The following is a 112,667-nucleotide window of genomic DNA, read 5'->3' as shown; positions in this document are numbered from 1 at the left end:
GTGCTTTGTCTTTATTTGCTTGGATTTTCCTTTATCAGCGGAGTTTTGATCAAAAAACTATTGTGAGTTCGTGTTTTTCAATGCAGATACACTCATTCCCCTCTCCCGCCCGCGGGAGAGGGTTGGGGTGAGGGTGGATTAAATCCTGAGTAGAATACGATTACCCTGGCCGTCCGCGACCACCTTCATAACGCAAAATCCCGTAAATCGCCGCGAAAAACATCAGAAATCCCCCCATCCAAAATGCCGATGAAACGGGGTGCAGGGCGTAGCTCGTCGCCTGATAGAACAGCGTGGCGGTCATATAAGCAATACCGGTGGTCCACAAAAGGAGAAACAAGGCCCATCGCAAGCCGACTTCCCGGTAAACGGATACGGTGGTAGCGATGCAGGGAAAATACAGCAGAACGAACAATAAATAGGCGAAGGCGCCGGACGGGCTCTCGAAACGGCTTTTCATCTCGGTCAGAAATTCGGCCTTATCCGACGTTTTTTTCTGTCCCTGATTCCAACCAACCAACTTGGCCAGATTGGCGGGAATAGTGGCAAACGCCTTGCGGATGCCGCTTTCAAGATCAAACTCGCCTCTTTGCATGAGAGGACGGCTCGCCTGGGTATAAATCGCTTCCAGCGTCCCGATGATGACGACCTTGTGCAGCACCCCGGTAAACAACGCCACCGTCGCCGGCCAATTCTCCTCCTTGATTCCCATCGGCGTGAAAGCGGGCGTCACCCATTGGCCCGCTTGGCTCAATACGGAACGATCCATATCCTCATTGGGGAAAGTGCCATCCACACCCCAGTTGTTCAATACATGGATCACCATCACCATCGGCACGATGAATTTACCCGCCTTGAAAATAAAAGCCTTGACCCGCTGCCAAGAGTTCAACCAAACATTCTTGAGGCGAGGGGCATGATAGGGGGGCAGTTCGAGGATATGGAAGGACGCTTTTTGCCTGAGCAGGGTGTGTTTCATCATCAGACCGGTCAAGACGGCAAAGGCCACGCCGATGAGATAAAGACCGAACACGATCACATGGGTGTTTTGCGGAAAGAACGCCTCGCCGAAAAGCACGTACACGGGCAGGCGAGCGCCGCAAGACATGAAAGGGATCATGAGGATGGTCATGATTCGATCCCGCGGCCGCTCCAGGGTTCGGCTCGCCATCACCGCCGGGACGTTGCAGCCGAATCCCACCAGCATCGGCATGAAGGACTTTCCCGGCAATCCCAAAAAGCTCATGAAGCGATCCATGACGAAAGCGGCCCGGGCCATGTAGCCGGAATCCTCCAGCAGAGAGAGAAAAATATACAGAAAACCGATAATGGGAATAAAAGCGATCACTTCTCGAATGCCGTTGCCGAGGCCGCCTGCAACCAAGGCCGTGACCAACTCGGGAAACCCGAGCTTGGCAAGCAGCGCGCCGAAACCGTCCACGAAAATCGCTTGGGCCAACAGATTGAAGAACGGCTTAAAGGCTCTTCCCAAATGAATGGTAAAGAAGAACATCAAATACATGACGCCGAAAAAGATCGGCAACCCAAGCAACCGGTTGAGGACGATGCGATCGAGGGATTCGGTAATGGAACCTTGGAGGGTAAATTTTTGTTGGAGTACCTCGTGGGTCAAGGCGTGAATGAAACGGTATCGACTTTCCGCGATTACCAGGTCGGCGTCCTCGCCGGTGAGTTCTTTGATCAGGCGATCTTGTTCCGCCACGAGGCTGCGGGTTTCCCGATCCACCAAAGCGGTTGACCAAGCGTCGCCCTCCAACAGCTTGAGGGCCAGCCAACGGGTGTTTTGCTTGGGCGCCACCTGCCCGATACGCGGCTGGAGGCGCTGGATGGATTGTTCGATGACTTCCGGATAACCAATCATGGAAACAGGAATCGATTTCTCGGAGGCCAGCCGGAAGATGCTCGATTTGACCGGCTCGAGGTCTCCCGAACGCGTGCCCACCACGGGGATGGCAGGGACGCCGAGTCGCTCGGCCAATTTGGCCGCATCCAATTCGAACCCCCGCTGCTCGACGACGTCCATCATGTTGAGAATCACCAGCAGCGGCACCTTCATCTCCAAAAGCTGCACGGTCAGGTAGAGATTCCGCTCCAGGTTGGCGGCATCCACCACATTGACGATGAGGTCGGGTTCGCGAGAAAGGATAAAATCCCGGGCAAGCCTTTCATCCAAGGAAAGCGACGCCTCCTGAACATCGAGCGAATAAAGACCGGGCAGGTCCACCACCTCGACCCGTTGGCCCTGGAAGAAAAAATGGCCGATTTTCTGTTCCACGGTCACCCCGGGCCAATTGCCGACTCGTTGTCTGGCGCCGGTCAATCCATTGAATACCGTGGTCTTACCGCTGTTGGGGTTGCCCACCACGCCGACGACGAAATCGACCGCTACCCCCGCCTCTTCGCTGATCGGAATTTCCTCGGTCGCCACCCGCTCCACATGCAAGTATTCAGTTTCTTCTCTACGCAGACTGAGATCATATCCCCGCACATGGATTTCGATCGGATCCCCCAATGGCGCGAACCGGATGACCCTGAACTCGGTGCCCGGCGTCAACCCCATCGCCAGGAGTTTCTGTCGGTAGGCCGGATTTCCCTGGCCAAACCCCATCACTCGGCCTTTTTCACCGACCGAAAGGTCGTGCAATCTCATGGTTGCCAATCAGTTTTGTCAGTGGTGTTCATGCGGCCACAATACCAAATACTCCCCGCAGCAGATAGCCGGTCAAAAAAGCCAAGGCGGCGGCGGCACTCCCGGTTAGCAAGGTGTTGATTCCCGAAATAAATATCGGTTTGGCAAACACCAGGCTTTTGAGCATTCCAATCAAACAAAACATCAGGGCGGCCAGAATCGAACTCGCGATGAACTGCCGTTGCATCTCCCATCCCGGCAGAAGAAAGGGGATCAACGGCACCGCTCCAACTATCAGGAAGGCGGCAAAGGTGGTGACCGCGGACCGCAATGGACTGGGCCCGCCTTTCCGAATGCCGTGTTCTTCCGCCAGCATGGTTTCAATCCAAAGACGCCGATCTTGGGTGATGGTCTCCACGATTTGCGCCAGGATTTCTCCCTCGAAGCCCTTTTGCCGGAAGATTTGCCGGATCTCCTCCCGCTCTCCTTCGGGAATTCTGTCAATATGCTCTTCCTCGGTTCGCTGAACGCTTTCTTCGAATTCGCTTTGGGCTTTGATGGATTCGTAATTGCTGACGGCCATGCTAAAGCCGTCGGCCAATAGATTGGCAAACCCCAGAACCAATGCGACCGTGGCGGAAAACCCGGCGCCGACCGCGCCCGAGACCACCGCGAAGGTCGTGACGCATCCATCGATACCGCCCAAAATGGCGTCGGATACATACTGCGGCCTGGGCGGCCCTTGCAGCCGTTGTTTGATCGCTTCGGGGTGGTGTTCTCGCAGAAGTTTTTCAGGATCGGTTTGCTTCATTCCAGTTCCAACTCCTTAAAACCAAGGCAGCACGCTGCCGTCATAGAACGCCGGCAACCGCAAGTCAACTTGGAAGGCCGCCCAAAACAGCTACGATTACACCACACTTGACCCTAACGCCAAGCTCGTCAACCATAGGTATCAATCCATTAACCCGGTGAATCGCCATGCTGACACGACGCCGCTTCCTGGGCTACAGCGCCGCGGGATTCCTTGCAGCTACCGCGGGCTGTCGACCGGCCAATCTCAAATGGTTTTCAGATCTGCAAGAGGAACCCGCAAATACCCGCCTTTCTTTGACGGATAAAACCCGGCTTGCGGAGCTGAAAAACCGTTTTTTGGGATATCCGGTCAATATGAACACCCCGCCCGAGGCATTTTTTGCCTGGAGACATCAACTATTCGAAGCGGGGATCGATCGCTTTGCCTACAACAACGTGGGAAATCCCTTCCAACCCAGCCCCATCCCCTACAACACCCACGATTTCGAACGCGAGACCATCCTCAGATTCGGAGAATTATTCGCCTTTTCTCCGGGTAACATCTGGGGCTTTCTCTCCCATAGCGGTACCGACAGCAATATGCACGGCATGTACATGGGAAGGACCCTGCTGAAAGGCCGCACCGGCGAAACGCCGAAAGCTTATTTCACCAAAGAATCCCATTATTCGATCCAGATTCTGGCCGACTTGCTGGGACTGGAAAGAATCATGGTAGACACCTTGCCCGACAGCGGCATGGACCCCGACGATCTCGGGCAAAAGCTGGCCGACAACCCGAATCATCCGGCGCTCGTGGTGGCGACGACCGGAACGACCTTCAAGGGCGGGATCGATTGGCTCGATCCGATTCAGAAAGCTCTTCAGGGATATCCCAGTTATCTGCATTTGGACGCGGCCCTGTTCGGCGGCTACTTGCCCCATACCACTTATGCCGGAGAGGTACTGCATGCCTCCGAAACCAATCCGACGATCGGCCGATATGATTCCATCGCGGTATCCTGCCATAAATTTTTCGGCTTTCCGTCGCCCGCCGGCTTATTCATCACCACGGAAAGCAATTTCAACGAGTTCAACGAGCTATACAGCCAAATTCATAGCCCCGAGTATATCGGTCACGTGCCGGGCACGATCACTTGCTCCCGAGATGGCGTAAAACCGGCGGAATTTTATTTCTTCTCCAGTCCCTCCGCATGGGCCAAACAGACCGAGGACGCCCAAGCCGTTTTGCAAAATGCGGATTATTTGATAGGAGAAATGCAAAGTCATTTCGCTGACTTGCTACCCCAACGCGCCAATGCGCTTTCCAATACCGTTTACTTCAAAAAACCCGACGACTGGATCGTCGAAAAATATTCCTTGGCCACCATGCAGTTGGAAATCGATGGCATGAAGGAACATTACGCCCATGTCGTGGTGATGCCCCACGCGGACCGCAAGGTACTCACCGAATTTTTAACCGACCTGGACCGGACCGGCTGAGCGATCGGCCACAAACCCGATGAGTCAACCGGCAAAAGGGTCAACGCTTTTCGGTGCGCAATTCGAACACCGAGACCGGTGGCGGCTATGCTTCCTCCAGCGGTTTCAGCTTGTGCACATTGTCTTCCCAATTTTGACCGTCGAACGGTTTGGCATGAATGGATTGGACCGTTGAACCGTCCAAACAGCGAGCATTCACGCTGATGCCTTCCGGGTGGGAGCGGGGAATATAGAACGATTTGACGCCGCACGTTTTGCAAAACAGATGCTTGGCTGTCTTCGTCCCGAAGGTATAGGTTTGCAGATTTTCCTCTCCCGACAACAATCTGAACCGGGACCGGGGGACGACCAAATGCAAATACCCCGATTTCGCACAAATCGAGCAATTGCACTCGGAAACCTCCAGGTTTTCCGGCGCTTCCACTTCATAGGTTACCGCGCCGCAATGGCAGCCGCCTCGGTGAATCATAACCCCCTCCAAATTTAAAAATACGTACCCACTCGACGCCGCCGTCAATCGCCATGGAAATCGAGATTTCAGGACAATTCGCTGCGAAAAGGCAATTTCCGCATCATTTCCCTGACGGGATGGCGGCGCCACTCGGGATGCTGCTTTTGCAATTCTTTGGCCATTTTCAGCGACTTGTGGCAGCGCGCGAACAGACGACGGATCAGCGCGCTTTTTGCCCTTCTTGACACCCGAGCAGTCGATACCTTACTCCCTTAGCCGACATTTTTTCCAATTCGAAAAGGATTAGGCATCATTCCGATTTTTAAGCAAGTTGGCGCCTTCGTCGCTGGTCACGGTTTCCTCCTCCTTCAAGACCCGTTCCGTGAGGTCGACCTCTTCCGCTTCGGCATGGGGAGAAGTTGCTGCGCGTAGATCGTGCAATACGTTTTCCTCGAGTTTTGGGGCCGATTCTCCGCCGACTGCCTTTCCGGCCCGAACCATTTGAACCGGGACTTTGCCCGCCACGGTCAGCGACATGCTAATCGGAGGCGGAGTGATGCCCGCCTTTTGCAGCATAGCCTTGACGCTTAACCGAACATCGCTTTGCAGCTTGAGACCATCCACCCCCGGTATCGGAATCCAGTAATAGACCCTCAAACGCACGCCGCCGCTTTCCAGCGCCTCGACCAGCGTCCGCGGTGCCGGTGTCGGCAGAACCTCCTTATGGGTGTGCAGGGCTTCGTTGATAACTCCCTGAGCGGTCGCGGTAGAGGTTTCATAGGGAATGACCACGTCGAACTGACAGCGTACCGTCGGAGAGGCGGTTTTATTCTCCAGAATTTCCTTATAGACAATGGAGTTGGGAATCCTGACATGATTTCCCTCCAGTGTCATCAGCACCGTGGCGCGGGTATTGAGCGTTTGCACCACACCGCTGTGGCCGGCGACTTCGATCATGTCTCCGATGCGATAAGGCCGACGTATTCCCAGCAGAACCGAAGAGATGAAGTTTTCGGTAATATCGCGAAAGGCGAAGCTGATCGCCAAACCCACGGCGCCCGCCAAACCGAGCAGGGAGAATACGGTCCTGGTCAAGTCGAGCACCTGCAGAGCCACCATCAATCCAAGCAAAATAATCACGGCTCCGATGATAGGCGCGGCTACCGAGCGCAACAGGGGATTGCCGATAAAGGGAAGCAGCAGAAGCTGGGCGTGGCGCATAAACAGCTTGGCCAAGCCAATGGCCACGACGAGTACCGCCAAAGCCAGCAGCGCCAAGAGCCAGCGATTGGAAACGCTGTGCCAAAAATCTGTCAGCACTTTGTTCAACAATCGCCACGCGGTCATCACCTGGGCGTCGGTCTTCATCTGATTGAGCACCAGGTTCACCCCTTGCACGCGGCGAACGAAGTCGGTGACGCGGGTACGGGTGTCGGCATTCTCAACGTGGCCGGTCAAGGTAACGATGCCGTTCTCGAGTTCAACGTTTACTTTTCGTACTCCCGGATACTTCGGCAGCAGTTTCTCCAATGTCTGCCTGACGGAGCTATCCGGTTTGCTGATATCGATAGGTCCCGTGCCGGTCGCCGCCGTGCCTTCCGGATTTTCCTCCGTGGGTGCGGCCACTTCGGTAGAACCGCCGCCGTTCTGCGCAGCATCTGAGGCAGCCGGCAGTTGTCCCGCCGCAGTTTGCCACCCCGGCATACTCCAGAGAATGACCGCCAAAATTGGGAATTTCATAACCGAATCGCCCCCGTCAGAAAAGAACCATGGCCTCGCCAGCGTGCTCGATCCAGCCGTGGATCAGCTTCTTGGTCGTGAAACCGCTGGCGCCGCAACCGTTGCAGTTTACGCGATTCCTCCGCAAGGCGGGGTCGGCAAATTATTCTTGATCCAGCAGCCGGCGGCTTTCCTCGAATCTCACAAGATCGGCATCCGAAACGGTCGGATATCCCAGCTCCATCCGATCGAGCGTACGCCTGATGATGCGCGCAACGGTGGCCCGCATGTAAGGCTTGTCGTCCGCGGGGATCGCGTACCAGGGGGCCCAGGGGCGTGAAGTGGCGTTCAGGGCTTGCTCGTAGGCGGCCATATATTGATCCCAATGTCGGCGTTCGGCGACGTCGCTGGGGGAGAACTTCCAGTTTTTCTCCGGACGGTCGAGACGCGCATAGAAGCGGCGCTTCTGCTCCTCCGGCGAGACGTTCAGCCAGAATTTGAGAATCACCACCCCGTTGCGCGCCAGATGCGCCTCGTGGCAACGGATGGATTCGTAGCGATCCTCCCAAATCGTGTCGCGATCGACGTCCGCGGGCAGTTTCTGCGCCTCGAGAATCCCGTCGTGCACCCGCACCACCAGTACCTCTTCGTAGTAACTGCGGTTGAAGATGCCGATGCGGCCACGCTCGGGCAACCTTTGGCTGGTGCGCCAGAGAAAATCGTGGTCGAGCTCTTCGTCGGAGGGTCGTTTGAATGAATACACCTGACAGCCCGCCGGATTGACCCGGCGCATGACGTGCCGGATGGTGCTGTCTTTGCCGGCGGCGTCCATGGCCTGGAAAACGATAAGCAGGGCGTGCTTGTCATTCGCATACAGAACCCGCTGCAGATCATACAGGCGCTTTGCCTCCTTTTTCAGACGCTTTTTGAGCCGAGCGCTGTCGAGTTTGTTATCTTCCGGTGGCGTCGTTTGCACATCGGCGATGCGAAATGTCCGGTCGAAGGGGACGCGGTGTTTTTTGGGCAGATCGGTAAACATGAGGTGAATTCCTGAAATGATGGGTCAAATTTGCATGCTTGGGAAGAAAAAATTCAATGCACTTTGTTTCATGCGGCGGTACTTCAGATTTTTATCGCCTGCTCGTCGACTGGAACTCTTTCCGCCGCTTTGGCTGATGGGCGTCAAGGTGCTCGAACTGGACGACGACTTCCGCCGCGCGCGTTTCCTGCTGCCGCTCAACTGGAAATCGAGAAACATGGGGAACCACATGTTCGGCGGCAATCAAGCCTCGCTGGCGGACCCCGTCGCCGCCATGGCCTGCGTGCACCTATTCCCTGAATATAGAGTATGGACTCGCCGATTGACAGTGGATTTCAAGCATCCGGGCGCGACCGATCTCGAATTGCGATTCGAGTTTCCGCCGGCGCTGGAAGCCAAGGTGCGTGACGAACTGGCAATGCGGGGACGCAGCAATCCGGAATTTGAATATGGCTATTATCTCGCCGACGGCACCCGGTGTACCTGGATCCGCTGCACGGTGGCGATTCGCGAAGAGGGATTCCGGAGGAAAACAGGCATTGCTCCCCGTATCGACGGTCCTCCGGAGAAATAATGGCCGCCCCGCTGCGCCCGGAATCCTTTGATAAGCTCGGCTGCAAAAGACTTAACGCGCTCACGCTTGTTTTGTTGGATCTTATTGCATATATTGTACGGAATTACCGTACAACTAATAGCAACGCCTATGGATATAGTAAGTGTCAATAAGTTCAGAGACAATCTGAAAAAGCTTGTTGAACAGGTGGTTAGCAAGCATGAACCGCTAAAGGTTACACGCCGGGGCGGTAATGATTTTGTCGTGGTGAGCGCCGATGACTGGGAGCGCGAACAAGAAACGCTATTTATATTGCAGAACAGTGACTTAATGCGGCAAATAGCGGATTCTTTGCATACGCACGAGAAGGGAACAGGATACAGACCTTCAGTCGAGGAAATGGATGAGATCACTGGTCTTTGACTGATGTTTAATATTTGTAGTCAAGGGAATCATCTTAGGCTCTAGCAATGTGCTCGATGCCGACCGTCTAGGATTTCCGGCCATTGGCCCCATGCAGGGGAGCCGACCTTCACGAAGGTTCCTGGAAGATACCCATGAAAGTGATCCATTTGAATACCCTCATCGGCACCGAAAGGGCTATCGCAAGGCCGGGCCGGGAAATCCGGCATCTCCTCTTAAACTAGGACGGCATGGGCTTTTCCATGCATGAGATTATCATCCAGGTCGGTGCTGGGCTGCATCTATGGTATAAGCATCGCTTAGAGGCGGTCTACTGCGTGTCCGGAAACGGCAGCATTGAGGACTTGGAAACCGGCGAGGTCCACCCGATCCGCGAAGGCGTCTTGTATGCGGTGAACCACCACGAGCGCCATATTCTACGCGGCGGAAGCCGAAACATGCGCCTGATCTGTGTTTTCACCCCCCCGCTCACCGGACGAGAGCCCCAAGAGGAAGGTTCCTACGAGGGTATGGCAGAAGATGCTTAACCTGCCACGCTCCGGCACAACCGGCATTCCGCCCCCGTTAAATGGAGGAGTCCGACATGACTGAAAAGAACCCCGACAAGGGTTACGTAGCCGTCCTCGGCTGGAGTCTCAACGCCATCGATGCCATCGACCGCTTCGACCGACGCTATGTCATCGTCGCCCCCAAATGGGCCGAGGAATACGCCAGGCAGCATGACATCCCCTTCATCACCTGGGATTTCGAACGCCTGAACGAGCGTTCCATGGAGATTGCCGAGCGCCTCAAGTCGGAAGGCGTGGACGTGGCCATCCCCCTCTTCGAAGAGACGGTGGAATGGGCGGGTGCCATCAACTCGGTTCTCCTCGAGAATCCGCGCCTCATCGCCCAGGCCATGCTATTCCGCGACAAGGCGCTGATGAAACGCCGCGCCCAGCTCGGCGGCATCCGCGTGGGCATCTTCGAAGAGGCCCGCGACAAAAGCGACGTGATCCGCTTTCTCAAGCGAGTCAATCAAGCCCTCTTGAAATTGGACGGCGACCCCAACGATCCCATCCATTTCAAGGCTTTCGACAAGGCCGGATGCCTGGGGCATCGAGTGATTCGCACCCCGGACGAAGTGGACAATATTCCCGAGGAGGAATTTCCCGCCCTCCTGGAAAGTCATCTGGACGGTTGGGAATTCGCCGTGGAAGCCTTCATCAAGCACCGCAAGATTCAATTTCTCAATATTTCCGAATATGTCACCCTGGGCTATTCGGTATTCGTTCCCGCCACCCCGGACCTGGAGAAATGGCGTCCCCGGGTCACCGAGGAGATCGAAAAACTCATCGAAACCTTCGACATCGATTTCGGTTTCATCCATCCGGAATACTTCGTCACCAATGACGGCAATATGTACTTCGGCGAAGTGGCCTACCGTCCGCCGGGGTTCCAAGCTTTCGAGCTGATTGAGCGCGCCTACGGCTTCAATGCCTACCAAGCCCTGGTCCTGATGTTCGATCCCAAAACCACCCAGGCGGAGATCGAGGCCTTCTTTCCGCGCCCCGTGGTGGACGCCAAGGGCCATGCCGGCTGCTTCGGCGTCTATCCGCGCCGGCGCGTGGTCAGCCAGTTGCGCATCCCCGAGGAGACGGAGAACGACCCCTATTTCGAATTCCATGAGCTCTCCTCGCCCATGGAAAATAAAGTACCCAAGCGCACCGCCTTCGGCACCCACTGGGGACTATTGCACTTCTTCGGCGAAAACCCCTATCGTATGCGGGACTTGCTCAAAGCTCAGGAAAAGCTGGACTTTTACATCTGACGAGGTAAGCCATGACCTCCCCCGAGGAACCGGCGTCCGTTGAAGCACAACGACGGCTGCTGGACGAAAAGTTGGAACACGCTTTGAGCAGCCTGGAGGCGGCCCGGCCCTTCGCCAAGCCCCGCCACCAGCACGCCGTGTTGGAACTAGCCGGACGCATGATGGGCCAACCCGGCGGATTGGAGCGGCTCTACCAACTGGCTCCCCGGATGGACATCGCCGGCCTATTCACAGGCACCGATTGGGACGATCCGAGCGCGCTGTTGCCGAGCCTGGTGCGCAACACGCTGGAGCATGGCGCCAAAGCCACGGTGGTGCTCGACTGCATGAGCCACCTGCGTCTGTTGGCGGTAGCCAACGGCGCCTGCACTCACCCGGGGATATCGGCGGAATCGGCTCGGCACTTCCTGATTCAGGTGCTGGCGCTCAATTTGAGTCGTCTGTTCGGAGTCCCCGAAGAAACCCTGCGGGTGCGCCTGGGGTCTCTGGGCGAGCCGGTGGAGGCGTTGTTCCGCTATTTGCTGGCCCAGATCGGCTTCGAGGACATTTTAGGCAATCTGATGGAGGAAATTTGGCGCATCCTGACCCAGCGCCCGATTCAGGTGGACCATGTCAAGGCCATGGTGACCCAAATCGCCGTCACCCTGAGCCAGGGAGTGGGCGACATCGGCGACGCCCGGCTGATCAGCGCCCTCTTCGGCCCCACCCAAGGCTGCCTGGACGACCCCGGCGTGGAAGCCTACCGAGCACGCCTGGAAACCATGGATTTCTCCACCCTTCAACAGGAGGCCTATGGCTTCGCCCGGGCCATGCACGATACCGGCCTGGTATCGGACTATCACGCCACGTTCCTGCGCTGGCTGCTGGCGAATGACCAGGCATCATTGATTGCGGGTGCCCTGGGCTTGAGCAGTACCGGCCTGGATGTCTTGCGCAGCTACCAGAACTTGGTCCACCGATTGATCGAAGAGGCGGTATACCCGCAGACCGCCCAGACCATTTACGGCCTGGCCATGCTGCTGGAGCGCGGCATCCTTTACGCCCCGCCTATCGCTCCGGGATTGTGGCGCCAGATCGGTCTGCGCCTGTCGGCTCGGAATGAAGCGAATCTCACCGCCGTCTTCGGCGATGCGTTGCCTTCCCGGGGACGCCTGTTAGCGGGCGTGATCTCGCTGTTGGGCCAGCCCCTGGGCATCGGTCAGGGCAACAACCCTACCTGCCAGTCGGCGCGGGCGCTCTCCATGTGGTCCTACAACGATCCCGACTATCTGTTGCACCTGATCGCCCAGGCCGCTCGTTTCGACAGCATCCTGATGCATTTCGAGGGCCGCCCCATCGCCTCCGCCGAACTGCCGGCGGGCCTGGCTCGAAACCTCCCCCTCGACACCGATCCGCTGTCCGTAGTGTTAGTGCCCCATCTGGATCGGATCTATAACGAAATGGGACGGCTGTGTAGGACGCGCGACCAGGATCCGCACCGCTGGATCAATCCCGAGTTCCATGGTTGGTGGGTCGGGCGTGAGTTTTTGATCGCCGTGGACGTGACCACCGGCACTCTGAAAAACTACGACGTCTACCTGGCGCACTTCTATCACAGCTATCATCCATTCTATAACGGCAATCAACCCGTCATTCATCCGCAACCGGCCGGCATCGCGGTCACTGACAGTGCCGCCAGGTTCGTCGGTTGGCACGCCATCACCCTGATCCGGGTGGCGCTGGACCAAGAAGGCGTGATGCGGGTGTATTTCTTCAATCCCAACAACGACAGTGGCCAGGACTGGGGCAACGGTGTGGTGGTGTCCACCCACGGCCATGGCGAGCGCTTCGGTGAAGCCTCTCTGCCGTTCGCCCAATTAGCCTCGCGCCTATACATCTTCCACGACGACCCCGTGGAGGAACCTAGAGGCTTACCGGTCCCCCCGGAAGAATTGGAGGCGGCCAAGGCCATGGCCCTGGCCAGCTGGGCGGCGGGCCGAGTGCCTCTGACAGCGCCGCCGAACCCACCCCCGGGGACGACCGATGGCGAGGCGATTCCATGACGATCGGCGACCGGGAAGTCCTCGTCTTCCATGACGACCGCATGCTCGGCCATTCTCCGGATATCCGAGAAACGTTCCTATCGAGCCGATTGGAGCGCAAGGTCCAACAAATGATCGCCGGGCTGAGCATTAAGTGGAGTTACCCGGAACATCCGGGACGGATCACCTCGATCATGGAACGACTGCAGCGCGACCCGATTCCCGGCGTGCGCTTCGAACAGGGAACTTCGGCGACGCTCGAACAGCTCGGCCGCGTCCATACCTCCTCCTATCTCAAATCGATCCGCAATTTGCGCGGCAAGAACGCCTGGCTGGACATAGACACCACCTCGGTCTCCCCTAACAGCGTGGAGGCGGCGGAAGTCGCGGCCGGCACCGCCATCGCCGCCGTGGAGGCCGTGGTCGAGGGCCGGACCTCCAGTGCCTTCGCCCTGGTCCGCCCTCCGGGTCATCACGCGGAGCCGGTACGAGCGCGCGGCTTCTGCCTGTTCAACAATGCGGCAGTCGCCGCCGCGCACGCTCAAGCCGAGCTCGGCATGGAGCGAATACTCATCGTGGACTGGGACACCCACCACGGCAACGGCACCCAGGAGATCTTCTGGGCCGACGAAAACGTGCTGTTTTTCGATACCCATCGCGCCGCCCCCTTCTACCCGGGCACGGGAGCGCTGGACGAGGTGGGCGGCGGACTGGGCGAAGGAAAGACGGTCAATGTGCCCCTGCCCCCGGGCACCGGGGACGTGGCTATGCTGCGGGCCTATTGGGACATCCTGGTGCCCGCAGCGGATTGGTTTCAGCCGAACTTGATCGTGGTCTCCGCCGGATTCGACGCCCATCGCCTGGACCTGTCCCTGAATCTCGGTTATGAAGGTTTCAGCGCCATGACCGGCGTGCTTCAGGAACTGGCCGACCGCCATTGCGACGGGCGTCTGGTATTCGTGCTGGAGGGCGGATACAATCTAGAATCGCTCTCCGGCGGCGTAAGCACGGTGCTCGAAGTGCTGACGGGCGGCCCGCCGGCCCAAGTCGAGGAGTGCGGCCTCCGGGAGGTTCGGGCCGCCGCGGAATATCACCGCAGCGCCTTTATCGAGCCCTAAACCCGGCTGGCATCCGCAACGCCGGATTACGGCAGTTCCCCCTCATCCAGCAATCGGCGACTCTCCCGGAATTGCTCAACGTAAGTAGATTATCTGGGGATACCCCAGGGCCTGTCCTCCATTATTATTAAGCCGGGCAATCCAGCACCTCATCGAGGAACCATTGGCGATGGAAATCCTGGCGGGCAAATTCGACCCGGGACAGGACATGCCTCATTACACCTCCTTTGCCCAACGCCGTCCATCAGCCGCTTTTTGGCATCGGCTGATGGACGGCGTTATGTGCTGCCTCCGATCCGTTCCGCGATATTCTCAAGCAATCGTTTCCCATGTATCACTGCCACAATCAGAATTCTCACGGATTCGACCCGATACACTAATCGATAGCTGTAAATGAATCGCTCTCGAATATGCTCATCCCCGATCTCTGGTACGATGCGGCCTATCAACGGAAACTCGCCGGTGCTCCGTGAAACCGACAATATTTCGGTGACAACCGCCCGAGCGTAATACTCAGAATCCCGTGCGATATATTCGGCGATGGCTTCGAGATCCTCGATCGCCTCCGGCGACCACTTTACTTCGAGGTCCATCTACCTAGTTTCCTTTCGACCTCGTCCTGGCTAAGCGTCCCTTCCTTTTCGGCGCGCTCGATTCCCTTGTGGATCTTCTCCACAACATATAAGTGATACTGGACATCCTCCAATGAACAATCGTCAGGGAGTTTATCCAGAAGCGCTTTTATCTCTTCTTTAGCAGTACTCATAATTGAATATTCGGAATATTCGGGGTCAGAGTGACATTTATGCTTCAATATTACGATTTCGTGGCCTTCCCGGCTTTCTTGGCGTGACGCGTTGCTTGGTTAATGCTTCTATTTGTGATGTGAACCGCTCGTTTCCCAGCGCCAGTCCTTTATTAATATTCTCCCTGATTTCCTTTAATAAGTCTGTTCCGACATGCGCTTTAAACAAAGCGCGGTAGTTGCTCAACCGCTCATCTTTCGTTTTCCCTAAAGCCAGATATTCTGGATGCGGCGTCTGTAATTCACTTTCCACGCCCAATGCATTGACCGCATAGCTCGACCAGCTATAGTCACCGGGATCATCAACCATACCCGCTCTGACCGGATTTAATTCGATATAGCGATAGAGTTCAAGCAGATACCGCTCACTTTGAGCCAAACAGGATTTGAAACGACCTTCCCACAACGTGCCACTGCGCTGGTAGGTATGATTATAGTAGCGAACATACAGGCGTCCGATGGATTGCATCATACGGCTGATGGCATTTTCTTTCCAAGGGGTACACAGCAGATGCACATGATTGGTCATCAAGACCCAGGCATGCACATCGACCTGATGCTTCAGGGACAACTCTTTGAGCCAGTTGAGATACGCTTTCATGTCTTCTTCACTGGCAAAGCAGACCTGCCGGTTATTTCCTCGCTGTAGGATATGTTGAGGCACGCCGACAGGGGCAACCCGGGTTAATCTTGCCATTGCGTCACCAAATTTACGTGTCAACAAGGCAATGATAACAGATAAATGTTACTCTGACCCCAAATATTACACAGCAGATGCACATGATTGGTCATCAAGACCCAGGCATGCACATCGACCTGATGCTTCAGGGACAACTCTTTGAGCCAGTTGAGATACGCTTTCATGTCTTCTTCACTGGCAAAGCAGACCTGCCGGTTATTTCCTCGCTGTAGGATATGTTGAGGCACGCCGACAGGGGCAACCCGGGTTAATCTTGCCATTGCGTCACCAAATTTACGTGTCAACAAGGCAATGATAACAGATAAATGTTACTCTGACCCCAAATATTAGAGCTTCCGCCTTTTCCTTATTGGCACTGCTCTTAGCGAGTGCTTTTGCCCACAAACCGTCTCTTCGTATACCTTGTTCCAATTCTCGAAGAGTTTCCGCGTAAAGCTCTTCCTCAAGCAATCTCGAGGATATTCGGCTCTTGTTAAATATCTCTGATAAAGACATCCTAAAACCCCATCTTATTGGTCTAAGAGTTCAATAGACAGAAATCTCCAATTAGGGCAATAGACAGATTCTGTCTATGTAACTATTAACACCTAGATTTTCCAGAATTCATTTTCTACATTACCCCACTTTAGCCTGTCAACTTGGACAGAAGACTGTGAAGCACAACCCCCCCGGGGTTCATTCCATCTCCATCCGGGGGGTATAGTGACCTTGCTTATCCCTTCACCTGCTACCTTTTCAGCATAGCATTCGCTGCCACCAGATGCAGCAGGGCTTCATCCATTCCCATCAAGGCGCATCCCTGCGCCCAGCCGTCATTCAAGCCCTACCGCGACCAAAGCCGCACGCCGGTTTCCTCCTCCAACTCCTGAACCCTCTCCATCGCGTATTGCGCACTTTTGGCGATTTCGCCCAGTTCGTGGGTCAGTTGCCAGAGCCGGTGGCGTTCGATCATGAGCCATTGGCTGTCCGGCATTTCCAGGCGGCGGATGAGCTTGGCGGCTTGGTCGTCGTCCAGATCCTTTTCTTCGAATATTTGGGGTCAGAGTAGAATTTATACTTTTGCGCTCCGGGAAAATCGTGTCCGACCCCGTTTCTTTGCTTTTCTCGCTTGATGCGTGGCGCGATGTGGCCGAGCCTGTTTTTATGGTTCAGTCTGCCAATTCAGTCAACTGGAAGCCCACCGTGAATGGGCGCCGTGGGGTTTGATGCTCATAACGCTACGGTAACCGGCGCGAGGTTACGAGCGTCCGGTTGACCGCTATGTTAGCTGTTGCCATTTCGTGCTCCCTGAACCGGGGAGCCGGGAAGCGGCCCTCTCCACTCGATGTATTCTCTACCTTTCGGAGTAATTTCAATGAGGTCGCCTCTCATCACAATCAGGTTATGCTCCTCAAGGACTTGAACTATTGTACGTCGCTGCTCCGCACTGGGTATCACTTGCTGCCACCAAGCATCATACATCGTAAACGTCGGTGGATCCGGCAAACCTGCCAGCCAATCCAGCACCCGCTGGGTATTCAACACTAGAAAGCGGTTTAAGAACCGGTATTCCCACAAATGCGCACGAGCCCTCTCGGATTGCATCGCTTGGCGAAGTCGATTTGCATCTTCTTCTGAAACATTAACTCCCTCGGGTAGGTCTGAGTCAGACGACTCACCAAGCACATCATCAGTAGGGGCTTCTCCATCCCCCGTACGCCTATCGCTAGGTGGTTGCGGCGCAGATAGCTCAGCAGCCCCCCATCTAATTGACGCGATCCGATCGATCAAGGCTGTAAGCGCGACTCGGAACATCACCAAGAAAGCGACAATGACACCACCAATAACTACTTGAGGGCTCAGTATGAGCTCAAGATACGAAAGGACTATTTCATGGCCCGTCAATTGCGTTCTCCTGTACAGCTAACGCTTAAAGCACCGGAAAACAAAAGTGTAGCGAAGCGGAGCTTTTGGTTTTCCGGTGCCTTTACTTGTTACGTTTCTTCTGCCTCAATGGGCAGTATTGTTGATAAAGGCTCATCGATGCTGATGCCATACTGAGCCGCCACTTGCGCTAAATGAACTCCAAAGACTCCGCGAAGCTCACCAATTGCACTATTAAAATGCCAATTAGCAAAATGACCTGGATGAGCACCAAACTCTATAACACGCTGATCTTTTTGTACGGTATCAAGAAACTTCCTGCATGATGCTCTCATGGCCTTAATGGTGCTTGCGAGATTTGATTCTGGACTTACGTTGTGCAGTTCACCAGTAAGGATATGCCTTATTTCAATTATTGAATCTACGCAGTGACTGGGAATCTCCACTGACTCTGGAGCGTAGAGAACTCTGCGGTCTTCTAATTCATTAATCAGTCGTTGAGCAACGTCTGATTCCGGCTTTGGCGGATTCCATGAAACACCAAATATTGGAGTGCTAAATCCTGTCAACAGTTTTGTGATTTCCTTGAAATTCACTTCGTACTCTCTCCCGAAACGTAACGGATCAGCTGTTGAGCCTCGAGCATCGCAGGCAAGAGCTTGTTATACAAGCTCTTGCTGAGAAGCGCAGTGGCTCGAACGGGTTGTTCGGGTTGTTGGACGAAGCCGCTTCGCGGAGAAAAGAGAACAGCGGCTTCGTCCATTGAAATCTAAAATGTAACCTCATGCCCTCGTGTGTACGAGGGGATATTCCAGCTAGAATCATGAGGTTACAACGCCATGAAAGCAGTTTTCCAGGAGCAGTTCAAGCGCAACTACGATACCCATCTCAAGCACCTCAAGCTCAAGGGGCTGCAGCCCAAGACCATCGAGGCCTATGCCCGCGCCATCCGCCGCATCGGCGCCTATTTCGATCATCGGATCGACGATCTCTCCGAAGCACAGTTGACCGACTATTTCACCGATCTGTTGGAATCCCATTCCTGGAGTGCCGTCAAGCTCGATCTGTATGGCCTCAAGTTTTATTACACCCATGTGCTGCGAAAACCCTGGGTGGCCATCGATCTGATCAAGCCGCCCAAGGCGAAGCGTTTGCCGGATATCGTCACCGTGGAAGAGGCCCAAAAACTGTTCTTGGGTACCCAGACCCTCAGTTACCGAGTGTTCTTTTTCACCCTCTACAGCCTCGGCCTGCGTCTCGGCGAAGGCCTGCGTCTTTCAGTGGGTGATATCGACGCCGAGCGGGCGCGCGTCCATATCCGCGATGCCAAGGGCAACCAGGATCGCTTGGTGCCCCTGCCTGCGGCGACACTGCGGCTGCTGCGCCGCTTCTGGCGCCACCACCGCAATCCCGTGCTGCTGTTTCCCAATCGCCAAGGCGGTCTGAAGGGGGCGCATCGGGCCACCACGCCTTTGAATCGTGGCGGTGTGCAGTTCACGCTGCGCAAGGTGGCGGCCGAGTGCGGGTTAAAAAAAAGATCACGCCCCACAGCCTTCGCCACAGCTATGCAACCCATCTGATCGAGGCCGGGGTCGATCTACTGGAGGTGCAGAAAATCCTCGGCCACCATTCGATCCTCACCACCGCCAAGTACACCCATCTCACCACCCAGACCGGGAAGCACGCTAGCACCCTCATCAACACCCTGATGAATGGCTTTTCCATCGACGGGAGGGCGGTCCAATGATCCGACTCTCCACGATCATCGAGATTTTCGAGTCCGAGTTCTTGGCACAATATCAGGATCGGCTGTTGCCAAGCCATCGCCATGCCCTGGCCGCCCTGAAGCGCTGCCGCACCGCGCTCAGCCCCAGGATGCAGGCGCAATGCGTCGAATGCGACCAGCAGCGCTTCGTGCCCCATTCCTGCGGCCATCGCTTGTGTCCCCATTGTCAGCATCACGAAAGCCAGCAGTGGCTCGAACGGCAGCTCGGCAAGCAGGTTCCGGGCGCCTATTGCCTGTTGACCTTCACTTTGCCTGCCGAATTTCGGGGGTTGGCCTTTGCCCATCAACGTACCCTCTATGCCTTGCTGATGCAGTGCAGCTGGGAGACGCTGCGCACGTTCAGTCTCAACGACAAGCAGCTTCAGGGCACCCCCGGTGCGGTGGCCGTGCTGCATACCCATTCCCGCCGCCTGGATTATCATCCCCATGTGCACTTGGTCATGCCCGCTGCGGCCATCGATGCCAAGCGGCGGCTGTGGCGCACCAAGACCGGGAAAAACCAGGGCAAGGGGGGCGCCTATCTCTTCAGCCACAAGGCGCTCGCCAAGGTGTTTCGGGCCAAGCTGCTCGCGGCCCTGGTCCAAGCCGGACTCACGCTGCCAAGGTGTCACCCCCAAAAGTGGGTGATCGACTGCAAGCATGTCGGCAGCGGCGAAAAGGCCCTGGTTTATCTCGGCCGTTATCTCTATCGCGGCGTGCTCCAGGAAAAGGATATCCTCGCCTGCGAAAAGGGCCAGGTGACCTTCCGCTACCGGAACGGCAAAACCCGGAAGCCGGAGATCCGGACCCTTTCCGGCGCTGATTTTCTCTGGCTGCTCCTTCGGCACGTTCTGCCGAAAGGCTTTCGGCGCGCCCGCAACTTCGGCTTCCTGCACCCCAATAGCAAGCGGCTGATCCGATTGCTGCACCTGCTCTTCAAGCTCAACCCAAGCCCTGCCTTGGCTATCGTCAGAAAACGACCACCGCTCCGGTGTCCCTCCTGCGGCGGCGAGATGAGGATCGTGCGAACGCGAATCCTCTCATTGCTTTCACCCCCGTATCCACCCGACGCGTCGACGGAGGCCTTGGTGATGTAAACCTACTCTCCCAGCACAGGCGTTCGGGCAATCTGCGAATTTCGGCAGAGGGGCGCGTTCGTCCCGAATCCAGGGCAAAACAGCGAAAAATCCCGGATTTCTGTGCTTTCGCCGCCGCACCAGCGGCGACCAATCCCCCAATTTGGGGCTTGCCCGTCGGGGTCAAGCCTTTACCCCCCCGGCGTCAGAAAAGATATTTTCATAAAGGGCAACTCATTCGGAACCGGGCTTGTCCAACAAACGGTTCAGATCGTGGTTCGCTTCGCTCTCACGACCTAACCTTGTTCGATAGGCAGAGCGCGAAGCGCGGCGGCTATCAAGCCGGGCGAGTGAAGCGCAGCGGAACTCAACAGCTGATCCGATAGGACAGACCGCGCAAGCGGTCTGTCCTATCGCCCGCTACACCGGGCAATTTGGAGCGCCAGCGGAAAATTGCTCCGCGTGATAGCGCTTGTTAGCTCTTTGGTTGGCATCCGTTAAATACCAAATTATAGGTGAAGTCCTGGGTTTCTTTGGTCATGTTGGCCCAAGATATATGTGATGACTGTAAATTAGCCAGCTCATTCTTATCCTCTTCGGAAAGGATACCATCCTGTTTTTGATACTTTTCAACAAAGAATCGGAGTAGCTTTTCATCTGCTTTTCTTGACTGATATAAGCTGAATACAGGAGCTGCTTCCAGAATAATGATTTGATGCTTTGCCAAAGAGCCAGCCACTATTTTTTCATATATCGTGCAGTTGCTCTCATTTAAGTAAACACTAACCGTAGTACTCGTAATTTGCTCTGCCGATTTTTTACAGCCAAACAGCAAAAAACAGAGGGCAATAATATAAAATTTATTCATAGTTTCCTTTGGGAGCTAACGCCAACCATGAGGGGCGCATTTGGAGTGGAGCGCAACGCGCGTAGCGGAAAGTGCGTCCCTTTCCATGGCTTTGTTAGGCATCGGCTGCACGCTCCTTTTGTTCCTCAATGACACTTGTTACGATCTCTTTGTGGGCGTCCTTTTTCAAATCGGACAAACGCGGAACTGCATGCTTATTCAAGAAATCCGATACATCGTAATCCGTAACGATCCATCCGAATTGGCTATTTCCTTCAGCGGCATCAAGAATTTCTTCAACTTCTTTTAACGAAAAATAGCTGTATGCGGATAAGCGTGCAATCAGTTCATGGGTTCTAGCGAAACTACCGGATAACTCGAGCTCATCGATAAGCTCTTGTTTATCTTTGTCATACGAAAATGCGATTCCATCAAAGTGCTCCTTCGTGAAAGCGGAAAGAGTTCTGTAAACGAAAACATCCCCCTTTTTCTTTCTCTTCCACTCCTTCGTGATAAACGCACTTGGCTTCTCTTCATTGAGCGTTGAATAGAAATCACCATCTGCCGAAATGATATGAATATCGTTATTATCAGGCACTTTCTCCAAAAGGATTTCCCAATTTATTGCATCACCAAGCGAGCCATTCTTTCCAGGTGGATTCCCCCGCGCAAGGCGAATATTTGCAGCCTCTAGACGTTTGGCAGTGACTTTGGTGGAGCTAGACTCAGAAAAAATTGAAGTAATTAATTGATCTGCACGTAATTCTTCGCTTTCTATGGCTTCATTGACCTTGTCTAGAATGTTTTTGTTCAGCTCCTTAGCTTCAGCTGCAATTTCACGCAAGCGACCATATTCTTCATAGCCCTTCATAAAAGAAGGGAACTGCAGGTGAATCTTTGAGTCCTGAAACTTCTTCAGTGCATCCTTAATCTTTCCATCTCTATTCCGAACAAATTCGTCCTTCACTTGCTCCGTAACGTATACAGTCGCCGAGCCATGTTCATGGTTGGCAAATACGTCATTGAGAGCGTCAAGCTCATCACTTGAATAGTGATAAAAGCTGAGCAGGATATTGGTATCTACAAATACGTGCATGGGACCTCAATAAAGATGTCTAACGACCAAACTCACCCGCCGACGTAGGAGGTCGGGTGCAGTGCAGTGTTAGGTGCGCTAATTTTCTTCACCTGCTTGCTTTCTTAAAATCGCAAGTTGTAATTCCTCGATATTGGTTGCAAGATTATCAATTCGTTCCATGGTGTTATTGAATTCTATAATTGCATTGTCAGAATCAAAAAGCACCTCACCCTCCACCTCATCGTATTCCCACGCGCCCCATTCCCTTTCAAGAATGTGCAGAAGTAACTTAACTTCTTTCCAGAATTTCGCGTTCATTTTATATAATTCACTTTTTCTCTCTATATCTGCGGTTCGATAAAACCCTCGCATCGCTGAATTAATATCCGCAGGTGATACATTGCGCATAGTAAGAGCCTCTTTCAATCTTGGACCCATCTCTCTGATTGCTTGATCCATTGTATTGGCAGCTTGTTCTGCCTGCTCTACTTTCTTTATTGACTCACCAATATCCTCCGGCGTGCGCAATGAGCCAAACTCAAAAGCTGTAGATGCCTCCTTAAGTGCTTATCAGAAAGTCAGCATGTATTCCGAGCCAAAACCGGCCCCGATTTCACCGATTGCCTGTTCGAGTTCTTCCGGCGTGAACGTCTTGAACGGGAGCCATTCGTATTTCATCTTACGCCATAACATTTCGATGCGGTTCAACTCCGGGCTATAAGGGGGCAGGAAGTAGAAACGCAACCCTTTTTCTTCCAGCAGTTCCCAATATGGCTGCAAGGACTTGGCGGTATGGATCGAGGCGTTATCCAAAATCACCACCAACGGCTTCTTGACACGCTCCACGAGCGCCATCAGGAAGGCAAAAAAGTACAGTCCGCTGACGTTCCACCACAGTTTGGTCATAAACAGTCTGCCCGACGACAGTAACGCGCCGATCACGTTCAGACGCTTTGCCCGCTTGGGTGCAACGGCGTGCGTCTCGCCTTTCGCCGTCCACGCCGAGCGGTTCGGCGGTTGCGGCGCAAAACCCGCCTCGTCCACGTAAGCCAGTTCGATTGCACCCGCCTGGGCCTGGGTCATCAGTTCGGCGATATCCCGCTGGGCTTGCTCAAAACGTCCTTCATCACGCTTTTTTTTAAACAGTAGCGCGTGCGCTTCCAGACATAGCCCAGGCGCTTCAATTCGTTGCGCAGCGTCGTCGCGCCGATCTTCACGCCAAATTCCCGCTCCAGCCGCGTCAGTAGGACGCGCGCCGTCAACGGCTCCGCCTCGACCCAGCACCTCAACTGCACGCGGTGTTCGTCCGTCAGTTTGCTGGGCGCCCCGCTGCGTTGCCGGTCCGGCAAGCTCGCAAAACCTCTTTTCAGCCATTTCCGCCGCCGCACCCGCACCGTTTCCGGCTTCACCCCTTGCGTTTCCGCAACCTCCGCCACCGTCCGCCCCTCCGACAAGGCCAAGATCGTTTCCGCTCGGTCACGCTCCCGCCAATCCACGCCTTTTTTGATAATCGCCCGCAGCGTTTCCCGCTCGCCTTCGCTCAATTCTATCGCTTTCACGCCCATTGTCCGCTTGTCCCTCAGTTCAAAAAAACGTCATTTTAATGCATGTCAATTTGTTGCGAAGGACTTATCAGTGTTTTCTAACTGAGAAATAAGTAATGCCATTTCTTGCATAATCTCTGATCTCGACTTTCCCCATTTGAGGGGTTGTATAAGGGCCGGGAGATAACCACCTATGAAGAATCATCTTCGACCAAAAAGAGGTTCTTCAGATGGGCGGATTACCTCCCGACGTCTTGTCGATTATAAAGGTGTTTGCACCGCTGTTCAGCAAAAGGGTATGGCAACGGGCGCAAGTGTTACTGATAGGTGCGATCCTCACGCCTGGTCGACGCACGGTGGCGGCAGTGCTTCGGGTGATGGGGCTCGGCGAGGAGCGACGGTTCAAGAACTACCATCGGGTGCTCAGCCGGGCGCGGTGGTCTGGGCTGGCCAGCAGTCGCCTGTTGTTGGGGCTGTTAATCCAGGCGTTTGCCTGGCAGGGACCCTTGGTGATGGGATTGGATGACACGATTGAGCGACGGTGGGGGCGCAAGATTGGTGCTCGGGGGATCTACCGGGACCCGGTCCGCTCCAGCCGGGGGCATTTTGTGAAAGCCAGCGGCCTGCGCTGGTTGAGCCTGATGCTGTTGGTGCCGATCCCTTGGGCCCATCGGGTTTGGGCGCTTCCTTTTCTGACCTCGCTATGCCCCTCGGAGCGCTACTATCGGCGCTATCGGCGTGCGCATCGATCCTTGACCGAGCGGGCCCGGCAGCTCTTGCGGATGGTCCGGCGCTGGTTGCCCACCCGCTCGATCGTGGTGGTCGCCGATCAGAGCTTTGCGGCCTTGGATCTTTTGGCGGCCGTCACTGGGGACCGGTTCAGTGTCGTGACCCGGCTGCGGTTGGATGCGGCGTTGTACGAACCGGCCCCGCCGCCGCGACCGGGCCGCTCTGGACGACCGCGCAAAAAGGGGAAACGGCTCCCCACGCTGGCGCAAGTGGCCGCCGACCCGGCGACCCGTTGGCAACGCTTGACCGTTGCGCGGTGGTATGGCGAATCCGACCGCCCGGTGGAAATCGCCTCGGGCACGGCGGTGTGGTACCACGCGGGCAAACCGCCCGTACCGCTCCGTTGGGTGCTGATCCGCGATCCGCTCCAGCGCTTCCAGGCCCAAGCGCTGTTGTGCACGGATCCGAAGGCCGCGCCGACAGAGATCGTCCAGTGGTTTATCCGCCGTTGGCAGGTCGAGGTCACCTTCGAAGAAACCCGTGCCCACTTGGGACTGGAAACGCAGCGCCAATGGTCAAGGCGGGCGATCGCCCGGACCACGCCCATCCTGCTCGGCTTGTTCTCCCTGGTCACCCTCATGGCCGATCGGCTGGTCGCCAACCAGGCGATGCCGGTGCGTACCGCTGCCTGGTATCGCAAAACTCACCCGACCTTTATCGATGCGTTGGCCTTGGTACGCCGTCACCTGTGGAGTGCACACCTTTTTTCCAGGTCGCCGCCAGCCACCGACGTGGAAAAAAATCCCAACCCATTACTGACCCGCTGTATCGAGATAATGTGCTATGCCGCATAATGGGGAAAGTCGAGCTGATGCGACGTCTAAAATTACTGCATTTTTTTCTCCCACACTATTCTTAAGCCTCTCAATCTCATCCATTTGCTTGCTGATGGGTGGGAGCACCGACTCGTATCTGTACTCAAGATCTCTTAATCGCCGTTTAGCTTCTATCTGCTGTTTCGAGCGAACATCTTTTAATTCATGTATGGTATTTTGTTCGTTAAAATATCGTGGCAAAAAGGATACAGCGAAGCTTACTACGAAAACTGCGAGTGATATCAAGATTACGTTTTTCATTATGACGCCCTATATAGTATTTACGTACCTAACGTCCAGCTTAACAGGCGCATTTGTAGCGAGCGGAAAATGCGTCCGGGTTAAAGCTGTTGTTATGCCTTTTTAATTTGTTTTTCAAGTAAGTCATACATAACGCCATCAAATACAGCACCTTTGTCACGCACTTTCTTACACATGTCCCATATAACGGAGGCGTTATAATTCTTGTAGGCACAGTGCTGATAGACACCCACCATCTCTGCATACAAATCCCACTCCTTATTTTCCGTAGTAGCCTTAACTGCTTTCACCGACTGATATGCAATAACTGCTATCCCGATCAAAATAAATACATCTCTGCTTTCTTGATATGAAATTAGTAGAGCAGATGATATTGCTAACCACTTAACTATAAAGATGGCGACCCTGAAAAAGTTTTTCCACTTCGTTCCCTCAGTACGGGACAAAAAACTTCAATAGCCATAGAAAATCCGTCCATCGATCGAAGAGGTTGAAGAGGAGATTGCGGATGAAATCGAGGCCATGTCGGAAGACGGACTTGACCGGTCGCTGGAGCGTTTTTTTACCTCAATGGGCTTTTGTTCAGTCAGTACCTCACCGGTACGCCAACTCCAAGCAAAGGCGAGCGCCAAAAGCGCCAGCAGTTTGCTGAGGCGGTCGGGATGAGTCAGATGGGTGTCCTCCAAATTGAAGCCGCGGGACTTCAAGGCGCCGAACAGGGTTTCGATTTCCCAACGCTGCCCATAGGCGGTGAACGCCTCGCTCTGGGGCGCACCGTGAGTTGCCACGATCAAAAGTTCGTTATCGGCCAGCCGCAAAGCCGATATATGAATAAAGCAGTCCCAGACCGGTCGACGCCCTTCCAAGTGACGCATCTGTCCGGGCCTAAGCGATCTAAAGAACAGCCAGGCTGGGGTGGCGCGATTCCAGGTGTTGGGAATTCGGGTGTTTTCCTTGATCCGAATATGAAAGGGAATGCCCTGGGTCTGAAGCCAGGTAAACCATTTTTGACCGACAAACTCTCGATCGGCCAACAGCGCCCGGATGCGGGTTTTACCAAAGTTCGCCAGAAAGCGTTGCATCAATTCGATGCGCTGGTCGGTATGAGAATTGCCCGCTTTGCCCAACACCGTCCACAGCACCGGCAAGGCCATCCCCTTCTGGGCAATGCCCAACACCAGAAAATTGATTTCGATCTTACCCAATTTCCAATTGGTACGATCCAAGGTCAGATACCACGGCCCTTCACCCACCGCAAACAAATGCACCAGCAGCCGCGCCAGCACGTCATAGTTGATCGTAAAGCCCCGAAAGAACCGCTGCAAACGCTTATAGTGCGAAGCCACTTGCGCCTTGCCACGGAAAGCCGTGGCCAATTCGGCCAGATTGACGCTGCGTACCTGGAACAAGGCCAACAGAAACTGAGCCAGAAAGTTCAAGCGGGCACCATGCCAGGGGAGATGCTCAGCCAATACGGCCCGAAGCGCAGAAACGGAATCATTCATATCAAGGATAGGGTGAAAATCATCAAATGATCCCCATACTATCAGTAGGTTACAGATTTTGTCCTGTACTAAGCTTCGTTCCATAAATCTCAGGAAAGCGCTCTTTTGACAGCAAGCTTTCACGGTACGCAGATACTTCTGCATATAGCAGCGCATCTGTTAACAAATAGTCCAATCTATCCGACCACATTAAAGGTGTTTGAAGATAACGTACGGTATCAGAAATCAGTTCATCTCTTGCGATTGGCCACACTTCCTGTTTCTTATTGAGAAGACCTCCTTGATAAATCTCCTTATGAAGCCAAAATGTTTGCTCGCTGAATTCTTCCTTCTGCTTTTCAGTCATGTTGTCTTCGTAATTTAACCAGGTACGAAGATCATCAAAAATTTCCCGGGCTTCCGTGATCTTCTTCCAATAGTCTGCTGGTCTAGTTCCATTACAAATAGAGCGATTACGAACGTTTTCCACCAGTTCCTTTGCCAAAGTGAAATATTGTCGATTACCATATCGGTCTTCTGGCTCCTTGGGCCAATCACCAAGCCACTCCTGCTCTTCTTCAATATAGGCTTCGATATCCATAGTCATCTTCCTAGGGCATAACAGTTCAATAGACAGAAATCTCTAATTAGGGCAATAGACAGATTCTGCCTATTCATCTAATATGAGTTTTATGGGTAAAAATATCATACGTAAAAACTCATCGACAACTCCAAACCCAGAGACCTACCGCCCCTCCAACTGGCAACGCTACCTTGATCTGCTAAGCCGCCAGGGAGTCCCCGAGCATTACCGGCGCTGGTACGTGCGCCATGTCGAAGAGTTGCTGGCCGCTTTTCCGGGAAAGAGCCTCCGGAAGTTGAACAGAGAGGATATCTGCAACTACCTGCAAAACCTGACTCGTCAAACACAAATGCCGGGCTGGCAGATCAGACAGAAAGTCGATGCCATCCGCCTGCTGCTGGTCGATCTCGTCCGAAACACCCAGGCCATGGAGGTGGACTGGAACTATTGGGGGGAGGCGGGGCTGGAAACCTTGCCCGCGAACCACCCCACCCTGGCGAAGGAATCTCCGCCTGAGGCCCTGATCCAAAAGAACAGCCGGACCAAATCCCTGGATTCCGACGGCGAGGCGGCGGTGACGAAGACGGTGCGCCTCCTGCGCAGCCAGCACTATTCCATCCGCACCGAAAACGCCTACCGCGACTGGGTGATGCGCTTTCTGGCTTTTGCGGGCAAGCCGCCGGCGGAATTGGACTCGGGGGATGCCGGAACCTTTCTCTCCCATCTGACAGTGGAACGGCGGATCTCCCAGAGCACCCAGAGACAAGCCCTCAATGCCCTGAGCTTCTTCTACAAACACGTACTGGCACGGGAATTCGCGCTCACCGAAGGTTTCCGGCCCGCCAAGCGAACCCGCCGCATTCCGGTCGTGCTGAGCCGGGAGGAAATCAAGCGCCTGCTCGACGCCCTCGAGGGAATCCACCGGTTGATGGCGGGGCTCATGTACGGTACCGGCACGAGGCTGCTTGAACTGGTGCGATTAAGGGTTCAGGACGTGGATTTCGAGCGCTCCCTGATCGTGGTGCGCGACGGCAAGGGACGCAAGGACCGCGTGGTGCCGCTTCCGATGAGCTTCAAGGAAGACTTGCAGGCCCATCTTGCCGAACGCCGCCGCCAATTCGAGGCCGACCGGCTCGCCGGGCCGGTTCACGTCCATCTGCCCGATGCCTTGGCGCGCAAATACCCCCAAGCCTCCACCGACTGGCGCTGGCAATACGTCTTCGCCTCGGCGCGGCTCGCCCGCGATCCGCGCTCGGGACAAGTGCGCCGCCACCACATCCACGAAAACACCCTGCAAAAAGCCATCCACAAGGCGGCGCAAAAGACTGACATCCCCAAGCGGGTCAACAGCCACGCCTTGCGCCATTCGTTCGCCACCCATCTCCTGGAAGCCGGCTATGACATTCGCACCGTGCAGGAGCTGCTCGGCCACGCCGACGTCTCCACCACCATGATCTACACCCATGTCCTCAATAAGCCGGGCTTGCCGCCGGTGATCAGCCCGGCGGACTTTTGAACCGAAACACCGAAACCATGACCACCCGAACCTCCCTCCTCTCCCGCACCGTCCCCGAAGACATGGCCGGCCTGCGCCTGGATCAGGCCCTGGCGCAGCTCTTTCCGGATTATTCCCGCAGCCGTCTCCAGCAATGGGTCAAGCAGGGGCGGGTGAAGGTCGACGGCGAAGCGCTGCGGCCGCGGGACAAACTCCAGGGCGGCGAATGGATCGAGTTGGAAGCCGTGGAGGAGCCGCGGGGGGAATTCCTCCCCCAGGCGATTCCTTTGGCAATCGTCTTCGAGGACGAGCATTTGATCGTTCTGAACAAACCCGCCGGTTTGGTGGTTCACCCCGCCGCCGGCCACCGGGACGGCACCCTGCAAAACGCCCTCCTCCACCACGCCCCGCAATTGGCCAGCCTGCCCCGCGCCGGGATCGTCCATCGGCTGGACAAGGAAACCTCGGGCCTGCTCGTGGTGGCCAAATCCCTCAAGGCCCATAAAGGCCTGGTGGATCAACTTCAGGCCCGGACGGTGAAGCGGGAATATCTGGCGCTGGTGCAGGGACGCATGACCGCCGGCGGTACCGTGAACGCCCCCATCGGCCGCCATCCGGTGGACCGCAAGCGGTTCGCGGTGGTCGAGGGCGGCAAGGAGGCGATCACCCATTATCGAGTGGCCGAACGCTTCCCCCATCACACCTTGATCCGGGTGCAATTGGAAACCGGCCGCACCCACCAGATCCGCGTCCACATGGCCTACTTGCGCTACCCGCTGGTGGGCGACCCGCAATACGGCCGCCTTCGCCTGCCGCCCGGCGCGAGCGATGAACTGATCGAAGCGTTGCGCGGGTTCAAGCGCCAGGCCCTGCACGCCGCCAGGCTTTCCCTGACCCATCCCGAAACCGGCGAGGAACTGGGCTGGGAGAGCCCGCTGCCGGAGGATTTTGAGCGCATTTTAGCCATTCTGCGTGAGAACAGAGGTATGATAAAACCCTGAATTCAGTTGGAGATTCTAGCTATGGCTACCGATACGCTACCTGATTCCGAACAAACCAAGACCTTACTTAAGGAAGCTTTAATTGAACTATTGCAAGAGCGGCGTCCTGAATTTCAAGAAGTCTTACTGGAAGCATTGGAAGAAGTTGCTTTCGAAAAAGCAATCCAAGCAGGCCGCCGGGATGAATTTGTATCCGAAGATAAAATCCGGGCAATCCTTGAGGAATAATTTATGGATGTCGCTTTTGAATCCCGTTTCGCCAAGGATTTGAAACATATTCAAGATGCATCGCTTCGCCGCCGAGTCAAGCAACTGATTAACGAGACCCAAAACGCCTCATCTAAGCATGAGATTCCAAATCTGACAAAACTTAAAGGTTTTCCAGCTACTATCGAATCCGAATCGGCAACTATCGGATAGGTCTTGCAATCATAGATACTCGAGTCATCTTTGTGCGTATTTTGCATCGCAAAGCCATTTATCGTTACTTTCCATAATAATTTTTTCAACCTCTCATCCATCAAAATGCGCAAACTATCGGCAATCGGTTTGTTATCGATCACATCGCCGGCCGCCCTGGCCCACGGCGGCCAGTGGCACCTGGACGACGAAACCCTGGAATCCATTTTTCATTTCATGGATCGGATCTACCACGCCTTTATCGCCCATCTGCCTCTGATGGCAGGCATCGTGGCGGGGGTATTGATCCTGCTGGCGGTGATCAAGGTCATTCGCACCCGCTCGGGATGAATTTCATCGCTGCCGACTGGCCCGCCCCGGATTCGATCCGGGCCGCGGTCACCCTCCGCACCGGCGGGATCAGCCGCGGCCCTTACGCCTCCTGGAACTTGGCCGACCATGTAGGCGACGATCCCGATTGCGTGGCCCGCAACCGGCAGATTCTGCGGGAACGGCTCGCCCTCCCCTCGGAACCGGTTTGGCTCAGGCAAGTCCATGGGAACCGGGTTATCCGAGTCGATCGGGAAGAAGGAGATAAGGCCGAGGATATTTGTATCCCCCTCTCCCCAACCCTCTCCCCCAATGGGGGAGAGGGGACAGTTGGGGGAAAGTTGACGGCGTCTCCCGAGCGGCTCTCTCCCGACACTCTATCCCCCGCCGCCGATGCCGCATTCACCTCCCGCCCGAACCTCGTCCTGGCCGTTCTGACCGCCGACTGCCTGCCGATCCTGCTCACCGACGGCACTGCCTGCGCCGCGGTGCACGCCGGCTGGCGCGGCCTCCTGGCCGGCATCGTCGACAACGCCCTCGCCGTCCCGCCGTGGCGGCATCCTCCCATGGCCTGGCTCGGACCGGCCATCGGCCCCGAGGCGTTCGAGGTGGGCGCGGAAGTCAAAGACGCCTTCCTCAACCGCAATCCCGATTTCGCCGCCGCCTTCCGACCCGCCGGAGAGACAAATCGGAACCTGGGAAGGCGGAGCATCACATACCTCGCCGATCTCTACCTGCTGGCGCGTCTGATCCTTCAATCCCACGGCGTCGAAGCCGTCTACGGCGGCCGCTTCTGCACTCACGGCGACCGGCAGCGATTCTATTCCTACCGCCGCGACGGCGTATGCGGCCGCATGGCGAGCTTGATCTGGCGCGCTTGAAATAATTCGTCCCCACCCCCACATTGGTAAGCAATCGACCATTTTCCTCACGAAACAAAAGGCTTTACCCATGCGAATGGACAAACTCACCACCCAATTCCAGGAAGCCCTGTCCGACGCGCAGAGCTTGGCACTGGGCAAGGACCACCAGTTCATCGAACCGGTACACGCAATGATCGCGCTCCTGGATCAGGAAGGCGGGACCGTGCGCCCGCTGCTGACCAAGGCCGGCGCCAACGTCAATCAACTGCGCACCGAACTGGGCAAGCAGCTCGACCGCTTCCCCACCGTGGAAGGGACCGGCGGCGAGGTCGTTGTTTCCAACGCCCTGGGGCGGATCCTGAACCTGACCGACAAGCTCGCCCAGAAGCGCGGCGACACCTACATCTCCAGCGAACTATTCGTGCTCGCGGCGCTGGAGGACAAGGGCCCCTTGGCGGAGGCCCTGAACAAGGCCGGTGCCACCCGCAGTCTGATCGAGAAGGCCATCGACGAGATCCGCGGCGGCGAGAATGTCACCGACCAGGACGCCGAACAGCAGCGCCAGGCGCTGGAAAAATACACCATCGACCTGACCGAGCGCGCCGAACAGGGCAAACTCGACCCGGTCATCGGCCGCGACGAGGAAATCCGCCGCACCATTCAGATCCTGCAGCGGCGCACCAAGAACAATCCCTGCCTGGTGGGCGAACCCGGGGTGGGCAAGACCGCCATCGCGGAGGGACTGGCCCAGCGCATCGTCAACGGCGAAGTCCCCGAGGGTCTGCGCGGCAAGCGGATTCTGTCCTTGGACATGGCCGCCCTGATCGCCGGGGCCAAGTTCCGGGGCGAATTCGAGGAGCGCCTCAAGGCGGTGCTCAACGACATCGCCAAGGCGGAAGGCAAGGTGATTTTGTTCATCGACGAAATCCACACCATCGTCGGCGCCGGCAAGGCGGAAGGGGCGGTGGATGCCGGCAACATGCTCAAGCCGGCCCTGGCGCGCGGCGAGCTCCACTGCATCGGCGCCACCACCCTGGACGAATACCGCAAATACATCGAAAAGGACGCCGCCCTGGAACGCCGCTTCCAGATGGTCATCGTAGACGAACCCAATCGGGAGGACACCATCGCCATCCTGCGCGGCCTCAAGGAACGCTACGAGCTCCATCACGGGGTGGAGATCACCGACTCGGCGATCATCGCCGCCGCCAACCTGTCCCATCGCTACATCACCGACCGCAAGCTGCCGGACAAGGCCATCGACCTGATCGACGAATCGGCGGCCAAGATCCGCATGGAAATCGACTCCAAGCCGGAATCCATGGACCGCCTGGATCGGCGCTTGATCCAGCTCAAGATCGAGCGCGAAGCGCTCAAGAAGGAGACCGATCCGGGCTCCAAAAAGCGCCTGGACACGCTCGAGGAAGAGATCGACAAGCTGGAGCGGGAATACTCCGAGCTGGAGGAAATCTGGAAGGCGGAAAAAGCGTCCCTACAAGGCGCCCACTCGATCAAGGAAAAGCTGGACCAAGCCCGGCTGGAACTGGAAAACGCCAAGCGCGCCGGCGACCTGCAGCGAATGGCGGAAATCCAATACGGCATGATTCCGCAATTGGAAGGCCAGCTCAAATCCGCCCAGGAGGCCGAGCAAAAGGACTTCAAGCTGCTCCGCAACAAGGTGGGCGAGGAGGAAATCGCCGAGATCGTCTCCAAATGGACCGGCATCCCGGTCTCCAAGATGCTGGAAAGCGAGAAGCAGAAGCTGCTCCACCTGGAAGATCAGCTCCATCGCCGGGTGGTGGGGCAGAACGAGGCGGTCACCGCGGTGGCCAACGCCATCCGCCGGTCGCGGGCGGGGCTGTCCGATCCCAACCGGCCCACCGGATCGTTCCTGTTCCTCGGTCCCACCGGGGTGGGCAAGACCGAGCTGTGCAAGGCCCTGGCCCAGTTCCTGTTCGACACCGAACGCGCCATGATCCGCATCGACATGTCGGAATTCATGGAAAAGCACGCCGTCGCCCGCCTGATCGGGGCGCCGCCGGGCTACGTGGGCTACGAGGAAGGCGGCTATCTGACCGAAGCGGTGCGGCGCAAGCCCTACTCGGTGATCCTGTTCGACGAGGTGGAAAAGGCCCACGCCGACGTGTTCAACATCCTGCTCCAGATCCTGGACGACGGGCGGCTCACCGACAGTCACGGGCGCACGGTGGATTTCCGCAACACGGTGGTGATCATGACCTCCAATCTGGGCTCCGACCGGATTCAGGAATTGGAACAGGAATCGGCCGACTATCCGGTGATCAAAAAAGAGGTCATGAGCTACGTCAATCAATACTTCCGGCCGGAATTCGTCAACCGGATCGACGAGATCGTGGTGTTCCACCCGCTGGGACGGGAGCACATTCATCGCATCGCCCGGCTGCAGATCGCCCTTCTGGAGCAGCGTCTGGAGGAACGGGAAATGGCCATGCAGCTCACCGAAGGCGCGCTGGACATCGTCGCCGAGGGGGGCTACGACCCGGTCTTCGGCGCGCGGCCCCTGCGCCGGGCGATCCAGCACCTCATCGAGGAACCGTTGGCGATGGAAATCCTGGCGGGCAAATTCGGCCCGGGCGATACCATCGTCGCCGATGCGGAAGACGGCAAAATCGTGTTCCACAAGGACTGATTCACCCGCCTTGCTTACTCCCACTTGCGCGCCTTCGGGCGCGCTTTTTTATGCTCAGTCAGGGAATGGAAATGGTCGTTCGAAGATTTCCATTGACGAAAATTTGGTAGTCTCCATGTGTTAAGCCCTTTTTCAGGGGATGCGGTGATCGTGGATCATGGCTCTAAGCCTGATTCGTGGGGGTGAGCGCGGGGAAAGCGAGGTCTTGACAAGCTAAATGATACACTCCAAATGAGCGCCGCATATCCGCGTTTTGGAAGCAAACACGTTCAAGAGAGATGGAGAACCAAACAAGCTCTATTAACTGAGGCCGAAGATGGAATCAAAAAGCGCGCCATTACGGCGCGCTTTTATTATGTGAAATCGCTCAATATAGAGGATTAAAAGGGACGACCTCTGTCTTTGCTTGCCGAAGGTGCGGAGGAGTCGTCATCCGAGGAGTCGTCATCCGAGGAGTCGTCATCCGAGGAGTCGTCATCCGAGGAGTCGTCGTCCGAGGAGTCGTCATCGATTTCACACGTTACCGCGTCAACGGATACGACGGTTTCGCTATCTGCATCGAAAATCTCGGCGGATACCGTCCCTTGCTGGATGAAATCGGGACCGATTTCATTGTCTCCTTCCATGATGTCATCGGGATCGCTGTCGAAGTCGAATTCGACTTCATCGTCGTCGGAAGGCATGGAGAAACTGGTGGCCGTATTGGCGCCGGAGGTGATCATCGCCGAATAGTTTCCGGGAACCAGATTCTTGGCATTGACCGAGACTTCGGAACGATCCGTCTCCCGCTCGCAAGAAACGAAGATTTTGGAGGTGTCGCTCGAGGTGGAGGCGTCATCGTCCGAAGAATCCTCATCGTCGAAATCGTCGTCTTCGAATTTGGAGAAATTGTTTACTTTCTCACAATAGGCCGAATCTTCCGGCTTAGCTAATTTGAGTTCGAAATTGAATGATTTGCCTCGCCGCTCCAATTCTACGTCATAATACTTTCCGTCCAGGTCATCGTCCAAATTTTCCACTTTGACGCAAGGTATCGTTAACGTTTCCAAATCGAAGTCGGCTCGTGCCACCCCGGCGATATTATCTTTCCCCTGACCGGCCCAGGCCGGACTGCTCGCAAGGCATATAGCCGCCACTACAAGACCGAGCTTAGTCATAAGCATCTCCTTTTTGAAAAATACGCAATTTTTTCTCAAAACCACTCAATCAATGAGTTCCTACTGGCAAACCGAAGGCAATTCTGGCCTCCAAGAAAGTCAACGCAAATTGAAAATAGCCCCACTGGCACCTAATTTTCAAATCCCTCTATAACGACATGGGATCTTTTTCTCACTTTATTCTGCCAGTGGGGAATTGCCGGCCGACGGACTGGACGGATCGAAGCCGGATTGCTGAACGGCCCATATATGGAGTTATAGCGGTCCTGCTGCTGTTACAGGGGGGACGCTGTCCTCTACTCCGGCGGCATCGCACCACAGTTCACCAACCGGTAAGCCAATCGTCTCGCCCAGAAGTCGAAGATCGTCTCTACCTCGTTCCAACGGTCGGTAACCCCGCCGGGCGCCTTGTCCACCACTCGGCGGTCGACGGCCGCGGCAATCCGTTCGCCGGTCACGGCATCCACAATCTCGGCTTCGGCGCTGGCCGTACTGATGAATTTCACGGTTCCGGGCGTCAACTCCTTGTGCTTAGTCATCACCAGCATCTGCGGCATAAACGACGAGACCATATCCAGTGTCACCCAGGAACCCTCCGCCTCGGTGATCGCCCCTCTGATCCGTAAGGTTCCCGGTTGAAGCGTCTGCACGATCCGGTAGTATTGACCCAATTCGCTCACCAGCGAACCGTGCAGGTAGTTGACCAGTCTCTGCAGTTCCTCGGACGGAATCTCGGCCAAGCCATCGTTTTCACGAACCCATATGGCGACGGGATCGATCATAACCTTGTCATAGGAATTACAGGTCTGTTCATATTTCGGGTTGATGTAGACCCTAAGCGCCTCTCCCTTGCCCCCTTCCCGGAGCATCGAATAATCCCCCAGGAAACCGGCCGCTTCGACATCCCTCGCCTGCCTGGTCGATGCGCACCCTCCCAGGAGAATTACAGTCAGAACCAGCCCGAAAATGCCATGGATCTTTCGATTGACAGAATTTCCCATTTTGAACCTCCCGATCGGTGATGCTCATGATTTCCGCATCGCCTTCATCAGCTCTTTCGAACCCCCACCCAGTGGGCAACGCAGCTAGCAACCCGTCACAGCCCCGGCGGCGCTTTCTCCCAACGATAACCCTCGGCGGCGAGCTCGAATCCGGTCTGAAACAGTTTCCGCATGTGCTCGGTATCGAAGTTCTCCTTGTGCGGGTCGTTGATTGCGCGCTTCCAAAATGTCCTTGGGAGCGGTTTGGGTATAAACCTCTCTCAGTTGGGTATCGTATTCCGGCCCCAGAAAAGCGAACGGGGCGATCAACGCGCCGGTGCTGATCCCGGTGACCGCTTTGAATTCGGGACGGGTACCGGCCCACAGTCCAGCCGCACAACACCCCTCTCCGGAGGCAAGGTGGCGTCATGGCCTTGCTCGGCGAAATAGGCTCGTTCCCGATAATAACTTTCGATCGCGTCTCGAGTGAATTCCGGCATTTCTTCGCGGACCACATATCGTACTCCCGGCATGCCGACTACTTCGGCATTGTTCGACAAAGCCGAGGGAACGGCGGGTCTCCGAACCGGCAACGAACAGCCGGAGAGTAACAGGATCGCTCCGACAAGGATCGAACCGACCTGCTCCCTCCTTCGTCCTAGCGACACTTCTTTAGCGATCAAGATTAAACAAAAACCAAAGCGTCCCATAGCTACCTTCCCAAAAACCGGAGATACAAGCGAATCCTAACACTAAACTTGACCTTCCGAGGGGATGGATTGTCAATCCCCAGGGCTATCGGAACCTCTCAGCGAGACTATCGAAAATCGAAGCTCAAAAATCAAACGCAACCGAGAGCATGCCAATCTCGCCCTCGAAACGGTTTTCTACGTTGAATTCATGGATCCATTTGCCGATGAAATGGATCTGTTTGTCGCCGAATTTGGGACTGTAGCGGACGATGGGGCCAATGCCAATGGCTTCCCCTTGGAAGCCTCCCACATTCGAAAGCGCTGGCAGTCCCAGTGCCTGTCGCCGCTGATTGCGCGTATCCACAAACTGCTGCAATCGATCCAACAGCGGCCCCTCGTCATCGCTGAGCTGGTTGTAGTAGTAACCGGTGACCCCGACGCCGAATTCCTCGGAAAAGTGTTGGGCTACGGTGTAATCCAGGTGGAATTCGTCACCGCTCTGGTACTGAGTGGCGTCGTTCACGGTGTTGCTCATGAAACCGACGTTGAACGAGATTTCGTGGCCGCGGGTCGGATGGAGCCAAGTCAGCCCCACGATGGTGTCGAAGGACCAGTGATTGCGCCCCAGGTTGACGATTTCGTCCTTATCGTAAAAGCCGCTCGGCATGAAGACCGCCTCGCTCAGATTGATATTGAAATCGCCCCATTTCCAGGTGAGCGACAGGGGCAGGATCACCAGATCGCCCACGCCACCCCGGTTGTCCTCTCCTTGCATGGAAAATGATCTCCCTCCCAGGAAGGGCCCCGCTTCCAGTCGGGCTTCCACTTTGGCATCGAACACCACCGGCAGAAACAAGCCGGCTCCATAGCGCGCGCCAAGGATTTCAAAATCGCTGACATAGACCAATTTGAAGGTAGTGGTCCACATGGCCAGATCGGCATTGGCGACGATATTCCTACCCAAGGTCACTTCATTCGGGAATTGAGCGTTGTAATACATGAGATCGTCGCGGAAATAAAAACCGGGATCGACCTGCAAATTCATGAAGAAATCGTTGTAAGCGCCGGGAACGTAATGGCTCATGCCACCTTCGGTGGCTTCGGCATCATGGAAAGTCGAGATCGCCGACAAGGCTGCGACAACCACTATGGGTTTGACGGATGTGAAAAAACCGTTTTTAACGGTCATGGCAGTTCTCCTTATTTTCGGGTTGGGTTGGTTTTTCTTAATAGCGGCGGCGAACGACACTACGACGAACCGAACCATTCGCAAACCGTCGAATCGGGAAATCGTCCATATTTCAGCCGGTTGGGCGCAATCGAACTCGATCGAGACCGGCACAGGATTCAAACCATTCACGTGGCCGGCGTGCCGAGAGCATCTGGGCTTGTCTCCAGCAGCACAACCGGCCGCGCGGAGCCATCGGTCACTCTCCTTTCATTTCGGAGATCAGAGCAATTTTTACTCGAACGCTCGTAGAGATAGGTGATACAGCGGGATACTCACAAAGAATAGGCTGCTCAGCTGCATACTCAGAAAAGAAAGGGGAACAGCTATCACGCTGATAATGATAGGGCTCACAAATAGTCGCCGGGTCACTTTCCGACGGATGATTTCTTCCACCGTACGGTCAAGCAACTGGGGATGAGAAACCGCATACCTCCAAAGTGCGATGAGAGCAAGCCCGATGAGAATTTGAACGACGCCGAAGAGCAGGGTCACCAATGCCTCGTGGCGATAGGCACCTTTGAGTTCCGTGATGAACGGCAGCAGCGTGACGGGAAACAAGAGAAGCATATTGAGCCAGACCAACGCCCGGCTTCCCTGCCGGAAATAACTCATGATTGCGACGAGCAGAATCCAATAAGTACCGGCGAGCCAGAAGCTGACTCCGTAGATGAACCGGTCGAAACCGATACGCTCCAGGAATACGATCAGCCCCTGTTCGGAAAATCGGTGGTCGGGAGGAATGTCGATCCCCAAAACCAACAGCGTCATGACGATGGCAAACACAGCATCGGCCATCGCTTTGCAACGGTCAAGGCTGAATCTTTCGGTGGAATTCGGTGTTAAGACTTCTTTTGGCATGATCCGCTAGCCCCCTTTGTAATCAAGCTTGTTATTCCAACGGTAGGGCCGACTTAATCGATCCAACCCTGCTCCTTGAATTTCACTTTCAGTTCCTTTGCGATAAAGTCAGCGGTCCGCTTGGCGGTGCCTTCGATCGTGCTTCTGCCCGATACTTCACCGGCCACTTTCGCTCCGCCCATGACGATCAGGCCGATCGGGTTAGCCGTCGCAACGGTGACCGCAATGGGAACCACCACGCCAGGCGTTTTGCCCCCGCCGGAATCGACTTCGCCCGATCCAAGCCAACGCAAACCCTGATTCGTCATCAGATAACCTTCGACCGAGGTCTTCAACTCGGCGGATCCGGAACCGAAACCGATGACGAGACGCTTGACGCGACTGCCCTCGTCGACGGACCCAAAATAGCCCATGATCACGAGGTCGCCGACCCGCGGCTGCGGTTGGCCTGCGGCCCGCACGGCCGGCAATCCCATGTCTTGGATCTTCGCGACAAGTTCCTCCGCGACCTGAGCACCCAACTGGCGGCCAACTGCGATCTCCTCGGCGGTTTGGGGCGTACCGGGATGAGCATATTGCCTCGCCGCCACTGACCAGGGTGGGATGTCGGCGGGGGTCGCGGCAAAGTCATGGACGATGATACGGTCGGGACGCACCAGCTTTGGGCCCATGTAAGGATGGCGCGCGGTGACCTTGGTTGACGCGCAACCGTTGAAAATGGTCAATGTGATTAAACAGGTGACAACAAGGCTAAGTGGTTTCATGACGGATCTCCTCTTGTAAATTTATGGATGGGAAATGCAGCAGGGGACGGGACAATCGCTCGGCCCGATAGCCCGATAGCCCGATAGAAGGTTTGAAACTTATTCGTCTTTTCATAACATGGGGTCATGGCCACTTGGCACCGCCTGCTTAGTATCCGGAAGGCGGAGGCACGGGCATATAAACGACGCCGTTATTGCCGTAAGCCTGGGTATACCAATTGGTACCGCACTGATAATACGTCACGCCTTTGAAGACAGCCGTATTAGGAGTGCAGGGCAAGCCGGCGGAACCTGCGGGCTGAGGGGGCGGTGCATAGACGACGGTCGTGGACGGGGCGGTCGACGTGGTCTGGGAAGCCGACGATTGGCCCGCCGCATAGCCGCCCATGGCACCCAGCGCCGCAGCGCCGATGGCCACGGCCGCCACTTCGCCGTCGTCCCAATCGTCGTCATCGTCATAATGATAGCCTCCCCTATAATAACCCCCACCGTGGTAGTGATCGTCCGCGTAATCTTGGCGGTTGGCTTGTCGTTCGGTATAGCCCTGCTGGCGTATATCGGTTCGTTCGGTATAGCCCTGCTGGCGAGAGTCTGTGCGTTCAGACATACCTTCCTGCCGCTGGCCTTGCCTCTGGGTCCACTGTTCCTGGCTCGAAGTCCGGGTGTCGGCCCGGGTCTGGCTACGCTCGGTGGCTTGCGATTGACGCTGCTGCTGAGTAGCCGCGCGATTGGTGGAAGCGGTTTGGGCGGATTGGGAACGCTGGCCGGACCGTTGCGTCGCACCCGCCTGGCGAGAGGCCGTGCCACCAGTGCCACGAGACGCGAAACTTCCACTCGCCGCGGGCCCGCTGCGGGAAAAGCCTCCGCCTCCACCGCCGCCGAACCGACGGGCGGCAGCTTCATCCAAGGTTCCCATCAGAAACACGAATGTGACCGCAAGGGCGGTCACGATCAAAGCTCGAGTATTCATTTCTCTCCTCCGGTTTGCAGTGGGGTCGCCGTTCCCTGAACCGCGATTCGTGGCAACTGCGCGAGAAAGGAAATCTTCCGTGCCCCTTCGGGTGGGATGAAGGCGAACTGGGAGTCATGGAGTTCGGGCGAAAGATTCCAATTGGAAAACGTCGCCCGGAATTGGGGTTGACCCTCGGCGTTCTTGTAGGTCAACACCGCCCGGATAGGCAACGGCCGCGCCCCCTCTTCGATCCATACCTGGTAATCCACGGTTTCGGTGCGTCCCGCCAGGTGATGGCTGGGCGTCCCATGGATTTCGGTCCGCTCCACATAATCGAGCGACTCGGTCCGACGTTCGAGCTCGGCCGGGAGCCGGCTGACCAGGAGCATGGCCAAGGGCAAGCGCATGTTAAGATCCCTAAGGAAATACATGATCGCCTCGTCGATGCCTCCGGGCTTGTCGACTTGGGCGTAAACGTTGTGCAACGGACTGAACGCCGTGATTTTCTCACCGTCGTATACGACGAGATGCTGTTTTCCGTCGCTATGCTCCGCTTCGACGCGCAGTCCATTGGGCCGACTCACGATGACCCTCCGGCTCTCCCCGAATTCAATCTTCTGGCCGGACACCTGCACCACGTCGTAACCGCTTTTAAGATCCACGCTGAACCGCGGAGTCTTGCCGAGGAGCTCGGCCATGCGCATGAGGATTTCTTTCGCCTCCGCCGGTTGGGCATCTGCCTGCAGTGCCGATTCCCGCGCCGCCAGCGTCTCCGAACGCGTCACCGCTCCCTTCTCTGCGCAGGCTGTTATCGTCAGGACTGCAGCGCATAGCACGATATGCGCTGCCGGCCTATGGGAATAAGTCTTCATTGGTCACCCTCCTCCGAGGATATGGATCGAAACTTGGCGTCATTTCACCGAATACCCGAGCGCCTCCAGGCAGGAAGCCATGGCCCGGTTATAGTTGTCGCGGCCGGGCGGGCTCGCAGGCGCGGATTGCATCTGCCGGTCCCGCTCCTTGAATGCGCGGCCCATCCCGCCCGCGATGGCGCCGATGGCCGCCCCCTTGCCGGCATCGCCGGCGATCGACGCTTGAGCCTGTGGATTGGAAGGATCGAAGCCGGACTGCTGGACGGCCCAGGTATGGCAGTGATAGCGGTCCTGCTGCTGCTGTTGGGGACTTTGTCCGGCTTTGGGATAGATCATCAGATCCCCCTGCGCCCAGGCAGTCGGAGACCCCACTCCGGCCAATAACACGCCGGTGACTATCGTTCTACGGATTAGTCTGTTTAACATGTTCATTCCTCCTATTTAATTTAATGCTTTGCATCGGATGTTTGGCTTATGCGATTAAATTGCACTTCCAACTCTATTCTTCCGGCAGCATGGCACCGCAGTTCGCCAAACGGTAAGCCAAACGTCTCGCCCAGAGGTCGAAGGCGGTCTCCACGTCGTTCCATTGTTTGGTGACGCCGCTGAAAGTCTTGCCCCCTACTTGGCGGTCGACGCCCGCGGCGATCCGTTCGCCGGTCGCAATGTCGATTATCTCGGCTTCGGCGCTGGCCTTGCCGACGAATGCCGCCGTTCCGGTCGCCACTTCCTTGAGCTTGGACATGACCAGCATCTGCGGCACGAACGACGAGACGGTATCCAGCGTCACCCAGGAACCCTCCGCCTCGGTGATCGCCGCCCGGACCCGTAGGGTTCCGGGCCGGGGCGTCTGCACGATTCGGTAGTATTTACCCAACTCGCTCACCAGCGAACCGTGCAGATGGTTGACCAGGGCCTGCCGATCTTCGGCCGGCAGTTCGGCCAAATCGCTGTTTTCCGTCGCCCAAAGGGTGACGGGGTCGATCAAAACCTTGTCGTAGGATTGGCAGGCGCGTTCGTAATCCGGGTGGATGTAGAGCATGAGCGCCTCGCCCTCCCGCCCTTCCCGAAGCATCGAGTAATCCCCCAGGAAGCCGGACGGTTCGACATCCCTCGCCTGTTTGGTCGAAGCGCACCCACCCATGATCGATGCAGTCAGAAGCAGCCCGAAAATGCCATAGATTTTTTTATTGATATGGACAGGATTTGCCATCTCAAACATCCCGAGTGGTAATAGATAAGTCGTTAAACTGGATTTCATGGTCGTTCTTCTCTCTTTTTGGAAAAATTGCATCGAATTGGGGGCATTCATGGATTCCCTAGCTCCGTCGCCAACCGGGACCGCAATTCTTTGAGCGCGGGGTTCCCCGGGTTCCATTTCAGTCCCGCCTCGACCACGGCCCGTCACTTGCCGGCACCCGTGGCGCCATGCTGCAACCGGTTCAATATCTGGCCCAGGTTGAAGCTGCCGCTCTTCTGACTGGGCGGATACTCCTCGAACGATTTGATGAATTTGCCTGCGATGGTCTGTGCCGGAATGAGAGTCCAGAGCTTTCAGAGCCGTAGTGACTCGATTCATGGGTGTGTCCTCCTGTCTATGGATAATCAATAATGAGCGTTTTATCTACCGGGATCCGATGCGGACTTCACGCAGCGAAAACCCAGATGATTCGTTCCTGTGCTGGGCTCACCCTTGCCCCGCGTGCCGACCATATAGCGGGAGCAATATTGTTCCGTGCACAAAAATGACCCGCCGCGGTGAACGCGCTTCGGAACACCGGGTTCGGCGGGATCGGATGAAGAAGAGGGGCCACGCGGATTGCGGGCCACTTCGCCCAAGGCGGCCAATGACGTGTAGTAATCGGGCCGATACCAGTCGCTCGTCCATTCCCACACGTTGCCCGCCACGTCGTACAGTCCGTAGTCGTTCGGTGGATACTGCGCCACCGGCGCGATTCCTTGATGTCGGTCATCTCCCGTGTCTTGATTGGGGAAATGACCCTGATGGCTATTGGTCATCCACTGACCGTCCTTGAGGAACTTATCCCCCCAGGGATAGATTTTGCCCGACAGTCCACCGCGCGCGGCGAACTCCCATTCCGCCTCGGTGGGCAGGCGTTTTCCCGCCCATTTGGCATAGGCGACTGCATCCTCATAGGCAATATGTACGACGGGGTAATTCTCACGCCCCTTGAGGTCACTCTCCGGTCCCAGTGGATGGCGCCAGTTCGCACCAACGACATAACTCCACCACTGAAAATAGTTATTCAGCGAAACGGCTTGGTCTGGTGGGGAAAAGACCACCGATCCCGCGATTAGGTTTTCCGGCGGCGCATTCGGGAATTCCTCCTGTGTGGGTACGCGCTCGGCCACCGTGGCATAACCGGTCGCCTCAACGAACTTCCTGAATTGTGCATTCGTCACTTCGGTTTTATCCATCCATAAACCGTCCACATAAACCCGATGAATCGGCCGCGAGTCACGCGTGGCATGCATCCCCACGGCGTTCCTGTCCCGCCCGAGGGGATCGACGGCGCCCATCGAAAATTCCCCGCCAGGAATCCAGACCATGCCCTCGGGAGCCGGGCCTGGCAGGGTCGCCGCGTTGGCAACAGTTGGCTGGAACGCGCCTGTCACGGCTTCCATCGGCTCGGTCTGAACCCTCGGCGCCAGACGCGTGGCTGCATAGATGGCCCAGCCACCCGCGACTGCCACCGCAGCCAACACCAACATCAGCCAGGTGAGTCCGGCTTTGGAGTTCCGGACAGGCCGAGGCTGTTTTTTGCGCTTTGACTTTTTGCTCATCTCCCGCCTCAACGGTAGAAATTAGAAATCCGAGTATCGAAATCCAAAACAAACAGCCTGGACTCAACTCGCAAGTGCAACTCAACAGGTCAGATTAGACGGCGAGCTGCGGTGGTCTATTTGACCGTCACGGGTTTCAAGGAAACGACCGCCCGATCGAGAGTACCGCTGAACGCATTGTCGCGCGTGTAGTCCCGCGAGACCGGCGTGCCGGTATCCACCCCCGACCACCCCGACGTCGAACGTTTCGGACAGCGAGAAGGTTCCCGGCATGGTGCGGCCGACTTCCCCTTCCCCGACTTGTTCGCCATTGACATACAGCGTAACGGTCCCGGTCCGGTCCTCATGGGCTTCATAGACAGCCTTTAGCTCCACTTCACCAACCGGCAGCGGCCCGTTCGATCGGATCTGAAATCGGTCTTCGTTGCAGGCCAGCCGATAGTCGACGACATAAAGCGAGTAGCCGCCGTAAAGCCCGCCGGATAAAAGACAAACTCGGGTTTCGGTGCAAAGTGCTTGACGGTGTTGGTCAATCTCGCGCCGATGTCGTCGTTCACTGCAAGTCTCCTATGGTTGTAAGATCGAGTTCTATTCCGTGGCTGGCGCATACCAGATCGGTGACGTGTAGGCGCGTTCCTGCAGTACCATTTTGGTACCGGGAAGGGGCTTCACCCCGAAACGTTTGGCGTCGTAGGCGGTCCAGCGCGGGGTTGGAATCTCGATCACGCGGGCGTAATAGAATGCGCGCTGCTTCGCATCGAAGGCCGGGTCCTTCCACACCGTAATCAGTTCCGGGTCGCCGATCGTGTTGGTCCAGATGGCGTTTTCAACGTCCACGGTACTGCCGACCGGCGGGAGTTTGCCACTCTCATCGGGCCGGCGCTTGTCGGCGTCGCCCCAAACGACGTCGTAGACTTCTTCATGCACTTCGCCTTTGGCGTCGAGCCAGCCTTTGACGATCTGAATGCGATCGAGATTGGCTCCGATGGGGTCGCGCAGGGCCGCGACCAGAAACGTCGGCTGCTTGCCGGCGGACGCACCCCTCAGATCGCCGCCCATGGGCACCCCTTTGCTGTAGCCCACGGCGGCCGGCAGGCGGCTCTGTGCGTCCCCGGGCTCGAACTCCCAGCCGCCGAAGAAGCGCACGATCATGCGTGGCCCGGTGGTGGCGTAGGTTTCCCGCCGTTCCATCGCGTCGAACAAGGCTTCGCGCGTATTCTCGGTGGCCCACACGGCGGCGTAACCGGATGCGGAGACTTCCGAGTCCATGACCTTCACGCCGGTCTTCGCATTGTCGAAGAAGGTATGGGTCATCCGTTCCGGACCGGGTTCCTGCGGCGTGGTCTTGCCGAAGAAATTCTCCTCTTCCATGGCGGCCAGTCCGGTATGCGCGTCGGAACTGCCGATCATGCCGAATTTGTAAGGATTGACGCCCAGTTTTTGCTCCAGGCTCAGACCGAGCTTCAGGCCTGAACGCGCATATTCGAACTGGAGCATGTCCCGGGTCTTGGCCACGCTGCCGTCGAGGTTGCCCTTATCCCACGTCTCGAAATCGGCGAATTCATCGTTGGGCGAGAGGAAGGGATGGGTCTCGCCGTCCCCTTTCGTTTGAGTCGCTTCGTAGAGCCGCTCCCACTTGGCGCGCGCCTCGGCATAGGTGCGGTCGATCTTGCGGCCGAAAGCCTCCACGAACGGAAACATGCGGCCGTTGGACAGATTACCGTTGTGGGCGATGGCCAGCACGTCGCCGCCGGTCTTTTCCTCGTAGGCGGCCATCCACTTCCACAAATCCACCGGGTTATCGCTGCCCAGGGGCTTCATCGTGGTAAACGGTTCGACTCGGCTTGCCTTGTCGCCGTCGTCGCGAAATATGACGTTGCGGTGCAGGTTGTTGCCGCCGGTGTTGGAGGTCCATTCATAGCCGATGAAGGCCGTGAAGCGCCCCGGATCGTTGGCTTCCTCGGCCGCCTTGATGGTTTCCTGCCAGGCGCCGCGGTAGGCGGAGGTGCCGGGAAGGGGCATGATGGCCTTGGAGATGGTTCCCTTGCCGAAGTGGGTGATGATCTCGATGGCCGCCTCCGCGCCTTTGCCGGAATGGATCATGTCGTGCCACTTGCGGCCTTGCGCGTCCGCCATGATCCTGGGATCGCCGCCGACCAGCAACGGAAAGAAACCGAAGCCGTCCGAGTGATCGGCCACCACGAGAAAATCGAGCGGACGGGAAAGCTTGACGGGCTGGCCGCTGGACGCCGTCACCTCCTCGCCGCGGGCGAAGCGGTAGGCGTCGCGCGGCGTCAGGCGCGCACCGAATGCCCCCGCGTCCATGAAAAATGCGGTGTGAAGATGAGTGTCGCCGAAGAAAGGACGGGTGGGGAAATCGCGCCCGGATAAGGCGAATAAACCGGCTTGGCGGAATACACTTTCCCGGCCGTCTGCCTGTCGAGTTGGCCCGCGTCGTGCCCGCATACTTGCGGCGGCACGCCGACGGCCAACAACGTTGCCAATATCGTGGTAAGAACCAGTCGTGTCTTCATCTCTATTCTCCCTTCTCGATAGGGTTTCAAAATAAGGCCACGCGTTGAAAAACCCAGAACATGGCGACGCTTCCGATGGCATAAGGTGCTGCGAGTTCCGTCCACCAAGGAAGCCGTGTGCGGATGCGGCGAGCGACGGCGAAGACGCCGAGCTTGGAATACACCCCCGCGACCGCTGGCCAGGATGCGCGCACGGGTATCCGCGCCGCCGGTCGCCCCGGCGTCAGCCGCTGCGTCCAGGCGGTGCCGTCGGCGAATTCGGCTCTAACCAGGGCGTCGGTCATGGTGCCCTCCAGCCCGGCGATGCGCTCCTCTTGCCCACGCAGCGTCTCCAAAGGCTTCATTCGCCACGTCTGCACCGCGGCGTTTTCGGCCGGGTGGGTGACGATCGGCGTGAGATTCGCCATTTCTCCGGAGAATCGCGGCGACAGCGCCAGCCGCATGCCACCGCGCATCGGCGTCTTCCAAAGCACGCGAAACTCGCCGGCCTTTTCTTCGTGCATTTCGAGATACGCCGGGCGCAACTCGTGCCCGAACAGGGGGGCGGCGGCAAGACACAGGATCGCGAGCCACGCGCCTTTCATCGCCCCGTCTCCCGCCGTGTTGCGAGAGGCGCTGCCGACCCTCCGTCCACGATGACGTCGTACTTCTTCAACAATTCGGCGAAATACCGTTCGCCGGCTTCGGCTTGCCGCGACCGCTGCCACGCCTCCCGCACCTGCGTCCGGACTTCTTCGAACGGACGCTGCCGGGCGGCCTGGCGCCCGCCGATTCTAACGAGATGGAAGCCGTAGCCCGACTCGACCGGACCGTGCCACGACCCAGGCTCGAGGGCAAAAACGGTCTCGGCGAACTCGCGCCCGAACAGGCTCGCCACCGCCTGTTCGTCGGCCCCCTCGAAATGCCGTTCCAACAGAATCCGGTCCCCCAATTCGGCCGGGCGGCGGGTCGCGATTTCTTTCAGTCCTTGCCGCGCGGACGATTCGGTGTCGAAGAAAATCTGAGTGAACGAAATGCGCGCCGGAATCCGATAATGCGCGCGCGTGACATCGTAGAACTCGCGCAATTCCGTCTCCGCCGGTTCGGCCAGGCTCGCAGTGTCCTGGACGAGAAAGGCCATCTTCTGAGCCAAGCGCCGCCGGACCACGGTATCGTTTTCGTCCAGGCCCAATTCACGCGCCTCCAGGGCGAGCAACACTTCCTTCAAGTAGTCGTTGACGAGGTTGCGAAACTCCCGCTCATCGGGCGGCCGGTGCCACTGCCGCGCCCAGGTTTCCTTGAGCCAGCCAAGTTCCTCCGCGGTAATGCGCACGACGCGCGCGTCGCCTCCCTCTCCTTGATGGAACCATGCGTAAGCGGCGAACAGCAAGCCGCCCGCCAGCAAGAAATGTATCAAGGGTTCTTTCAGCCAGGATCTCATGGTTGCGTGGATTTCCGCATCGCCTTGACCAGTTCTTCCGAGCCCACACCCCAGTGGGAAACGCAGGTCGCGACCCGGCCAAGGCCGACATCGATCAAATGCACCCGTTCGCGGACGAGGATGTATATGGCGCCTTGTACGGGGTTTGGCACCGACGGAACGAAGACCACATATCGCCCGTCTTCGAGTTCCTCCACCACGAAGGCCGGAACGAGCGCGTCCTCGATCTCGGCGAAAGCCGCCTTAATCGGTTGGTTTCCGGTCTTTTGCGCAAGATTCTCGCCGAAGCCGCGCAGAAACCGGTAGAACGGGAATCGCTCGGCGAGACTATCGCTGACCCTGGTTTTAATCCGCCGGACCGGGCCGAACTGCAGGATCAGACCGGCGACGAACGACATCGCCACCAGCGCCGTCACGGCCCACAATCCGGGGAACAGGGCTTCGAACGGCAGCCTCTCCGCGAACGGTTCGAGGGCCGTGTGAATCGATACGAAGGCCCGTTTCAGCAAAATCAGAATCGCGGTCACCGGCAAGACGACGAAGAGTCCGCCTACAATTGTGCGCCGGAGGAATTTCATCGCCGCCGTCCCTCAGGTTTCCGAGACTTTGTCATTTCACCTCGACCGTGACCTTCGAAACTCGGCCGGTGAATCGCGACTTCTCCTCGGATCCGATCGTCTCGACTACCGGCGTTGCGAGATCGATGCCTACGTCTGCTGTCTCGTCGACGGAGAAGACCATGGGCTGCGTGCGGTCAATGCGACCTTCGGCAACTTTTTTGTCGTTGACGAACAGCGTACCCAACCCACCTTTGCCGATGCCGACCCCGTCGTAGGCGAACTCGAAACGGATCGTCGACCGGCCTGGCTCGAGTTTGTCACTCGAAGCAATTGTGAAGCGTTGCAAGCCGAGGAAATTGTAGTCGTAGGCCGGCTTGCCATCCTCGATGTACAGCGCCCAACCGCCGAACCGTCCGCCCTGGACGATGACGGCACCGTTGGCGCCGCTCTCCGGCACCTCCACCTCGGCAGTAATGGTCTTGGACTTGTTCTTGATGTTCAGGAACACATTCTCGCTCATGCCGGTCATGCCTTCGGTCAGGGTCAGCGAAGTGCGGCCCGCCATCAGGTCGGGGCGGCCCGCCAAGGCCGCATTGACGCGCTCGACGACGCGGTCGTCGATAGGCAGCACATGGTTCTTCTCGGCTTCTTCCATAAAAAGGGCCTGCAACTCGGCCAATTTCTCAGGATGGGTCGCGGCCAGGTCGTTCACCAGGCTGAAGTCTTCGCGCGTGTCATAGAGCTCCCAGACATCCTCGGCGAGCGTCCGGCGCGGCTTCATCTCCCACGGCGCCCTGTGGATGGTGCGAGCGAACCAGCCGTCGTGGTACATGGCGCGGTTGCCGAACATCTCGAAATACTGGGTGACGTGCCGGTCCTTCGCCTCGGCGTCGTCGAAACTGTACACCATGCTCACCCCATCCATCGGGCGCTGCGGCGTGCCGTTGACGATTTTGGGCTCGGGCAGGCCGGCGGCTTCGAGAATGGTCGGGGCGACATCGATCACATGGTGAAACTGGGTGCGCAGTTCGCCCTTGGCCTTGATGCCGCGGGGCCAGCGGATCGCCATGCCGACCTTGGTACCGCCGTGGTCGGACGCGACCTGCTTAGTCCACTGGTAGGGGGTATCGAAGGCCACCGCCCAGCCCGCGGCCATGTGCGGATAGGTCTCGGGCCCGCCCCACTTGTCCAGGACCTTGAGCATGTCCGGCACCTTCTCCTGCACGTGGTTGAAATAGGTCATTTCACTGAACATGCCGTTGCGGCCGCCCTCGGCGCTGGTGCCGTTGTCGCCGTAAATCAGGAAGATCAAGGTATTGTCGAGCTGCCCGGTCGCTTCGATGGCCTTGATCACCCGACCGATCTCGTGGTCCGTCATTTCAACGAAGGCCGCGAACACCTCGGCCTGACGCGTGAATAGGCGCTTCTCATCCGCCGGGAGCGAATCCCAATCCGGGATGGCTTCGGGCTTGGGTGCAAGCGTGGTGCCCTCGGGGACGACGCCCCGCTCGATCTGCCGCGTCAGAATCTCCTCTCTCAACGTATCCCAGCCCCGGTCGAACTTGCCGGTCCAGCGGTTGATCCACTCCTTGGGCACATGGTGCGGGGCGTGCGTGGCGCCCGGCGCATAGTACACGAAGAAGGGTTTGTCCGGCGTCAGCGCCTTTTGGTACTTGATCCAGCCAACTGTCTGGTCGGTCATGTCGGAGAGAAAGTGGTACTCTGGATCGTCCGGCAGCTCGACCGGATGTACGCCGTCGTAGATGAACGGCGCCCAGTGGTTGGTTTCGCCTCCAAGGAAGCCGTAGAACTTGTCGAATCCCTGATGAATCGGCCAGCGATCGAGTGGCCCGGAGACGCTTGCCTCCCAGGCCGCGAGTTCATGCCATTTGCCGAAGGCGCCGGTGCTGTAGCCGTTGAGACGCAGCATTTCGGCAAGCGGAGCAACGGTGTTGGGAATCTGGCCGGTGTTACCGGGAAAGGCTGTCCCGGTCTCGATAATCCCGCCCATGTTGGCGACATGGTGGTTGCGCCCGCTTTTGAGCGCGGCGCGCGTCGGCGAGCAAACGGCGGTCGTGTGGAAGTTGTTGTAACGCAGTCCTTCGTTGGCGATGCGGTCGAATGTGGGCGTGCCGACCGGTCCGCCGAAGGTACTGGTTCCGGCAAAGCCGAGGTCGTCGATCAAGACGACGAGTACATTCGGCGCGCCTTCCGGCGCCTTAACCTCGAACCGAGGCGGAGGCGTTGCATTGCGCACGTCCAACTCGGTATAAAACGGACGTTCGGGTTCGGGGATCGGCAGCACCGTGCGATCGACCACGGTCGTTTGAGACGTTTCCGACGTAGTGACAGCCGGTTGATCGCAGCCAAGTAACACCAAAGCGGTCAAGACCTTCAGCGCGAGTATATGTTTTTGCATTTTCTACCTGCTCCACCTTCATCGTTAAAATTTGGTTCCCATTCAATACGGATCAAGAACGATGCCTTGGAGACACGGATTTCTTTTCACAGGAAAATCCGGTTTTCAAGGACGCCCGTCCGAATCACAGCCCCGGCGGCTTATCTTTCCAACGATAGCCCTCGGCGGCCAGCTCGTAACCGGTCTGAAACAGCTTCCGCATGTACTCGGTATCGAAGTCCTCCTCGTGCGGAGCGTTGAAGGTTTTCGGGATATAGGCGAGATTGAAATCGATGCCGTCGCGCTGGGCCTCGAGATAGATCTTGTACAAATCGCCGACGCCCTGGGTTTGGATCAGCGAGGAAATGGCGCGTCCGGCGATGCTCAGGGTGCGGCGCTCCACTTCCGCCCATTCGGGGTCGAGACGGGCATTGCGAATCACATAAAGCCGACGCTCGCGGACGATCCCGTGTTGTTGGCTGAGGTCGGCCACCTTGAGCGAGGGGGGGTAGAGGAAAACCTGCGCCATGGCGCCGCCGTCCACATGCATTTCCTGGTAGCGCCGGCCGTTCGCTTCCACGTCGATCATCACCGGCGGAAAGGCACCCGGAATGGCGGCGGACGCGAGCATGATCTTGTGGAACAGCTCCAGAGCCTTCGGGTTGCCGCTGGCCGCGATCTTGGTCATGTTCCAAATGACCGCCTGGCGCGCATCCAGGTTGGTGGTGGCCATCAGCAGCATTCGGCCCCGCGCGTGCTCCCGCGCGATTTCCTCGAGCATCGCTTCGGTCACGTGCTTCTCTACCAACCGCCGCAAGGGCGCATTGTCGGCCAGGGCGTCATTGAACACTGCAGCGAGCAGATTGCGCGGTTGGAGAATATCCTTGGGCGAACTCTCGGTGTAGACCTGCCTGAGAACGGAATCGTATTTCGGCCCGAGAAAGGCGAACGGCGCGATCAGGGCGCCGGTGCTGATTCCGGTCACGCCTTTGAATTCGGGGCGGGTGCCGGCAGCGGTCCAACCGCATAAAAGCCCGGCACCGAAAGCGCCGTCGTCGCCTCCTCCGGAAAGGGCCAGGAAAATGGCCGGGGGCAGAGGGGCGCCTTGATCCTGCTCGGCGAGATAGGTCCGTTCGCGATAAAAGCTCTCGACCGCGTCTTTGCTGAACTCGGGCATTTCCGTGCGAACCACGTAGCGCACTCCCGGGACATCGACCACTTCGGCTTTCTCGGACCAATCTTGAGGAACGGCGGGTTGCCGGACGGGCAGCGCGCAGCCGGAGAAGATCAAGGTCAAACCGACGAGGAATGAACCGAGCACTAAGCGTTGTATGGAAATTTTATTCATAACGGGATTCTTGTTGGTTGCCATACAAAAAAGTCAGTACAGTCATGGACCATGTTCGGTGCTCCCTTATGGAATGGACCGCTCCTCGATCTATCCCGGATCTCCCTCTTCCTCGCGCGCTGAAGCCGCATGTCCCGGCAATGCGGCAACCCCTCCCCTGTCGTCCGAACAATTGCGAACCTGCGCCGCATATTCGAGCCCGCGGATTTCCGCGATGACCCGAAACTGGCATTCGGGGGGCTCGGCCGCCAGCTCCATCAAAGCGGCCAGTTGACTGAAATGCTCCGAAGCGATCATCCGGCGCATCACCGCCTCCGATTCCCAGGTCTCTACGTAGCAGACGCATCGAGGGTCACCGATCGCCCCGAACAGCCGGACTCCGGTGCAACCGGATTCGGCGCGTGCACTTTTCGCAAGGGATTGAAGTGCACGCACCATGACTCTGGATCGGCGCGGCGGAGCGCGGAGTACGAGGTACAGTTCCATCATGTCCTTATTGAAAGCAGATGTTGTGCCATCTAAGGTCTCCACTCGAACGAATCCGACAACCCCAGATGGAACAAATGCTTACGGCTGGGATAGGCGAGCAGCCCGAAACACGGAGGGGGATTGCCCCACGGCATAACGGGGATTCTCCGAAATATCAGAATTAGAGATTACCGGCAGGATGGTCGCCGAATGCCGAGCTTGACCATGCGGCTGTCGAGGGTGCTGGGCTTGAGCCCGAGAATCGCCGCCGCGCCGGCCTCGCCGCGAATTCGCCAGCCGGTGGCGTCGAGCACGCGGACGATATGGTCGCGCTCCATCTCGGCCAGAGAAGCAAGACCGGCTTTTGCCGGGAGCGCCGCGGCCGACGACGCCTTGGGCGGTAAATCGATCCTGAGAACGGGGCCGCGGGCCAGAATGACCGCCCGTTCGATCACGTTGCGCAGCTCCCGGATATTACCCGGCCAGTCATAGCCGCACAGGGCCTGCAGGCTCGATTTGGCCACGGCATCGATGGATTTGCCCATGGCCCTGGCAAATTCGTCGACAAAGGTTTCGACCAGCAACGGAATGTCTTCGCGGCGCGCTCGCAGCGGCGGTGCATCGATCGGGAAAACATTCAAACGGTAGTAGAGATCCTCGCGAAAACGCCTCTCGGCGACTTCCTCGGAAAGGTTCCGGTTGGTGGCCGCGATCACCCTAACATCCACCTTGATCGGTCGCGGGTTTCCGAGGCGTTCGATTTCTTTTTCCTGCAATACCCGAAGCAGCTTGGCTTGAGCCTCCAGCGATAGTTCGCCCACTTCGTCGAGAAAGAGCGTCGAGCCGTCGGCCAATTCGAACCGGCCGATTTGCTTGGCCAAAGCCCCGGTATAGGCGCCCTTCTCGCGCCCGAACAGCTCACTTTCGATCAGTGCCGCAGGAATCGACGCACAATTCACCCGGATCATGGGCCGGTCGCTCCGCGGACTGGCTTCGTGGATGGCGGTGGCAAACAACTCCTTGCCGGTGCCGGTCTCGCCGGTGATGAGGACCGTGGCGGGGGTCGGCGCAACTTGCTCTATCTGGGCCAGAGTACGTCTTATCGCCGCGCTGCGTCCCACGATGGCGTCCACACTCCGGCGTCCCGCCATTTCCCGGCGCAGGTAGACGTTCTCCTGCTGCAGTTGCTCCTTGAGGCTCCCGATTTTTTCGAGCGCGCGCTTGAGCTCGGCGTTGGAGCGTTCGAGGTCGCTCTTGGCGCGTCGGAGGCCGGTCACATCCAAGCCGGCCCCCATCAACCGCTCGGGCCGGCCGCCCGCATCGAGCTGGCATCGCCCGGTGGCGCAGAGCCAACGCACGCCGGCATCGGGATGCGCGACCCGGTATTCTATCCGGTAGGTGCCGCCATCCTGCAATGTCTTTCGGATCGCTTCCCTGACCCGCTCACGGTCCTCGGGGACGAGACGATCCAAAAACCGTTGCAGGTTCAGTCGGTCGCCGGGAGAAAAACCGTAAATCACACGCGCCCGGTCGCTGGCCCAGATCGTGTTTTGCGGAATATACCAGACCCACAGTCCGATCTCGGCCGCCTCGGCCGCCAGCCGCATGTGTTCCTCGCTCTCCCGGAGGGCATGATCGGCGCGCTTGCGCTCCAACACATTGGCAAACACGTCGGAAATGAGACGGAGCCCCTGCACCACCTTGTCGGACCAATCGCGGGGACGGCTAGAAGCGAAGCCGATTCCGCCGCACAAGCACCCGCCCACGATCAAGGGAAAAACCAGATCGGCCCGGATTCCGTAGCGGAGGAATCCTTCCCGGTCGGTCGCACCCTCCGGTGGCAGGGCGTCCACGTCATTCATGACGAAGGCTTTGCCGGCCAGGAGGGTTCGCGTCAGGAGAGGGCCTTCGGCCGACAAGGAAACCCCGAGCCAGGGTTTCGTGCCCGGCTTGGCGTAATGGTAAATCGAGAAGAAATCCCGTCCGTCGGGTGTCACCTCGCCGATTCCGATATGATCGAGATCGAGGGTTTCGGCGATCCGCCGAAGACTTTCTTGAATTTCCGCGTCCACATCTTCCAGCGATACGCGCACGAAGCGTGCCGAAAGCTCCGCCAGCAGCGACTCGAACCGCAAGAGAGATTCGAGTTCGATCAATGCCGCATGGTTCTCTTGCTTGTCCATTGAAGCATCATATCCAAATTTACGATCCCGCTGAATAGCTGTTATCCGGTCGAAATTAGGGTGCCCTTCGCCAATGCCTCGATATCGATCATGAAAGCTGGAATATTAATACGTGTAAGGTTATTCCACCGTTCACCGACCCATGCAGACAACCGAGGAGTATGAATCCATGATAAAAATCATCTTTTCTTGCGTTTGGCTGCTTTTCCTTTCCCTCGCCGGGCAGGCGGCGGAAACCGTGCGCGTGGCGGGTTCCACCACCGTTCTGCCGATTGTCTCCGAAGCCGCCAAGCAATATCGGGAAAGCCACCCGAGGGTGAGAATCACCGTTTCCGGCGGCGGCTCCGGCGTGGGGATCGCCTCGATTCTGCAACACAGCGCCGATCTGGGAATGAGCTCGCGCGAACCGACCCCGGAGGAACAAGCGCGGCTTGACGGCCAGGCCGAACTGATTCCCGTCGCCCGCGACGCGGTGGCGGTGGTGGTATCCAAGGCGGTGGCCGTCGGCGGGGTAAAGGCGCTGACCCTGGATCAAATCGCCGCCATCTACCGGGGCGAAATCGCCAACTGGAAACAGGTCGACGGACCCGACGCCGAGATTTTGGTAATCGACAAGGAGCCCGGCCGCGGCACCCGTCACGTCTTCGCCAAGGCGGTGCTCGGCGATGAACGGGCGCGGGCGCCGGGGGCCCGGCTGGTCGCCGGCTCCAACAACGAGGAACAGACCATCGTCGCCCGCAGCGACAGCGCCATCGGCATGCTCTCCAATGCCTGGCTCAACGATCGGGTCCGATCGGTAGCGGTGATCGTGGACGGCGAACCGATCCCGCCCACCCTGGAACATATCCAAAGCGGGCGCTACCCCATCAGCCGGGATCTGCTGCTGTTGGTGCCACGAAACGCCCGAACCGAAGTGACCGATTTCGTGGATTTCATTCTTTCGCCGCCGGGCCAAAAGATCGTCTCCCAAGTGGGTTATCTGCCGGTGCAATGATGCTGCGTCTCTGGCTGAGCCTGTCGATCCTGCTGGCGCTGGGGGTGGCCCTGGCGGTGCCGGGATTCCTGGCCTTTTCATCGCTTGCCTTCTGGACCGGCCCCGGCCCGGCGGCCATCCTGGCCGGCGAGTGGTACCCTTACGAAAAACTGTACGGCCTGTTGCCGGCTCTGGTCGGCAGCCTCTGGGCGGCGCTTCTGGCGCTAGCGATCGCGATCCCTTCCGGGCTGGCGGCGGCAGTGGTGAGCGCCGAACTGCTGTCCCACCGCTGGCGGGCGTTGGTACGAATCGGAATGGAATTGATGGCCGCGGTGCCTTCGGTGGTTTACGGCCTGGTGGGACTGTGGCTTCTTCTGCCCCTCTTGCAGACCGCTTTCGGTCTGCTCACCGGACACAGCTTGCTTGCCGCCGGCTTGCTTTTGGCATTGATGATCCTGCCGACATTCATGACCTTGGGGGAAGACGCCCTTCGCGCGGTCCCCGCGGATCAACGCGAGGCGGCGATGGCTTTGGGGTTGAATTGGCCGGCGTGCTTGGGACGGGTGATCCTGGTGCAGGCTTGGCCGGGGCTGCGCAGCGCGGCTCTCCTGGCCCTGGGCCGAGTCCTGGGAGAGACCATGGCGGTGATGCTGGTGGTGGGCTCTCTCGACCGTCTTCCCCGGCCCTGGTGGAATCTGCTCCAGCCGGCCCAGACTCTCACCTCGCGAATCGGCCGGGAAATCGGCGAGGCCGCCTTCGGGTCTCTTCACTTCGCCGCGTTGATGGCCTGCGCGCTGCTTCTGGCCGCCATGGGGAGCGGCATCGCCTTTCTCGCCCACCGCCGCGGAGCCGATCGATGAGTTCCCGGATCGCCCAGGCGTTGATCGCCCTGCTCGCCCTGCCCGCCCTGGTCCTGCCGGCAGCTATATTGGGCTATATTCTGATGCGGGGGTTGCCGGGGCTGGGGCGGATTTTTTCGGCCGATGAAGCGGCGGGGTTCGGCCTCGGCGAGGGATTGACCGGCCAAATCGCCGGCTCCCTGCTGCTCACAACCGGCGCGTGCCTCGTCGCCGCGCCCGTGGCGCTCGGCTTGGCGGTGTGGTTGCATCTCCGCCAGAGCGATGCCAATCGCCCTTGGCTGACCTTGCTCCATCTGCTCCAGGGCATCCCGCCCATCGTCTATGGGCTGTGGGGCTTGGCGGTCTTCGTTCATTTGCTGCACTGGGGTGTTTCCCTGCTCGCCGGCATTTTGATCCTGGCCGCCGTCATCCTGCCCATGCTTACCCTGGGCAGCCTCGACGCCCTCGCCCGGATTCCGCCGGAACGCACCGAAGCCGCCCGAGCCCTGGGATTGAGCGATAGCGCCATTGTCGCCCGCGTCTGGCTGCCGGGCGCCGGAACCGGCCTGGCTACCGGTCTCTTGTTGGCGATGGCGCGCACCCTTTCGGAAACCGCCCCCATCCTCTTTACCGCCACCGTTTTCTCCGGCATCATTTGGCCGGATTCCTGGTTTTCCCCGGTCACTACCCTCCAGACCCATATTTTTTATCTGGCCCAGGAGGGAGTGGATCCGCGGGCGATCGATAACGCCTGGGCGGCGGCGGTGGTGCTGATCGGTCTGGTCCTGACATTCTCCCTGACCGCCCTGTGGCTGCGCCGTCTCGGAGGTCGAAAATGAACACCGACTGGCACATTGCCCCTTCCCCGGCGCCGAATCTCTCCCCGGCGGCGGAGATTTCGGATCTGAATTTGAGCCTCGGCGGCCGGCCGATCCTGGAGGGGATTTCCTTCGCCCTGCCCGCGCGCGGCATCACCTGCCTGATCGGTCCCTCGGGCGCGGGCAAAAGCACCCTGCTGCGCTGCCTCAACCGCCTCCACGACGGCTGGCGGGGAGAGATCCGGATCGACGGGGCAGCGGTCCGCAGTTGGCCGGGCGGCGCCGACGCCCTGCGCCGCCACCTCGGCCTGATCGGCCAAAAGCCGGTGGTCTTTCCCGGCTCGATCCGCGCCAATCTCCTCTTCGGCCTGCCGCGTCGGCTCAGGAAACGATCAACTTTGAAAGCAATGCAGCCGGTGCTCGAACAAACCGCCCTATGGGGGGAAGTCGCAGGCCGAATGGACGCGCCGGCGGCGGAACTCTCCGTGGGCCAGCAGCAGCGCCTGTGCATCGCCCGCGCCCTGATGCTGGGTCCGGCGATCCTGATGCTGGACGAACCCACCGCCTCCTTGGATCCGCGCTCGCGCGGGATCGTGGAAGCCTCGCTCCTGGCCCTGGCCGACAGGATGCCGCTGTTGTGGGTCACCCACGATCTGGAGCAGGCCCGCAGAGTGGGCGACCAAATCGTGTTCCTGTGCGACGGCCGATTGATCGAGCAAGGATCCGCCGAGGCATTCTTTAATCGTCCCCGGCGGATCGAATCCCGCGAATTTTTGAATTGGGCGGTTTGCAATTGCGAGCCTCCATCGTGATCGTCCCTTCCGTATTGCCTATTGCACAGAACGTATCTACACGATGAAATTGCCGAACGCCAAGCACGTGGTCATCTCCAGTGCAAAACTGCGAAATTACTTATTGTCTCCGACTCATCCGATCGGCCGCTATAAGGCCGTATTCTTCCGGGGACTTGGTTATGAACAAAATCAATGGAAAGTCTTGGAAAAAGACCTTCGCCGCCTATTGAACCAAGAAGCTGAAGAGATTGAAGTCACTGAATACGGCACCAAATATGCGGTCCGCGGTCAAATTGTGGGGCCAAACGGACGAGCTGCCGATATCATAAGTGTATGGATTATACTGAACGGGGAAAACGTACCTCGATTTGTAACCGCCTATCCGGAGGATTAGGTAATGAGCATCAACGCACTTGACACGGTGGTCTTGGCATCGGATTTACCTCAGCATGGCTTAAAGCGGGGCGATATCGGTGCTGTCGTGGAGGTCTATTCACCTCACGCCATTGAAGTCGAATTCGTGACCGCCTCGGGCCACACACAAGCACTCGTGACCTTAAATACCAGCCAGGTTCGCCCTATCGGTCCAAAAGACATTCTTGCCGTCCGCCAGCTCGACGCTGCATAAGGGCTTCAATGGCCTATTGATCTGATGATGATTGAGCGGTTGGGGTCGAACCACTCGACTCCACCGGCGCGAGACTCAAAGGAACCTCCACGATTTCCTCCGCCTGCTCCTCGACGGGAGCCGACTCGCCGCCGGCGAATTGATCGGGCTTCAGACCGGTCTCGCCCAAAGCCTCGACGATTGTCTCTTGACGGCTCCGGGCCAAGGCTACCAGCGCGTCTTTGGGGAGGGATTCCAACGCCACCAGCCGGTCGAAAAGCGCCTGGTAAAACGCGGTATCTTCACTCGCTCCACCGAACACGGCCAATAGCCGGTTCACCCGGTCCACTTTTTCGACACCGGTGGATTCTTTGTACTTCGTTTCGAATTCATTTACCGCATCTTCCCCGGCCCGCGATTTCAGCAAATTCTCCAGCGCAATCTGGTTCTTGGCGTCCTCAAAACTGACCGGCCCCGGGATTTCCCCCGGCGCCAGCTCGACCTCCATCTCCTTCGCCAGCGCCCGCCGCACCCGTCTTTGACGCAGGGCCTTCCCGTCCAGTTGCTCATCGAAGCGTCCTTGAACCACAATTTTAAGTTGCGGACGTTTTTCGAGGGCTTGGGCCAGGATATCCAGCTTTTCCCGCTCGGGCGGCAATAAGCGCGCTCTTCCCGGCTCGAACGCCAAGATTCGGTCCAGTTCACCCTCGCCGCCGAGCATCGAACCAAGGGCGCGGAACGGCGAAGTGGCCGCTTTCACAATGACATTGACGAACGCGCCCCAAATTACCTTTCCGTAGGAGAATTGGGGGTCGTCGGTGTCGCCGCTCACCGGCACGGCCAAATGGATGACGCCCTGTGAATCCTTGAGCAGGGCGATGGCGAGATCCAGAGGCAGATTTTTGGCCTGGGGCGCTTCGACCCGCTCGCCCAGGGTGAAATCCCGCAAAATCACTTCATTTTCGCCCACCAGTTGGCTGTTCTCGATCTGGTAATCCAAGTTGAGATCGAGCGTGCCGGAAGTAATTTTGCGACCCACGAAGGTCGCGCTGTAAGGGGTGAACGGTGGGATTTCGATGTTGGTGAAGGCCACACTGATATCGGTCAAGTCTTTGGGCCGAAAGGGTTTCAGCACGCCATAAACTCGGGCGAGACCATAGGGGGCGACTTGACCTTCCATCAACAGGCGGGTCTTGCTCGCCGGCTTGGACGAAATCCCTTTGGCGACGCCGGTAAAATCCTCGATATGGGCGGAGAAAGGAAATACCAGGCTCAAATCGGCGAAATCCACTTCGCCTTTGTCAATCCGCACTCGCCCCACATTGACCGGGAACGGCGCTGCCGCTGGACTCGACGATCCTTCAGATGGTGGCGTCTTCGCCGCTTTTTTCCCGGCGGCGCCGTCTTTCCCCTTGTCCTTGAGAATTTCGGCCAGATTCACTCGTTTGTCCTTGTAGATGACGATTTTCGATTCCGGCCGGGTGAGGCGCACCTCGGCGATGTCGAGATGATCGGGCGTCAAGCCGAAGTCGATCCGATTGGCGGAAAGAGCTTGCCAGGCGAAGAGCCGCTGACCGGTGTCGGCCTCGTTCAGTCGCAAGCCGTTCACGCTCAGCGCGCCGGTATAGCCGATGCCGGGTTTGGATTCCGCCTTTTGCGAATAGGCCAGGCGCCCCTGGGTGGAAAGGTCTCCGCCGACCAGTTTCAGGGTGGTGAAATGGGTCACGTAGGCGGCGAGCGGACTCAGACTGAGCTGAGACAGCTTCAATTGGGCATCCACCTTGTCGAACTTCGGCGCCAGCTGCCCGGTCACATTCAGGGTTCCTCCCTGCTTGAAGGTCAACGCGGCTTCAAAGTCAGTCGGCGTCTTGCCGTCGCCGCTCAGATGTTTAAGGGCGATTTTGTCCGCGACGATGTCGATCGCGGGGGCGGGATCGAGGCTGCGGTCGGCAAGCGCCGTCGTGACACCCTCCAACTGCAAGGTGTTCAAGGCCCAGGACCAAGGGTTTGCTTGCGTCTTCGGGGCGGACTTCGGTTCGTCTTTTTGAGGTTCGCCGCTCTTGGCCGGGGTCACCAAATCCAAGAGCGGAATCCGCCCGCCTTCTTCCCGGGCCGCCTGGATGCCTCCGCCTTGCAGTTGAACCCGTTCCACTTCAAGCGCTCGCTGCCCCAAGTCGGCACGAATGCCCGCCACGCCCAGGCTGTCCAGAGTGGCCAGCGGCGCTTCGCCGCCGCGCTGCGAAAGCCGGATGCGCTCCAGGTTCAATTGTCCGTCGGTCAAGGCACCGGTCACGCCCGCCGCTTCAGTTTCCAGCGCCAGGCCGAACGTGGTTCCGATAACCCCCACCTCCAGCTGCATGGGCGCCTTGCGGGTGGCGTCCTCGTACTGCAAACCGAGATCGGCCAACCGGATCGACGCCAAAGAGATTTTCCAAGGCTGAGCCGGCGGGGGGGACGAGGACGATTCCGCCGGTTTCGGATTGGGATTGGCGCGCACGATCCGCTGCCAGTTGAGCAATCCGCTCGCATCCAAGGCGACTCGAACCTTCCCCGGCCCGATGGCCAACGTGCCGAAGGTCGCCTGTTGTGCGGGAATGTCGACCCGACCATCGCCGAGGCTCAGCGATTCCAGGCGCAGCATCGGCTCGCTCTCCTCTTGCAGTCTCAGCACCGCGCCCTGGATCGCGATGGACAAATCCTCGAGCAGCAACTGGGAAAACCCGCGGTCGAAGGCCACGCGATAATGGGTACGCAAATCGAACGTGCCTTGCGGCTGGGCCAAATTGAGCTCGTCTTGAAAGAAGCGCCACGCCACGACCGGATGGCGCCCCAGCAATTCGAACCGCCCGCTGGATTTAAGCGGCTGCAGTGAAACATCCCCTTGCCAGATCAGTTCTCCTCCGCCGTCGGGCAGATCCGCCTGCAAGGCATACCCACCTTCCCGCTCCGGCAAGGTGGAAATGTCGTTCAACGCCAAATCGATGGACTCGGTCGTCGCCTTGGCGTGGGTGGGGTCGGACTCGTCTCGGAGGGTCACGCTGCCCTGGTTCATTTCCATATGCTGAATCAAGAGCCGGGGCGGGGCGGATTCGACCGGCGCTTCCTCCGTCTCTTCCGCCTTGGGAAACGATCGGGCGAGGGCGGCCAGATTCACCTCGCCGGCGGGATCGATGAACATCAGAAGGGAAGGCTGGTCCAGGACGATCTCCTTGAAGGTCCAAGCCCAGCGAAACACGCCCAGCAACTCGAAATCGATCCACAGGCGCTGAAAACCCAGGATTGGCCGCCCATCCGCCTCCTTGAACTCGAAATCCTTGGCCTCGAACTTGAACAGGAAAGGATTGAAATACACATCGCCGATAGACGCTTGGCGTTGGAATTGTTCCTGGGCGTAGCGAGGAAGATAGTGCTTGACCCAGTACGGGAGCAGGAAAAAACCCGCCAACGCATAAGCGACCAAAAGCGACACTGCGATGATGAAGGTCTTGCTCTTGGCGATTGCCAACAGTCGAGAAGCCATAAATCACCTTTCGATCAATCGGCCGGGACCTGGCCAAACATCCGAAATGAGGGATTTTCGCTGCGGTTGAATGCTCAACTCACTTGAAGCTTGCCTTGGCTTTTTTCAACGCTTCCTGCAAGGCGTCGCCGGCCGAATCGATGCCCGAACGCAAATGTTCCCAGGCGGTTTCGCTGGACTGCTGCAGATCGGTCAGCTTGTGCCGGATTTCGTCCCGTTTCTTCCGCATGTGGGCAAGTTGTTCCTGGTATTCCTGCTTTAAGTCTTCTTTTCCCAGATTTGCCTGGACCTCGAGATGGTCGAGATCGGCATTCCATTCGTCCAACTGCGCCTTGAGTTTGGCCACGTATTCGTCACGTTTGCTCATGTCTACCTCCTCGTTCCACCTGCAATGGGGAATGCACGGAAGAATCACTATACCGCCGAGACCACCGGAATCCTAGCATTATTCTAGCGATAGACCCGAGCGGCCTGGCCTTTTAGAATGTCAATCCAAGTCACATGATCGAGGAGGCGAAAATGATGATCAAACGCATTTTGATATTGCCGATCTTCATCCTGATGACCGGTTGCGCCGCCCTTCCCGCTGCCATGTCTTCCTCTTCGACCTTCGGCATCAGCCTACCGCCGATCGGAGCGCAGCCTTCTTTCCAAACGCTGGCCGCCACCTCGGTAATGTTGAAAAAGCGCAACTATCGGATCGTGAGGGCCGATGCAATCGGTGAAAGCACGGGGTTCAGCCTTCTGGGGCTATTCAGCTTCCGGCAACCCATGTACACCGAAGCGATGTCGCGGCTTTACCAAAAAGCGGAAATCTCCGAGGGCAAGGCGTTTGCGGTCGTCAATGTCGCCCATCAACAAAGCTCGACTTACTTCATTCTTTTCTCTCTCCCCAAAATCACCATCCGCGCCGATGTGATCGAATTCGTCGATGGGGAGGCGAAAGAAGAGATGACCTCCGAGCCCCCGGAAGAACAGCCCCTGACGCCGGCGGAAAGTTTTTAAGCAAACTTGGACGGCCCACGCAAGGGCCGTCCATTCGACTACGGGTGCTACGACGAGCGCCGGGTTAGGGACCCGCTATGATCTGGCCGCGAATCTCGCCGGGAGGAAAGGCCTCCGTATGCACATTCGCGTAAGCATTACCCTCGCGTATCGCCTTGAGGACCTCGGCGAAATCGCCCTCGTCGAACCCTTGAGCACTCACGGCAACGACATCGGCGGCGGTCAGGCTACCCTGGACAGTTCCGCTATCTTCAGGGCAGGCAGGCGTGCCTGCCGGCCCGTTGCCCAGATTGGTGCAGAGAAACACGACGATGCCGCCGTTCGCTCCGGCTTGTCCGATATGGATGTGCGCCTGTTGCACGCTCGTCGGCAAGTCCCGATAAAAGAGGCTGTAGCTGAGGACCGTATCGCCGTCATCGACGGTGGCGGTAAATAGTCCGACGCCGCTGGACGAGACGGTAGGCACCTCGAAAGCCCCCTTGAGCCCGGCGAAGAAGCTTGTCTGGGCGCTTACCGGTGCGTTGAGGCTCAAACCTATTGCGGCAGCGGTCAGGATCGTCGGGAAGCGGATGGCCTTGGCGGCAACACCCGGTTGATTGAAGTGTCGGTATTTCATGATCCACCTCCTATGAGGTCGTGGACGCATGAAAATATTAACTCTCCTTCCACCCTCATGAAAGTATTTTGATCAATAAAAACCGCAAATAAATGAAAATTCAGATTTCTTAATGATTGAGGAGCATTGCACCGAATATTTTTACCCGCAAATTTAAATTTATTTTAAGGAAAATCGGGCAAGACCCATAAATCCACGTAATAAGCCTTCCGCCAAGCTCGCCACCACCAACCCTACCGTTAAGCCAATGAGAATGGCCGAAAAATCAAGCTTCACGGAATAAGAATAATTTTCCCAGACCTCGGTTCGTATATCTGAAATCGGATTGAAAAAAACCTGGCTCAATGCACTGAAATAACTTTCCCTGAAATCGGCGACGGCATTTTTCAGGATTAGATTTCTTCGATAAATCGAATCGATACTCTCCCCGCCGGCATAAAACACTCGATCCCCGTCACTTTTATAATGGGCGATCAGCTTCTCCAAATCTCCGCCGAAGTATCGATCCGCGTCGCGCTGAAATTCATCCAGATTTTGTTTGGATTCCCGAAAATGGGATTCCAGACTCCTTCCATACTGATCGACGAAACCGGGAATTTGCACGCCGATCAGCGTGCCGCCCAAAAACAGGATCAATCTCAAATAATCAACAATTACCGTCATTTTCGTCGAGGGTTTTTCTAAGGAGCTACGGCGGCTCTTTCCACTCGGCTCCTTTATCAGTCGTGTCATCAATCATCCGGGACACGACATCTCATACGCGCCAACTTAAGCGCATAAGGCATTGATTTTTAGGGGGAAGTGACGGCATGATCTCAGCTTTTTCAACGACCAAATTGAAGGAGCCGGAGATGTCGTCACTTCCGAACCGTGTTGATATCGCATTCGAGCAGTTTGTGCAAGCGTTGCCTGAAGACTATGAAGCGATGGCCTATGAATTCCGGGCCTTTGTCCGGGGGCGCAAGATCACCAGTCCCCTCCAGTTGCTGCAGGTGGTGATGCTGTATTGCGGAGTGGATCTGAGTCTGAGAGGGACGGCCGGCAGGGTGACGCTGCTGCAAGAACAGATCACCGACACGGCCGTCCATAAGCGGTTGAAGGCTTGTGGTCCGTGGCTGAAGGCGATGTGTCAGCACCTGCATGAAGCAGGCCAAGTTGGCCTGCCCCCGGGACATTTGCGGTTTTTGATCGCGGATGGCAGCACGGTTCAGGTGCCCGGCGCCTCCGGGATCAGTTATCGGCTGCATTTGGCCATTGACCTGGTGAAGTTGGAGCTGGTGACGGTCGAAGTCAGCGATGCTCATACGGGGGAAAGCCTGGATCATTTCCCTTTTCAATCCGGGGATGTGGTGGTCGTGGATCGTGGCTACAACCAGCCTTTGAGCCTGATCCGTGCGGGTGAGCATGGGGTGAGCGTGGTCTTGCGATACAACCCGCATGGCATGAACCTGTACGACGAATCCCTGCGCAAGGTGGACGTGTATGACTGGCTTCAGAACCGAAAGACCTGTCAGCGCCGGCCGGTCCGGGTGATCGATGCGAAACGAAAAGCGTACGTCGACATGACGCTGCATGCCTTGCCCCTGCCCCCGGCCGAGGCGGAAAAGGCCCGGCAGCGACTGAGACGCCAGGCAAAAAAAAGGCTATACACCGTCGAAAGCGGCCTTGTCCCTGGCCGGTTGGGTGCTGGTACTGACCCATCTGCCGCCGGAACTGCTCCCTACCGAAACCCTCGGCGAATTGTACCGGCTGCGCTGGCAGGTGGAACTGTATATCAAGCGCCTGAAAAGCCTGTTGGCGTGGGATCGGCTGCGGGCTCGACAGGGAAGCGAACTGGCCCGGGTGTATTTGTACGGCAAACTGCTCTATACCCTGGTGTTGGAACAATTGGCCGGCCAACGCTTTGGCCGGCAATGGACCTGTCTGGACCGGCCGCGCCAGGGAACCGGGTGGCGCCTGTGGCAACTGCTCAAACAAGCGATCGATACGGCCATTCAGGCGCCGTGGCATTGGCAAACGCAAAACTACGATCCGTGCCGGAAAGTCATGATGGAGCGACCACGGAAAAGGGCATTGCAGACGCTTCCGGGGCCGGTGATCGAATTATTGGCGCATTGCAGGAAACAAGGATTGAGCAATGCCTAATAAATCAGTCGGTTATGGCTTAAGTTGGCGCGTATGACACGACATCTACACCACATATCGGCTCCATCCACCATACTGGTTCTCGACCTTGCCGCGCGGGATGCTGAAAATGATCAATAAAAGACCTACCAGGACCCCCGCCCAATCGGCAATACGGCTTCCGCCATCGAAGAGCCAGGGAGCGGCCATGAGCGCGAGCCCGAGCAGCACATTGATGAAACGCGCCGGACGGGCGGCTTCTGCCAGGGCGGTAATGGAAACCGTGATCACCAAGGAACCGATGAGATGGTCGCTGTCCGCTTGCGCGCCTTGGGTCCCGAAGATGAGCCGGGTGCACATCAGCCACACGCCCAGAGCAGTGCTCAAAACCAAAGACCAGGGCAGATTGACACCGCCGCCGACCATGTCCTTGAGGAGCGCCCAAGGCGAAGCGGCGAATGTTTCGGGCTCCATTTGGCGGCCGCCTTCCATGGTGTCGCCCCGAAGGAATGCCAGGAGGACCGACTTGCCTTTGCGCTTGCGTTCCAGCAGGAATTGGCCCGCGGCAATCAGTTCATCCAAGGAATAGGGAATCTGGATGAGCATCGCCGCCGCCGCTACCAGGCAGAGCGTGCACCAGGTTCCGATGAGGATGGGTTGAATCACGATGAAAAAGATGCTGACGACACCCAGCGGGACGATCATCAGCCCGAACAAAACCACCAGCCAAGGCATGGTGCGCCATCGGGCACGGCCTCCGATGATGCCGGTCAGTATCTCCAGCATATAGGTCACTGCGCCGAGGCCGGCATCGGGGACGGGCCAAGCCTTGGATACTTCCGAGGTGATAATCGTTTCCGTTCCTGCGCCAAAAAAGGGATCCCAGGCGTGGTCGATGTGACCCAGTTGATAGGCCGCCAGGTAGCGGGAGATATAGAGCCCAATGAAAGCCAAGAAAATGATGGGAATGCGCTGCATCCACGAAGAAGGGGTATAGTCCCAACCGGGGGGGATATCAGGACCCGTCATCTTGGCAAGGATCCCGACGCCCGGCATCGGACGCACCAAGAAGGAGAAGCCGATCACCAACCCCCCCACCAAGGTGTCATTCAGGTAGGCCGTGGCATCCGGCGTCCAAAAGATTAAAGGGGCGAACAACAGCCACAGGCCCATGACCCCGTTGGCGAAACGCGCCCAGACCATGCGTCGCGAGATCGACAGCGCGGCGAACAAAAGGACCAGCGCGCCGCTGATCAGATCGTTGACCACCATGGTGGGATCATCGTAACCCGCAATCGGCGGGCCGGTGATGAGCCAGGTGCCCATCGCCATATTGATGAAATGCGCCCATAGATGCTGCCGGTGCTCCTCGCGCCAAGACGCATCGTATTTTTCCAGCAGATGATCCGGGGGCTCCGGCTGCGAAGCCAGGGTTTCCACCCAGTCGGGCGGCGTGATTTTGTTGCGCCGATACCAGTCCAAGGGATCGGCCTTGAAGTGCTCCACGATCACGGGCAAGACGTCTCGCAGAGAATGCCTGGGCTCCCAGTCCAGCAGCTTTCGAGCCCGACTGATGTCCAGTTCATAATGGTCATCCGCCAGATCTACCATGAACGGCTTGATGAAGGGTTTTTCGCCTTGGTCGACGGAATCCGGAATGAGCGGCTCCATCTGTTCCTGGAGGCGGGCACCGGTCTTGGCCAGCAGCTTGGGCAGAACCTCCGTCTCCCACATTTCGCCATGGATCAGGTAGCCGAGTTCGTTTTGCAAGGCCTCGTAGCCCATCGCCCCGGGCTCGCCTACGAGCAACTTGAGCGGATTAGGCAGCTCCTTGCGCCTGCGAACAAGACGAACGACGGCATCGGCCAGGTCGTCGATATGCAAAAAGGACTGGCCGTGAGAAATAGTCCCCGCGAATACGCGGCTGGTGAATTGACGTTCATAGATCCGCTGGATCTGATGCGACAGGGTGGGCGGTTGCAAACGGTCGGTATACACCCCCGCGATGCGCAGCAGCACATAGGGGATGGCGCCGTGTTCACGCTGCACGACTTCCTCGGTTGCGCGCTTCGACTGGGGATAGGCCCATTTGGGGCGCAGCGGCCAATCTTCCGTGATCGGGACTCCCGGTTCGGTGGGGGCATGCACCAGCATCGTGCTGGCATAGATGAACTGTTCGACCTGAAAATCCTGCAGCGCGTGGAGCAGGCGGCGGGTTCCCTTGACATTGATCTCTTCGTAGAGGGGATTGGGCTCGCCGGTGAAATCGTAATAGCCGGCCAGATGCACCACCGAGGCGATGCGCGTGCCATAGCGTTTCCGCACCTGAGCCATGGCCTCCTCGACCGCCGAATCCGAGGTCAGGTCGCAGGAAACCAAATCGGCCTTTTCTAAAGGTCCGGGAGCCAGGTCAAGACCGACAATGGTATAGTCCTCCGCTAGGGCTTGACTCAACACTTGGCCGAGGAATCCGCTCGCTCCCGTGATCAAGACCACGCCTTTTCCGTCGTGATTCGCGTTTCTGCCCGAGGGATTCTTGCTTTCTTCCCGCGAAGCGCGGTCGCCTTTTTGCGTCATGATCGCGCCCTCCTACCGTTTATTTCAGGCCGGGCTTCTGTTTCCTCAGTTCCCGCCCAACCAGCGCCAACATCTTGCCATAAAACACTTCCTTCTTAGCTCGACTTTCCCCATTATGCGGCATAGCACATTATCTCGATACAGCGGGTCAGTAATGGGTTGGGATTTTTTTCCACGTCGGTGGCTGGCGGCGACCTGGAAAAAAGGTGTGCACTCCACAGGTGACGGCGTACCAAGGCCAACGCATCGATAAAGGTCGGGTGAGTTTTGCGATACCAGGCAGCGGTACGCACCGGCATCGCCTGGTTGGCGACCAGCCGATCGGCCATGAGGGTGACCAGGGAGAACAAGCCGAGCAGGATGGGCGTGGTCCGGGCGATCGCCCGCCTTGACCTTTGGCGCTGCGTTTCCAGTCCCAAGTGGGCACGGGTTTCTTCGAAGGTGACCTCGACCTGCCAACGGCGGATAAACCACTGGACGATCTCTGTCGGCGCGGCCTTCGGATCCGTGCACAACAGCGCTTGGGCCTGGAAGCGCTGGAGCGGATCGCGGATCAGCACCCAACGGAGCGGTACGGGCGGTTTGCCCGCGTGGTACCACACCGCCGTGCCCGAGGCGATTTCCACCGGGCGGTCGGATTCGCCATACCACCGCGCAACGGTCAAGCGTTGCCAACGGGTCGCCGGGTCGGCGGCCACTTGCGCCAGCGTGGGGAGCCGTTTCCCTTTTTTGCGCGGTCGACCAGAGCGGCCCGGTCGCGGCGGCGGGGCCGGTTCGTACAACGCCGCATCCAACCGCAGCCGGGTCACGACACTGAACCGGTCCCCGGTCACAGCCGCCAATAGATCCAAGGCCGCAAAGCTCTGATCGGCGACCACCACGATCGAGCGGGTGGGCAACCAGCGCCGGACCATCCGCAAGAGCTGCCGGGCCCGCTCGGTCAAGGATCGATGCGCACGCCGATAGCGCCGATAGTAGCGCTCCGAGGGGCATAGCGAGGTCAGAAAAGGAAGCGCCCAAACCCGATGGGCCCAAGGGATCGGCACCAACAGCATCAGGCTCAACCAACGCAGGCCGCTGGCTTTCACAAAATGCCCTCGACTGGAGCGGACCGGGTCCCGGTAAATCCCCCGAGCACCAATCTGGCGGCCCCACCGTCGCTCAATCGTGTCATCCAATCCCATCACCAAAGGTCCTTGCCAGGCAAACGCCTGGATTAACAGCCCCAACAACAGGCGACTGCCGGCCGGCCCAGACCACCGCGCCCGGCTGAGCACCCGATGGTAATTCTTGAAATGAGGTGCCTCGCCGAGCCCCATCACCCGAAGCACTGCCGCCACCGTACGTCGACCAGGCGTGAGGATCGCACCTATCAGTAACACTTGCGCCCGTTGCCATACCCTTTTGCTGAACAGCGGTGCAAACACCTTTATAATCGACAAGACGTCGGGAGGTAATCCGCCCATCTGAAGAACCTCTTTTTGGTCGAAGATGATTCTTCATAGGTGGTTATCTCCCGGCCCTTATACAACCCCTCAAATGGGGAAAGTCGAGCTTAGGCCCCCGAAATTCCAATCCCCGAGAGAGACGGTGGCTATCGGAGCAGCAACAGCGGCTTTTTCATATGCAGCAACATTTTGGCGGTGAAGCTGCCGAGCAGCAATTCGCGAAATCGGGTATGGCTGAAAGCTCCCATGACGGTGAGATCGATGTCGTGGGTGGCCTGATAGTCACACAACTCTTGATCGGGTTTGCCGCGCAACTTTTGGGTAATCAACTCGATCCCGCCGGCCCGGGCGATCTTGTTCGAGGCCGACTCGAGCAGCGCGTCCGCCGTCCTTTCGTCCTTGTTGACGCAGACCAAATGGCAGGTGAGCCCTTTGTAAAGCGGGCTGGTGGCGACCATATCGACGGCCTTTTCGGCCGCATCGCTGCCATCGTAGGCCAGCATGATGCGCTGCGGCGCCGTGAAGGGGGCGTTGACCACCAAGATCGGCCGATGCAGGGAGCGAATGATGGTTTCCAGCTGCGCGCCCAATTGGCCCGGCCGGTTTTCGTGCGCCTCGCCGCGAACGCCCAGGACCAAAACGCGAATCTGATCCTCCAACTCGATCAGCGATTCGGTCAGACTGCCGTGGCGCTGACTGACGATGGGGTCCGCCACGCCCGCCTTCACCACCCGCTCCCGAGCCGCTTCCAGCATCAGCTTGCCCTTCTGGAGCATCAGCTTGCTGCGCTGCTGTTCCACCTCCGTCAACTCTTCCAACAGGTACTCCTGGCTGCCCAAACCAATCGCCCCGGATAAATCCGCCCGATCGGCGGTGTCGCGCCGCTCCAGGTTGTGCAGCAGCTTGAGCGGCACCTCCACCCGCTGCGCGATCCAGGCCGCGTAATCGCAAACCGCCGGCGTGAAAGCCGACCCGTCGATACAGGCCAGGACGACCGTTTCGGTGCATTGCATCAGTGTCCCCCCATGATCTTTTCGATTTCCTCCGGTTTATCGTGCACGCCGAATCGGTCGATGATGGTGGCCGTCGCTTCGTTCATCCCGATCAGCTCCACGTCGGCCCCTTCCCGCCGGAATTTGATGACCACCTTATCCAGCGCACTGACCGCGGTTATATCCCAGAAGTGCGCCCGGTGTAAATCGATGACCACCTTCTCCACCGCCTCCTTGAAGTCGAAGGAAGCGGTGAATTTGGTCGCCGAATTGAAGAAGACCTGACCCACCACCTGATAGGTTCTCGCGTTGACGGCCTCGTCGAATTCCGAATCCACGTACATGAAGTGACTGATTTTGTTGGCGAAAAACAGCGACGCCAGCAACACGCCGACGAACACCCCCAATGCCAGATTGTGGGTCCAGACCACGACGATGACGGTGGTCACCATCACCACGTTGGTGGACAAGGGATGTTTTTTTAGATCGCGAATCGAGCTCCAGCTGAAGGTACCGATGGAGACCATGATCATCACCGCCACCAGGGCCGCCATGGGAATATACGACAGCCATCGCCCCAGAAACACCACCAGAATCAGCAGAAACACCCCGGCCATCAGGGTGGAAAGGCGCCCGCGCCCGCCCGATTTGATATTGATCACCGACTGGCCGATCATCGCGCAGCCGGCCATGCCGCCGAGGAGTCCCGCACCGATATTGGCCACCCCCTGGCCCTTGCATTCGCGGTTTTTGTCGCTGCCGGTATCGGTCAGATCGTCGATGATGGTGGCGGTCATGAGTGACTCCAGGATGCCCACCACCGCCAGCGCCGCCGAATAGGGAAAGATGATCCGCAGGGTTTCCCAAGACAACGGCACCTGCGGCCAAAGAAAGACCGGCAAGGTGTCGGGCAACTCCCCCATGTCGCCGACGGTGCGGATATCCAGTTCCAAATAGGCCGAAACGGCGGTCATGGCGAGGATGCAGACCAAAGGCGAAGGCAAGCTTTTCCCGATCACGGGCAGGTAGGGAAAAAGATAAATGATCGCCAACCCGCCCGCGGTGACGGCATAGACGTGCCAGGAGACGTCGGTCAATTCGGGCACTTGAGCCATGAAAATCAGGATCGCCAAGGCATTGACGAAACCGGTCACCACCGAGCGCGAGACGAAACTCATCAGATTGCCGAGCTTCAAATAGCCGGCGACGATTTGCAAAACGCCCGTCAGCAGGGTGGCCGCCAGAAGGTAGGACAGTCCGTGCTCCTTGACCAGGGTCACCATGAGCAGTGCCATCGCCCCGGTGGCGGCGGAGATCATGCCGGGCCGGCCGCCCACGAAGGCGGTTATGACCGCGATGCAGAACGATGCGTAGAGCCCGACCTTGGGATCGACGCCGGCGATGATGGAAAAGGCGATCGCTTCGGGAATCAGCGCCAGGGCGACGACGGTGCCGGCGAGCACGTCGCCGCGAATGTTTCCGATCCAATCTTGTTTTTTCGATAAAAGGAGCATGTTTTTCCTGTCAATGGATGAACACCGGATGCAAACGAGACACAACCCACGCTTCCCGCGCCATATCCTGCAGCATAAAGAGGCAAATACCGACGCGTCGATTCAGGCAAGTAATCTAAGAGGCTGCTTACAAGGCTATCTCAAAGGGGGGCAGGGCCCGGCGGCTTGCCCTACTTCGGCGCAGTTCGGGGCGGCTTGGTCAACAATCTCTAAAGTGCGCCGGGATAAATAAACCGCTTAAGGCCGTGCATGGAATAATGCATACGGTCTGCCAACGTCAGATAAGTCTGCCCCGAGAAGGCGGGAAGCTCTTGCGGGTGCCGGATGTCACAAAACCCCGCACCACTAACATCAATTATTATTCGCATCTCCTTGCGTCTCCTATTCTCCCTGCTTCCAACTTAAAAATCCACTTATGAAACAAAAGGTTGCCTGAAAGGAAACGAACCTTCCACAGGGTTTGCATCCTTATTTAACCGCTTGCCCGAGCATGAGCCGAGGCCAGGGTTTTGCGCAGTTCGGTTTCACATGCCTGCAGTTGGACCATCGCCTCGCTGCGCATTTTCTTGCCCTGATCGGCGATCTGAAGACTTTCTTCGATGGTCGCGATCAACGTCTCATTGGCTTTCTTGATGGTTTCGATATCGAAGACGCCGCGCTCCAACTGCTTGCGGGTTTCGGCATTGGCCTGCTTCAGGTTCTCGGCGTTGGCGGCCAACAGCTCGTTGGTCAGATCGGTGGCGGCTTTCACCGTTTCCGCCGCCTGGGAAGAGCGGTAAATGGTCACCGCCGTGGCCAACTGCTGGCGCCACAGAGGCACCGTATTGACGATGGTGGAGTTGATTTTGTTGACCAGCCCCTTGTCGTTTTCCTGCACCAGGCGAATCCCGGGCAGGCTTTGCATGGAAACTTGCCGAGTCAGCCGCAGATCATAAACCCGGCGCTCCAGATCGTCTCGGGCGGCGCGCAGATCGCGCAAGTTTTGCGCTTCAACGACCTCGGCACTGGTTTCGGCCTTTTCTGCCAGTTCCGGAATGATCGTCTCGTCCAATTTCTTCAGTTTCTCTTCGCCGGCGGCGATATAATCCTCCAGGGTGTGAAAATATTCCAGATTGGCCTGATAAAGCCGATCCAGCGAGGTGATATCGGTCAGCAGTTGGGTTTTATGCTGTTCCAGCTTGTCGATGATCCCGTCGATCTGCTTGCGCACCGCTTCGTATTTCTGCAGAAACTTGACCACCGGCTTGGCCTTGCCCAGCAAACGATCGAAAAAACCTGGTTTCTTATTGGGGTCCAGTTCGTCCACGTCGAATCCTCGAATCGTCGCCACCATTTCGTTGAGATCTTCGCCGGCCGGCCCCACATCCTTGTTTTTGACCCCGTCCAGCATCCGGTCGGAAATGGTGGTCAATTGCTCTTGGGCCTTGCTGCCGAAGAAGATGATCGAATGCGTGTCGTGCATGTCGATTTCATTCATCAACTGTCGAATATTGTCCCGCCGCTCGTCCGGGGCTTGGTCGAAAGGCAGGACCTCCTTTTCCACCCCCGGCACGATTTCCTTGAATACTTGGCTCCCCGGAATGTCACTGGTTTCCGGTTTCGTCGGATCTGTCCGCTGTTCGCTCATACCTGACTCCGCTTGGTTTTCTCGCATCAAAGGATGCCTTCACGTTTGAGTTGGGTATTCAACACTTCGATTTGCACATCCAAATCGAATACGTCGTCTTCCAGCAATTTCTGCTTTTGTTCCCGAAACACCGATTCGATGCTGATCAGCACGTTGCGAAAATTTTGCTCCAATTCGCCCGACTGGGTGTGCTCGTGGGTCCGGGCGTAGCCTTCGGTCACCTGCCGGGCGCCGTCCAGATAGACGGTGAGAAATTTGCGCGCCCGGCGGATATCGCGGGGATCGGCTTCAATTTCCGCCAGGATGTCGTCGGCGACGGTGCAAATCCGCTCGATGCGCCGATTCAATTCGGGGTTTCGGATTCGATCGTTGGCCTGCTCGATGTTTCGGATGATGCGGCCCGATTCCTCCAGGGTCTGTAAAATCTCATCGCCGGAATAGCCATGGGCGCCGACGATCTGTTTCGGACGCCGCGGATCGAAGCCATAGCTCAAATACATACCCAGCAACGCGCCGCCGGCGAACAGGGACGCCACCAGGGGAGGCCGCCCGGCGCCGAGCCAGACGATCATGCCGGTGGCGGTGGCGGCAATCAGCGCCGCCGTCAGTTTCAACGGCCAGCGGGGGGGACGGGCGATGCGACGCCGGTCGTAGAGCGCTTCCGCCTTCAGTCCTCGGCGGACACACCAAGCCGCCAGCATATAGCCGGCAAAGCCCGAGGCGTTGACGATCACCGCCGTCACGTCACCTTTCGCCAGAGCGATGACCGTCGCCGGAATCAAGGCCACCGGCAGAAAATACAGCAGCAAACCGCGGGGAGAGTAGCGTTGCAGGGTATCGGCAACGGATCGCTTGGAAATCCCGAAGCGGGGAAGCTTGAATCCGCTGAAATCGGGCAATTGATTCAAACCGCGTCCACGCTTTTGTTGAGACGATCGGCGGAAAAACCGGCCTTGACGGGCTGCGCCTTGACCATCGACTGACAGGTCGCCAGCCCCACCGTGGCCACCAATAAGATAAATCCCAGCAATCGACGCAGGATCAAGGGCATAGCTTACCCACTTCGCGGCAATTTATAGAAATGAAGTACCTCCACCTCCTACCGCGGATATTAACACGATTTTTTCCTTTCCAAGCATAGCCTCGTGGCGTCAAGCCGAAGCGAACGGGGCATTCGGACATTTTGTTCGCGCTACACCGTTCAGTTTTCGTTCAAGACATGCGCGATAAATTGGCATCGTCCTTCGACGAAACGTCAAAAACGCGCATCGAGATGTCCAACAATGACCCTGACTATCGGGAGAGAACAATGAACAAAACCATTTCAATCGCTGGTTTGGCTACGGTGTTCGTACTGCTGTTTGCAACGCCGGTATTGGCGTTCGGCGACCACGGGCACGGCAGGGGATACGGCAAACATCGTCCCGCCAAACACGTCATCCATCATCGACCCCAGGTCCGCCATCGGACCGTCGTGGTACATAATTATTACAATGATTATCGGCCGCGGCGCCATGATTACCGCCATCGGCCTCGGGACCGCCGCCGGACCAGGGTCGCCTATCGTCGTTATGACGATCGCGGATCGCGTCGCAACAATTATCGTCGTAACGGCGGACAGTCCACCCTCCCCGTCTTGATCGGCGGCGCCGTGGGCGGGGTTCTGGGCTATGAATTAAGCCGCGGGAACGCGGTTACCACCGGCGTGGGCGCGACAGCCGGTGCCGTGATCGGCCAGGTAATCGGGCGTTGAGCCGCTTGCGGCATGATATTTTCTTACCGCTCAATGGAAAGCATCGGAGTCAGGTTGAATCTATTCCCCCTGAATATCGGAATATTTAACCTGATCCCGCTCCTGGGCACAGTAGCGGCCCCCACTGCCCTGCCAATCCGATGATAGACGCCATTATTTCATTTTTAGTGGCTTGTTGCTCTGGATGGAGTGGTCTTTTTTCTTCTGATCACCGGTAGGAAAAAGTGATCTTCAAGATACAAGCCTAAAATCGTGATCGGAATGAAAGTTAACAAAAGCATAGTGGCGAATTCCGCGTTGTAACCCACCAATAGCGCGGTAATGAATAATAAGATACCCAGCGAGTAAAACTTCCACCCCAAATAAACACCCGAAAGAAAAGTGGAGAGCGCTAATATGACGTGGATTGCCAGCCCGGCGCCGGTATCATCGACTTGACCGTTTTTCAATAAAAAAAAGATCACTACCACGGCCATTGCGGTACCCCCCCAATGCGTTGTCTGCAGGGTCGCTAGACGGCTCAGGGACCCCCCCTGATTGACAACGCGCGATGTTTCCAAAAACACAGCGCTGAATCCTAAAATAGGCACCATGCTCAGCCAATAAATGTAGCTTAGACGCGGAAAGCTGGAGCTGATCACATCGCCGATCAAGACAAGAAAAACGAGGCCCACGAAGGTAACCTGCTTAAGATAGGAAAACCTCAACACCTGGTTGACATTGGGGTTTTCCAGAATCCTTTCCTCAATTACCTCTTCCACCTCCCCGGTGATGGCTGCGATTTTTTCTTTCATATCTCACCTCAGATTCATTTGGCGCTCTCTGCCAAATTAACACGTATTTATCGATGTGATCCAGGTTGAGATCCTAATGCTGCGGCACAATTCAGCCAGCATGTGCGCTTGCCTTCTACCGTCATTGCGTTATCTACTCGGCAAAACAATTTCGTGATAAAGTCAATTCTGGTCATGTGAGCTGTCCTCCTGCCAGAGAGTTTTGCATCAACCTCAACCAGTCATATCACGCGTGATTTCGCGCTAGCATTATTGGTTCATATGTCGAATAGGGATTCCATTTTGAATTTATGATCTTCCGGGAGCGGGATTATGTGTCAAATGAGCTGTCATTCATCGGGTTTCTCCGAGCGCGGACATCCGGCAGGGATGCACATCTGCTATTTGTATAATCATGAAAATGAGCGGCGGCATACCATTGCGCAATTTATCCAAAGCGGACTGCTGGCCGGAGAGAAGATAGGCTACCTCGCGGATATTCCCCAGACGATTAAAATGGACACGTATCTCTCTCGACTCGGAATGACGCCTCCCGACAATCTTAAACCGGAACAATGGGTCCTGGCCCAGACGGAGACAACCTATTGCCCGGATGGCACCTTCCAGCCGGAGCGCATGATTGATCATTGGCGATCTTTCTATATCCAGGCGCAACAGGAAAGCTTTGCCGGAGTCCGCGTGACCGGAGAAACCAACTGGCTAGGCAAAAAATTGCCCGGCATCGAGCGCTGGATTGAATACGAAGCGATGCTCAACGATCTGGTGGACGAACTGCCCTTCCAGAGAATCCTTTGCCAATACGACGTGAACAAAATGGACGGCGCCATGCTTTTCGAGGTACTGAGTGTTCATCCGATGATGATCGTAGCCGGCCAAATCGTGCATAATCCCTACTTTCAACAGTCTAAAACATCGTAAGCGATTTCGCGCTCAGGGATCTGCTTACGCCATACGCTTTCTTCCATGGCGCAATTGTTTTGATTACACCGCTTGTCCATGACGGCTGCTCGATGTAAAGCCGAGGTTCTCGGCAAATTATTCGTGATTCCGGGGACCCTGTGCGTACTTCCCGACCAGGAATCCATTGTGGATTTCGCCGCCAACGCAATCAACCGGACCGTGCCCGGCCTTGCTACGGTCTATTTCTGTCTCGATTGCACCGTCAGCCCAAACGCTTCCCGGCCTATCCCCGATTATGCCGGCCGCGCCACCCTGTCGAACAATTCGACCCACGGCAACCAACCGGATGCGCTGGATCAAGCCGACATGCGTCATCTGCCGCTGCGCACCGCCTCGAAGCTATACGGCTTCATGGCGTACTCGGTCCATAACCTTGAGGCGTTTTTGCCTTACGAGCCTTATCTCGCGAACCTTGCCAATATCGTGGCAACGGAACTGGAAAGGCGTTCGTTGGAGCAGACGAGGCAAATCGTCCAGGAACAGCTTCATCAAGTATTGCAGGAACTCGAATCGGAGGTCCAGGACCGCACGGCCGAGCTGGCCCGGCGCAATGCCGAGCTCGAGCAAGAAATCCAATCTCGCAATAGCTTGGAACAAGCGCTGAGACTCAGCGAGGAGCGCTACCGATCTTTGGCCATTGCCACGACTCAAATCGTATGGACCACCGACTCGAAAGGCGAAATCGTCGAGGACATCCCCAGTTGGCGCCTATTCACGGGGCAAAAAGAAGGGGAAATTAAAGGCGATGGCTGGCTCCATGCCGTGCATCCGGAAGACCGCGGAAGCGTCCTGGCAAATTGGCGGCAAGCCGTGGCGACCGGCTCGATCTTGGAAACGGAATATCGCCTGCATCGGCACGATGGGGAATATCGGCATGTCGCCGCTCGCGGCGTGCCGGTATTAGAAGCCGATGGAACGATCCGGGAATGGATAGGCACCTGCACCGACATCACCGAACGCAAGCTGGCGGAAGAAGCGCGCCGGAAATCCCATGAAGAGCTGGAACTTCACGTACGGAAGCGGACTTCGGAACTGGCCCGCACGAACGAAGCGCTGTGCGGCGAAATTGCCGAAAGAAAGCGTATGGAACAAGCATTACGCGAAAACGATCGCCACAAGGACGAGTTTCTGGCCATGCTCGCTCACGAACTGCGCAACCCGCTCGCCCCCATCCGCCATGCGCTGCAAGTATTAAAAAAACATGACCCAAAAGACCCTGCGCTGGAATGGGGACATAGCTTAATCGACCGGCAAGTCACGCATCTCGCGCGGCTGCTCGACGACCTGCTCGACGTGGCGCGCATCATCCAGGACAAGATCCGCTTAAAAATAGAACGTTGCGATTTGTCCGAGATCATCGCACGCGCCGTCGAAGACACCTTGCCCTTGATCGAGGCTCGAAGGCATCGCTTCGTTCTTTCCGTGCCGGACGAACCGCATTGGCTGAAAGGCGATGCGACGCGGCTGGAACAGGTCGTGACCAATCTGCTGAACAATGCCGCCAAATATACCGAGGAAGGCGGCAAAATCACACTCAGCGTCAGAAGGGCCGGCAACGACGCGGTGATACGCGTTGAAGACACCGGTATCGGCATCGCCCCGGACCTGCTGGCCCGGGTCTTCGATCTTTTCGCCCAGGCCGACCGTTCTTTGGCTCATGCCCAAGGAGGACTGGGACTCGGCCTGACGCTGGTCCGTCGACTGGTCGAGAAACACAACGGCACGGTCACGGCCGAAAGCGCAGGCATCGGCCAAGGCAGTGCATTTACGGTACGGCTGCCGCTCTTGCCGGCTGATCGCCCCGCCGACGAATCCCTCCCCGCGCCCGGACCGGACTCTCCGGCTTCGCCGGCCTCCAAGCTTCGCGTCCTGGTCGTGGACGACTACGCCGACGCCGCTGAAAGCCTGGCGATGCTGTTGCGAATAGAAGGATATGAAGTCAAAACAGCCCAAAGCGGCATACAAGCGATCGAACTGGCTCGAGTTTTTCGACCCCGGATCATAGTGCTCGACATCGGCCTTCCCGATCTGGACGGTTATGAGGTCTCCAATCGGTTGCGCAAACTGCCGGAAACGCGGGAGGCGACGTTGATCGCCTTGACCGGTTACGGGCGCACCGAAGACCGAATCCGCTCACAGGACGCCGGATTCGACCATCACTTGCTCAAACCGGTTGACTTCGAAACGTTATCGGAGTTGCTGTCCCGGACTTAACGCGTCCCTTAAATATTCGGGGTCCAGAGTCTGAGGTATCCCCAGATCGCAAAATGTTGGATGGTAGCCCCTTATGCCCAAGACTTGACCCCATTATTCCGATATGATCCCATTACCCCGTCTCGCTAAAAAGCACGTTAGAATTTCGATTCCCGGCACCCATTGAAAAGGGTCGATCAGAAGACATTGACCAAGGTACGCGAACTACGCAAGAGGTGAAAAGCACCATATCCTACCCGGGGGCAGTCATCGTCAATTAAAGTATCCGTCGGAGGAATCCATGATTCACCAAGTACCCGAAGTAACTTTCAAGACCCGGATTCGTGACGAATCCATCGGTGGCGACAACCCTTTCCGGTGGCAAGACGTTACCCCTAGTGACATCTTCAAGGGAAAAAACGTGGTCCTGTTTAGTTTGCCCGGCGCCTTCACGCCCGTTTGCTCTAGCAACCATCTCCCCGGTTATGAGGCAAAATATGACGCGCTGAAAGCTAAGGGTATCGACGAAATTTATTGCCTCAGTGTCAACGATGCTTTCACCATGTTTCAGTGGTCGAAACATTTAGCAGTCGAAAAAGTAAAAATGCTCCCTGACGGCAACGGTGATTTCACCCGATTAATGGGAATGCTGGTCAGGAAGCAAAATCTTGGATTTGGCCTTCGTTCGTGGCGCTATTCCATGCATGTGGTCGACAGCGAAATCAAGCAAATGTTTATTGAACCCGGTCTGATGGACAACTGCCCGGAAGATCCTTTTGAAGTCAGCGATGCTGACACCATGCTGAATTATCTCAGCCAATAACTGGTACAACGATGCTAGGAGAATGAGGTTAGGAACAGCGACGCCGATGATGTAATATTCGGGGCCCGCTTATTAGGTGGCGTAAGGAGGGCGGGCTAAGTCGGGTAGCAGGGAGGCGTTACCGCGCTCCCCGCCCCCTAAGAACCGTACGTGCGGGTTTCCCCGCATACGGCTCAAGCCTCTGCAAAGCCCCTTATGACAGGAGCCGGCAGTCCTCTTTCGACCCGGTTGTGGTACTGCCGATGGCAGTTCGGATGAAGGAGCACCAGGTTGGATTGTATGTCCCTGCCGCCATCGCATCTGTGTTGGATGTGATGCCGGTTCCATCCGGTTTCCTTGGTGATTGGTTCACCGCAGACCGCACACCTTCCTTCCTGGGCAAGCCAAAGGTTCAGCAGTTTTCCCCAGCCCTTGAGGTCGTCCTTCGCTTTCAGGTCGAGCCTTCTCTCGAAGTATTCCTCAAATTTCGGGTCGTAGGGGTTCGCTTCACCCTTGATCTTGACGTGGCGGCGGATCGGCGTGTCACTGGCTTTGACCAGTTTCATCAACTTTTCCTCGCCGTTTTTGTCCTTCACCTTGGCTCCGAACACCCAATTCCGGTTTCCTTGCCGGTGGAAATACCGGTCCTTGATCCATTTCTTGGGTTTGTTCGGATGCCTCCGGCAGCACCAGCGCCAAAGCTGTTTCCAGATGACGTAATCTACCTTCTGGAAGGTTTCTTTCGCCACCTGGTTTTGGTGATAGTTCGCCCACCCCCGGATTACCGGGTTCAGGCGTCCTATCAGATTTTCCTGCTTCGCCTGGCGGTTGGCTTTGATGAATTCCCGGATTTTGCGCCGAAGCGCCTGGACGTTCTTTTTCGCAGGTTTGATGAGCAATTTGCCCCCATACTTGCGAACGTTCCATCCGAGAAAGTCAAAGCCCTCCTCGATATGCACGATCTTGGTTTTCTCGGGAGACAAGAAAAGCCCCCTTTCCTTTAGAAAACCTTCGATCACGGATTTCGCCTCTACGAGCGTCTCTTTCGAAGCGCCGGTGACGACGAAATCGTCACAATATCGCACCAGATAGACTTTAGCGGGGTTGGAATATACACTTCCATTTGTGGTGAGGCGTTTTATTCCAAAATGCCGCTCCAACTCCTTTTCCATCCCGTCCAAAGTCATGTTCGCCAGCGTCGGCGAGAGGATACCGCCTTGCGGCGTGCCCGCCTCGGTTGGGAACCATTGGTGATTCCAGACGAAGCCGGAATCCAGCCATTTCCGTAGAACCGCCTTGTCCATGGGGATGTTGGCGGCCATCCAGTCGTGGCCGATGTTGTCGAAGCAACCGGCGATGTCCGCGTCCAGAACCCATTGAGCCGATTGGCGTTTTCCCAATGCTATAAAGCATTGTTCCGCCGCATCTCGGCTCGCCCGCATGGGCCGAAACCCGTACGAGTTCGGGTCCGCCAAGGTTTCTTCGATGGGTTCCAAAGCTTGCAGGTATATCGCCTGCATTGCCCGGTCCCGCATGGTCGGAATCCCCAGTGGGCGCTTCTTCCCGTTCGCTTTCGGGATAAGCACTCGCCTCAAGGGTCGGGGTCGGTAGCCCCTTCTCTTGAGCGACAATACCGCTTTGGCTTTGTCCGCCGGGGTGTTCCAGGTTTCCCGGTCCACGCCCGGCGTCCGTTTGCCCTGGTTTTCGGTCACCCGTTTCACGGCAAGGGCCTTGCCGGAGAACGAGTGGGTCAGGAGCCATTGCAAGGCTTTCACCTTGCCCCGGCGTTCTTCCCGGACCGCCTTTGCAATACGCATTTGCAGCCTTCGGACTTCCCGATGGGCCTTGGCCCAGTCGATGCCGTGCCAGTCCATCTCGAAGCCGGAGGCCGCACCAGTTGCAATGTCAACCGTCATTTGCTTGTCCTCCTGTGAATGGCTCTGCAAACTCTCTTGCAAGGAGAGACCCGCCGGAAGTCTGCCCGCTTTCGCGTGGGATGATGTCGGGTTTCCCCTCAATCCCTATCCATCCCATTACAGGACGGCGTTCGCTTTTTCGGCTTCCCTTACCCGCATCTTCAACAACCTTCCTTACGGTCGGCCTGCCCCGAAGGGCGGAGATACGGGCTTACCGTGTTTCGCGTAAGTGACTTCGGAAGGTTAGGCGCTGGCTTTTTCCCGGTAGGCATTTGTCCCCGCTTGGTGAGGGTGTAACACCAAGACCGCCTTCTCGCCTTTTGGCTCAAGCCTGTTCAGCATCTTTGGCTTGTCTAAGGTGACGGGATTTATCACCAGTTCGCATACGCTCGCCCTACTTCCGAGCCTAGCCCCCCACCGCGCGATGCTCGCAGTTCCGCCTTGCCCTCGCGGGTTCGGCTTCATCCCTTGCGGGATTGGGGTACATTGTCGAGGCGGCTTCGGACGGAACGGTTGCCCCTTCCGCCCGCGCCTCTTGGCTACTACTGGAGGAACAGTAGGTTGTGTCATGGGATTAATTCCAAGCACAACAATCACTTACGCGACTTCACGTCGCACACACCCGTCCTTGCCCGATTGTGCATTATTTGTAATGGCTCCATAGCCGCAATACCTTGACAACCCTACCCTCTTCTAGCACTTGGTATACTGTCCGATGCTGTATATTGATACGCCTCGAATAGGCCCCTGCAAGATCACCGACCAGCTTTTCGAAAGGGGGCGGCCTCTGAAACGGGTCTTCCGCAAGGATGGCCAACAAATCCTGCGTTTTTGGTTTCAAGCCGCTTGAAGCCAGCTTCTTGGCGTCCTTTTGTGCTTGCTTCGTATAAACCAGCCGCCAACTCACCAATCCAAATCCTCGGCGCACTCGTCAGTAGACGTCTCCATACCTTCCCGGATCGATTCGCGCATACCAGGGATAGATAGCAGAAACAGCGTTTCTTGAATCGCCTCCCAGTCCTCCTCGGAAATCAGCACCGCCTTATTCCGCTTCCCCGATATCAGCAACGGCTGATGCGAGGATGCGGCCTCGTCGATCAGTCGATACAGGTTAGCGCGGGCTTTGCTGGCTGTAATTGCAGTCATGACACACCTCCAATAGTCTACCTGAAAAACATGGTACGCTTTTTGGTACGTACGTCAAGAAGCACGTCTTGCCCGCATAACGCCGAAAGAATATTCTTGAAACATAAATATTACTCTGACCCCGAATATTCACCGAATATTTCTGACCCCGAATATTCAAATAGGGGCCGGGGGCTAAACACCCCCGGCTACCCGATTATGCATTGTTTTTATCCCCTGCTTGCAACCGCTCATAAACTTCATGCAGCAGGTGCTCCCCCGCCACGCGTCGAAAATCGTCATCGTTCATCAGGCGGCCGAAGATTTCCTCATTGCCATCCATGCGCTCGATGAACAGGTTCTCCAGCATCCGGTTGAAGACGTAGGCGAAATTATCGCGGGTGTTGGCCTGGGCGGCTTCGCGCAAGGTGTCGTTCTCGACGGCACTCTCGGCGATTTGGTCGAAGAAGAGCTGGTCGGCGGGGGTGAATTCGGTGCCGAAGCGTTCGTTGAGCTTGCCGATCAGGGTGGAGAGCTCCACTTCGTCGTCCTCGGCCTTGCCGGTGCCGACCTCGGTAGGCCCGTACAGGGGCTGCGCCTCACCCACGCCCAGGTCGATGGCGCCCTCGCTGATCTTCTGCAGTCGGTAATACTTCAGCGAGACTTCATCTTCCAGTTCGAACACCGTGTCATCAGAACGCCGGGGCAGCTTGTGCAGCAGGAAGCGCGCGTAGCTGTAGAGTTTTTCCAGGCCGCTGTCCTGGTAGGGGATAATCTGGGCGAGAAAGGCGTAGAGGTTACGAAAGCTGGCGAGTTGACCCTTGAACTGATCCTGTTCATCCTCGTCCAGCGCCCGATAGCGCTCCACGGCGTGATCGAGAATGGCGTTGATCTTCCGATGATCCGCTGCGGTGGGTTCATTGCGGTTCTTGTACCAGATCTCGGCAAAGGCGTTGACCTCGTCGGCGGTAAAGACCTGGTGCTCTTCCAGCCGGTGTTGCAGGTCGTAGAGCTGGTGCGGGTCGCTGGGCTCCCCGGCCGGGGTGACTTCGTAGTAGGGCTTGAAGGCCTCAAAGATCTCACCCGGCTCGTTGACGAAGTCGAGCACAAAGGTGTCTTCCTTGCCGGGGGCGGTCCGGTTGAGGCGGGATAGGGTCTGCACCGCCTGGATGCCCGCCAGTCGGCGGTCCACGTACATGGTGTGCAGCAGCGGCTGGTCAAAGCCCGTCTGGTACTTCTCCGCCACCAGCAGCACCTGGTAGTGCTCGGAGGCGAACCGCTCGGGCAGCTCCGACTCCTTGATGCCCTCGTTCATGCCGACTTCCGTGTAGGACTGATCGGGGAAGTCCGGATCGGTGACGCTGCCGGAGAAGGCCACCAGCGAACGGATGCCGGTGATATCGTGGTCCTGGATGTACTTGTCGAAGGCCTGCTTGTAGCGCACCGCGTGCAGGCGTGAGGCGGTCACCACCATCGCCTTGGCCCGGCCACCGATGCGGTGGCACGTGTTGTGGCGGAAGTGCTCGATGATCACCTCCACCTTCTGGGCGATGTTGTGTGGGTGCAGCGACATGAAGCGCGCCAGCGCCCGGGCGGCCTTGCGCTTCGGCACCTGAGGGTCGTCCTCGATGGACTTGATCAGGCCGTAGTAGGTCTTGTAGGTGGTGTAGTTTTCCAGCACATCCATGATAAAGCCTTCCTCGATGGCCTGGCGCATGGAGTAGAGATGAAACGGCGGCTGGCCGTCCGGGCCGGGCTCGTTGAACACCGCCTGGGTCTTGAACTTGGGTGTGGCGGTGAAGGCGAAGAAGCTGATATTGGGCTGACGCGGGCGCTTGAGCATCTCCTTGAACAGTTCCCGGCGCGCCGCCTCGGACAGCGCTTCCTCTTCCGCGTCCAGGAACTCTTCGGCGATGGCCGATTCGATGCCGTCGCGGTTGAGCACCTTGCGCAGCTCCATGGCCGTCTCGCCGGACTGGGAGCTGTGGGCCTCGTCCACGATCACCGCGAAGCGCTTGCCGCCGGTATTGAGCGCCACTTCCTCGCCCTTCTTCGCCAGGGTGTCCATGGCCTGGGTGATGAAGGGGAACTTCTGGATGGTGGAGATGACGATGGGCACCCCGGAGCCGAGCGCCTGGGCGAGCTGCTGGGTGTTCTCGTCGATCTTCTGCACCACCCCCTGCTTGTGCTCGAACTGGTAGATGGTGTTCTGCAACTGCTGGTCCAGCACCCGGCGATCGGTGATCACCACCACGGTATCGAAGACCTTGTTGTCCTCGCGGTCGTGCAGGCTGGAGAGGCGATGGGCCAGCCAGGCGATGGAGTTGGACTTGCCCGAACCCGCCGAATGCTGCACCAGATAGTTGTGCCCCGGCCCCTGGGCACGGGCGGAGTCGATCAGCCGGCGCACCGCGTCGAGCTGGTGGTAGCGGGGGAAGATCAGGGTCTCCTTCCGGCGACGCTTGACGCCCTTTTTGGTGGTGATCTGGCTCTCGCTCACCTCCAGATGCAGGAAGCGGGCGAGGATGTCCATTAGGCTGTCGCGGGTCAGTACCTGCTGCCACAGGTAGCCGGTGCGATAACCGCTGGCCCCTTGCCCTGAAGCAGTGACGGGCGGATTGCCGGCGCCATGGTTGTGGCCGCGGTTGAAGGGCAGAAAGCGGGTGTCCTCCCCGGCCAGGCGGGTGGTCATGAAGGCCTGGTCCGGGTCCACCGCGAAATGCACCAGCGCCCGCTCCTTGAAGCGGAAGATGGGCTCCGCCGGGTCGCGGTCGCGCCGGTACTGACCCATGGCGTCGTCCACCGTCTGCCCGGTCATGGGGTTCTTCAGCTCCAGCGTCACCACCGGCAGGCCGTTCACCGACAGCACCATGTCCAGCGACTTGTTCGGGTGCTTGTCGCTGAAGTGCAGCTGCCGGGTCACGCGCAGCCGGTTGTGGCCGTAGGCCGCGGCGGCCTCCGGGTTCAGGCCGGTATTGGGCGCGAAAAACGCCAGCCGGAAGATCTTGCCGAAGCACTTGAAACCGTGGCGCAGCACATGCAGCGCGTTCTTGGAGGCCAGCTCCTTGACCAGCGCCCCCAGCAGCACCTCGCCCGCCTGGTCGCCGTGCAGCTTCACCAGCGATTGCCAGCGCTCCGGCTGGCTGGCGGAGACAAAGGCGATGACCTCATCCGGGAACAGCGCCCGCACCGGATCGAAACCACTGGCATCGCCGCGTTCGAAGCCGCCCCGCTCGATCAGCGACTGCTCCATGGCCTGTTCGAAGTAGGTTTCCTGGTGCATGGCTTTCCTCGGTTCAGGCCACCTTGATCTGGCCGGTGACGGCGTTGGTGATCAGGGCGGAGCGGTATTCTTCAAGGCGGCTTACCGCGCTTTCGATTCGGTCCTGAAGTTGCCCAAACTCCTCCATTGCGGCAATCAGCCGAGTCTCAATCTCCTTCTGCTCTTCGAGCGGTGGACATGCGAACCTTAAATCTTTCAATGTGTCTTGCCCGATGTTCTGCATAGAGCCGCTCGTTCCTGTTGCATCACGCTCGTATTGAAAACGCGCAGCACGTGAACGGAGCACTCTTATCAGGAACCCATTATGCACGGATGAATTTGTTTCCAAACGATAAAGCTTGTCACACAGCAGGATCTTTCCCTGTGTCTTGTTGACCAAGGTGGCGCTCCCAAGCAACTCTTTGGTGTTTGCTCGACTCACCAAAACATCGTCCACTTGAACCTCGTACTGCTCCTTTGGTGGCAAGTCTATGGGAAGCGCTTTGTTCTCGGTCTCATTATAAACGTTGCCATTGACGCACCCCACTTTGAGGACACCCCATTCTCCAATGTTGGCTTGACGGTTTTCACACTGCGGGGACCAACCTTGTTCAATCTTCTGGGTAACGTGTCTTAACCGAACGACATTCCAATGCGCCGGGATCTCCCCAAGCCACTCGATGCCGCTGTCTTTCATGGGGGCATCGGGATTAAGTCCCTTGGTGACGGCGCGGGTGATCAGGGCGGTGCGCTTTTCGGCCAGCCGGTCGAGCAGGCGGCGCTTCTTGGCGATCAGGGTGTCGATCTCGGCGGTCTTGCGGTCGAGGAAGGCGGCCACCTTTAGCTGATATTCGAGTGGGGGAACATCTATTAGGGCATTCTTCAAGGCCTGCTGAGACAACCCGAACCGGGTGACCCCTTTTGCAGATAATTTGAACTGGTCATTCAATACCGGGGACTGGGCCAGCCATGAAAGGAAGCGCCCGTCCACCTCGTCCGAATCAGGTTCAATAATGGCCAAGTGGTAGCCACAGACCACATCAGGCATCGTGTCGGCGACATAGGCGGGGACGGCGATATCTTCCCAGCTTTCGCTGTCCTTGGTCAGAAGCACCTGTCCTTTCTTAAGCCCGAAGCGTTCAATTTCGCTTTCCGTGGCCGAGCCCTGCATGAATGGCATGTCGGGCGTTATTTTTTCGTGGTAGTAAACGTCCGTGTAATTGCACAGGCGCACAGCGGTCTCACCTTCAACAACATGCTTATCGACGTTGCTTGTACGCACACCCGATACGAACTTGAGCTTACGTTCTTTCCAGTGGCGTGTCCGCTCGTCAGCGATTACCCGTTCATTCTCACTGACGGTCATTGCGGTTTCTCCTTCTTGATCCGCTCCTCCAACGCCTCCAGCTCCCGCAAATCCTCGGCATCCGCCTCCAGCGCCTCATCCCGCCGCCGCCGGGCGTCGAAGTGCTCGTAGCGCTCGTGGGTGATCTGTTCCATGCGCTCGCGGCTGATGCGGCCTGCGCCGTCGAGAACCGGCCGCTCGTTGAATGCCAGCAGGCGGTCCACGTTGTGGCGCCAGTAGTCCAGGGTCAGGTCCTGGCGCTCTTTGGCGCGCAGCTCGGCCTGTTCGAGGAAGATCACCACCAGGCGGTTGAGGGTGTCGATCTCGTCGGCGGTGAGGTAGTTTTTGGCGATGGTGACATCCTGCTTGCGCACCCGCGCGCCCTTCCAGCTGGTCAGCGCCATGTTGGGGGAATCGGCATCGGCGCGCTCAACGACGATCTCGGCGGCGGTGTGGCCTGTGACGGCGTAGAGCAGCTTGTTCTGCACCTCGGCGAAGAAGGTCTGGGCGTCGCGGTCGTCGGGCCGGTAGTCGCTAGAGAGGGCGAAGAGGTCGCGCACCTTCTGGTAGAAGCGCTTCTCCGAGGCGCGGATGTCGCGGATGCGGGCCAGCAGCTCGTCGAAGTAGTCCCAGCCACCGGGCTCCTTGAGGCGCTGGTCGTCCATGACGAAGCCCTTGACCAGGTACTCCTCCAGATGGGCGGTGGCCCACTGGCGGAACTGGGTGCCCCGGGGCGAGCGTACCCGGTAGCCCACGGCCAGGATCATGGGCAGGGCATACCAATTCACCCGGTAGCGCTTGCCGTCGGCGGCAGTTGTAAAGGATTTCTTTACAACTGCCGCGTCGGATAATTCCCCTTCGTTCAAGATGTTACGGATATGCATGCCGACATTCTGCTTGGTTGTGTCGAACAGCTCGGCCATCTCCCCCTGGGTCAGCCAGGCGGTTTCCCCCTCCACGCGCAGGTGGATTTGCGCCTTGCCGTCTTCGGTGCGGTAAAGGATCAGTTCTCCATGGCTCATGCCGTCACCTTTCTCAGCATCTCCAGGATCTCGCCTTCCAGCGCCTGGATATCCTGCTCGATCTCCTCCAGCGGGCGGGGCGGTTGGTAGACATAGAAATGGCGGTTGATGGGGATCTCGTAGCCCACCTTGGTCTTGCCGTGGTCGATCCAGGCGTCGTCGACGAAGGGCAGCACCTCGCGGGCCAGGTAGTCTTCGCAGTGGCCCTGGACCAGCTCCAGCAGCTGGCTGTTGTCCGCGTCCTTGTCGTAGCCGATGGGCAGCGGCAGCGGGATGTCGGCGGGCAATGGGACGATCTCGGTATCGCGCAGCTCGGTATCCGGCTCGGGGTTGCCCTTGGCGTCCCGGCAGATGGCGGCCTCGGCGTCGCGCTCGGACAGGGCACCCAGGATGGCCTTCTTGATCGGCGCGGGCAGTTTCTCACCGGCGTCCTTGAAGGCGGCCTTGAGTCGCGGTTCGAACTCGGCGCGATCGGTGTAAAGCGGGTCGCCCAGCCCCCGGAGGATGTCGATGATGCGCTGCTGGGTGGCCTCGCCGGCCTTGATCTCGGCCTCTGCCTCGGTCGGGTCCTTGCGCTTTTTGCTCTTGGCGAGATTGATGAAGGCGGTCTCCTGCCAGAGGCGCTCGATGCGATCGGCGCTGGCCTGGAAGTTGAGCCGCAGGGGGCGTTCCACGGTGACCTTCAGATAGCCGAAGTCGCGGTTGTCGAAGAGCTTCGAGCAGACCCGTTCGGTCTGTTCGCCGTTCAGGCCCACCCGGCAGGTGGCGCCGTCGGTGAACCCGGCGTAGAGGCGGGTCAGCTCCTCGATGTGGTTATCGCCCAGCTCGTTGCGCTTGTTGCCCAGGCTCTTTTTCATCTTGCGGTAGTGGCGGGTGCCGTCGATGAGCTGCACCTTGCTCTTGCGCTCGGCCGGCTTGCGGTTGGTGACCAGCCAGATGTAGGTGTAGATGCCGGTGTTGTAGAAGAGCTGGTCCGGCAGGGCGATGATGGCATCCAGCCAGTCATTTTCGATGATCCAGCGGCGGATGTTGCTCTCGCTGGGGCCGGGCTCGCCGTTGAACAGGGGCGAGCCGTTGAAGACGATGGCGATCTTCGAGCCTTCGCCGCCCTGCTCGGGCCTGGGCTTCATCTTGCTGAGCATGTGCAGCAGGAACAGGGTGGCGCCGTCGTTGATGCGCGGCAGGCCGGGGCCGAAGCGGCCATCGAAGCCCAGCTCCCTATGCTCTTTCTTCACATAATCTTCCTGCGGCTTCCACTCCACGCCGAAGGGCGGGTTGGCCAGCATGTAATGGAAGGTCTTGTCCGAGTGGCCGTCGCCGGTCTCGCCGTCGCCCAGGGTGTCACCGAAGGCGATATTGTCCACCGGCTCGTCCTTGATCAGCAGGTCGGAGCGGCAGATGGCCCAGGATTCTTCGTTGTACTCCTGGCCGAACAGCTCCAGGTGCGCCTGGGGGTTCTGTTCGGTGATGTACTCCTCGGAGACCGACAGCATGCCGCCGGTGCCGGCGGTCGGGTCATAGATGGTGCGGGCAATGCCGGGCGTATAAACCTCTTCGTCTTCGGTGTAGAGCAGGTGGGCCATCAGGCGGATCACCTCGCGCGGGGTGAAGTGATCCCCGGCCTCCTCGTTGGCCTGCTCGTTGAACTTGCGCACCAGCTCCTCGAACACATACCCCATGTCGTGGTTGCTGACCCGATCCGGGTGCAGGTCGATGCGCGGATCCGCAAACTCCTTGACGATCAGATACAGCCGGTTGGCCTTGTCCAGCTTCTCGATCTCCGACTCGAAGCCGAAGGCCTCGAAGATCGCCCGCGCGGACTCGGAAAAGCCGTTGATGTAGCTGGTTAGGTTGGTGGCGATGTTCTCGGGGTCCGCCAGCAATCTCTCGAAGGTGTAGGGGCTGATGTTGTACAGCGGGTGCTGGCGGCCCTTGCTAGCCGCCTTGGCAAGCCCAGCGTGCAGGGCATTGCCTTCCAGACCGCGGGCCTGCAGCTTGTCGTACTCCTTCAGCACCTGCTCCTTGGTGGGGGCCAACACACAATCCAGACGGCGTAGCACTGTCATGGGTAGCATGACCTTGCGGTACTGCGGCGGCCGGTAGGGGCCGCGGAGCTTGTTGGCAATATCGAAGACGAAATTGATGAGGCTGGTGGTGTTGGTGGTCATCTATGCCCTTATTTAGTGTGTGAGATATGAATTCTGGTGTGCAAACTGGGCATAACAATCCGCGTAACCGGTGCCCAACGAAGCGCAGCGCAGTTGGGCGTCCGAGTTAACGCAGTGGTTATTCGGCGCGGAATTCAACCTTTTCTACGGCATCCAAATTGACCGATTGCCGGGCCTTCCACAGGTCATAGTTGTCCTGCATAGTTAGCCAGCTCTCGGGGCTGCGACCGAGCGCCTTCGAAAGGCGCAGGGCCATTTCAGAGCTAATGCCACTTTTCCCGTTCAGAACCCGGGTAAGAGTGGACGGAGAAACCCCAAGCTTGACAGCAAGCTGCCGCCCAGTGATTTCAAAGGGTTCCATGTATACCTCCCGGATAAACTCGCCGGGATGGGGCGGATTGTGCATGGCCATCAGTGATAATCCTCGTAGTCGAGCGCATGCGCGTGACCGTCTCGAAACTCGAAGGTGACGCGCCAGTTACCATTGACCCAGATTGACCAACGTCCTTTCCCTGGGCCTTTCAATCGATGCAGCTTGAAACCGGGGATATCCATATCTTCAATCGTCGTTGCGGTGTCCAGAGCTACAAGCTGCATTCTCAAGCGCTTGGCGTGGTGGGGCTGTATTCCAGAGGCCGAACCTGTTTGATAGAACTTCTCCAGCCCCTTGTGCCGAAACGACTTGATCATGCGCCGATAATAGCACGTTGCGCACTACGCAACAAGCGACACCTAACGACCAAGCTCACCGGCGGCAATGGAGCGCTAACGGCCCCCCTGTGTCAGGTGGAGCGCCTCGTTAGGTTTATGTACGTTCATCTCGGTAGTTCCCGCATCGCTTCCTTCCATGGTGGAGTTTTCCATTCCGGATGCTGCTTCCACTCTTCCTTGAGCGCCTTGCGCCATTTGAGGTAGGCCTGAATATTAGGGGTCAGAGTAACGTTTAGCCGCTATTACCAGCGCACGAAATCGCAATGTTGAAACATAAATGTTACTCTGACCCCGAATATTCTTGGAAGTAACTTTCCATCCTTCTCATATTCTGTTTCAATACCGTTTACTGAAGCAAGGGTTCTAAGATGCTCTTCAAGAACGCTACCTAGTGTTACTGCTGCTGCATCTTTATAGTTCTCAGATAAAAGATGGTCGGCCATCTCAATAAAATCTGAGAATATTTCAGCCGAAATTAACCCTTTTGCCGATGTTAACCAACCACCCTCCAATTCATTTTTTACCGCTTTTATAATGCCTATACCTGACTCCGTTTTGTCTAGGTGGGGAGCACCAACAGTTTTGGAGAATTCAGTATAATAGCAATGCTGAGCGCCGAATATATTCGATAAGAAGGAAAGTGAAGAGGCTCTAAATGTATAGAAAATTTCGCACTCAACCCAAATCGATTGATTTCTGCCTTTATTGGTTTGCTTAGCTTTTAACCCAAGCTGAATTAGCTCTTCAGATCTACGTACCAAATCATCAATTTTCAATTATGCCTCCTTGTACACTAACGCCGCATTCAGCGGCTTGTCCGCTGCAATGCTTTGTTAAACGTTTTTACCTTCAAGCTCAGAAATAAGTGATTTAGTATTCTTCTCATACTCTTCGAAATCTCTGACTTTCTTATGCATTCTCATTGTTTGAGCACAAGTCATGAAAATGAGCATCGAAACTGCTAGAGCGGTTATTTGCGCTCCAGTTCTTCCAACGACCCCACCAATCCCCCCCCCAACTTGTTAATTCCCCCATCAAAGGGAAGATGGCTCCGTAAATAGTTCCAATTGCACCATACATCGCAACTTTGATTAGCGATACAAGGAATAGCTGATTCAAATCGGCTTTGTCAGAATGGAGTTTAGATACCTCTAACAGCTCCTTTTGGAGCTCTCCAAGCTGCAACTGTCTCGCAGCTTCCTTTTTCTCAATTTTTGCTTTTTTACTACGCTCCAGGCGCGAATCTAGCCACTTTTGAAGCTTGGGTGTAAAAAGATTCGCAACGATAGCTAAAGGAATAGCTAGAGCAATACTAATCCATAAATCAATACTCAAAATTTACTCCTTGGTTCGTGACGTTTAACGCTTGCGTAACCGGTTGCTTTTGGAGCGCCAGCGGAAAAAGCAATCCGCGTTGACGCACTGGTTATGCATCATTCACATAAACTTTCGGCGCCTAAAAGCCGATACGTCTTCTCTTCTAAGCTCAAACCACTCACCATTCTTACGACGGTCAGCGAACCTACGGTGCCAGTACTGCTCAATGCCAGCAGGGTCGTCAGTTTTTATGGTATGAACCGTCTTGACTCGCTCCGGCAACTGGATGGAAAGCTCATATATACGACGCCCCGGTGAGTTGCTGCGTCCAATCTTGAAATACTTACCGGACTTCAATAGGTATACAAAACCATACTCCGGCTCTTCCTCAATTTCATCGGCACCAGATTCTTCTTCAGGTCGTTCCGCCAATGGAGCGCAAATCGCCTCAACATCTTCCCAGCCCGGATTCCCCTCACACCATGTCAAAAGGGCTGAGGCCACTTCGGATTTCCGGCCAAAACGAGCAAAAACATTGTGGCTCGGGAATTCGCTATCATTGCGGCCTTTCAGCCTAAGTTCAGCCGATACAGGATAATGACCAAGCTCCCGCACGAAATTAGCAAGTTTTTCCAAGACTTCATTTTCATCAAGGGGCTGCTGCTTGGTGTTCGGCTCAAATCCAGCCTCGCGGACAGCTTCACTCCATCGCAACCAATGCTTTCCAATCCAGTCACTTTCGCGGATTCCTGTTTCCGCAAGGAACCGGGATCTACCCAGCGGGACCCCTCCATTTTGCTCCGCCGTTCGACGAATCTCCTCCAAAATATGAGATTTCTTCATAGGGTGATTCTCATTGCATAACGACAGCCATCAGGCGCGCGAGGCACGAGCGTCGGCTGCATGGCTTGGTTATACAGGCTTGCCAATCTCAGCGCTCGCTACCACGGTGGCCAGACGCTCCGCGATTTTTGGAAGCGTGGCCCCGAGCCATCCATGCTCATCGTTTGGATATTTTTCCTTGAATTCTGAATATTCCTTTCCTAGCGTCTTGCCAAGTTTTTCCAACTCTTCCGAATCCATGGAGTATTTGAACTTATGCGCACAGTTATTGCGTAGCTTATTCAGCTTACCAAGACCGTCAATGAGCTGATTATCAAGTTCACCAAGCGCTGCCGCGAAGTCGAGCTTCTTTTGATACATCAGGAACTCATCCTTGAGAAGGCGCTCCCCTTTCGGGAGCTTGGCTTTCAGGTAGCGCTCGAGCAGATGCTCGGTATACAGATGCGTTAACAGTACAGCCAAGCGCTGATCTCCAGAAGCATTAGCGGCCTCTGTAACATGCTCTCGAAACTGCGCCATCTCCGCAGCAACCCACTCTACAAATTCTGGGTCATGATCCCGATGCATCTGAGCTCCTTGACTCTGTATAACGTTTACCATCACCGGCGCGCGCCTTTGGCACGTCCGGTGAATGGTTTTGTTAGACAATTTCACACGCCTGGAACTCACGCTCCACCTCTTTTCTGAGAGATAATATATACTCACTGCTTCCCTTGTGGCGATTGATGTTTCTCTGTGGATCGTTGACGGAATCGTTGAATTCAACCAACTTATTCAGCAGATTGTTTCCATAATTGTTTTTCTTTCCCCACATCTCGGAATATAACGTCTCCAGCCTTGAGTAGTAATCGTCCACTGATTCGTCATATCTTAGAAACACGTAGTCAGTAGTTTCTTTTACAGCCTGATCGAACGTACTCAAGAGCCAGCGAACATTCGTATTGTCGCTATCTTTAACGTTCGTGATCATTTGCTGAATAAGACACAGATCCCAAGTGGCATTACGTATTCCAGTGATAGAGCGGGACTTCAACATCTGTGAAATCCTCTTTGAGCTGAAGTAAATTGATAAAAAGTGAAATGCTGGAGCTGAAAATACGTAATTCTCATAAATCCAATCCATTAGATCAAGTAAGACTTGGTAATCCGTATTTCCCTTGGATTTCAAAGATAAAGCTTTTTTGACAATAACAATATTATTCTCGAAATGACGAAGCTTAGGAGGAATTTCTGCATTTACTAGCTCTCCCGCCTCATATGGCACTAATTCGGCATCAGGAACTGATGATCTTTTCCCTATTGCAATGTCCAAATATATGTTTGCATTCAAATTGTCTGCCGACCTAAATAAAGACAGCTCTTTATCCGCCTTCTCTAGACCGGACGATTCCATGTACTCATGGTAAGCCATGCTCGGTTCTGACATGATGCCGGACGCATTCAAAAACGCCTGAAGTGCTGCTGTTAACCTGAAACACTCTCCATCCTTGTTCGTTGTTACCTTTCTTCCTTTTGCTAGCTCAATTAGATATGAAACGACATTTCTATCAAGCAAACACCGAAATTCGCTTTCTGTTTCCAGAGAGTAGTTAACTAATCTGCACGGATGGTCTGATCTCGAATCCAAAGGGTCAATCAGTAGGCGGTTACTAAACAGCATTTCCTCTATAAGGAGAAAGTCGCCCAACCTCTCGTGTGAAAACAGAATCTCCATACCTATACTTTTTTGGCTAACAGTTCAATAGACAGAAATCTCTAATTAGGACAATAGGCAGATTCCATCTATTCACATAACATCACACCCCCACCAATCCAACCTCACTCCCAACTCAACGCCCCCCGGTCTGATACTCGGTCACCCGAGTCTCGAAGAAATTCTTCTCCTTCCGGGCGGCGACTTGCTCCTCCCACCACGGCAGGCTTTCCGCTTCGTTGTCCGAATAGAGCGGCGAGAAGCCCAGATCCAGCATACGGCAGTTGGCCAGGGAGCGGACGTGGCGGCGGTGGAGTTCCAGGTCGTAGCCGAGCATGGGCTTGACGGTGGAGCAATATTCCAACTAAGACAGTCCGAATTGAGGCTTTTATTCGGCCTTTCCTATTCTTTTTCGCCTTCCAGCACATTCATTGCTCCATGAATCACAGCGATAACATCAACTTGGTCTGCTTTTATGTGATAAATGATTCTGTATGGACCAGAGAAAACCTCCCTAATTTGATCATGCTGATATTCCGAGACTTTTCGACCAGACAACGGAAATTCACCAATTTGTTGCGATCGTCTCGTAATTCGATCCACAGTGCGTAACGCATAGGTTTCCGAATTTTGGGCGATGTACGCATATATGGCATCCAAATGAGCTTCGGCTGTTTCCGTCCAATGAACTTTCATTCAGGTAATCCATATTTCTTCCTGATTTCTACAACATCCTTTGTGTTTCCTCCCTTACTATCTTCGAGCCCTTTCTCGATCGCTTCTCGAACGTAGATTTCATGCATCAGGTCTTCCCACGTTGCATTGGCGGGAAGCTGATCTATCAATTTATGGGCGTCTTCTTTGCTGACTATCGTAGACATTTTCCACCTCTACATGGATCGATATTCGTCAGGTTATCCGATTGCTCGAATAGTTCTCCGCCGATTCAAATAACGCCACTCTTCCCATCAATCCGCCTTCACTCCCAACTCAAAGCCCCCCCAGTCTGATATTCGGTCACCCGCGTCTCGAAGAAATTCTTCTCCTTTCGGGCGGCGACCTGCTCCTCCCACCACGGCAGGCTTTCCGCTTCTTGGTCCGAATAGAGCGGCGAGAAACCCAGGTCCAGCATACGGCGGTTGGCCAGGGAGCGGACGTGGCGGCGGTGGAGTTCCAGGTCGTAGCCGAGCATGGGCTTGACGGTGTATTGGGCGTAGGCTTCTTCCAATTCCATCGCTTCGCGCATGAGGCCGTGGGCTTCGGCTTCCTCCAGGCGGGTTTCCGGGTTTTCCTTCCACAGAGCGGAGATCAGGGCGCGGCCGAAGGCGACGTGGCCGGATTCGTCGCGGGCGATGTATTGGAGCTGTTCGCCGGTGCGGACCATGAGCCGCCGGCGCTGCATGGAGAAGATGGGGCAGAAGTTGGCCATGAACCAGACCCCCTCGAAGATCATGTAGTAGAAGAACAGGCCCCTGACGTAATCCTTCAGGCTTCCGCCCTGCCCCTGCAGCGCTTTGGTCTTTTCGTTGCTGTATTCGAACTTGGCGCGGATGGGGGGGACTTTCTGATACAGCAGGTAGATCTCGTCCTCGTCGAAGTTGAGCGCCTCGATGACGTGCTGGTAGCTCATGGAGTGGATGGTTTCCTGGTGCATCTGGGCGATGACCGCCATGCCCACCTCGGGCGCGCTGATGCGTTCGTACACGGCCAGGGCCAGGTTGCGCTGGTGGAGCGCGTCGGCGGTGGTGAGGGTGGCGAAGGTGGTGAAGAAGGTGTGGCGCTCGTTTTCGTTGAGCTTTTTGAGCGTCATCAGGTCTTCGCCCATGCCGATCTCGGTGGGCATCCAGAAGTTGCGTTGGGAGGCCATGTAAGCGTCCCAGGCCCATTTGTATTTGATCGGGGCGATGTTGGCGGTCAGGTCGCTGCCGCCCACCAGCCGTTTTTCGCCGTCGTAGTTTTGCGAATCCGCCCGGGCCGAGGATTCCTCCGCCGCCCGGTCGGCGGCCACCGCCGGCATGGTGAAATGTTCCTTCGGCTGTGGGGCCGGTTGTTTTTTGATGCTTTCCAGCGGGTCGTCCCAGTTCAACATGGCGATTTCTCCTCTCAAATCTCGGAAGTCATTTGTTTGTTTGATTCCCCCTCACCCCGACCCTCTCCCTCAGGGAGAGGGGGATTTTTGCAATAAGGCAGCGATGGGAGTCCGCCGCGGAGGTCTGCTGAGCGGGCTCCGGTTGCTTGCCGGTAGGGCGTTTGCGCCCCCCTCCCTATAGCCCTCCCCCCAACGGGGGGAGGGTTGGGTGGGGGGACCACGGACGGGTTCACGGCGTCCCGGAAGGCAAGCGGCCGGAGCCCGCCCCCCACCGGCGAACTCCTTCTCACTGACAAGCCTCGCACTCGGGATCGAGGATCGAGCATACCTTGGGCGACTCCGGTTCCGGCGTGGCCGCCTGCGGGGTATGCCGCTCCACCCGGCTCGCCCCCAGGGAGCGCAGGTAGTAGGTGGTCTTGAGTCCTCGCAGCCAGGCCAGCTTGTAGAGGGCGTCCAGCTTCTTGCCGGACGGCTCGGGCATGTACAGGTTGAGGGACTGGCTCTGATCCAGCCATTTCTGGCGCCGCGACGCGGCCTCCACCAGCCAGCGCGGGTCGATCTCGAAGGCGGTGGCGTAGAGCACCTTGAGGTCGTTCGGGATGCGGTCGATCATCTGCACGCTACCGTCGTAGTACTTGAGGTCGTTGATCATCACCTCGTCCCACAGTTCCCGCGCCTTCAGCTCCGCCACCAGGTAGGGATTGACCACGGTGAACTCGCCCGACAGGTTGGATTTGACGTACAGGTTCTGGAAGGTGGGCTCGATCGACTGGGACACCCCGCAGATGTTGGAAATGGTGGCGGTGGGGGCGATGGCCAGGCAATTGGAATTGCGCATGCCGCAGGTCTTCACCTTTTCGCGCAGGGCGTCCCAATCCAGGGTGGCGCCGCGGTCCATGTCCAGGTAATCGCCCCGCGCTTCCTGCAGCCGGTCGATGGAATCGATGGGCAGCACCCCCCGGCTCCACAGCGAACCCTCGAAGGTGGGATAGCGGCCGCGCTCCTCGGCCAGGCGGCTGGAGGCGTCGATGGCGTGGTAGCTGATCGCTTCCATGCTGCGGTCGGCGAAGGCCACCGCCTCGTCGCTGGTATAGGGGATGCGCAGCTGGTAGAGGGCGTCCTGGAAGCCCATCACTCCCAACCCCACCGGCCGATGGCGCAGGTTGGAGCGGCGCGCCTTGGGCACGCTGTAGAAATTGATGTCGATCACGTTGTCGAGCATCCGCATGGCGGTGCCGCAGGTGGCGGCCAGCTTGTCCATGTCGATACCGGCTTCGGTCACGTGGCGGGCCAGGTTGATCGATCCCAGATTGCACACCGCGATTTCCTCGTCGGAGGTGTTCAGGGTGATCTCGGTGCACAGGTTGGAGCTGTGCACGACGCCGACGTGCTGCTGGGGCGAGCGCAGGTTGCAGGGGTCCTTGAAGGTGATCCAGGGGTGGCCGGTCTCGAACAGCATGGTGAGCATCTTGCGCCACAACTGCACCGCGGGCACCTTCTTGAACAGGATACTTTCCCCGCGCGCGGCCTTTTCCTCGTAGGCGAGATAAGCCTGCTCGAAGTCCTTGCCGTACTTGTCGTGGAGATCGGGCACGTCGTCGGGGGAGAACAGGGTCCACTCGCCCTCTTCCGCCACCCGCTTCATGAACAGATCCGGGACCCAATTGGCGGTGTTCATGTCGTGGGTGCGGCGGCGCTCCTCGCCGGTGTTCTTGCGCAGATCCAGGAATTCTTCGATGTCCAGGTGCCAGGTTTCCAGATAGGCGCAGATGGCGCCCTTGCGTTTCCCTCCCTGGTTGACCGCCACCGCGGTGTCGTTGGCCACCTTCATGAACGGCACCACCCCCTGGGACGAGCCGTTGGTGCCCTTGATGTGGGCGCCCATGGCCCGCACCCGGGTCCAGTCGTTGCCCAGGCCGCCGGCGTACTTGGACAGCATGGCGTCTTCCTTGACCCCGTTGAAGATGCCCTCCAGGTCGTCGGGAATGGTGGTCAGATAGCAGGAGGACAGTTGGGGGCGCAAGGTCCCCGAGTTGAACAGGGTGGGGGTGGAGCACATGAAGTCGAAGCGGGAGATCAAATCGTAGAATTCGATCGCCTTCTCTTCCCGCTCGATCTCGTTCTTGGCCAGTCCCATCGCCACCCGCATGAAGAAGGCCTGGGGCAGCTCGAAGCGATTCCCCTGATGATGGATGAAATAGCGGTCGTAGAGGGTCTGGAGACCCAGATAGGTGAATTGGAAGTCACGCTCGGGCCGGATCGCCCGGCCCAGTTTTTCCAGATCGTATTGCCCCAGTACCGGATCGAGCAGTTCCAGCTCGATGCCGCGGCGCACGTATTGCTCCAGGTAGCCGGCGTAGTGCTCCCCCATTTCGCTGCCGGTGGCGGTCTCGAAGTGGCCGCTGAGAAAGCCCAGGGCCTCGGAGCGGATCTTGTCCAAGAGCAGGCGCGCCGCAACAAAGCTGTAGTCGGGGGACTGTTCGATGCGCAGGCGCGCGGCCATCACCAGGGTGTCCACCACTTCGTTCTCGGGCACGCCGTCGTAGAGATTGCGCCGCGCCTCGGCCAAAATCCAGTCGCCGTCCACGTCTTCGAGCCCGCGGCAGGATTCTTCCACCACCGCCCGCATGCGGGCCTCGTCCAGGGGCTTGCGGTTGCCGGCGGCGTCGGTGACGTGCAATTCGGCCGGGGAGGAAGCCTTGGCCTTCTTGTCCTTCTTCGCCCGCAGCCGCGCCCGCTCCTCCCGGTAGAGGACGTAGGCGCGCGCCACCTTTTGATAGCCGCCGCGCATCAGGGCCAGTTCCACCTGGTCCTGGATGTCCTCGATGTGGATGGTGCCGCCGTCGGGTTGTCGGCGCATCAGGGCCCGCACCACCTGTTCGGTGAGCTCGGCCACGATGTCGTGAATGCGGCGGCTGGCGGCGGCCTGGCCGCCTTCCATGGCGAGAAAGGCCTTGGTGATGGCGAGCCGGATCTTGCTCGGATCGAAGCCGGTCAGTTTGCCGTTGCGCCGGATGACCTTCAGCTCGCCCGGGATCATGGCTTGCACTTCGGCGCTCAGCTCGGCCGGGCCGAGCGCTTCGATTTCCGCCTCGCTCAAGGGGCTGACGATGTTGGGTTGCATTTTTTTCTCCCGCCTGATGGTTGTGATGTTCGCTCTGAAGTATTCTTTGCCGAATATTTTAATCACAACAGATAGTATTTTTCCATACCTATAAACACTATATGCTGTGATTTTTCGGTGAGTAGACTGTGGACGGGAAGTGCATAAGCTGTGGATAACCCGGGCGGGCCCAAGGTGGATGGGAGAGGCAAATAACCCCGGATCGATCGGTATCTTTTGGCAAAATATAGACGAGGAGGATCAAATTTAATAATTACAACGAGAACGCCCCATGCCCAATCAGAAACACCTGCAACCGGCCACGACCCCCACCACCCTAATGGACATACTGCTCAAATGGTTTCGACGCATTTTCCCCACGCCGCAGGCCATCGCCCTGACCCTGCTGCTGGCGCTGGGGTTTCTGGGGGTGGTGTTTTTGGCGGATATGATGATGCCCGTCTTCGCCGCCCTGGTGATCGCCTATCTCCTGGAGGGCCTGGTGCAATCCCTGGAAGCCTGGCGAACGCCCCGCTTGGCGGCGGTCTTCGGCGTGTTCGTGGCGTTCATGACGATGCTCCTGTTCATCGTCATCGCCCTCCTGCCCCTGCTCTATCAGCAATTGGCCCAGCTGGTCCAGCAACTGCCCGCCATGGTGACCCAGGGCTTGGCCTTGCTCAACCGGTTGCCGGAACGTTATCCGGAATTCATCAATCAGGGTCAGGTCGATCAAATGATCGCCGCCGTGCGTCGGGAGTTGATCACCATGGGACAGACCTTGGTGACCTATTCCTATGCTTCCCTGGTCAACGTCATCTCGATTATCGTGTACGTGATTTTGGTGCCGGTCCTAGTGTTCTTCTTTCTCAAGGACAAGACCAAAATCCAAACCTGGCTGCAGCAATTCCTGCCCAAGGACATCCACTTGACCGCCCAGGTTTGGCGAAACGTGGATGTACAGATCGGCAATTACATCCGCGGCAAGGCCATCGAAATCCTGATCGTCTTCGGCGCCAGCTATCTCACCTTTTCCCTGCTGGGGCTCAAATACGCCCTCCTTTTGTCGGTGCTGGTGGGATTGTCGGTGATCATTCCCTACATCGGCGCCACGGTGGTGACCTTTCCCATTTTGGTGGTCGCCTATTTCCAATGGAACCTGACCACCCCCTTCTGGTACATCACCATCGCCTATTTCGTGCTCCAGGCATTGGACGCCATGGTATTGGTGCCGATTCTGTTCGCCGAGGTGGTCAATCTGCATCCCGTCGCCATCATCGTGGCGATTCTTTTCTTCGGCGGGTTCTGGGGTTTTTGGGGCGTGTTCTTCGCCATCCCCTTGGCGACCCTGGTGGAAGCGGTGCTCAGCGCCTGGCCCCGAAACAATCGCTACGGGAGCCCGGAAAAGACCCGAAAGCCTAAAGCGCCCGAGCGCGATTCCGGCGACCTCAACCGGACTGCGACTCCTTAAGCGTCTCCAGCACCGCTTCTGCGTGGCCTTTTACTTTCACTTTCCGCCACTCTGCCAGCAACCGGCCTTCGGGATCGATCAGAAAAGTGCTGCGTTCGATCCCGAAGACTTCGCGGCCGAACATTTTTTTCTGCTTGAGCACGCCGAACAAGCGGCAGAGGGTTTCTTCTTTGTCGGAAATCAGATCGAAGGGGAACTCCTGGCGGGCTTTGAAATTTGCATGGGTCTTGAGGCTGTCGCGGGAAACGCCGAAGATTTCCGCGTTGAGGCGTTGAAATTCGGGGTATAAATCCCGAAAGGCGCGTCCTTCGGTGGTGCATCCGGGGGTATGATCCTTGGGATAAAAGTACAAAACCACGTATTGCCCCAAAAGATCGGATAATTTGACCGTCCGATCTCCCGTGGCGGGGGATTCGAACTCCGGCACCGGTTGTCCCGGCTGAATGGCTTGGGCTTCGCTCACAACTCCTCCTTCAATAGACAGGCTTGATCGGTTCCAAAATGGCATCCACTGACATTTGTTCGCAGAAATCCAGAAATTCGTCGCGCAGGGAAAGCATGGAGATGCCCTCGGGAATCCGCAACAGCAAATGAATCGTGCATACCGATCCATCCACGTAGGGGACCCCGTAGCGACTGGAGCGCAGATCCTGGAGAACGACCCCCTGGAGGGTAAAGAATCGGGCGACGTCGTTCAGGACCTCGTAATTGTCCCGGGCCACCAGGTCCGCCACGTAGAGCAATTCGCCCGATTTTTTTTCCGCGGCGCTGTCGGGAACCCGATTGAAAAACAGATGGGCCTGTGGCTGAAGTCCGCTCAGGACGCTCTCCAAGCGTGCGATATGATTCCAGTTGCCTTCCACCAAAAAATAGCAGGCGCAGCCATCCGCCAGACGACTCATCCGGCTTTCCAGCACACAACAGGCGTTTTCCTGAATCCCGGCGAGGATCCGCTCAAATAGGCGGATACCGGTGGGCTCGAGGGCGGTAATCATCAATTGCATATTTCACCGCGGTCTGGAAGCGCAAGATTTTCCCGATCGGTTACAATAAAACGTTTTGGCCCCATCATAAAAATACGGAATATCTCCAAATATGTTAGAAATCGAATACGAGCTGCGGCAACGGGACCTAACCGCCTTCACCGAACATCAGATTCAGGAGAAGGAGGACTACCAGAAAATCCTGCGCCGCCATCAAATCACCTTCCCCGCCGTCCTCGCCTTTCTGGCGTTCGTCGTCGGCTTCTTCTATGCCAACACCTTGAGCGCCATCGGCATCGCCGTGATCGCCGTGGCTTGGCATTACCTATCGCCTTTGATCATCAAATATAACATCCGCCGCAAAACCTTGAAATTGTACAGCGACTCGGATAAGCAACAGTTACTGGGAAAGCGCCGGCTCCGCCTGGAACCTCAGGCATTGGTGGAAATCGGCGAGGGAGAAGAAAATCGGATTCCCTGGCGGGATATCGTCCGAATCGAGGCGCTCAAGCGTTACGTCTTCATTTATCTGGATATCGACATGGCGCTGATCGTTCCGCGTAAAACCGTCCAAGGCGACCTAAAGAAATTCATTCAAATCGCCGACAAACGCATTTCATCGGCCGATTAGCCGAATTTATTCCGCCAGATAGCGGTTTTCCGGCTCCGGAAACCTTTTCCCCTGCCCGCCCGGCGCGGTAGAAACGCGCCGGGCGGACTTCCGCCAACGCCTCGAAATCCCCTTTCCCCGAGTATCCATGTGGTGGTCGAACGATCTCCACAGATCTATCCTGTTGGTTTGCTTCGGATATTCACGCTCCAGAATCGCTGTAGCGGTCTCATTCGCCCCTCCGCCCAATCCATCAAGGCAGCAGCCAACCCCACTTGAGACGCTGCCGCAGCAGAGCCCATGCTTTGCAAGCGACAGAGCAAAGGCTCGTCGGGCGCCTCCAGCGGTAGCTTTTACAGCATCACGTAGACACTTGCCCGGTATACCGCGGTGAAACCCGCCGGCGGCTGCACTTCTCCTTGCATTAGTTCGAATTTGCCCATCCGGACGTGTTTAGAGGCTGTTTACAAAGTTACCCCGAAGGTGATCCGACTTAAAGGGCTCGGGGGCTTAACCGGTGCGCTTTCGCGAACCGGCGGGTCTCGATACGAGCCCCCCGGGGACGGGGTCAAGCCATCGGAGCAGCTTTGTAAACAGCCACCTTGAATTCTTCCACTGACATTAAAAAAGCCCCCTCAATGAGGGGGCTTTGAATAGGTCAGTCGTTATTGTTGTTATATGTGACCGCAGTCGCGGTCCGGACCTTACATGAAGGTCGGGATCAGCGGTGCGTCGATGGTCACGATTTGACGGTTGCCGGCATCGTCGTAGAACATCAGCATGCCACCCATCCGGCTATCCGGATCGTAGATGATGTCCGACAGACGATACACTTCCCAGGCCGCGTCAGAGGCGGTGACGTTGATGGTCTTGGTTTCACCCGGACCGATCGCTCCGCCGTCGACGTTGAGGCCTTCTTCCGCCAGCAGGTCTTCCGGATAGCCGCTGTCGTCTTCACACACTGCCGGGTTCATGAAGCGAACCGAGGCGGTGTTGAATTCGCACAGCTGAAGCGGACGATCGCTGTTGTTGGTCACGGTCAGAACCATCCGCATGGCGCGACCCGGCACGCGATAGGTGGCTTCGTCCACGCTCACCGACACTTGCGGTGCCGGCATTTCCAGCGCCTTGATACCCCGCATGGTGCCCGCTTGCAGCGGAATGGTCACCGGGTATTTGCTTTGCGCGCTGCTGTAGCCGAAGATCACCAGCAGGATGGTGGCCGCACCGAACAGCATGCCGACCTTTTTGTCCAGCGGGGTGACCAGTTCGTCACCACGGCCCGCATTGACCATCAACAGGCGCGGAATGAAGACCGGGTTGCGCACGAAGTACAGGATCCAGGCAACGCCCAAGGCATACCACAGAACGTGCCAGAACCAAACGTTGCCTTCGTTGTAGCCTTCCAGGTCCACGGTTTGCCCGGTCAGGGTGGTCACCGGGTTTTTGAAGTTGCTCATGGAGCCGTTGATGGTGACCCATTTACCCGGGCCGATGATCGGACCGCCGCCTTCGACGTTGACCATGGGGTGAACGTGCCATTCCCCGGGACGACGTGCTTTCAGCACCACGCGGAAGCTGTAGGTGTCACCCAGGTGCAGTTCCACCGAACGCGGCACGAATTGGTCGCCGATGTAGGATTCTTTACGAATCAACACCGGGCCCGGAATGCCGATGTTCAGGAAGGAGACGGACGGGGGATCCACCGAGTCCGGCCAGCCTTCGAAGATGTGGATCTTGCCCGAGATTTCCATCTCTTCGTTGATGTTGAGCATGTCCGTGGACCAGTTCAGGTCGAAGAAGTGAATGGTCCGCATCCGCAGGAAGGCTGCCTGGGATTTTTCACCGTGGGCCGAGGCCGTCGGGGTGTACATCATCGCCGCCGCCAGGGTCATCAACAGACCAACCAGCGACCAGCGCGCGATCCTGTCTCTTATCGTTTTCATCGATTTCCTCCTCAATTGTTGTCTCGTGTGTCGTTCGTCAAACTATTCTTCATCAGGTCTTCTTGACGAATTTCACAGTGCCGAACCAACGGCCCACAAAGTGCCACATGAAGTAGATCAGGATGGACATGAAGCCGGAGAAGAACGCGGATACCGGCGCCACGTCTTTACCGAAGGTACGCAGGGTGCCTTTTTCAACCATCCGGATGTATTCGGGCGTACCCGTACGGACGTAATGGTAGCCTTGGATGTCGGCCACGGACATCAGCATGCCGTTGTATTCCACAGGCACGTGCAGCGGTGCGATCACCGGCCAGTTGCCCGGGTACATCAACAGACCCCAGCCCAAGCCGCCAACCACGGCCGTGAACAGGAAGCTGCTGGACAGCATCAGGACCACGTCCAGGAAGATGGCCATGTGGACCGCCGCCGTCGGGAAGACGAAGTTGATCGGGAAGTAGGTCCATCCCCAGAAGTTGAAGTAGCGGTTGATCCATTCACCCAGCAGAATGCCCAGAATGGAAATGGTGGCCCCGAAAGGCAGGCGCAGACGTTCCCAAATCACCGCTTGCACCGCGGCCGGGAAGGTGATCATGACGATCGGGTAGACGGTCACCCACAGACGACGGTCTTTCCAGTCGGACCAGAAGTCCCAGTCGCCCATGGTCAGCATGCCGTGAATGTGGTAGGAACCGGTCAATACGAAGAACAGGATAAACAGGCCCAGGTAGTCAACCGTCCTGGACACCTGCACTGCTTCGGCGTGTGACCGAACTGCAGACGTTGTAGTGCTCATTACTTACCTCCAAGTCTCTTGTTGTTGCTCGTTCATTAATTGAACTCACGCCTTGTGGTTTCGCCTCCCTGGCAGGAGAGCCGCCAGCACCCCAGCGGCCCCCCAGGTCGCGCTTCCTATGGATTCTAACCTCGGCAGGCGATTAGTCCGCCCAGGTGGCAGCGTCGCCGCTGCTGTATACGTCCGAACCGCACAGGTCGCTTCCAATCAGGTTGGCGAAGCTGGCGAACACTTGCAGCAGCAAGCCCAGAATCGACAGCGCCATCCAACCGAAGAACACGAAGCCATAGTGCAGCGGCGCCACGAACAGCTCTTCCATGAACCAGAAGGTGTGACCCCATTCGTTCAGACCCACGTTGGGAAGAATCATGAACGGTCCCACCACGGTGATCATATAAGCCACCGAAAAACCCTTCTTCTGGTAGTTGAAGTAGGGCAGACGGGTGTGCGCATAGATCATCGCCGCAAACCCGGTGATGATGTAGATCGGGTAGCTCAGGTAGAATTCGATGATGTGGCTCGGGGTGAAGTCGGTGTCCCGAACGATGGTTTGGTGCCAGGTGCCGTCCTGCTCGGTGAAGTAGCTCGCACCCCAGTAAATGGCCCAGGCATAAGCCACCAGCCAGATCAGGTGGGTCATGTTGCGACGCAGTTCTTCACGCGGCGCCAAGGCGTCCAGGTTGCGGTCCCGGCTCTTCCACAGGTAGCCCCACAGCACCGAGGCCGTGACCACTTCCAGTACGATTTCGGTGTACAGGAAGTTCATCCAGTATTTTTCGAATTCCGGAGCGAACGAGTCCAGACCGGCCGACCAGCCATAAACCCCTTCGTACCAACGTACCCACGCGTAGAAAACCGTGTAAATGCCCAGCGCGAACGCCAGCCATTTCTTGTCCAGAAGCGGGGCATCTTGCGCTGCCGCGCCTACTGCTTGTGTCGTTGCAGCCATTTGAGTTACCTCCTTATCAGTTCACTCAAAGTTTATTTTTAATCGCTCCTTCCTTAAAACCTTTCACCCCCCAGGTTAACCCAGAAGGCGACCTCCTTCCTTTCGGTAACGGGCAGTCTAGCATTCGGTTGAAAGTTGTCAAGACTCTTTTGCGGCATATCCCGCACCCGATTGCGGCATTTGCCCCACCCCTTTTGAAACCCTCAAAAAAGCCCGCTAATTCTGCCTTGTTCATCGATGTCGATCCGTTCCGCCGCGGGCTGCTTCGGCAGGCCGGGCATGGTCATGATGTTGCCGCACACGACCACCAGGAATTCGGCCCCGTGGGCGGGTCTAACCTCCCGAATAGTCAGCGTGTGGCCTTCGGGCGCGCCCCGCAATTCGGGATCGGAGGCGAAGGAATATTGGGTTTTGGCGATACATACCGGATAATGGCGATATTCATCGCTGAGTCTTTCCACCTGCTGTCTGACCTTGGGTTCCGCGGAAATCCCCGCGGCGCCGTATAGCTTGGTGGCGATCGCCTCGATCTTGTCCCAAAGCGGCGCATCGTCCGGGTAAAGAAAGCGGCATTGGGAGGGCTCATCGACCGCTTGCAAGATCTCGCGGGCCAACTCTTCCGCGCCGGCACCGCCTTCGGCCCAATGGCGACAGACGACCGCCTTGGCGCCCAGCGCGGCGATTCTCTGTTGAAGAAGGGCAATCTCGGCTTCCGTGTCGGAAACGAAATGATTGATGGCCACCACGCAGGAGAGGCCGAAATGCTCGCGGATATTTCGGAGATGACGCTCCAGATTCACCATACCGGCTTCCAGGGCGGCCAGATTTTCCCGCTGCAAGGCATCCTTGGCCACTCCGCCGTGCATTTTCAGCGCCCGAACCGTCGCCACCAATACCACCGCATCGGGCTGAAGCCCGGTTTTTCGGCATTTGATGTCGATGAATTTTTCGGCCCCCAGATCGGCGCCGAAACCCGCCTCGGTCACGACGTAATCCGCCATTTTGAGGGCGGTTTTGGTGGCGATGGCGGAATTGCATCCGTGGGCGATGTTGGCGAACGGTCCGCCATGGATAAACACCAGGTTGTTTTCCAGTGTCTGGACCAAGTTCGGGCGAATCGCATCTTTCAGCAGTGCCGCCATCGCGCCTTGCGCCTTCAGGTCCCGGGCGAAAACCGGTTTGCCGGCGCGGGTATGGCCCACCAGCACGTTGCCGAGGCGCTCCTTCAATTCGCCGAGGGATTCGGCGAGGCATAGAATGGCCATCACCTCGGATGCCACCACGATGTCGAAGCCGTCTTCGCGCGGGACGCCATTGATCTTGCCGCCCAAGCCTTCCAGGATGTGGCGCAAATTGCGATCGTTCATATCGATCACCCGTTTCCAGGCCATTTGGCGCACATCCAGGTCCAGGGAATTGCCGTGGTGGATATGGTTGTCGGCCATGGCGGAGAGCAGGTTATGAGCCACGCCGATGGCGTGAAAATCTCCGGTGAAATGGAGATTGATGTCTTCCATGGGCACGACTTGCGCCCGCCCGCCGCCGGCGGCGCCTCCCTTGATGCCGAAGCAGGGTCCCAGGGAGGGCTCCCGCAGGCAGACCAATGCTTGCTTGCCGATACGGTTCAAGGCGTCGCCCAATCCCACCGTGGTGGTGGTCTTCCCCTCCCCGGCGGGCGTCGGACTGATGGCGGTCACCAAAATCAACTTTCCCCGGGGACGATCCTTAAGCCCTTGGATGTAGTCCAGAGACAGCTTGGCTTTGTAGTGGCCGTAGGGATCCAAATGGATGGGATCGAGATCGAACTTTTCCCCGGCCAATTCCACAATGGGCCGCATGGTCGCCTGCTGGGCGATTTCGATGTCAGAGCGCATGACTGTCTGTCCTCCGCGAAGAGACGAAACTGAACAGATTAGCAGGGGGATCGATCTCCGCGCAATTCGAAGCGATTCCGCCGGCTCACGAACTCAAATGCAATGGGGCGGCTTGGGAAGGCCCGCCAATTTGCAGGCGTATTTCAGCGGCCCCTTGGGAAACAGGCGATGAAGGTAACGACTGTTGCCTTTCTCCTCTCCCAGGGATTGGGCCACCGCCTTCACGAACATGCGCATATTGGGCAAATGCCGAACCCGCTCATAGTAGGCGCGGATGAAATGAATGATCTCCCAGTGGGCCTCGGTCAAGGAGATTTTCTCGCGCCGCGCCAACGCGGCCGCCACCCTTTCGTCCCAGCCGGCGGGATCGGCCAAGAAACCGTCTCCGGTCAATGGCAGCGACCGGCCATCCACTTCCAACATCACCATGACACAATCCGTTCATAATCCACGGTCAAATCCACGAACCCCTCGAAATCCACCGGAACCAGCGATGGCAATCGGTTCTCTCTCGCGATCCCCCGCGCCTCCAAATCGGGGATGAGGACATGGCAAGCAGCCGAACAGGCTTCGAGCGCCTCGGCCACGGGGTTGCCCGGAACGGCGGCATAAACCGCATCGGCCAACAACAACAGCGCATCGCCATCCCCCACCCGCGCCAAGCATTGGGCCAGATCCAGGCTGGTATAAGGGGAGCGGGATACCAAATACAGAACGCCCATACTCAATCCCCCACCACTCGGTCGTAGTCCTGCAACAGGCCGGAGAATCGTTCGCGTGCCAGCAGTCGCACCGGCAGCACCAGATCCGCCTCGCGCAATCCCCGCTCGGCCAGCGATTCGCGCTCCACCCACGGTGGATCGACGCCGTAAATCTCCAGCGCCTGCCACAAGACGGCGATATTCTTACGGGCCAGGGTTTCCCCCCGTTGATTCCGATGAAGCTGCCATACGCCTGCGTCCAAAAGCACGGCATCCACCGCCTGGTCGAAAGCCGCCAAGGTCAACAGCACATCCAGGGTTTCCTGGGGACGCCCGCCTTCGTGGGGCCCCCGGCGAATCACAAACAAATGACGCATCAGCCGAACACCAGCAAACGGTCGGTTTCCAAAATGGATTCCGCCAACAAGGCCAAGCCGGCCACCCGGAAACCGACCGCCAAATCCGACTCCGCCTCCGGCGACCATACCCCGCGACGCTGCGCGGCCGCTGAGCAAACTACCAGATCCACCCGGTGAATCTCGGCCAGCTCGGTCCAACGGGTTACCTTGTTGGATTCATCCTGCGGCGGCGCACTCAATTTAAGCGCGTGGTACACTCCGTCGGCATAAAAAAACACGCGCCGCAGCCGGTACCCCTTGGCCAACACCGCTACCGCGAAATGGTAGGCGAGATCCGCCGCTTCGCTGGAATAAGGACCGGCGTTAATCTGAATCGTATAACTCAGGAACCCGGCCGCCTCTCGCATGGTCTCTAACTCATTCATTCCCAAGGCCGTTGGCATGTCGTTCGTTCATTCAATCATCTTAGCATGGCTGCTCGTCGTCTCCGGCATGGCCGCCGCCATGCCCGAATTGCCCGACATGGGCGCCCCTTCCGACACCGTCCTCAGCCCGGACGAGGAAAAACAGCTGGGAGATGCGTTTTATCGCAACCTGCACCAGCAAGTCCGCATCAGCCAAGACCCGGAAATTCAGGATTATATCGCCTCCCTGGGGGGGCATCTGGTCGCCCACAGCGAAATGGCGGATCGGTCGTTCCATTTTTTCGTCGTGATGGAACCCGAAATCAATGCTTTTGCCGGCCCCGCCGGTTACATCGGGGTCCA

112 protein-coding genes and 1 pseudogene (2 of these 113 running past the window's edge) are annotated in these 112,667 nt (G+C 57.4%); 34 read left to right on the top strand and 79 right to left on the bottom strand.

Annotation, left to right across the window (positions count from 1 at the left end):
* A protein-coding gene (locus tag H035_RS0102435; RefSeq protein WP_022947418.1) for a hypothetical protein crosses the window boundary here: on the top strand, positions 1 to 66 show its 3' end. 435 nt of this gene lie to the left of the window's left edge; only the last 66 of its 501 coding nucleotides appear in the window; the start codon falls outside the window, past its left edge; it ends in the stop codon at positions 64 to 66.
* A 94-nt stretch (positions 67 to 160) separates the two neighbouring features.
* Here the strand turns inward: H035_RS0102435 and feoB are convergent, their stop codons facing one another.
* Together feoB and H035_RS0102425 are read right to left on the bottom strand one after the other, a co-directional pair.
* Entirely contained in the window at positions 161 to 2,671 is a 2,511-nt protein-coding gene (gene feoB, locus H035_RS0102430) for a Fe(2+) transporter permease subunit FeoB (protein WP_022947417.1), read from the bottom strand.
* 28 nt (positions 2,672 to 2,699) lie between these two features.
* Positions 2,700 to 3,461 carry a VIT1/CCC1 transporter family protein gene (locus H035_RS0102425; RefSeq protein WP_022947416.1) on the bottom strand — a complete coding sequence of 254 codons (762 nt, stop codon included), beginning with the start codon at positions 3,459 to 3,461 and terminating at the stop codon, positions 2,700 to 2,702.
* Positions 3,462 to 3,628: 167 nt separating this feature from the next.
* Between H035_RS0102425 and H035_RS0102420 the strand changes: the two genes are divergently transcribed.
* Positions 3,629 to 4,942: a pyridoxal-dependent decarboxylase gene (locus H035_RS0102420; protein WP_022947415.1), complete on the top strand. Its 1,314-nt coding sequence runs from the start codon at positions 3,629 to 3,631 to the stop codon at positions 4,940 to 4,942.
* Positions 4,943 to 5,027: 85 nt separating this feature from the next.
* On the opposite strand, the gene H035_RS0102415 is transcribed toward H035_RS0102420, so the two are convergent.
* The 3 genes from H035_RS0102415 to H035_RS0102400 all read right to left on the bottom strand — a co-directional run bounded on the left by H035_RS0102415 (position 5,028) and on the right by H035_RS0102400 (position 8,151).
* Positions 5,028 to 5,411, bottom strand: a complete 384-nt coding sequence (locus tag H035_RS0102415; protein WP_022947414.1) for a GFA family protein — start codon at positions 5,409 to 5,411, stop codon at positions 5,028 to 5,030.
* A gap of 285 nt (positions 5,412 to 5,696) precedes the next feature.
* Positions 5,697 to 7,133 carry a mechanosensitive ion channel family protein gene (locus H035_RS17855; RefSeq protein WP_022947412.1) on the bottom strand — a complete coding sequence of 479 codons (1,437 nt, stop codon included), beginning with the start codon at positions 7,131 to 7,133 and terminating at the stop codon, positions 5,697 to 5,699.
* Positions 7,134 to 7,275: 142 nt separating this feature from the next.
* Positions 7,276 to 8,151, bottom strand: coding sequence for a PPK2 family polyphosphate kinase (locus H035_RS0102400; protein WP_022947411.1), 876 nt, complete (start codon positions 8,149 to 8,151; stop codon positions 7,276 to 7,278).
* Positions 8,152 to 8,221: 70 nt separating this feature from the next.
* Between H035_RS0102400 and H035_RS0102395 the strand changes: the two genes are divergently transcribed.
* The 6 genes from H035_RS0102395 to H035_RS0102370 all read left to right on the top strand — a co-directional run bounded on the left by H035_RS0102395 (position 8,222) and on the right by H035_RS0102370 (position 14,076).
* Positions 8,222 to 8,725, top strand: a complete 504-nt coding sequence (locus tag H035_RS0102395; protein ID WP_026596181.1) for a PaaI family thioesterase — start codon at positions 8,222 to 8,224, stop codon at positions 8,723 to 8,725.
* Between the two features lie 129 nt (positions 8,726 to 8,854).
* Positions 8,855 to 9,127: a type II toxin-antitoxin system Phd/YefM family antitoxin gene (locus tag H035_RS0102390; protein ID WP_022947409.1), complete on the top strand. Its 273-nt coding sequence runs from the start codon at positions 8,855 to 8,857 to the stop codon at positions 9,125 to 9,127.
* A 230-nt stretch (positions 9,128 to 9,357) separates the two neighbouring features.
* On the top strand, positions 9,358 to 9,654 hold the full coding sequence (locus H035_RS17850; RefSeq protein ID WP_268741923.1) for an ectoine synthase: 297 nt from the start codon (positions 9,358 to 9,360) through the stop codon (positions 9,652 to 9,654).
* A gap of 56 nt (positions 9,655 to 9,710) precedes the next feature.
* Positions 9,711 to 10,937 (top strand): ATP-grasp domain-containing protein, encoded by a 1,227-nt coding sequence (locus H035_RS0102380; RefSeq protein WP_022947408.1) that lies wholly within the window; start codon positions 9,711 to 9,713, stop codon positions 10,935 to 10,937.
* An 11-nt stretch (positions 10,938 to 10,948) separates the two neighbouring features.
* Positions 10,949 to 12,979, top strand: coding sequence for a hypothetical protein (locus H035_RS0102375; RefSeq protein ID WP_022947407.1), 2,031 nt, complete (start codon positions 10,949 to 10,951; stop codon positions 12,977 to 12,979).
* Positions 12,976 to 14,076 carry a histone deacetylase family protein gene (locus H035_RS0102370; RefSeq protein WP_022947406.1) on the top strand — a complete coding sequence of 367 codons (1,101 nt, stop codon included), beginning with the start codon at positions 12,976 to 12,978 and terminating at the stop codon, positions 14,074 to 14,076. The genes H035_RS0102375 and H035_RS0102370 overlap by 4 nt, the downstream gene beginning before the upstream one ends.
* 278 nt (positions 14,077 to 14,354) lie before the next feature.
* Here H035_RS0102370 and H035_RS0102360 read toward each other — a convergent pair whose 3' ends face one another.
* The 5 genes from H035_RS0102360 to H035_RS21710 form a co-directional block, all read right to left on the bottom strand.
* Positions 14,355 to 14,669: a type II toxin-antitoxin system RelE/ParE family toxin gene (locus H035_RS0102360; protein ID WP_022947404.1), complete on the bottom strand. Its 315-nt coding sequence runs from the start codon at positions 14,667 to 14,669 to the stop codon at positions 14,355 to 14,357.
* Between the two features lie 210 nt (positions 14,670 to 14,879).
* On the bottom strand, positions 14,880 to 15,578 hold the full coding sequence (locus H035_RS0102350; RefSeq protein ID WP_022947402.1) for a transposase: 699 nt from the start codon (positions 15,576 to 15,578) through the stop codon (positions 14,880 to 14,882).
* 20 nt (positions 15,579 to 15,598) lie between these two features.
* Positions 15,599 to 15,841, bottom strand: a complete 243-nt coding sequence (locus tag H035_RS17845) for a transposase (RefSeq protein ID WP_051149725.1) — start codon at positions 15,839 to 15,841, stop codon at positions 15,599 to 15,601.
* A gap of 563 nt (positions 15,842 to 16,404) precedes the next feature.
* Positions 16,405 to 16,554, bottom strand: coding sequence for a hypothetical protein (locus H035_RS21930; protein ID WP_161623992.1), 150 nt, complete (start codon positions 16,552 to 16,554; stop codon positions 16,405 to 16,407).
* Positions 16,555 to 17,554: 1,000 nt separating this feature from the next.
* Positions 17,555 to 18,040, bottom strand: a complete 486-nt coding sequence (locus tag H035_RS21710) for a DUF6650 family protein (RefSeq protein WP_152485949.1) — start codon at positions 18,038 to 18,040, stop codon at positions 17,555 to 17,557.
* Positions 18,041 to 18,283: 243 nt separating this feature from the next.
* Between H035_RS21710 and H035_RS0102320 the strand changes: the two are divergent.
* Positions 18,284 to 19,191, top strand: a pseudogene (locus H035_RS0102320) (tyrosine-type recombinase/integrase).
* Positions 19,188 to 20,306, top strand: coding sequence for an IS91 family transposase (locus H035_RS0102310; RefSeq protein ID WP_022947396.1), 1,119 nt, complete (start codon positions 19,188 to 19,190; stop codon positions 20,304 to 20,306). The pseudogene H035_RS0102320 and the gene H035_RS0102310 overlap by 4 nt, the downstream one beginning before the upstream one ends.
* A 454-nt stretch (positions 20,307 to 20,760) precedes the next feature.
* Here the strand turns inward: H035_RS0102310 and H035_RS0102305 are convergent, their stop codons facing one another.
* The 5 genes from H035_RS0102305 to H035_RS17835 all read right to left on the bottom strand — a co-directional run bounded on the left by H035_RS0102305 (position 20,761) and on the right by H035_RS17835 (position 23,775).
* Positions 20,761 to 21,153: a hypothetical protein gene (locus H035_RS0102305; RefSeq protein WP_022947395.1), complete on the bottom strand. Its 393-nt coding sequence runs from the start codon at positions 21,151 to 21,153 to the stop codon at positions 20,761 to 20,763.
* Positions 21,154 to 21,247: 94 nt separating this feature from the next.
* Positions 21,248 to 22,228, bottom strand: coding sequence for a PIN domain-containing protein (locus H035_RS0102300; protein WP_022947394.1), 981 nt, complete (start codon positions 22,226 to 22,228; stop codon positions 21,248 to 21,250).
* Positions 22,229 to 22,306: 78 nt separating this feature from the next.
* Positions 22,307 to 22,738, bottom strand: coding sequence for a hypothetical protein (locus H035_RS0102295; RefSeq protein ID WP_022947393.1), 432 nt, complete (start codon positions 22,736 to 22,738; stop codon positions 22,307 to 22,309).
* A gap of 42 nt (positions 22,739 to 22,780) precedes the next feature.
* Complete coding sequence (locus H035_RS0102290) at positions 22,781 to 23,293, bottom strand: IS630 family transposase (RefSeq protein WP_051149724.1); 513 nt, start codon at positions 23,291 to 23,293, stop codon at positions 22,781 to 22,783.
* Positions 23,293 to 23,775: a helix-turn-helix domain-containing protein gene (locus H035_RS17835; RefSeq protein WP_051149723.1), complete on the bottom strand. Its 483-nt coding sequence runs from the start codon at positions 23,773 to 23,775 to the stop codon at positions 23,293 to 23,295. The genes H035_RS0102290 and H035_RS17835 overlap by 1 nt, the downstream gene beginning before the upstream one ends.
* A 209-nt stretch (positions 23,776 to 23,984) precedes the next feature.
* On the opposite strand from H035_RS17835, the gene H035_RS0102280 reads away from it, so the two are divergent.
* Entirely contained in the window at positions 23,985 to 25,337 is a 1,353-nt protein-coding gene (locus tag H035_RS0102280) for an IS701 family transposase (protein WP_026596123.1), read from the top strand.
* 374 nt (positions 25,338 to 25,711) lie between these two features.
* Here the strand turns inward: H035_RS0102280 and H035_RS0102275 are convergent, their stop codons facing one another.
* Genes H035_RS0102275 through H035_RS21705 form a run of 3 tightly spaced genes read right to left on the bottom strand, consistent with a single transcriptional unit; the run spans position 25,712 to position 27,704 of the window.
* Positions 25,712 to 26,065, bottom strand: a complete 354-nt coding sequence (locus H035_RS0102275) for a hypothetical protein (protein ID WP_022947392.1) — start codon at positions 26,063 to 26,065, stop codon at positions 25,712 to 25,714.
* A gap of 6 nt (positions 26,066 to 26,071) precedes the next feature.
* Positions 26,072 to 27,124 (bottom strand): IS4 family transposase, encoded by a 1,053-nt coding sequence (locus tag H035_RS17830; RefSeq protein WP_084684842.1) that lies wholly within the window; start codon positions 27,122 to 27,124, stop codon positions 26,072 to 26,074.
* A gap of 49 nt (positions 27,125 to 27,173) precedes the next feature.
* Positions 27,174 to 27,704, bottom strand: a complete 531-nt coding sequence (locus H035_RS21705; RefSeq protein ID WP_022947391.1) for a hypothetical protein — start codon at positions 27,702 to 27,704, stop codon at positions 27,174 to 27,176.
* A 91-nt stretch (positions 27,705 to 27,795) separates the two neighbouring features.
* Between H035_RS21705 and H035_RS0102260 the strand changes: the two genes are divergently transcribed.
* The 7 genes from H035_RS0102260 (at position 27,796) to clpB (ending at position 34,442) form a co-directional block, all read left to right on the top strand.
* Positions 27,796 to 29,202 (top strand): integron integrase, encoded by a 1,407-nt coding sequence (locus H035_RS0102260; protein WP_084684801.1) that lies wholly within the window; start codon positions 27,796 to 27,798, stop codon positions 29,200 to 29,202.
* Positions 29,203 to 29,219: 17 nt separating this feature from the next.
* Positions 29,220 to 30,182: a 23S rRNA pseudouridine(1911/1915/1917) synthase RluD gene (gene rluD / locus H035_RS0102255; RefSeq protein WP_026596177.1), complete on the top strand. Its 963-nt coding sequence runs from the start codon at positions 29,220 to 29,222 to the stop codon at positions 30,180 to 30,182.
* A 21-nt stretch (positions 30,183 to 30,203) separates the two neighbouring features.
* On the top strand, positions 30,204 to 30,410 hold the full coding sequence (locus H035_RS21175; RefSeq protein WP_084684800.1) for a hypothetical protein: 207 nt from the start codon (positions 30,204 to 30,206) through the stop codon (positions 30,408 to 30,410).
* Positions 30,411 to 30,413: 3 nt separating this feature from the next.
* Entirely contained in the window at positions 30,414 to 30,602 is a 189-nt protein-coding gene (locus H035_RS21170) for a hypothetical protein (protein ID WP_200861520.1), read from the top strand.
* Between the two features lie 129 nt (positions 30,603 to 30,731).
* Positions 30,732 to 30,932: a hypothetical protein gene (locus tag H035_RS0102245; RefSeq protein WP_152485947.1), complete on the top strand. Its 201-nt coding sequence runs from the start codon at positions 30,732 to 30,734 to the stop codon at positions 30,930 to 30,932.
* Entirely contained in the window at positions 30,929 to 31,792 is an 864-nt protein-coding gene (gene pgeF, locus H035_RS0102240; RefSeq protein WP_022947386.1) for a peptidoglycan editing factor PgeF, read from the top strand. Before H035_RS0102245 ends, pgeF begins: the two co-directional genes overlap by 4 nt.
* A gap of 70 nt (positions 31,793 to 31,862) precedes the next feature.
* A complete protein-coding gene (gene clpB, locus H035_RS0102235; RefSeq protein ID WP_022947385.1) occupies positions 31,863 to 34,442 on the top strand; it encodes an ATP-dependent chaperone ClpB in 2,580 nt (859 codons plus the stop codon).
* 380 nt (positions 34,443 to 34,822) lie between these two features.
* Here clpB and H035_RS21925 read toward each other — a convergent pair whose 3' ends face one another.
* The 10 genes from H035_RS21925 to H035_RS0102180 all read right to left on the bottom strand — a co-directional run bounded on the left by H035_RS21925 (position 34,823) and on the right by H035_RS0102180 (position 44,753).
* Positions 34,823 to 35,599 (bottom strand): hypothetical protein, encoded by a 777-nt coding sequence (locus tag H035_RS21925; RefSeq protein WP_022947384.1) that lies wholly within the window; start codon positions 35,597 to 35,599, stop codon positions 34,823 to 34,825.
* 296 nt (positions 35,600 to 35,895) lie between these two features.
* On the bottom strand, positions 35,896 to 36,600 hold the full coding sequence (locus H035_RS0102220) for a DUF3313 domain-containing protein (RefSeq protein WP_022947383.1): 705 nt from the start codon (positions 36,598 to 36,600) through the stop codon (positions 35,896 to 35,898).
* Between the two features lie 813 nt (positions 36,601 to 37,413).
* Positions 37,414 to 38,460 (bottom strand): SphA family protein, encoded by a 1,047-nt coding sequence (locus H035_RS0102215; protein WP_022947382.1) that lies wholly within the window; start codon positions 38,458 to 38,460, stop codon positions 37,414 to 37,416.
* Between the two features lie 273 nt (positions 38,461 to 38,733).
* Positions 38,734 to 39,360, bottom strand: coding sequence for a TMEM175 family protein (locus H035_RS0102210; RefSeq protein ID WP_084684796.1), 627 nt, complete (start codon positions 39,358 to 39,360; stop codon positions 38,734 to 38,736).
* Positions 39,361 to 39,413: 53 nt separating this feature from the next.
* A complete protein-coding gene (locus H035_RS0102205) occupies positions 39,414 to 40,124 on the bottom strand; it encodes a DUF4410 domain-containing protein (RefSeq protein WP_022947380.1) in 711 nt (236 codons plus the stop codon).
* Between the two features lie 148 nt (positions 40,125 to 40,272).
* The gene (locus H035_RS20645) at positions 40,273 to 41,094 is read right to left on the bottom strand and encodes a hypothetical protein (RefSeq protein WP_022947379.1); all 822 of its coding nucleotides are present in this window, start codon (positions 41,092 to 41,094) and stop codon (positions 40,273 to 40,275) included.
* Positions 41,091 to 41,948, bottom strand: coding sequence for a DUF2092 domain-containing protein (locus H035_RS17820; protein ID WP_200861519.1), 858 nt, complete (start codon positions 41,946 to 41,948; stop codon positions 41,091 to 41,093). Before H035_RS17820 ends, H035_RS20645 begins: the two co-directional genes overlap by 4 nt.
* Before the next feature lie 39 nt (positions 41,949 to 41,987).
* Positions 41,988 to 42,374, bottom strand: coding sequence for a hypothetical protein (locus H035_RS0102190; RefSeq protein ID WP_026596175.1), 387 nt, complete (start codon positions 42,372 to 42,374; stop codon positions 41,988 to 41,990).
* Between the two features lie 73 nt (positions 42,375 to 42,447).
* Positions 42,448 to 43,161 carry a DUF3313 domain-containing protein gene (locus tag H035_RS0102185; RefSeq protein WP_051149722.1) on the bottom strand — a complete coding sequence of 238 codons (714 nt, stop codon included), beginning with the start codon at positions 43,159 to 43,161 and terminating at the stop codon, positions 42,448 to 42,450.
* A gap of 407 nt (positions 43,162 to 43,568) precedes the next feature.
* Complete coding sequence (locus tag H035_RS0102180; RefSeq protein WP_022947375.1) at positions 43,569 to 44,753, bottom strand: formylglycine-generating enzyme family protein; 1,185 nt, start codon at positions 44,751 to 44,753, stop codon at positions 43,569 to 43,571.
* 207 nt (positions 44,754 to 44,960) lie between these two features.
* Here H035_RS0102180 and H035_RS21920 point away from each other — a divergent pair, with 207 nt between their 5' ends.
* Positions 44,961 to 45,122 carry a hypothetical protein gene (locus H035_RS21920; protein ID WP_161623991.1) on the top strand — a complete coding sequence of 54 codons (162 nt, stop codon included), beginning with the start codon at positions 44,961 to 44,963 and terminating at the stop codon, positions 45,120 to 45,122.
* Here the strand turns inward: H035_RS21920 and H035_RS21685 are convergent.
* From H035_RS21685 to H035_RS22355, 9 genes are all read right to left on the bottom strand, one after another.
* The gene (locus H035_RS21685) at positions 45,119 to 45,310 is read right to left on the bottom strand and encodes a hypothetical protein (RefSeq protein ID WP_022947374.1); all 192 of its coding nucleotides are present in this window, start codon (positions 45,308 to 45,310) and stop codon (positions 45,119 to 45,121) included. The genes H035_RS21920 and H035_RS21685 overlap by 4 nt on opposite strands.
* Positions 45,311 to 45,341: 31 nt before the next feature.
* Positions 45,342 to 47,219, bottom strand: a complete 1,878-nt coding sequence (locus H035_RS17815; RefSeq protein WP_200861518.1) for a DUF3604 domain-containing protein — start codon at positions 47,217 to 47,219, stop codon at positions 45,342 to 45,344.
* Between the two features lie 94 nt (positions 47,220 to 47,313).
* On the bottom strand, positions 47,314 to 47,871 hold the full coding sequence (locus tag H035_RS17810) for a hypothetical protein (RefSeq protein WP_022947373.1): 558 nt from the start codon (positions 47,869 to 47,871) through the stop codon (positions 47,314 to 47,316).
* A complete protein-coding gene (locus H035_RS0102160) occupies positions 47,868 to 48,707 on the bottom strand; it encodes a peptidyl-prolyl cis-trans isomerase (RefSeq protein WP_022947372.1) in 840 nt (279 codons plus the stop codon). The genes H035_RS17810 and H035_RS0102160 overlap by 4 nt, the downstream gene beginning before the upstream one ends.
* Positions 48,704 to 49,285 carry a DUF502 domain-containing protein gene (locus tag H035_RS0102155; RefSeq protein WP_022947371.1) on the bottom strand — a complete coding sequence of 194 codons (582 nt, stop codon included), beginning with the start codon at positions 49,283 to 49,285 and terminating at the stop codon, positions 48,704 to 48,706. Before H035_RS0102155 ends, H035_RS0102160 begins: the two co-directional genes overlap by 4 nt.
* Before the next feature lie 31 nt (positions 49,286 to 49,316).
* On the bottom strand, positions 49,317 to 51,686 hold the full coding sequence (locus tag H035_RS0102150) for an arylsulfatase (protein WP_022947370.1): 2,370 nt from the start codon (positions 51,684 to 51,686) through the stop codon (positions 49,317 to 49,319).
* A gap of 124 nt (positions 51,687 to 51,810) precedes the next feature.
* Positions 51,811 to 53,013: a patatin-like phospholipase family protein gene (locus tag H035_RS0102145; protein WP_022947369.1), complete on the bottom strand. Its 1,203-nt coding sequence runs from the start codon at positions 53,011 to 53,013 to the stop codon at positions 51,811 to 51,813.
* 90 nt (positions 53,014 to 53,103) lie between these two features.
* Positions 53,104 to 53,499, bottom strand: a complete 396-nt coding sequence (locus H035_RS17805; RefSeq protein WP_268741927.1) for a putative quinol monooxygenase — start codon at positions 53,497 to 53,499, stop codon at positions 53,104 to 53,106.
* 170 nt (positions 53,500 to 53,669) lie between these two features.
* Positions 53,670 to 55,664 carry a sigma 54-interacting transcriptional regulator gene (locus H035_RS22355; protein WP_022947367.1) on the bottom strand — a complete coding sequence of 665 codons (1,995 nt, stop codon included), beginning with the start codon at positions 55,662 to 55,664 and terminating at the stop codon, positions 53,670 to 53,672.
* Positions 55,665 to 55,833: 169 nt separating this feature from the next.
* On the opposite strand from H035_RS22355, the gene H035_RS0102130 reads away from it, so the two are divergent.
* From H035_RS0102130 to H035_RS0102105, 6 genes are read left to right on the top strand one after another with little or no spacing between them, the layout of a single operon-like run.
* Positions 55,834 to 56,658: a phosphate ABC transporter substrate-binding protein gene (locus tag H035_RS0102130; RefSeq protein WP_022947366.1), complete on the top strand. Its 825-nt coding sequence runs from the start codon at positions 55,834 to 55,836 to the stop codon at positions 56,656 to 56,658.
* The gene (gene pstC / locus H035_RS0102125) at positions 56,655 to 57,497 is read left to right on the top strand and encodes a phosphate ABC transporter permease subunit PstC (RefSeq protein WP_026596171.1); all 843 of its coding nucleotides are present in this window, start codon (positions 56,655 to 56,657) and stop codon (positions 57,495 to 57,497) included. Before H035_RS0102130 ends, pstC begins: the two co-directional genes overlap by 4 nt.
* A complete protein-coding gene (locus tag H035_RS17795; RefSeq protein ID WP_022947364.1) occupies positions 57,494 to 58,315 on the top strand; it encodes a PstA family ABC transporter permease in 822 nt (273 codons plus the stop codon). The genes pstC and H035_RS17795 overlap by 4 nt, the downstream gene beginning before the upstream one ends.
* Complete coding sequence (locus H035_RS17790) at positions 58,312 to 59,106, top strand: phosphate ABC transporter ATP-binding protein (RefSeq protein ID WP_022947363.1); 795 nt, start codon at positions 58,312 to 58,314, stop codon at positions 59,104 to 59,106. Before H035_RS17795 ends, H035_RS17790 begins: the two co-directional genes overlap by 4 nt.
* 43 nt (positions 59,107 to 59,149) lie before the next feature.
* Positions 59,150 to 59,482, top strand: a complete 333-nt coding sequence (locus tag H035_RS0102110; protein ID WP_022947362.1) for a DUF6883 domain-containing protein — start codon at positions 59,150 to 59,152, stop codon at positions 59,480 to 59,482.
* Positions 59,483 to 59,485: 3 nt separating this feature from the next.
* Positions 59,486 to 59,716, top strand: coding sequence for a DUF4926 domain-containing protein (locus H035_RS0102105; protein ID WP_022947361.1), 231 nt, complete (start codon positions 59,486 to 59,488; stop codon positions 59,714 to 59,716).
* Between the two features lie 13 nt (positions 59,717 to 59,729).
* On the opposite strand, the gene H035_RS0102100 is transcribed toward H035_RS0102105, so the two are convergent.
* A complete protein-coding gene (locus tag H035_RS0102100) occupies positions 59,730 to 63,215 on the bottom strand; it encodes a DUF748 domain-containing protein (protein WP_022947360.1) in 3,486 nt (1,161 codons plus the stop codon).
* 79 nt (positions 63,216 to 63,294) lie between these two features.
* Positions 63,295 to 63,582 carry a sll1863 family stress response protein gene (locus H035_RS0102095; RefSeq protein WP_022947359.1) on the bottom strand — a complete coding sequence of 96 codons (288 nt, stop codon included), beginning with the start codon at positions 63,580 to 63,582 and terminating at the stop codon, positions 63,295 to 63,297.
* 152 nt (positions 63,583 to 63,734) lie between these two features.
* Between H035_RS0102095 and H035_RS17785 the strand changes: the two genes are divergently transcribed.
* Positions 63,735 to 64,220, top strand: a complete 486-nt coding sequence (locus H035_RS17785) for a DUF6567 family protein (protein ID WP_022947358.1) — start codon at positions 63,735 to 63,737, stop codon at positions 64,218 to 64,220.
* 64 nt (positions 64,221 to 64,284) lie between these two features.
* Here H035_RS17785 and H035_RS17780 read toward each other — a convergent pair whose 3' ends face one another.
* The 3 genes from H035_RS17780 to H035_RS21910 all read right to left on the bottom strand — a co-directional run bounded on the left by H035_RS17780 (position 64,285) and on the right by H035_RS21910 (position 66,410).
* A complete protein-coding gene (locus H035_RS17780) occupies positions 64,285 to 64,836 on the bottom strand; it encodes a CHRD domain-containing protein (RefSeq protein WP_022947357.1) in 552 nt (183 codons plus the stop codon).
* A 159-nt stretch (positions 64,837 to 64,995) separates the two neighbouring features.
* Positions 64,996 to 65,568 (bottom strand): DUF2937 family protein, encoded by a 573-nt coding sequence (locus H035_RS17775; RefSeq protein WP_084684793.1) that lies wholly within the window; start codon positions 65,566 to 65,568, stop codon positions 64,996 to 64,998.
* Between the two features lie 125 nt (positions 65,569 to 65,693).
* Positions 65,694 to 66,410, bottom strand: coding sequence for a hypothetical protein (locus H035_RS21910; RefSeq protein ID WP_040574317.1), 717 nt, complete (start codon positions 66,408 to 66,410; stop codon positions 65,694 to 65,696).
* A gap of 91 nt (positions 66,411 to 66,501) precedes the next feature.
* On the opposite strand from H035_RS21910, the gene H035_RS20635 reads away from it, so the two are divergent.
* Positions 66,502 to 66,981, top strand: coding sequence for a transposase (locus tag H035_RS20635; RefSeq protein WP_051149721.1), 480 nt, complete (start codon positions 66,502 to 66,504; stop codon positions 66,979 to 66,981).
* A gap of 45 nt (positions 66,982 to 67,026) precedes the next feature.
* Here H035_RS20635 and H035_RS0102070 read toward each other — a convergent pair whose 3' ends face one another.
* The 7 genes from H035_RS0102070 to H035_RS22125 form a co-directional block, all read right to left on the bottom strand.
* On the bottom strand, positions 67,027 to 69,537 hold the full coding sequence (locus tag H035_RS0102070) for an NAD-dependent epimerase/dehydratase family protein (RefSeq protein WP_022947355.1): 2,511 nt from the start codon (positions 69,535 to 69,537) through the stop codon (positions 67,027 to 67,029).
* 113 nt (positions 69,538 to 69,650) lie between these two features.
* Positions 69,651 to 71,003: an IS701 family transposase gene (locus H035_RS0102060; protein ID WP_026596168.1), complete on the bottom strand. Its 1,353-nt coding sequence runs from the start codon at positions 71,001 to 71,003 to the stop codon at positions 69,651 to 69,653.
* 128 nt (positions 71,004 to 71,131) lie between these two features.
* A complete protein-coding gene (locus tag H035_RS0102055; RefSeq protein WP_022947352.1) occupies positions 71,132 to 71,998 on the bottom strand; it encodes a universal stress protein in 867 nt (288 codons plus the stop codon).
* A complete protein-coding gene (locus tag H035_RS0102050; RefSeq protein ID WP_022947351.1) occupies positions 71,998 to 73,491 on the bottom strand; it encodes a SulP family inorganic anion transporter in 1,494 nt (497 codons plus the stop codon). The genes H035_RS0102055 and H035_RS0102050 overlap by 1 nt, the downstream gene beginning before the upstream one ends.
* 472 nt (positions 73,492 to 73,963) lie before the next feature.
* A complete protein-coding gene (locus H035_RS0102040) occupies positions 73,964 to 75,118 on the bottom strand; it encodes a toxic anion resistance protein (RefSeq protein ID WP_022947349.1) in 1,155 nt (384 codons plus the stop codon).
* A 26-nt stretch (positions 75,119 to 75,144) separates the two neighbouring features.
* Positions 75,145 to 76,026 carry a 5-bromo-4-chloroindolyl phosphate hydrolysis family protein gene (locus H035_RS0102035; RefSeq protein WP_022947348.1) on the bottom strand — a complete coding sequence of 294 codons (882 nt, stop codon included), beginning with the start codon at positions 76,024 to 76,026 and terminating at the stop codon, positions 75,145 to 75,147.
* Positions 76,023 to 76,169 carry a hypothetical protein gene (locus H035_RS22125; protein ID WP_022947347.1) on the bottom strand — a complete coding sequence of 49 codons (147 nt, stop codon included), beginning with the start codon at positions 76,167 to 76,169 and terminating at the stop codon, positions 76,023 to 76,025. Before H035_RS22125 ends, H035_RS0102035 begins: the two co-directional genes overlap by 4 nt.
* Positions 76,170 to 76,427: 258 nt before the next feature.
* Between H035_RS22125 and H035_RS17760 the strand changes: the two genes are divergently transcribed.
* Complete coding sequence (locus H035_RS17760) at positions 76,428 to 76,871, top strand: hypothetical protein (protein ID WP_022947346.1); 444 nt, start codon at positions 76,428 to 76,430, stop codon at positions 76,869 to 76,871.
* A 164-nt stretch (positions 76,872 to 77,035) separates the two neighbouring features.
* Here H035_RS17760 and H035_RS20630 read toward each other — a convergent pair whose 3' ends face one another.
* Positions 77,036 to 77,665 (bottom strand): hypothetical protein, encoded by a 630-nt coding sequence (locus H035_RS20630; RefSeq protein WP_022947345.1) that lies wholly within the window; start codon positions 77,663 to 77,665, stop codon positions 77,036 to 77,038.
* 321 nt (positions 77,666 to 77,986) lie between these two features.
* On the opposite strand from H035_RS20630, the gene H035_RS0102015 reads away from it, so the two are divergent.
* The 3 genes from H035_RS0102015 to H035_RS0102005 all read left to right on the top strand — a co-directional run bounded on the left by H035_RS0102015 (position 77,987) and on the right by H035_RS0102005 (position 81,641).
* Positions 77,987 to 78,583, top strand: coding sequence for an MEDS domain-containing protein (locus H035_RS0102015; RefSeq protein ID WP_161623989.1), 597 nt, complete (start codon positions 77,987 to 77,989; stop codon positions 78,581 to 78,583).
* Between the two features lie 78 nt (positions 78,584 to 78,661).
* Positions 78,662 to 80,839 (top strand): hybrid sensor histidine kinase/response regulator, encoded by a 2,178-nt coding sequence (locus H035_RS20625; RefSeq protein WP_022947343.1) that lies wholly within the window; start codon positions 78,662 to 78,664, stop codon positions 80,837 to 80,839.
* Between the two features lie 280 nt (positions 80,840 to 81,119).
* The gene (locus H035_RS0102005) at positions 81,120 to 81,641 is read left to right on the top strand and encodes a peroxiredoxin (protein ID WP_022947342.1); all 522 of its coding nucleotides are present in this window, start codon (positions 81,120 to 81,122) and stop codon (positions 81,639 to 81,641) included.
* Positions 81,642 to 81,814: 173 nt separating this feature from the next.
* Here H035_RS0102005 and ltrA read toward each other — a convergent pair whose 3' ends face one another.
* From ltrA to H035_RS0101905, 19 genes are all read right to left on the bottom strand, one after another.
* On the bottom strand, positions 81,815 to 83,536 hold the full coding sequence (gene ltrA, locus H035_RS17745; protein ID WP_022947341.1) for a group II intron reverse transcriptase/maturase: 1,722 nt from the start codon (positions 83,534 to 83,536) through the stop codon (positions 81,815 to 81,817).
* Positions 83,537 to 84,179: 643 nt separating this feature from the next.
* The gene (locus H035_RS0101990; RefSeq protein WP_026596164.1) at positions 84,180 to 84,443 is read right to left on the bottom strand and encodes a Txe/YoeB family addiction module toxin; all 264 of its coding nucleotides are present in this window, start codon (positions 84,441 to 84,443) and stop codon (positions 84,180 to 84,182) included.
* Positions 84,440 to 84,682 carry a type II toxin-antitoxin system Phd/YefM family antitoxin gene (locus tag H035_RS0101985; RefSeq protein ID WP_022947338.1) on the bottom strand — a complete coding sequence of 81 codons (243 nt, stop codon included), beginning with the start codon at positions 84,680 to 84,682 and terminating at the stop codon, positions 84,440 to 84,442. Before H035_RS0101985 ends, H035_RS0101990 begins: the two co-directional genes overlap by 4 nt.
* Before the next feature lie 196 nt (positions 84,683 to 84,878).
* Complete coding sequence (locus H035_RS0101980; protein WP_022947337.1) at positions 84,879 to 87,944, bottom strand: type I restriction endonuclease subunit R; 3,066 nt, start codon at positions 87,942 to 87,944, stop codon at positions 84,879 to 84,881.
* A gap of 13 nt (positions 87,945 to 87,957) precedes the next feature.
* Complete coding sequence (locus H035_RS17740; protein WP_022947336.1) at positions 87,958 to 89,289, bottom strand: restriction endonuclease subunit S; 1,332 nt, start codon at positions 89,287 to 89,289, stop codon at positions 87,958 to 87,960.
* On the bottom strand, positions 89,286 to 90,290 hold the full coding sequence (locus tag H035_RS0101970) for a virulence RhuM family protein (RefSeq protein ID WP_022947335.1): 1,005 nt from the start codon (positions 90,288 to 90,290) through the stop codon (positions 89,286 to 89,288). The genes H035_RS17740 and H035_RS0101970 overlap by 4 nt, the downstream gene beginning before the upstream one ends.
* The gene (locus H035_RS0101965; protein WP_022947334.1) at positions 90,287 to 92,458 is read right to left on the bottom strand and encodes a type I restriction-modification system subunit M; all 2,172 of its coding nucleotides are present in this window, start codon (positions 92,456 to 92,458) and stop codon (positions 90,287 to 90,289) included. The genes H035_RS0101970 and H035_RS0101965 overlap by 4 nt, the downstream gene beginning before the upstream one ends.
* Before the next feature lie 118 nt (positions 92,459 to 92,576).
* The gene (locus tag H035_RS0101960) at positions 92,577 to 92,936 is read right to left on the bottom strand and encodes a HigA family addiction module antitoxin (protein WP_084684792.1); all 360 of its coding nucleotides are present in this window, start codon (positions 92,934 to 92,936) and stop codon (positions 92,577 to 92,579) included.
* Positions 92,870 to 93,148: a type II toxin-antitoxin system RelE/ParE family toxin gene (locus tag H035_RS0101955; protein ID WP_022947332.1), complete on the bottom strand. Its 279-nt coding sequence runs from the start codon at positions 93,146 to 93,148 to the stop codon at positions 92,870 to 92,872. The genes H035_RS0101960 and H035_RS0101955 overlap by 67 nt, the downstream gene beginning before the upstream one ends.
* A gap of 263 nt (positions 93,149 to 93,411) precedes the next feature.
* A complete protein-coding gene (locus H035_RS17735) occupies positions 93,412 to 93,945 on the bottom strand; it encodes a hypothetical protein (RefSeq protein WP_022947331.1) in 534 nt (177 codons plus the stop codon).
* Between the two features lie 133 nt (positions 93,946 to 94,078).
* A complete protein-coding gene (locus H035_RS0101945; protein WP_022947330.1) occupies positions 94,079 to 94,504 on the bottom strand; it encodes a hypothetical protein in 426 nt (141 codons plus the stop codon).
* 102 nt (positions 94,505 to 94,606) lie between these two features.
* The gene (locus H035_RS0101940; RefSeq protein ID WP_022947329.1) at positions 94,607 to 95,329 is read right to left on the bottom strand and encodes a GIY-YIG nuclease family protein; all 723 of its coding nucleotides are present in this window, start codon (positions 95,327 to 95,329) and stop codon (positions 94,607 to 94,609) included.
* 69 nt (positions 95,330 to 95,398) lie between these two features.
* Positions 95,399 to 95,896, bottom strand: coding sequence for a hypothetical protein (locus H035_RS0101935; RefSeq protein ID WP_022947328.1), 498 nt, complete (start codon positions 95,894 to 95,896; stop codon positions 95,399 to 95,401).
* Between the two features lie 73 nt (positions 95,897 to 95,969).
* Positions 95,970 to 97,043 (bottom strand): hypothetical protein, encoded by a 1,074-nt coding sequence (locus tag H035_RS0101930; RefSeq protein ID WP_022947327.1) that lies wholly within the window; start codon positions 97,041 to 97,043, stop codon positions 95,970 to 95,972.
* Between the two features lie 115 nt (positions 97,044 to 97,158).
* Positions 97,159 to 97,386, bottom strand: a complete 228-nt coding sequence (locus H035_RS22120) for a hypothetical protein (RefSeq protein ID WP_022947326.1) — start codon at positions 97,384 to 97,386, stop codon at positions 97,159 to 97,161.
* 38 nt (positions 97,387 to 97,424) lie between these two features.
* Complete coding sequence (locus tag H035_RS0101920; RefSeq protein ID WP_022947325.1) at positions 97,425 to 97,718, bottom strand: type II toxin-antitoxin system RelE/ParE family toxin; 294 nt, start codon at positions 97,716 to 97,718, stop codon at positions 97,425 to 97,427.
* On the bottom strand, positions 97,715 to 97,903 hold the full coding sequence (locus H035_RS0101915) for a hypothetical protein (RefSeq protein WP_022947324.1): 189 nt from the start codon (positions 97,901 to 97,903) through the stop codon (positions 97,715 to 97,717). The genes H035_RS0101920 and H035_RS0101915 overlap by 4 nt, the downstream gene beginning before the upstream one ends.
* A 98-nt stretch (positions 97,904 to 98,001) precedes the next feature.
* Positions 98,002 to 99,111 (bottom strand): ribonucleotide-diphosphate reductase subunit beta, encoded by a 1,110-nt coding sequence (locus H035_RS0101910; RefSeq protein ID WP_022947323.1) that lies wholly within the window; start codon positions 99,109 to 99,111, stop codon positions 98,002 to 98,004.
* Between the two features lie 286 nt (positions 99,112 to 99,397).
* Entirely contained in the window at positions 99,398 to 102,235 is a 2,838-nt protein-coding gene (locus tag H035_RS0101905) for a ribonucleoside-diphosphate reductase subunit alpha (RefSeq protein ID WP_026596162.1), read from the bottom strand.
* A 271-nt stretch (positions 102,236 to 102,506) separates the two neighbouring features.
* Between H035_RS0101905 and H035_RS17730 the strand changes: the two genes are divergently transcribed.
* The gene (locus tag H035_RS17730; RefSeq protein WP_022947321.1) at positions 102,507 to 103,682 is read left to right on the top strand and encodes an AI-2E family transporter; all 1,176 of its coding nucleotides are present in this window, start codon (positions 102,507 to 102,509) and stop codon (positions 103,680 to 103,682) included.
* Here the strand turns inward: H035_RS17730 and H035_RS0101895 are convergent.
* Positions 103,660 to 104,145, bottom strand: a complete 486-nt coding sequence (locus tag H035_RS0101895; RefSeq protein WP_022947320.1) for a peroxiredoxin — start codon at positions 104,143 to 104,145, stop codon at positions 103,660 to 103,662. The two genes, H035_RS17730 and H035_RS0101895, sit on opposite strands and share 23 nt — an antisense overlap.
* Before the next feature lie 10 nt (positions 104,146 to 104,155).
* On the bottom strand, positions 104,156 to 104,686 hold the full coding sequence (locus H035_RS0101890) for a glycine cleavage system protein R (RefSeq protein WP_022947319.1): 531 nt from the start codon (positions 104,684 to 104,686) through the stop codon (positions 104,156 to 104,158).
* Positions 104,687 to 104,777: 91 nt separating this feature from the next.
* On the opposite strand from H035_RS0101890, the gene H035_RS0101885 reads away from it, so the two are divergent.
* Positions 104,778 to 105,296, top strand: a complete 519-nt coding sequence (locus H035_RS0101885; RefSeq protein ID WP_022947318.1) for a YcxB family protein — start codon at positions 104,778 to 104,780, stop codon at positions 105,294 to 105,296.
* A gap of 683 nt (positions 105,297 to 105,979) precedes the next feature.
* Here H035_RS0101885 and amoB read toward each other — a convergent pair.
* The 8 genes from amoB to tusD all read right to left on the bottom strand — a co-directional run bounded on the left by amoB (position 105,980) and on the right by tusD (position 112,325).
* A complete protein-coding gene (gene amoB, locus H035_RS0101875; protein WP_022947316.1) occupies positions 105,980 to 107,221 on the bottom strand; it encodes a bacterial ammonia monooxygenase, subunit AmoB in 1,242 nt (413 codons plus the stop codon).
* A 52-nt stretch (positions 107,222 to 107,273) separates the two neighbouring features.
* A complete protein-coding gene (amoA, locus tag H035_RS0101870; RefSeq protein WP_022947315.1) occupies positions 107,274 to 108,017 on the bottom strand; it encodes a bacterial ammonia monooxygenase, subunit AmoA in 744 nt (247 codons plus the stop codon).
* A 142-nt stretch (positions 108,018 to 108,159) separates the two neighbouring features.
* Entirely contained in the window at positions 108,160 to 108,966 is an 807-nt protein-coding gene (amoC, locus tag H035_RS0101865; protein WP_022947314.1) for a bacterial ammonia monooxygenase, subunit AmoC, read from the bottom strand.
* Between the two features lie 203 nt (positions 108,967 to 109,169).
* Positions 109,170 to 110,840 (bottom strand): formate--tetrahydrofolate ligase, encoded by a 1,671-nt coding sequence (locus tag H035_RS0101860; protein ID WP_022947313.1) that lies wholly within the window; start codon positions 110,838 to 110,840, stop codon positions 109,170 to 109,172.
* Positions 110,841 to 110,933: 93 nt separating this feature from the next.
* Positions 110,934 to 111,266 (bottom strand): TusE/DsrC/DsvC family sulfur relay protein, encoded by a 333-nt coding sequence (locus H035_RS0101855; RefSeq protein ID WP_407635333.1) that lies wholly within the window; start codon positions 111,264 to 111,266, stop codon positions 110,934 to 110,936.
* The gene (gene tusB, locus H035_RS0101850) at positions 111,263 to 111,562 is read right to left on the bottom strand and encodes a sulfurtransferase complex subunit TusB (protein WP_022947311.1); all 300 of its coding nucleotides are present in this window, start codon (positions 111,560 to 111,562) and stop codon (positions 111,263 to 111,265) included. The genes H035_RS0101855 and tusB overlap by 4 nt, the downstream gene beginning before the upstream one ends.
* A gap of 2 nt (positions 111,563 to 111,564) precedes the next feature.
* Positions 111,565 to 111,918, bottom strand: coding sequence for a sulfurtransferase complex subunit TusC (tusC, locus tag H035_RS0101845; protein WP_040574314.1), 354 nt, complete (start codon positions 111,916 to 111,918; stop codon positions 111,565 to 111,567).
* Positions 111,918 to 112,325 (bottom strand): sulfurtransferase complex subunit TusD, encoded by a 408-nt coding sequence (gene tusD, locus H035_RS0101840; RefSeq protein ID WP_235044529.1) that lies wholly within the window; start codon positions 112,323 to 112,325, stop codon positions 111,918 to 111,920. The genes tusC and tusD overlap by 1 nt, the downstream gene beginning before the upstream one ends.
* Before the next feature lie 16 nt (positions 112,326 to 112,341).
* On the opposite strand from tusD, the gene H035_RS0101835 reads away from it, so the two are divergent.
* Positions 112,342 to 112,667, top strand: partial view of a M48 family metalloprotease gene (locus tag H035_RS0101835; RefSeq protein WP_040574313.1) — the beginning only. The gene runs 1,111 nt beyond the window's last position; only the first 326 of its 1,437 coding nucleotides appear in the window; the start codon lies at positions 112,342 to 112,344; its stop codon lies off the right edge, out of view.

The organism is Methylohalobius crimeensis 10Ki, assembly GCF_000421465.1.
In the GTDB taxonomy this organism is placed as follows: Bacteria; Pseudomonadota; Gammaproteobacteria; order Methylococcales; family Methylothermaceae; genus Methylohalobius; species Methylohalobius crimeensis.
Note: the sequence above shows the minus strand (reverse complement) of the source record. Positions and strands in the feature narration are given on the sequence as shown.

Excerpts from the sequence above, each read along its gene's own strand:
- feoB (WP_022947417.1), bottom strand. The coding sequence starts at position 2,671 with ATGAGATTGCACGACCTTTCGGTCGGTGAAAAAGGCCGAGTGATGGGG.
- H035_RS0102425 (WP_022947416.1), bottom strand. The coding sequence starts at position 3,461 with ATGAAGCAAACCGATCCTGAAAAACTTCTGCGAGAACACCACCCCGAA.
- H035_RS0102420 (WP_022947415.1), top strand. The coding sequence starts at position 3,629 with ATGCTGACACGACGCCGCTTCCTGGGCTACAGCGCCGCGGGATTCCTT.
- H035_RS0102415 (WP_022947414.1), bottom strand. The coding sequence starts at position 5,411 with ATGATTCACCGAGGCGGCTGCCATTGCGGCGCGGTAACCTATGAAGTG.
- H035_RS17855 (WP_022947412.1), bottom strand. The coding sequence starts at position 7,133 with ATGAAATTCCCAATTTTGGCGGTCATTCTCTGGAGTATGCCGGGGTGG.
- H035_RS0102400 (WP_022947411.1), bottom strand. The coding sequence starts at position 8,151 with ATGTTTACCGATCTGCCCAAAAAACACCGCGTCCCCTTCGACCGGACA.
- H035_RS0102395 (WP_026596181.1), top strand. The coding sequence starts at position 8,222 with ATGCGGCGGTACTTCAGATTTTTATCGCCTGCTCGTCGACTGGAACTC.
- H035_RS0102390 (WP_022947409.1), top strand. The coding sequence starts at position 8,855 with ATGGATATAGTAAGTGTCAATAAGTTCAGAGACAATCTGAAAAAGCTT.
- H035_RS17850 (WP_268741923.1), top strand. The coding sequence starts at position 9,358 with ATGGGCTTTTCCATGCATGAGATTATCATCCAGGTCGGTGCTGGGCTG.
- H035_RS0102380 (WP_022947408.1), top strand. The coding sequence starts at position 9,711 with ATGACTGAAAAGAACCCCGACAAGGGTTACGTAGCCGTCCTCGGCTGG.
- H035_RS0102375 (WP_022947407.1), top strand. The coding sequence starts at position 10,949 with ATGACCTCCCCCGAGGAACCGGCGTCCGTTGAAGCACAACGACGGCTG.
- H035_RS0102370 (WP_022947406.1), top strand. The coding sequence starts at position 12,976 with ATGACGATCGGCGACCGGGAAGTCCTCGTCTTCCATGACGACCGCATG.
- H035_RS0102360 (WP_022947404.1), bottom strand. The coding sequence starts at position 14,669 with ATGGACCTCGAAGTAAAGTGGTCGCCGGAGGCGATCGAGGATCTCGAA.
- H035_RS0102350 (WP_022947402.1), bottom strand. The coding sequence starts at position 15,578 with ATGGCAAGATTAACCCGGGTTGCCCCTGTCGGCGTGCCTCAACATATC.
- H035_RS17845 (WP_051149725.1), bottom strand. The coding sequence starts at position 15,841 with ATGGCAAGATTAACCCGGGTTGCCCCTGTCGGCGTGCCTCAACATATC.
- H035_RS21930 (WP_161623992.1), bottom strand. The coding sequence starts at position 16,554 with ATGCCGGACAGCCAATGGCTCATGATCGAACGCCACCGGCTCTGGCAA.
- H035_RS0102310 (WP_022947396.1), top strand. The coding sequence starts at position 19,188 with ATGATCCGACTCTCCACGATCATCGAGATTTTCGAGTCCGAGTTCTTG.
- H035_RS0102305 (WP_022947395.1), bottom strand. The coding sequence starts at position 21,153 with ATGAATAAATTTTATATTATTGCCCTCTGTTTTTTGCTGTTTGGCTGT.
- H035_RS0102300 (WP_022947394.1), bottom strand. The coding sequence starts at position 22,228 with ATGCACGTATTTGTAGATACCAATATCCTGCTCAGCTTTTATCACTAT.
- H035_RS0102290 (WP_051149724.1), bottom strand. The coding sequence starts at position 23,293 with ATGACCCAGGCCCAGGCGGGTGCAATCGAACTGGCTTACGTGGACGAG.
- H035_RS17835 (WP_051149723.1), bottom strand. The coding sequence starts at position 23,775 with ATGGGCGTGAAAGCGATAGAATTGAGCGAAGGCGAGCGGGAAACGCTG.
- H035_RS0102280 (WP_026596123.1), top strand. The coding sequence starts at position 23,985 with ATGGGCGGATTACCTCCCGACGTCTTGTCGATTATAAAGGTGTTTGCA.
- H035_RS17830 (WP_084684842.1), bottom strand. The coding sequence starts at position 27,124 with ATGAATGATTCCGTTTCTGCGCTTCGGGCCGTATTGGCTGAGCATCTC.
- H035_RS21705 (WP_022947391.1), bottom strand. The coding sequence starts at position 27,704 with ATGGATATCGAAGCCTATATTGAAGAAGAGCAGGAGTGGCTTGGTGAT.
- H035_RS0102260 (WP_084684801.1), top strand. The coding sequence starts at position 27,796 with ATGGGTAAAAATATCATACGTAAAAACTCATCGACAACTCCAAACCCA.
- rluD (WP_026596177.1), top strand. The coding sequence starts at position 29,220 with ATGACCACCCGAACCTCCCTCCTCTCCCGCACCGTCCCCGAAGACATG.
- H035_RS21175 (WP_084684800.1), top strand. The coding sequence starts at position 30,204 with ATGGCTACCGATACGCTACCTGATTCCGAACAAACCAAGACCTTACTT.
- H035_RS21170 (WP_200861520.1), top strand. The coding sequence starts at position 30,414 with ATGGATGTCGCTTTTGAATCCCGTTTCGCCAAGGATTTGAAACATATT.
- pgeF (WP_022947386.1), top strand. The coding sequence starts at position 30,929 with ATGAATTTCATCGCTGCCGACTGGCCCGCCCCGGATTCGATCCGGGCC.
- clpB (WP_022947385.1), top strand. The coding sequence starts at position 31,863 with ATGCGAATGGACAAACTCACCACCCAATTCCAGGAAGCCCTGTCCGAC.
- H035_RS21925 (WP_022947384.1), bottom strand. The coding sequence starts at position 35,599 with ATGACTAAGCTCGGTCTTGTAGTGGCGGCTATATGCCTTGCGAGCAGT.
- H035_RS0102220 (WP_022947383.1), bottom strand. The coding sequence starts at position 36,600 with ATGGGAAATTCTGTCAATCGAAAGATCCATGGCATTTTCGGGCTGGTT.
- H035_RS0102215 (WP_022947382.1), bottom strand. The coding sequence starts at position 38,460 with ATGACCGTTAAAAACGGTTTTTTCACATCCGTCAAACCCATAGTGGTT.
- H035_RS0102210 (WP_084684796.1), bottom strand. The coding sequence starts at position 39,360 with ATGCCAAAAGAAGTCTTAACACCGAATTCCACCGAAAGATTCAGCCTT.
- H035_RS0102205 (WP_022947380.1), bottom strand. The coding sequence starts at position 40,124 with ATGAAACCACTTAGCCTTGTTGTCACCTGTTTAATCACATTGACCATT.
- H035_RS20645 (WP_022947379.1), bottom strand. The coding sequence starts at position 41,094 with ATGAATACTCGAGCTTTGATCGTGACCGCCCTTGCGGTCACATTCGTG.
- H035_RS17820 (WP_200861519.1), bottom strand. The coding sequence starts at position 41,948 with ATGAAGACTTATTCCCATAGGCCGGCAGCGCATATCGTGCTATGCGCT.
- H035_RS0102190 (WP_026596175.1), bottom strand. The coding sequence starts at position 42,374 with ATGTTAAACAGACTAATCCGTAGAACGATAGTCACCGGCGTGTTATTG.
- H035_RS0102185 (WP_051149722.1), bottom strand. The coding sequence starts at position 43,161 with ATGGCAAATCCTGTCCATATCAATAAAAAAATCTATGGCATTTTCGGG.
- H035_RS0102180 (WP_022947375.1), bottom strand. The coding sequence starts at position 44,753 with ATGAGCAAAAAGTCAAAGCGCAAAAAACAGCCTCGGCCTGTCCGGAAC.
- H035_RS17815 (WP_200861518.1), bottom strand. The coding sequence starts at position 47,219 with ATGCGGGCACGACGCGGGCCAACTCGACAGGCAGACGGCCGGGAAAGT.
- H035_RS17810 (WP_022947373.1), bottom strand. The coding sequence starts at position 47,871 with ATGAAAGGCGCGTGGCTCGCGATCCTGTGTCTTGCCGCCGCCCCCCTG.
- H035_RS0102160 (WP_022947372.1), bottom strand. The coding sequence starts at position 48,707 with ATGAGATCCTGGCTGAAAGAACCCTTGATACATTTCTTGCTGGCGGGC.
- H035_RS0102155 (WP_022947371.1), bottom strand. The coding sequence starts at position 49,285 with ATGAAATTCCTCCGGCGCACAATTGTAGGCGGACTCTTCGTCGTCTTG.
- H035_RS0102150 (WP_022947370.1), bottom strand. The coding sequence starts at position 51,686 with ATGCAAAAACATATACTCGCGCTGAAGGTCTTGACCGCTTTGGTGTTA.
- H035_RS0102145 (WP_022947369.1), bottom strand. The coding sequence starts at position 53,013 with ATGAATAAAATTTCCATACAACGCTTAGTGCTCGGTTCATTCCTCGTC.
- H035_RS17805 (WP_268741927.1), bottom strand. The coding sequence starts at position 53,499 with ATGGAACTGTACCTCGTACTCCGCGCTCCGCCGCGCCGATCCAGAGTC.
- H035_RS22355 (WP_022947367.1), bottom strand. The coding sequence starts at position 55,664 with ATGGACAAGCAAGAGAACCATGCGGCATTGATCGAACTCGAATCTCTC.
- H035_RS0102130 (WP_022947366.1), top strand. The coding sequence starts at position 55,834 with ATGATAAAAATCATCTTTTCTTGCGTTTGGCTGCTTTTCCTTTCCCTC.
- pstC (WP_026596171.1), top strand. The coding sequence starts at position 56,655 with ATGATGCTGCGTCTCTGGCTGAGCCTGTCGATCCTGCTGGCGCTGGGG.
- H035_RS17795 (WP_022947364.1), top strand. The coding sequence starts at position 57,494 with ATGAGTTCCCGGATCGCCCAGGCGTTGATCGCCCTGCTCGCCCTGCCC.
- H035_RS17790 (WP_022947363.1), top strand. The coding sequence starts at position 58,312 with ATGAACACCGACTGGCACATTGCCCCTTCCCCGGCGCCGAATCTCTCC.
- H035_RS0102110 (WP_022947362.1), top strand. The coding sequence starts at position 59,150 with ATGAAATTGCCGAACGCCAAGCACGTGGTCATCTCCAGTGCAAAACTG.
- H035_RS0102105 (WP_022947361.1), top strand. The coding sequence starts at position 59,486 with ATGAGCATCAACGCACTTGACACGGTGGTCTTGGCATCGGATTTACCT.
- H035_RS0102100 (WP_022947360.1), bottom strand. The coding sequence starts at position 63,215 with ATGGCTTCTCGACTGTTGGCAATCGCCAAGAGCAAGACCTTCATCATC.
- H035_RS0102095 (WP_022947359.1), bottom strand. The coding sequence starts at position 63,582 with ATGAGCAAACGTGACGAATACGTGGCCAAACTCAAGGCGCAGTTGGAC.
- H035_RS17785 (WP_022947358.1), top strand. The coding sequence starts at position 63,735 with ATGATGATCAAACGCATTTTGATATTGCCGATCTTCATCCTGATGACC.
- H035_RS17780 (WP_022947357.1), bottom strand. The coding sequence starts at position 64,836 with ATGAAATACCGACACTTCAATCAACCGGGTGTTGCCGCCAAGGCCATC.
- H035_RS17775 (WP_084684793.1), bottom strand. The coding sequence starts at position 65,568 with ATGACACGACTGATAAAGGAGCCGAGTGGAAAGAGCCGCCGTAGCTCC.
- H035_RS21910 (WP_040574317.1), bottom strand. The coding sequence starts at position 66,410 with ATGCAGCGTCATGTCGACGTACGCTTTTCGTTTCGCATCGATCACCCG.
- H035_RS0102070 (WP_022947355.1), bottom strand. The coding sequence starts at position 69,537 with ATGACGCAAAAAGGCGACCGCGCTTCGCGGGAAGAAAGCAAGAATCCC.
- H035_RS0102060 (WP_026596168.1), bottom strand. The coding sequence starts at position 71,003 with ATGGGCGGATTACCTCCCGACGTCTTGTCGATTATAAAGGTGTTTGCA.
- H035_RS0102055 (WP_022947352.1), bottom strand. The coding sequence starts at position 71,998 with ATGCAATGCACCGAAACGGTCGTCCTGGCCTGTATCGACGGGTCGGCT.
- H035_RS0102050 (WP_022947351.1), bottom strand. The coding sequence starts at position 73,491 with ATGCTCCTTTTATCGAAAAAACAAGATTGGATCGGAAACATTCGCGGC.
- H035_RS0102040 (WP_022947349.1), bottom strand. The coding sequence starts at position 75,118 with ATGAGCGAACAGCGGACAGATCCGACGAAACCGGAAACCAGTGACATT.
- H035_RS22125 (WP_022947347.1), bottom strand. The coding sequence starts at position 76,169 with ATGCCCTTGATCCTGCGTCGATTGCTGGGATTTATCTTATTGGTGGCC.
- H035_RS17760 (WP_022947346.1), top strand. The coding sequence starts at position 76,428 with ATGAACAAAACCATTTCAATCGCTGGTTTGGCTACGGTGTTCGTACTG.
- H035_RS20630 (WP_022947345.1), bottom strand. The coding sequence starts at position 77,665 with ATGAAAGAAAAAATCGCAGCCATCACCGGGGAGGTGGAAGAGGTAATT.
- H035_RS0102015 (WP_161623989.1), top strand. The coding sequence starts at position 77,987 with ATGAGCTGTCATTCATCGGGTTTCTCCGAGCGCGGACATCCGGCAGGG.
- H035_RS20625 (WP_022947343.1), top strand. The coding sequence starts at position 78,662 with ATGACGGCTGCTCGATGTAAAGCCGAGGTTCTCGGCAAATTATTCGTG.
- H035_RS0102005 (WP_022947342.1), top strand. The coding sequence starts at position 81,120 with ATGATTCACCAAGTACCCGAAGTAACTTTCAAGACCCGGATTCGTGAC.
- ltrA (WP_022947341.1), bottom strand. The coding sequence starts at position 83,536 with ATGACGGTTGACATTGCAACTGGTGCGGCCTCCGGCTTCGAGATGGAC.
- H035_RS0101985 (WP_022947338.1), bottom strand. The coding sequence starts at position 84,682 with ATGACTGCAATTACAGCCAGCAAAGCCCGCGCTAACCTGTATCGACTG.
- H035_RS0101980 (WP_022947337.1), bottom strand. The coding sequence starts at position 87,944 with ATGCACCAGGAAACCTACTTCGAACAGGCCATGGAGCAGTCGCTGATC.
- H035_RS17740 (WP_022947336.1), bottom strand. The coding sequence starts at position 89,289 with ATGACCGTCAGTGAGAATGAACGGGTAATCGCTGACGAGCGGACACGC.
- H035_RS0101970 (WP_022947335.1), bottom strand. The coding sequence starts at position 90,290 with ATGAGCCATGGAGAACTGATCCTTTACCGCACCGAAGACGGCAAGGCG.
- H035_RS0101965 (WP_022947334.1), bottom strand. The coding sequence starts at position 92,458 with ATGACCACCAACACCACCAGCCTCATCAATTTCGTCTTCGATATTGCC.
- H035_RS0101955 (WP_022947332.1), bottom strand. The coding sequence starts at position 93,148 with ATGATCAAGTCGTTTCGGCACAAGGGGCTGGAGAAGTTCTATCAAACA.
- H035_RS0101940 (WP_022947329.1), bottom strand. The coding sequence starts at position 95,329 with ATGAAGAAATCTCATATTTTGGAGGAGATTCGTCGAACGGCGGAGCAA.
- H035_RS0101935 (WP_022947328.1), bottom strand. The coding sequence starts at position 95,896 with ATGCATCGGGATCATGACCCAGAATTTGTAGAGTGGGTTGCTGCGGAG.
- H035_RS0101930 (WP_022947327.1), bottom strand. The coding sequence starts at position 97,043 with ATGGAGATTCTGTTTTCACACGAGAGGTTGGGCGACTTTCTCCTTATA.
- H035_RS0101920 (WP_022947325.1), bottom strand. The coding sequence starts at position 97,718 with ATGAAAGTTCATTGGACGGAAACAGCCGAAGCTCATTTGGATGCCATA.
- H035_RS0101915 (WP_022947324.1), bottom strand. The coding sequence starts at position 97,903 with ATGTCTACGATAGTCAGCAAAGAAGACGCCCATAAATTGATAGATCAG.
- H035_RS0101910 (WP_022947323.1), bottom strand. The coding sequence starts at position 99,111 with ATGTTGAACTGGGACGACCCGCTGGAAAGCATCAAAAAACAACCGGCC.
- H035_RS0101905 (WP_026596162.1), bottom strand. The coding sequence starts at position 102,235 with ATGCAACCCAACATCGTCAGCCCCTTGAGCGAGGCGGAAATCGAAGCG.
- H035_RS17730 (WP_022947321.1), top strand. The coding sequence starts at position 102,507 with ATGCCCAATCAGAAACACCTGCAACCGGCCACGACCCCCACCACCCTA.
- H035_RS0101890 (WP_022947319.1), bottom strand. The coding sequence starts at position 104,686 with ATGCAATTGATGATTACCGCCCTCGAGCCCACCGGTATCCGCCTATTT.
- H035_RS0101885 (WP_022947318.1), top strand. The coding sequence starts at position 104,778 with ATGTTAGAAATCGAATACGAGCTGCGGCAACGGGACCTAACCGCCTTC.
- amoB (WP_022947316.1), bottom strand. The coding sequence starts at position 107,221 with ATGAAAACGATAAGAGACAGGATCGCGCGCTGGTCGCTGGTTGGTCTG.
- amoA (WP_022947315.1), bottom strand. The coding sequence starts at position 108,017 with ATGAGCACTACAACGTCTGCAGTTCGGTCACACGCCGAAGCAGTGCAG.
- amoC (WP_022947314.1), bottom strand. The coding sequence starts at position 108,966 with ATGGCTGCAACGACACAAGCAGTAGGCGCGGCAGCGCAAGATGCCCCG.
- H035_RS0101860 (WP_022947313.1), bottom strand. The coding sequence starts at position 110,840 with ATGCGCTCTGACATCGAAATCGCCCAGCAGGCGACCATGCGGCCCATT.
- tusB (WP_022947311.1), bottom strand. The coding sequence starts at position 111,562 with ATGGGCGTTCTGTATTTGGTATCCCGCTCCCCTTATACCAGCCTGGAT.
- tusC (WP_040574314.1), bottom strand. The coding sequence starts at position 111,918 with ATGCGTCATTTGTTTGTGATTCGCCGGGGGCCCCACGAAGGCGGGCGT.
- tusD (WP_235044529.1), bottom strand. The coding sequence starts at position 112,325 with ATGAATGAGTTAGAGACCATGCGAGAGGCGGCCGGGTTCCTGAGTTAT.